Origin of the sequence: Streptomyces sp. NPDC093586 (genome assembly GCF_044764905.1) — a bacterium.
Taxonomy (GTDB): domain Bacteria; phylum Actinomycetota; class Actinomycetes; order Streptomycetales; family Streptomycetaceae; genus Streptomyces.
Window position 1 is genome coordinate 54,935 of sequence record NZ_JBIWJA010000021.1, and the last position, 84,764, is coordinate 139,698.

Here is an 84,764-nt window from a genome sequence, read left to right on the forward strand (position 1 = left end):
AGACGGGCGAAGGGCATCGCGGGCTCCGTTCTGTCGGCTCGTACTCCTGCCGACCAACGTAACCGCGATGCCCCTCGGGCACACCGGCTGCTACTTCTTGTACTTCTTGGCGTCCGCCCACGCGTGCTGGCCGGCCACGTCCGCCTTCAGCTCGGCGAGCTGTACGGCGACCGCGCCGGGCGCCGTGCCCCCGCGGCCGCTGCGGGAGGCGAGGGCGCCGGGGACGTCGAGCACCGAGCGGACCTCGGGGGTCAGGTGTGCGGAGATCTTCGCGAACTGCTCGTCCGTCAGCTCGTCCAGTTCCTTGCCCTCGGCCTCGGCGGCCTTCACGCACTCGCCGGCCACCTCGTGCGCGACCCGGAACGGCACGCCCTGCCTGACCAGCCACTCGGCGATGTCGGTGGCGAGCGAGAACCCGGCCGGGGCCAGCTCCTCCATCCGCTCGCGGTGCACGGTGAGCGTGGCCATCATGCCGGTGAAGGCCGGCAGCAGGACCTCCAGCTGGTCGATGGAGTCGAAGACCGGCTCCTTGTCCTCCTGGAGGTCGCGGTTGTACGCGAGCGGGAGGGCCTTGAGGGTGGCCATCAGGCCGGTCAGGTTGCCGATGAGGCGGCCGGACTTGCCGCGGGCCAGCTCGGCGATGTCCGGGTTCTTCTTCTGCGGCATGATCGACGAGCCGGTGGAGAAGGCGTCGTGCAGGGTCACGAAGGAGAACTCCTTCGTGTTCCAGATGATGATCTCCTCGGCGATGCGGGAGACGTTCACGCCGATCATCGCGGTGATGAAGGCGAACTCGGCGACGAAGTCGCGGGAGGCCGTGCCGTCGATGGAGTTGCCGGCGCTGCCGTGCTCGAAGCCGAGGTCGCGGGCGACCGCCTCCGGGTCGAGGCCGAGGCTGCTGCCCGCGAGCGCTCCCGAGCCGTACGGCGACACGGCCGTCCGCTCGTCCCACTGGCGCAGCCGCTCCGCGTCCCGGGACAGCGCCTGGACGTGGGCGAGGACGTGGTGGGCGAAGAGCACCGGCTGGGCGTGCTGGAGGTGGGTGCGGCCGGGCATCGCCACGTCCGGGTGGGCCTCGGCGAGGCCGATCAGGGCGTCCTGGAGGTCGGCGATCAGGCCGCCGACGACGCGGGCGTGGTCGCGCAGGTACATCCGGAAGAGGGTGGCGACCTGGTCGTTGCGGGACCGCCCGGCGCGCAGCTTGCCGCCGAGATCGGGGCCGAGGCGCTCCAGCAGGCCGCGCTCCAGGGCCGTGTGGACGTCCTCGTCAGCGATGGTGCCGGTGAAGTCCCCCGACGCCACGTCCGCCTCGAGCCGGTCGAGCCCTTCGATCATCCGGGTCAGCTCGTCCTCGGTGAGGAGGCCCGCCCGGTGCAGCACGCGGGCGTGGGCACGCGAGCCGGCGATGTCGTAGGGGGCGAGCCGCCAGTCGAAGTGGACGGACGCGGACAGCTTCGCCAGGGCCTCGGCGGGACCGTCGGCGAAACGGCCGCCCCAGAGCCGTACGTCACCGTTGTTGCTGCTCACTCGTGTCGCTCCTCACCGTGCAATCACTGGCCTGCATGAGTATGCAGAACTCTGCATGATTCGTCAATCTCGCGGGTGTCCGGGGTGCGCCGCGCCCCGCGGCCCCATAATCGTTAGACATGGGAAAGACTTATGAGCGCATAGACGGCCGGCTCCGCACCTTCATCGAGGCACAGCCCCTCTTCTTCACCGCCACCGCTCCCCTGACCGCCGACGGGACGGTCAACCTCTCCCCCAAGGGACTCACGGGCTCCTTCGCCGTGCTCGACAAACGCACCGTGGCCTACCTCGACTTCGCCGGGTCCACCGCCGAGACCATCGCCCACCTGCGGGAGAACGGGCGGATCACCCTCATGTGGTGTGCCTTCCAGGGGCCGCCGAACATCGTCCGGGTGCACGGGCGCGGGGAGCCGGTCTTCCGCGACGACCCGCGCTTCCCGGAGCTGCTGGCCCGCTTCCCCGACATCGACCCGAGCGCGCACGGACTGCGCGCGATCATCGTCGTGACCGCCGAACTCATCCGCGACAGCTGCGGATACGCCGTCCCCTTCATGGCGTACGAGAGCGACCGGGATCTGCACGGCAAGCGGTTCGCGCGCGAGGACGACTCCTCGCTGAGCGCGTACTTCACCAAGAAGGAGCACATCGCGACGAGCCTGGACGGCCTTCCCGGGCTGCCGTTGCCGCTGCCGCCGTCTACGGTCTGAGCCATGCGCCCCGGTGCCGTCGCCGCCCTCCTTTCCCTGTCCGCCCTCGTCCTGGGCGCCGCGCCCGCCTCCGGGCCCGCGCCCCGGCCGCTGCCGGCCCGGATGGCGGACACCGGCGGCGGCACCCAGCTGATCATCGCCCTCGCCCCGGACACCGGCGCGACCACGGGCACCGTCACCTGGTGGGACCGCAGGGGCGGCCGCTGGGTGAAGGCCGGTTCGGCGCCCGCCCGTTTCGGGGCGAAGGGACTGGCGGACGGGGCGACGCGCACCCAGAGCACGGACACCACCCCGACCGGCCTGTACGACCTGCCGTACGCCTTCGGCATCCGGGCCGCACCGCACGGGACCGCGTACCCCTACCGTCCGGTGCGCGAGGACTCCTGGTGGTGCCAGGACAACGCCTCCCGCGCCTACAACCGCTGGACCGAACCCCGCCCCGCCGACTGCCGCGCCACCGAGGCCGAGCACCTGATCACGTACGGCACGCAGTACGCGCACGCCCTCGTCGTCGGCTTCAACTACCACCGCCCGGTGCGCGGGCGCGGCGCCGGCATCTTCCTGCACGTGAACGGGCGCGGGGCGACGGCCGGCTGCGTGTCGGTGCCGGCGGACGCGATGCGGCGCATCCTCACGTGGGCCGACCCGGCGGCCCGGCCGCACATCGCGATCGGCACGTCGGACGGAGCGACCGCGGTGACCCGCTACTGAGGGTCCGCGCGGGCCGGGCGGCCGGCCGCCCACGGCCCGCGCCACGCCACCGGCACAGGCCGTACAGCGCTCAGTGCCCGTTCTGCGCCAAGCGCAGCAGGTGGTCCGCCAGCGCCTGTCCGCCCGTCGGCTCCCTGCTGATCAGCAGCAGCGTGTCGTCGCCCGCGATCGTCCCCAGGATGTCGTGCAGCTCCGCCTGGTCGATCGCCGACGCGAGGAACTGCGCCGCCCCCGGAGGGGTCCGCAGGACCACGAGGTTCGCGGACGCCTCCGCGGAGATCAGCAGCTCCGCGGAGAGCCGCCGCATCCGCTCCTCCTTGGCCGACTCCCCGAGCGGGGCCCGCGGGGTGCGGAAACCGCCCTCGCTGGGCACCGCGTAGATGAGGTCGCCGTCGGTGTTGCGGATCTTCACCGCGTTCAGCTCGTCCAGGTCCCGGGAGAGCGTCGCCTGGGTGACGGTCAGCCCGTCGTCGGCGAGCAGCTTCGCCAGCTGGCTCTGCGAGCGCACCGCCTGCCGGTTGAGGATGTCCACGATCCGGCGGTGGCGTGCGGTGCGGGTCTGCGGTACGGCAGGCCCGTTGGTCTGCTCGTGCTCCTGCGCCTGGCTCATCGTCGTCTCATTCTCCGGATCGTCCGTCCCCGTGGGCCTCGTGGGCCTGGTCAAGGATGCCGGGCAGCGCCCCGAGGAACGCGTCCACCACGTCGTCGCCGAGGTTCAGCGCGGGCATCAGCCGTACGACATCGGGTGCGGGCGCGTTCACGAGGATCCCGGCGTCCTGAGCCGCCTGCTGCACCGTGGGCGCGAGCGGCTCGGTGAGCACGATACCCAGGAGCAGACCGGCGCCCCGGACGTGGGCGACCAGTGGGTGGCCGAGGGCCTCGATCCCGCCGCGCAGCTTCTCGCTCTGCCGCTTGACGTTGTCCAGCAGTCCCTCGTCCGCGATGGTGTCCAGGACGGCGAGGCCGGCGGCGCAGGCGACGGGGTTGCCGCCGAAGGTCGTGCCGTGCTGGCCGGGCCGCAGCAGCTCGGCGGCCCGGCCGAAGGCGACGGTGGCGCCCAGCGGCAGTCCGCCGCCGAGCCCCTTGGCGAGCGTGACGACGTCCGGCAGGACGCCCTCGTGGGCCTGGTACTCGAACCAGTGCCCGGTCCGGCCGATGCCGGTCTGCACCTCGTCCAGCACCAGCAGGGCGCCGGTGGCCGCGGTGATGGCCCGCGCCGCCTTGAGGTAGCCGGGCGGCGGGACGACGACGCCGTTCTCGCCCTGGACCGGCTCGATGATCACGAGGGCGGTGTCCTCGGTGACCGCGGCGGCCAGCGCCTGCGCGTCGCCGTACGGGACGTGCGTGACGTCGCCGGGCAGCGGCAGGAACGGCTCCTGCTTGCCGGGCTGCCCGGTCAGTGCCAGGGCGCCCATGGTGCGGCCGTGGAAGCCGCCGTCGGTGGCGACCATGTGCGGCCGCCCGGTGAGCCGGCCGATCTTGAAGGCGCCCTCGTTGGCCTCGGCGCCGGAGTTGCAGAAGAAGACCTTGCCGTCGCGGCCGAAGTGCTGGAGCAGCCGTTCGGCGAGCGCGACGGGCGGCTCGGCGACGAACAGGTTGGAGACGTGGCCGAGGGAGGCGATCTGCCGGCTCACGGCGTCGACGACCGCCGGGTGGGCGTGGCCGAGGGCGTTGACGGCGATGCCGCCGACGAAGTCGAGGTACTCGTTGCCGTCGGCGTCCCAGAGCCGGGAGCCCTCGCCGCGCACCAGGGGCAGGCGGGGCGTGCCGTAGTTGTTCATGAGCGCGCCCTGCCACCGCGCGGTCAGTTCCTCGTTGCTCACGACTCCCCCTGCTCGTCCGGCACGACCATGGTGCCGATGCCCTCGTCGGTGAAGATCTCCAGCAGGATCGAGTGCTGGACCCGGCCGTCGATGACGCGGGCGGTGGTGACGCCGTTGCGTACGGCGTGCAGACAGCCCTCCATCTTCGGCACCATGCCGCTGGACAGCTCCGGCAGCAGTTTCTCGAGCTGGGACGCGGTGAGGCGGCTGATCACCTCGTCGGAGTCCGGCCAGTCCTCGTAGAGGCCCTCGACGTCGGTGAGGACCATGAGAGTCTCGGCGCCGAGCGCCGCAGCGAGTGCCGCAGCCGCCGTATCAGCATTGACGTTGTAGACATGTCCGTCGTCCTGGGAGCGGGCGATCGAGGAGACGACCGGGATGCGGCCGTCGGCGAGCAGCGCCTCGATGGCGCCGGTGTCGATGTCGGTGATCTCGCCGACCCGTCCGATGTCGACCTGTTCGCCGTCGATCTCCGGCTGGTGCTTGGTGGCGGTGATGGTGTGCGCGTCCTCGCCGGTGAGGCCGACGGCGAGCGGGCCGTGCTGGTTGAGCAGCCCGACCAGTTCCCGCTGCACCTGGCCGGCCAGCACCATCCGTACGACGTCCATCGCGTCCTCGGTGGTGACGCGCAGGCCGGCCTTGAACTCGCTGACGATGCCGTGCTTGTCGAGGGCGGCGCTGATCTGGGGGCCGCCGCCGTGCACGACGACGGGCTTGAGGCCGGCGTGGTGCAGGAAGACGACGTCCTGGGCGAACGCGGCCTTCAGGTCCTCGTCGACCATGGCGTTGCCGCCGAACTTGATGACGACGGTCCTGCCGTTGTGCCGGACCAGCCACGGCAGCGCCTCGATGAGGATCTGCGCCTTCGGGAGGGCGGTGTGTTTCCGTGTGGTGCTCATGAGGAGTAGGCGCTGTTCTCGTGGACGTAGTCGGCGGTGAGGTCGTTGGTCCAGATCGTGGCGGTCGCGTCGCCGGCGGCGAGGTCCGCGACGATGTGGACCTCGCGGTAGCGCATGTCGACCAGTTCGCGGTCCTCGCCGACGCCGCCGTTCTTGCAGACCCAGACGCCGTTGATGGCGACGTTCAGCCGGTCGGGCTCGAAGGCGGCGGACGTGGTGCCGATCGCGGAGAGCACACGGCCCCAGTTGGGGTCCTCGCCGTGGATGGCGCACTTGAGGAGGTTGTTGCGGGCGATGGTGCGGCCCACCTGGACGGCGTCCTCCTCGGTCGCGGCGTTCACGACCTCGACCTTGATGTCCTTGCTGGCGCCCTCGGCGTCCCGGATGAGCTGCTGGCCCAGGTCGTCGCAGACGGTGCGGACGGCCTCGGCGAACTCGGCGTATCCGGGGGCGACGCCGGAGGCGCCGGAGGCGAGCAGCAGCACGGTGTCGTTGGTGGACATGCAGCCGTCGGAGTCGACCCGGTCGAAGGTGACGCGGGTGGCGGCGCGCAGGGCGCGGTCCAGGGTCGCGCTGTCCAGGTCGGCGTCCGTGGTGAGGACGACGAGCATGGTGGCGAGGCCCGGGGCGAGCATGCCGGCGCCCTTGGCCATGCCGCCGACGGTCCAGCCGTCCTTGGTCACGACGGACGTCTTGTGCACGGTGTCGGTGGTCTTGATGGCGATGGCGGCCTTCTCGCCACCGTGCTCGGACAGCTGACCGGCGGCGGTCTCGACGCCGGGGAGCAGCTTGTCCATGGGGAGCAGCACGCCGATGAGCCCGGTCGAGCAGACGGCGACCTCGCCCGCGCCGATCCCGAGCGCCTCGGCCGCCTTCTCGGCGGTGGCGTGGGTGTCCTGGAAGCCCTGGGGGCCGGTGCAGGCGTTGGCGCCGCCGGAGTTGAGGACGACGGCGGTCAGCTCACCGCTCTTGAGGACCTGCTCGGACCACAGGACCGGCGCGGCCTTGACGCGGTTGGAGGTGAAGACGCCCGCTGCGGCGCGTCGGGGGCCGGTGTTGACCACGAGGGCCAGGTCGGGGTTGCCGTTCTCCTTGATCCCGGCGGCGATGCCCGCCGCCGTGAATCCCTTCGCTGCCGTCACACTCACGGCGCAACTCCGATCGTCGTCAGTCCGGTGGTCTCGTCGAGACCCAGGGCGATGTTCATGCTCTGGACGGCACCGCCCGCGGTGCCCTTGGCCAGGTTGTCGATGGCGCTGATGGCGATGACGCGGCCCGCGGCGGCGTCGTACGCGACCTGCACCTGGACGGCGTTCGAGCCGTACACGGAGGCGGTCGCGGGCCACTGTCCCTCGGGCAGCAGGTGCACGAACGGCTCGTCGGCGAAGGCCTTCTCGTAGGCCGCGCGGACGGATTCGGCGCTCGCGCCGGGGCGGGCCTTGGCGCTGCACGTGGCGAGGATGCCGCGGGGCATCGGCGCGAGGGTGGGCGTGAAGGAGACGGTGACCGGCTCGCCGGCGACCGCGCCGAGGTTCTGGATCATCTCGGGGGTGTGCCGGTGGCCGCCGCCGACGCCGTAGGGCGACATGGAGCCCATGACCTCGCTGCCGAGCAGGTGGGGCTTGGCCGCCTTGCCCGCGCCGGAGGTGCCGGAGGCGGCGACGATCACGGCCTCGGGCTCGGCGAGGCCGGCGGCGTAGGCCGGGAAGAGCGCCAGCGACACGGCGGTGGGGTAGCAACCGGGCACCGCGATGCGCTTGGACCCCTCCAGCGCGGCGCGGCAGCCCGGCAGTTCGGGGAGGCCGTAGGGCCAGGTGCCCGCGTGCGGGGAGCCGTAGAACTTCTCCCAGTCGGCGGCGTCCTTCAGCCGGAAGTCGGCGCCCATGTCCACGACCAGCACGTCCGGGCCGAGCCGCTCGGCGACGGCGGCGGACTGCCCGTGCGGCAGCGCGAGGAACACGACGTCATGCCGACGGCCCTGCCCGGCGAGCACCTCGGGCGTCGTCGCCTCCAGGACACGGTCGGCCAGCGGCAGCAGGTGCGGCTGCAGTGCGCCGAGCCGCTGTCCGGCGTTGGAGTTGCCGGTCAGGGCGCCGATCTCGATCTCGGGGTGCGCGAGGAGCAGACGCAGCAGCTCTCCGCCCGCGTACCCGCTCGCTCCGGCCACCGCCGCACGTACCGCCATGGAAAACCCTCCTCCTGGATGGCATGACTATACGTTTCGCTGCACGTTTATGCAATCCAGGGATTGCCGTCCCACGGCTGGGCCGTCGAAACCTCAGCCCTCGACGGCCTCCGCGATCCGCAGCGCGGCCTGGTCGGGTGTGAGGTGGGTGGTGTCGACGACCTCGGCCTCGGCGTGCAGCCAGGTGCAGGCCGCTTCGGCGTAGGGCTCGAGGTACTGGAGCCGGAACGACGAGTTCGGCCCGACCACGGTGTCTCCCGCGATGCGCCCGCGCAGGGTGTCCTGGTCGGCGTGGAGGACGAAGTGCCGTACGGGGATCCCGTGGCCGGCGAGACCGGCGGAGATCTCACGCCAGTACTCCTCGACCAGCACCGTCATCGGCATCACCAGCGTCCCGCCGGCGTAGTCGAGCACCCGGCGGGCGGTCTCGACGACGAGCGGCCGCCACGGCGGCCAGTGCTGGAAGTTGTCCGTCTCGGGCAGTCCCGGCGTGATGTCCATGAGTGTCTCGCCGACCTTCTCGGCGTCGAACACCCGGGAATCCGGGAGCAGCCGCTGCACCAGCGCGGCCGTCGTCGTCTTGCCCACGCCGTGGGTCCCGTTGAGCCATACGATCATGCGTCCGCAGGCTAGCCCGGACCGGCGACACCGTGGGGCGGTTTCGTCGCCGGTCCGGGTGGCGTGCTGCCGGGCTACCGCTGCTTGATCCGCAGGAACGTCACCGAGTTCGCCGGGAAGGTGTACGTGAACTTGCCCGACACCCCCGAGAAGGTCGACGTCACCGGGGTCACCGGGGTGTCCGTCTCGGTGTTCACCGCGTCCTGGTCGGCCGCCAGGGTGGTGACCCGCGCCTTGGACGCGACCTTGGCGCCGCCGAGGTCGACGGCCGTGCGCGCGGCCGTGTCCTGGGCGTTGACGACCTTGACGATCAGCTCGCCGGTCCGCGTGTCCTTCGTGACGATCTGGCGGAACGGCTCGGCCGGCTTGTCGTCGGTGAAACCGCCCCACTCCTTGCCGTCGAGGTAGAGGGTGACCTGGCGGCCCCGCACCTTGATGTCGATGTCGTAGGCACGGCCCGTCTCGATCGAGCCGGGCTTCGTCACGAGCGTCGACTTGCCGCCACCCGAGGCCTGTTCGACGGCGGACTGGGTGTTGTTCCAGCCGCCCAGGTTCCACCAGTAGTAGTTGCCGGTGTCCTTGACGCCGAAGGCGACGAGGAAGCCCTCCTTGCCGGACTTCTTGGTGGCCTTCACGTGCAGGTCGTAGTTCTGCCAGGCCGGGTCGCCCGCCGTGACCAGGGTGTTCTCGGCGGCGGCGTCGGTCTGGACGTACTGGCCGTCCTGGACGGTCCAGCTTCCGGCGCCGCTGTGCTTCCACTGCGAGGCGTCACCGGAGAAGTCGTCGGACAGCAGGGTCCTCCCGTCGGCGGAGGTGACCTTCACGTCGTCGTAGGCCGCGCTGGTGGCCCAGGTCGACAGGCCGACGGCGCCGGTGATGGGGCCGCTGACGGCGGGTGTGCCGGTGGCCTTCGAGGGCACGACGCGGTCGCCGGTGTTGTTCATGAACAGCTTCTGGACCTCGTAGTTGGCCGAGTTCCAGGAGGCGCGGTTGTTGAACCAGATCAGGTCCGGGCGCCACTGCACGTAGTCCTCGTTGGCGAGCAGCGGGGCGTAGGAGGCGAGCTTGACGACGTCGGCGTTGCGCTCCAGGCCGGTCATGAAAGCGGCCTCGGAGAGGGCGTTCTTCCAGGTGTTGCCCTGGGAGGCGTACTCGCCGAGGAAGACCTTCGGGCCCTTCCTGTCGTAGGAGTCGTAGCGGTCGTTGTTCTGCAGGAACCACTGGGGGCTGTTGTAGTAGTGCTCGTCGACCATGTCGACGCCGGCGTCGCGGTTCAGCTTCCAGGCGGTGTCGAAGACGGCGCCCGAGTCGTCGGGGCCGGAATTGGAGACGACGGTGACGTCGGGGTACTTCGCCTCGACGGCGGCGCGGAACTTCTCGAAGCGGGCGAAGAACTCCTTCGGGAGGTTCTCCTCGTTGCCGACCTCGAGGTGGGTGAGGTGGAAGGGCTTGGGGTGGCCCATCTCGGCGCGCTTCTTGCCCCAGGGGGAGGTCACGGGCCCGTTGGCGAACTCGATGAGGTCCAGGGTGTCCTGGATGTGCCGCTTCAGCAGCGCCTCGTCGTCGACGGCCTTGTTCTGGCCGCAGCCGGTGACCAGGGCGGGCACGACGGGCAGCGGCATGGCGCCGATGTCCTCGGCGAAGCGGAAGTACTCGTAGTAGCCGAGGCCGTAGCTCTGGTTGTAGCCCCAGAAGTTGGCGTTGGTGGCGCGCTCCTCGACCGGACCGATGGTGTCCTTCCACTGGTAGGCGCGCTTGCGCTGCCAGCCGGAGGCGGCGCTGTAGTCCTGCATGGAGCCGGTGTTGACGAGGCAGCCGCCGGGGAAGCGCAGGAAGCCCGGGTGCAGGGCCTCGATCTTCTCGGCGAGGTCCTTGCGCAGGCCGTTGGACTGCCCCTTGTAGGTGTCGCGGGGGAAGAGGGACACCATGTCGAGGGCGGCGGGTGCGGTGGTGGCGACGGCGAGCCGGCCGCGGTTGCTGGTGCGGGTCGCGGTGAAGGTGGCGGTGTACTTGCGCCACTTCCCCTTGGCGGCCACCTGCCGCACCGTCGCGAGCGTGCCCGCGCTGTCCCGCAGCGAGACGGTGAGGGTGGTGCCGTTCTCGGCGCGGGCCCACACCGAGAAGTCGTACTTCTTGCCCTTCTCGACGCGGATGCCGGTGTTGTAACCGGCGTTGGTGACCGTCGAACCGGCACCCAGGGAGAGGTAGTTGCGGTTGCGCTCGTTGAGCCGGCCGTCGTCGTCCACCACCCGGGCCGCACCGTCGACCGCCCAGGACGTCAGGGGCGTGTACGAGCCGTTGTCGGCGGTGGAGTACTCGAAGGAGCGGTTCTGGACCAGTTCGGCGTACAGGCCTCCGTCGGCGGCGCGGTTGATGTCCTCGTAGAAGACGCCGTACATCGTGTCGTCGATCGCGGGGCCCGTGGCGGCCGGGTCGACGGTGATCGCGTAGTCGGCGGTGGCTTCCGCGTGGGCGGGGGACGGCAGCAGGGCCGTCGCGGTCAGGAGGGCGGTGGCGCCGAGACCGAGTCTCAGACGGGTGCGTGACATGGATACTCCGCGGCTCTCGCTAGGGGACGTTCGAAATATCGGACGATGGTCAGCACTTCGAACGGCAACATAGGGAGGGGACGGAAGCGCGTCAATGGGTCGCGCAGCAATGCGTGGGACGGAGAGCCGTACGGGATGGGCGAGTTCTGGCCAGTACCGGACGTACTGGCGTACCTGGCGGGGCGGTGGCGCACGGAGCGGTCGGTGCGGGACCTCGCGAGCGGTGACACCGGCCGCTTCGAGGGGACGACGGTGTTCGAGACGTGCGAGGACGGCGGTCTGCGCGGCCACGAGCGCGGCGCCTTCACCTGGCGGGGTGTGGCCCGTCCCGCCGAGCGGACGCTGCGCTACGAGCCGGGCGGCACGCCGGGCACGGTCCGGGTGCGCTTCGCGGACGGCCGGTTCTTCCACGACCTGGACCTGACGTCGGGTCGTCATGTGGCCGACCATCCCTGCGCGGCCGACCTCTACCGCGGCGAGTTCACCGCCTGGGGCCCGGACCGCTGGCGGACGGTGTGGTGCGTGGGCGGCCCGGCCAAGGACCTGCTGCTGACCACCGACTACGCCCGCGAGGGCTGACCTCGCGTCACGTCCGGGCCGGGTGCCGAGCCGGCCGCAGACGCGGGTGACGGGGGCGGGCGGGAGCGCGGCTCGGTCACCGCGGGCGGCAGGAGGCCCGGTACGGCCGCCGTGGGCGGCGCCTCGTCCCGGCCGGCCCGGTCCGGCGCCGGCCGTCCCCGAAGCGCTCCGCGGGCGGGGGTGGGCTGCGCGCAGCCGCGACGAACGCGACCCGAAGCGCCGTGCGGTGCCGGCGGGCCTCGGAAGCGGGACGGCCAAGAGATGTCACCGGTGGGTCACCCGGGGTGCGCCACGGCTCACGGGCCGAAGGTGTACGCCATCCACTGGTCGGGGCGGTCCAGCGCGGTGAAGCCGAGCTTCTCGTAGACCCCGTGCGCGTCGTGCGTGGCGAGCAGGACGCGGCGCAGCCCGTACGGCCTCAGGTGCTCCCGCATGGCGCCGACCAGGGCGGCGCCGAGGGCCTTGCCGCGCACCGCGGGGTCGACGTACACGTCGCACAGCCAGGCGAAGGTCGCCCGGTCGGTGACGACGCGGGCGTACGCCACCTGCTCCCCCGAAACCGCCTCGTACGCCCCGAAGTTGAGCGAACCGGCGATGGCCCGGTCCTGCTTCTCGCGGCTCCGGCCGAGCGCCCAGTAGGCGTCGGTGGACAGCCACCGGTGCACGCGTGCGGCGTCGATCCGGTCCGGGTCCGTGGAGATCTCGTAGCCCTCGGGCGGGCGCGGCACGTCGGTCATGCCGGGATGGTCGCAGCGGCGGGCGGACGGCGTCGACCGGTTATCCGCGCGCCCCGGCCTGCTCGCACACCTCGGCCCAGGCCGCGCTCAGCCGCCGCACCCCCTCCGCGATCTCGCCCGTCCCGGCCACCGCGGCGAAGCTCAGCCGCAGGTGGGCGGCCGGGGGCTCGGCGCTGAAGTAGGGGCGGCCCGGTGTGACGGCGACGCCCGCGCGCAGGGCGGCCGCGGTGAGAGCGGCCTCCCCCGTGCCGTCGGGCAGGCGCGGCCACAGGTGGTAGCCGCCGGACGGGACGTGGGCCAGGGAGAACTCGGGCAGGCGCAGGCGCAACGCGGACGTCATCGCGTCACGGCGGGCCCTCAGCTCGGCGGAGACGGCGCGCAGATGGCGCGGCCAGGCGGGCGAGCCGACGAGTTCGAGCGCCGCCTCCTGGAGGGGGCGGGGCACGAAGAAGGTGTCGACGACCTGGATGGCCCGCAGCCGCTCCAGCACGGGTCCGCGCGCGGCCAGGGCGCTCACCCGGAAGCTCGGCGAGGTCGCCTTGGTCAGCGAGCAGACGTGCACGACGACGCCGTCCGCGTCGTCGGCGGCCAGCGGGCGCGGCAGGGGCCCCGCGTCCTCGTGCACGAGCCGCCGCACGAAGTCGTCCTCGACGACGAAGGCGCCGGCCGCGCGGGCGATGCGCAGCACCTCGCCACGCCGGTCGGGGGCGAGGACGGCACCGGTCGGGTTCTGGAAAAGGGGCTGGCAGACGAAGACGCGGGCGCCGGTCGCCCGGAAGGCGTCGGCGAGCAGGGCCGGGCGCACCCCGTCCGCGTCGACGGGCACCGGGACCGGGCGCAGGCCGGCGGCGCGCGCGATGGCCAGCATGCCGGGGTACGTCGGCGACTCCACGAGGACGGGCGCGCCGGGCGGCGCGAGGGCGCGCAGGGCGGTGGTGAGCGCCGACTGTCCGCCCGAGGTGACGAGCACCTCGGCGGCGGTGACGGCTCCGCCGATGCTGCGGGCGAACCACTCCCGCAGTTCCGGCAGTCCCTCCATCGGCGGCCGGCCCCACGCGCCGGGACGGCGTCCGGCCCGGGAGAGCGCCGCCGCCATGGCCCGCTCCGGCTGCAGCGAGGGGTGCAGGTAGCCGCCGTTGAACTCGACGACGCCGGGCGGCGGCGCGGCCAGCGAGACCAGGACACCGGAGGCGTCCACCGAGCGCGGCACGAGGTCGGCGGCGCCGTCGGCGCTGAGCGCGACCTCCTGCCAGGAGGTGTCCCCGGCCGGCGCGGCGCCGGGCCGCGAGGGCGCCCGGAACGCGCCCGCGCCGGGCCGGGTGACCACCAGCCCCTCGGCGGCCAGGTGCGCCAGGGCGCGGGAGACGGTCACCGGGCTCACCCGGAAGCGGTCGACGAGGGCACGACTGGACGGGAGCTTTCCACCCGGCGAGTAGCGGTCGAGCTCCCGCCGCAGGTGGTCAGCCAGTTCAGCGACACTGCTACGCTCTTGCATGACAGCACAGAGTAGCGCTACCACCTCGACGGGGATAGCGGTCAACGACCCGGCCACGGCATCCGGCGGAGCGTCCTCCGGCACCCTGATGGCCGCGCTCGGCGTCGTCGCGTTCTCGCTCACCTTCCCCGCCACCGCCTGGGGCCTGGAGGGCTTCGGTCCCTGGACCCTGGTCGCCGTGCGCAGCGTCCTCGCCGCGCTGATCGCCGGGGGCTGTCTGCTCATGCTGAGGGTGCCGCCGCCCGAGCGGCGGCACCGGCCCGGTCTCGCCGTGGTCGCCGCGGGAGTGGTCCTCGGCTTCCCCCTGCTGACCACGCTCGCGCTGCGGACCTCGACCACCGCGCACGCGGCCGTCGTGGTCGGCCTCCTCCCGCTGACCACCGCGCTGCTGTCGGCGCTGCGCATCGGCACCCGTCCCTCGCGCACCTTCTGGATCGCGGCGCTGGCGGGCGCGGCGGCCGTGGTGGCGTTCACCGTGCAGCAGAGCGGGGGCGCCCTGACCACGGCCGACGCCTACCTCTTCGCGGCGCTGCTGGTGTGCGCGGCCGGGTACACCGAGGGCGGCCGGCTGGCCCGGGTGATGCCGGGCTGGCAGGTCATCGGCTGGGCGCTGGTGCTGTGCCTGCCGCTCACCGTGCCCGCCACCGCGCTGGCGCTCGCGTACGAACCCGTGCACCTGACGGCGCACGGCGTGGCCGGGCTGCTGTGGGTGGCGGCGGGCTCGCAGTTCCTCGGTCTGGTCGTCTGGTACCGGGGCATGGCGGCCATCGGCGTCCCGAAGGCCAGCCAGTTGCAGCTGGCCCAGCCGCTGCTCACACTGGTGTGGTCGGTACTTCTCCTGGGCGAACACCTGACGGTGGCCGCCCCGCTGACGGCGGCCGCCGTGCTGGTGTGCATCGCGGTCACGCAGCGGTCACGGGGCTGAGCGACAGACACGTGCGGCAGACGCGTGAGGAGGCCTCACAGATGCACGCGATGAAGGGCGACCAGCTGGTGCAGCACGGCCGGGTGGTCGGTGAGCACGACAAGGTCGCCGAGATCGTCGAAGTGATGGGCAAGGAGGGTACTCCGCCGTACCGGGTCCGGTTCGAGGACGGGCACGAGGCGGTGTGCTCCCCCGGCCCCGACTCCGAGATCCGGCACAGGGAGATCCGGACGTGACTCAGCGCGGGGTGTCCGCCGGCTGCCGGTAGTGGTCGGCGGCCACCCTCGCCATCGCGCCGATCCGGTCGTCCTTGACGTCCTTCGCGGCGAAGAAGACGTGCCCGCGCACCTCCGGGTGGTCCGCGGCCAGCGCGAGGTGCCGCGACAGCTCCTCCCGGTCCTGCCACGCGGCGGGCTGCGCCGGATCACCGGCCTTGTACAGCGCCTCCCCCACGTACAGCTGCGTCCGGCTGCCCCGGGCCACCTCCGCCCACCAGGGCAGCAGCTTCGCGTAGTCGGCCGCGGGCAGACCGATGTTCCAGTACAGCTGCGGGACGATGTAGTCGATCCAGCCCTCGCGCACCCACGTGCGCGTGTCCGCGTACAGGTCGTCGTACGTCTGGACGCCCGCGCTCGTCCGCGAGCCCCGCTCGTCGGTGGACGCGTTGCGCCACACCCCGAAGGGGCTGACGCCGAAGCGGGCGGTGGGCCGGGCCTTCTTGACGCGGGCCGCCGTCTCGCGCACCAGCCGGTCGATGTTGTCCCGCCGCCAGGCGGCCCTGGTGGCGAAGCCGCCGCCGTGGGCGCGGTACGTCCCGTCGTCGTCGAAGGCCTGGCCCGCCACCGGGTACGGGTAGAAGTAGTCGTCGAAGTGGACGCCGTCCACGGCGTACTTCTCCACCGCGTCGATCATCGCGTCCTGCACGAAGGCGCGGACCTCGGGCAGCCCCGGGTCGTAGTAGAGCTTCCCGCCGTACGGCACCACCCAGCCGGGGTTGCGGCGCGCGGGGTGCGCGGGCACGAGGCGGGACGGGTCGTCGTGCAGTGCGACGCGGTACGGGTTGAACCAGGCGTGCAGCTCCAGGCCGCGGGCGTGGGCCTCCCGCACGGCCGTGCCCAGCGGGTCCCAGCCCGGGTCCCGGCCCTGGCTGCCGGACAGGTACTGCGACCACGGCTCGTACGCCGACGGCCACAGCGCGTCGGCCGTGGGCCGCACCTGGAAGATCACCGTGTTGAGGCCGTGCCGGACGGCCGTGTCGAGGTGCTCGATCAGTTCGGCGCGCTGCTCGGACGCCTGCAGCCCGGCCCGGGTGGGCCAGTCGCGGTTGCTCACCGTGGCCAGCCACATGCCCCGCATCTGCGTGACGGCGCGACGCCGGCGCCCGGGCCGCCCCTGCGGTGCCGGTGGCGCGGGCGCCGCCGGCGCGGCGGGCGCGGGCGCCAGGGTGAGCGCCGACAGCGCGGCCACCGCGAAGGTCCGACGCGAGACACGGCCCATGGAAGACCTCCAGAACGCTGTGGATCCGCACCGTCACGGATCGTGTACGGGACCTCAGCATGCCCGACCCGGACGAGGGATCCGCGGCACTTCGGAGGTAACGTGCACGATCGGAGCAGGCACCGGGGACCCCGGTGGGCCTGCCTCAGCCGTGGAGTCAGCGAAAGGGACGATGTGACCGGCATCTCGGGAGATATCGCACGCGTCGGCGTGGTGGGCTGCGGTCAGATGGGGGCGGGCATCGCCGAGGTGTGTGCCCGCTCCGGCCTGGAGGTGAAGGTCGCCGAGACCACCGGCGAGGCCCTGGAGATCGGCCGGACCCGGCTGTTCAACTCCCTCACCAAGGCCGCGGAGCGCGGCAAGATCACCGAGGAGGAGCTGGCGGCGACGCAGGCGCGCCTGAGCTTCACCACCGACCTGGGCGAGTTCGCCGACCGCGACCTCGTCATCGAGGCCGTCGTCGAGAACGAGCAGGTCAAGACCGAGATCTTCCAGGTGCTCGACCAGGTGGTGACCCGGCCGGACGCGATCCTGGCCTCCAACACCTCCTCGATCCCACTGGTGAAGCTGGCGGTCGCCACCTCGCGGCCGGACCACGTCGTCGGCATCCACTTCTTCAACCCGGCCCCGGTGCAGCAGCTGGTCGAGCTGATCCCGGCGCTCACCACCTCCGAGGGCACGCTCAGCCGGGCGCAGCTCTTCACGGAGAAGGTGCTCGGCAAGCACTCCATCCGCGCCCAGGACCGCTCCGGCTTCGTGGTCAACGCGCTGCTGATCCCGTACCTGCTCTCCGCGATCCGGATGTTCGAGTCGGGCATCGCCAGCCGCGAGGACATCGACAACGGCATGGAGATGGGCTGCGCCCACCCGATGGGCCCGCTCAAGCTGTCCGACCTGATCGGCCTGGACACCGTCGCCTCGGTCGCGTACTCGATGTACGAGGAGTACAAGGAGCCGCTGTACGCCGCTCCCCCGCTGCTGCAGCGGATGGTCGACGCGGGCCGGCTCGGCCGCAAGACGGGGTCGGGGTTCTACACCTACGGCTGACGCCGCCTTTGTGGGCCTGACCCGGGGTTTCCCGGGTCGGGCCCACAGTTGTCCCGACCGGACGCACGATTGCGCGGAGCTGCGCGGTCCGGATTCGCGGATGTCCTGAAGTCGACCATGCACGGGTCGCCGGTCGGTCACAATGTCCCCGCTCAGGCAGGTGAGGGATCGCAAGGGGGACGTGTGGCCGAGCAGGCACCGGAGAGCGTGGCTACGGAACCGGGTGATGAGGTCGGACGACTGCCTCGCGTTCTCCGGGAGGAGATGGAGCGCGAGAGGCGGCGTTGGCGCATCGCGACCTTGAACTACGGGGTGACGTACTACCTGAGCCGCATTCTGCTGATCGCCGCCACGGCGGTGGTGGCGGCCGACCAGAACCTGAACGGTGGGCACGGGAGCTGGCTGACCGAGTGGGTGCCGGCACTCGCCCTCGGCGTGGCCGTCCTGACGGCGTTCGACACCTGGCTGAAGCCGCAGCAGAAGTGGAGGGGGTTCATGGAGTCGCGGGACGCGCTCGCGGACCTGATGATCCAGGCGGAGGACGGCATGTCCACCGAACAGGTGCGTACCAAGTTCCTCAAGCTGCGCCAGCAGCACCGGGAACGCAACATCTTCTGACGGTCCTGGGGCCGCCGGCGCAGTGTGGAGCGGCCTACCGGACGGCTGCCGCTTCCCGGAGCCGCTTCATCGCGCGGCGTTCCGCGGCTTCGACGTCCAGGCGCCCGGAAGGGTTCCCGTTCCGGGCGAGGACCGCCCCCCGGACCAGCGCCAGGTAGAAGAGCGCAGGGGCGCAGGGAGTCCAGTTCCTGCCGGGAGTGAGCAGGAAGTCGAGCACGCTGTCCGGGTCCGCGGGCACGAATGCGAACTTGTCGTGCTCCCATTTGTCTTCCACGCCCTTGCTGCGACGGGCGACGAGGTCGTCGGCGCTCAGGTCGGTGAGCACCGCACGGTAGAAGACCGCCCACTGGTGGTTGCGGACGTCCAGACCGAAGCCGAGCAGTTCCAGCTCCACCGGGTCGTCGTCCTGGACGGCGAGTTCCTCGCGCAGCGCACGGCGGGCCACGGAATGCAGCCTCATCGGTGAGCCGTCCTTGGGACTGTCGTGATTCGCCGCCATGCCCTCGTTCACCGACGAGTTCCAGCGCTCCTTGTTGTGCCCCTCGACGACGGTGCTCCGGCGGGCGAAGACCATCTTCTTGTCGACGCCCGTCTCGACCGCCACGTTGACGCCGAAGCTGCACGAGAGGAAGGCGGGCGCCTTGACCGGGTCCGCGTTCTCCAGGTACTGCGACCGCAGGGTGGCGTCCGAGCCCTCGCGCAGGGGCCTGTCGAGGTTGATGGAGGTGGCGAGGAAGTCGTAGTAGTCCGCGTCGCACAGGCTGAGCTGGATCAGGGGCTCCTCGGTCTCGTTGGTCCGCGAGACGATGATGCTCTCCACGGCGAACCGGGGGTTGTTCCACGCGAAGTGCTGGCCGGCCGCCTTCTTGCGCTGTTGCTCGGCTTCGATCTCCCCGCGCCAACGCTGGACCTCGGCGGGCAGCTGAACCCTTCGCCGTTCGGGTTCGTAGATGATCCGCACGTTCTCCTCGCGGATGGGACGGGTCCCATCACCCTCGAAGACGTGACAGTCCGTGACCAGGCTGCCGATGATGAACTTGTCGCGGTCTCCGCGTTCCTCCACGTGAACCTCCTTGTGGTGTACCGGTAGGTTATTACTGGCTACTCACTCCTGACTAAACATCAAATACGTTTGGCCATAGGTGTGTTGAGTCCTCGAGGAACTTGGTCGGGCTTTGAGGGGAGAGCTCCGGTGGAAGCCATCGAGCACGACGGACTGGTGGCCACGGTCGTCGTGGACAGATACCGGGACGACACTCATCGTGGCAGGAACCGGGAGTACCTGCGGGGGGCCGCCGAGAAGTTCGTCGAGCAGACCCGGCGGCTGGGCTTCGTGACCGAGCCGATCGGCGTGACCAGCAGCACGGACGACGCGGGTCCGGTGGCGGCGGGCCGGGAGCAGATCCGGGACCTGATCGAGAGACTGCGGAAGGTGCAGGCCAGCCGGAAGATCCTCTACTGGACGGGTCACGGGCACGAGGAAGGAGACACCTTCTACCTCGCCTGCGAGGACAGCTACGTGGACGGGCGCCTGGATCCTTCGCGAGCCGTCTCGGCGGAAGAGCTGGCGTCGTGGATGGGAAACGACCTCACCGACACCTGGGTCGTGCTCGACGCCTGCTTCTCCGGAGCGGCGCTGGAGGCGGTCGAGGACCAGGTGAAGCGCGCGAGGAATCAGGAGGTGGGGGACGATCCGACGGGCGGCTTCGTCGTCGTCGCCACGGCCGGCGCCGACGAACGAGCCACGGAGACGCGCTGGGTGGACTGCTTGGAAGAGGTGCTGCGCACCCCGGACCTCGAGTACAGCCAGCACCGGCTCTTCGCGCGGGAGCAGCCGGACCTGCCGTTGCACTACCTGCACTGGGCGGTCGCGGCCAGGATGCGGGACGGGCAGGCTCCCAGGATCACCGTCGTACGCCCGCTGCGACCGCTCTTTCTGGTCAACCCGTACTGCTCGGACCGGGTCAGGCCCGCGACGCGCCCGGAGGGCGACGAGTCCTGGATCGGTGAGGAGTTCCGGAGCGAATCCGTCCCCCTCTTCGCCGGCGGCGGTGACACCTGGCGGCTGCGGGACTTCTCCCCTCGCAACACCGCCCTGGGTCCCTTGGTGACCTGGATGAACGTGCGCAGCACAGGGATGTACGTGGTGACCGGGGCGTCCGGTGCGGGCAAGTCGACGCTCCTGCACTACGTCGCGCACCTGACGACGAAGAAGTTCGCCGCTGCTCTGGAGCGGCTGCCTCCGGTCCAGCCCGAACTCCATTCGGTGCATGCCGTGCTGCACTGCCGGGGGCGAACCCTGGCCTCCCTGTGCCAGGAACTGGCCGCCAAGCTCGAGTACCTGGGCCTCGACCGGCACACGGCGCGCGGCACGGTGCCGGCGTTCGTCAGGGCGATCTCCGGACTCGCCGACCACAAGGGCACGCTCACACTGCTCTTCGACGGTCTCGACGAGTCCGCTGTCGGTCATGCCTTCCGCGTGGCCAGGGAACTGCTCAACCCGCTGGCCTCGCTCCCCAGGGTCAAGGTGGTGGTGGCCACGCGAGCGAACGCCAGGCGGGCGCTGCCGGGAGAGGCCGCCCCGGAATCGCTGGTCGACGTCCTGGCCGGGGACCGGGTGCTGGAACTGGACCGTCTGGTCGAGACGGAGCAGGATCTCGCCCGGCACGTCGAGAACCTGCTGCGCGGGAAGCACCTCTCGCCGACGACGTCCGAGGAACGGGTGACGCGAGAGGCCGTCGCCCGGCACATCGCCGCCTACAGCAACGGGCTCTTCCTGGTCGCCACCCTGTGGGCGCGGCGGCTGGCGGAGCTGGACACCTTGCCCGACCCGGACCGGCTCGAGGCGGAGCTTCGGCAGGGAGCCACGGTGCTCGACTCCCTGCTGGCGGAGGAGCTGCGGCAGCTGGACCCGGAGGATCCCCGCCGGATCCGGGACCTCCTGAGGCCGCTGGCCCTGGCCCAGGGAAACGGGCTTCCCCAGGGGCGGCTCTGGGTGGCCATGGCGAACGCGACGCGCGACGCGGAACGGGAGTACGACGAGGCGGACCTGGAGCTCGTCGTCGGGCGGGCGCGCGGGGCCGTGCTGGCGAGGGACAGCGAGTTCGGCGAACCGGTGTACCGGTTCCATCACCCCAGCTTCGGCGGCCACCTGCTGGCCGGTCTCGATGAACGGCGTCTGCACGCCCGGGTCGGCCGGGCGCTGAGGCCCGCGTTCGACGACTGGGACGCGATCGCTCCGTACGCGGCGCACTACCTGGCCGCTCACGCGGCTCTGGCCGGCGATCAGGTGCTGGAGGAACTGATCGCGGACTACCACTTCCTCGTGTACGCGTCACCCGAGGTGCTGGAGCCGCTGATCGCCGCCCGGCTGGCGAACAGCCCGCAGGCGTCGCTGTACCTGACGGTCGCCGACCGGTTCCGGGCCCGCGCGGAGGTGAGCAGGGAACGGCTGATCGCCGGCCGGTGGGCGGTGCTCAAGGCCACCGCCCTGGTGATGTTCTCCGCCGAGGAGCGGGCGGGCATCCCCCGCGCACCGGGGGTCTTCTGGGACGACCTGTGGACCAGTGCGGAGCGTCTCCCGTTGCAGCGGATCTGGCCGGCGCCTTCCGGAGGCGCGTGCGCGGTCCACTGGGAACGGGACGGGGACGGGCTCATCCACGCGGCGGGCCGGGGGGAGATCAGGTCGTGGACGTGGGCCGGCCGGGAGGCGCGCCTGCGCGAGACGGGGACGGCGTTCCCGGGTGAACCCGTCCATCTGGCCGGTGTCGTCGCCACGGGCGCGGGGGACCAGCGGGTGGTCGCCGCGCACGACGGCCGTGCGGTGCGTGTGTGGTGGGGCGGGGAACGCCGTCCCTCGGAGGAGTTGTTCTGGGGCGGCCGCGTCGAGTCCTTGGACATGGCCCGGTGGGAGGGAAGGTACTGGCTGGCCGCGACGGGGCACGGGCAGCTGTGGCTGTGGCACTGGACGGGAGACGGACGGCCCGCGCGACGGGACATGAGTCTGCGGCGGATCTCCGACGTGGAGAGTGCCGCGTTGCTGCCGCTGCAGGACGACCTCTTCGCGGTGATCGCGGGCGCGGAGGGGATCCGTTTGCGCAGGCTCACCGGCAGGGAGTCGAGGGAGACGACTCCGAGGTACTTGTGGAGGGGCACTCCCCAGGTGCACACCGTGACCGGCCTCACCTCGCACGAGGACGACGGGGCGGTGATCGCCGCACTGGACGGAGAGCACCTGCGGGTCTGGCAGGTCCCCGACCTCTACCAGGACCGGTGTCGGCTGCTCCTCGACCGGGAGAGCAAGGCCCAGGCGCCGGCGCTGGCCCTGGGACGTACGGAATCGGGCCTCCTGGTCGCCGTGCAGGAGGACGGACACGTTCGGATCTGGACCGGCGAGGGGGCGGAGCAGGTACCGCTGCCCTGCGACCACGAACACAGGTCGCTGGCCTTCGACCCGTCGGGTTCCGGACGTCTGGCCGTGGCGGACGAGACGCGGGTCCGGGTCTGGGACCCGCACGGGCCGGGCCGGGCCGGCGGGCGGAAGCAGGCGCCGGCGTCGTCGGTCAGGCAGGGCAACCCGCGTGTGTACGTGACGCGGGCGCCGGACGGCGGCTTCCTGGCCGTCAGGTCACAGGGGCGTTCGGTGCTGCTGAGCCGGCACACGACTGACGGCGAGGTCACCCACGGACCGGTGCTGGAGCACCCGACTCCTCGGGTGACCGAGCTGACCGCGGTGAGCGCCCTGTGGACGGACGAAGGGCCGCTGGTGGTCGCCGTCGGCAGGCGGCAGGCGGTGGCATGGACCTGTGACCGAGACCTGATGGTGGTCCGCCGCGACGAACTCCCGCTGGAGGGCACCGACGACGACCAGGTTCATTCGGTCGCCCTGCACGAGGGTGGTGACGGCTCCGTCCGGTTGTACTGGCCCCGGGACCAGGGGGTGCGGTGCTGGGAGCGGGCTGCCGGAGCGGACGGGGAGTGGCGCGACGACGGCAGAGCCGTCGTGTATGTGACCGGGGCGGGCACCATCGACCGGCTGGCCGTGGTGAACGGCCCCGGTGGCGTGTCCCGGCTCGCCGTATGGGGAGGCCCCGTCGTCCGTCTCTGGGACCTGGCGGACCTCGGTGCCGAGCCCCTCAAGTTCGACGAGCCGGGCAACGAACCGATCCCCGCGGACGGCGGTGTCACCGGCTTCGTCCGCCAGGGCAGGACCCATGTGCCGCTGATCGCCTACCCGGGGTCCCGGTGGGTGCATGTCGTCCGGTGGCTCGGCAGGTACGCCCACCCCACGTCGTTCCGTCCGCCCGGCGGCATGGTGATCGACCGGCTGGCCCTGGTCGGACCGCCGGACCGCCTGGTCCTGGTGGGCTGGCGCAACGACTCCGGGCGGATCGTCCTGCGCGACGTGGCCGGCGACCGGGACCTGCCGACCCTGGAATCCCGCGGGTATCACGTGACGGACGTCGGCGCCGTCCACGACGACGAAGGCATCACGCTCATGATCCAAGGAACGAACCAGGCCGGTCTGCGCTGTGACCAGGTCCTGCTCAGGCAGGACGGCATCGCCCCGTGGTGGGAGGAACTCCAGGCGATCCCCGGGCAGCGGACGGCCTCCCCCGAAGGGACGACAAGGAAGGCACGTCATGAAGCATGATCTCGTCGTGGTGGTTCCCGGCATCATGGGGACGTCGCTGACCCGGAACGGGGAAGAGGCGTGGAACACCAGCCTCGCGATGCTGCGCGGCGCGCTCACGTACCCGGCGGGAGTCTCGGAGCGGCTGCGCCTCCAGGACGGCATCGGCGACGGGGAGCCGGAAGGCCCCTACGCACTCGAGGTCGGGGAGCCCATCAGGACGTTGCGGCAGTTGCCCGGCTGGGGGCGACACGGTGGGCACGCGGACCTGGCCAGGCACTTGGGGATCGACCGCGAACGTCTGGTCACCTTCGCCTACGACTGGCGGCTGAGCAATCGCAACTCGGCCGAGAAGCTGCGGCGGTTCGTGGAGCGGCACCTCGACCGGTGGCGGAGGACCGCCGATCCGCGGAGGTACCCGGAGGCACGGGACGCCAAGGTGATCCTCCTGTGCCGCTCCATGGGGGGCCTGGTCGCCCGCTACTACCTGGAGGTGCTGGGCGGCCGGGAGGAGACCAGGGCGGTCGTCACCCTGGGCACGCCGTACCGCGGCAGCGTCAAGGCCATGAGAATGCTGACCGGCCACGCCTCCGGCGCCATGCGACCCTGGCGTTCACTCATCCGTGAGGTGTGCTCGACGTATCCGTCCATCGGTCAGCTCCTGCCCACCTACGACGTGGTGCAGCACGAGGACCTCGGCCGGATCCCGCTCAAGGCCGTCGCGCCGGTGGAGGGCATCCCGGCCGCGATGCTGGACGACGCGGCCCGGTTCGCCTGGCAGATCGAGAGGGCGGTGGAGGAGAACGAGAGGAGGGGCGCCCCCTCGTACGACCTGCTGGTCGTCGGTGGCGACAAGCACCCCACCACGTACGGGGTGCTCCACGGACCGGACGAGTCGCTCGAGTACCTGCACCGCGCGTCCGGCAGTCCGTGGGGGGCCGCGGACTGGTGGGGCGACAGCACGGTGTCGCGGCACTCGGCCCAGCCGCTGATGAACGACGAGAACACCCGGACGCAGTGGTGTTCCTCCCGGCACGCGTCCATGTTCGACGCCGCGCGCGTCAGGGAGCAGATGCGCAACGTGTGCGACGGGCGTCCCCTCCTGCAGGAACTGGCCGATGACCACGAGACGGGAGTCGACCTGCCGGACACCGTCATGGCGGGAGAGGAGTTCGAGGTGCTGGCCGTCAGGGCCGACGCGGCCATGCGGCTGGTGGTCAGGAAGGTGACCGAGGACGGCCGGGTTCTGCAGGAGACGCCCATGACGCCGTGCGGCGACGGGGAGTTCCGGGCGGTTCTGCAGCTGGAACCCGGTCTGTGGACGGTCCAGGTGGCGTCGAAGAGCTGCGACTACGAGTGCAGCGACACCGTGCTCGCCCTGTAGCCGCTCCAGAAACTGACGCTGAGTGACCACCTCGTGGGCCCGGCACCCGATGCGGTGCCGGGCCCGCGGCGTTCGCACCCCGTGTGCGCGCCGGACCCGCATATGCCGTACGCACACTCTCCCCCCACGCCCACCAGGCGAGTTGACTCAGCATGCGCATTGCAAGGGATGTGATTCGACCCCCCGTCCGACCATGAAAGGAGCGGATTCGTGACCACCGATCCCGAGCATCCCGCCGTCCCTGGAGAACTCGCAGAGTTACGGCGCCGCCTCGATGTCGCCTACGCCCGCGTGGAGGGCGGACTGGCGCTGCTCAGCCACCGCACCGAGGAGACCGCCAAGGACCTGGACGAGCTGAGCACCCGGCTCGTCACCCTGGAGCACGCCCGCTGGCCCCTGCCGGCGATCACCGCGGTCACGGCCGTGGGCGCGCTCGTGGTGACCCTCTGGCAGGCGTTCGGCCACTGAACGGCGCGGCGGGGCCGGGACGGCGCCGGGGATCACGGCATGGCGTCCTGTCCGAGCCGCAGGTGGTGCAGCAGGAGTAACGCGGCCGCCATGTTGGCGGCCGGGACCTCCCCGCGGGCGACGAGGTCGGGGACGAGTTTGAGGGGCACCCATTCCCGGCGGTCCGACTCGAAATCGTCCACGGGGTGTCCGACGTACTCACCCCCCTCGGCCCAGTAGATGTGGTGCCGGGCGTCGGTGAGCCCGTTGGACGGCTCCACGCTCATGAGGTGGCGCAGCGGTCCCGGCCGCCAGCCGGTCTCCTCCTCCAGTTCCCTGGCCGCCGCCGCCATGACGTCCTCGCCGTCCTCGACGACACCGGCCGCGAGTTCCCAGCCCCAGCTGTCGGTGATGAACCGGTGCCGCCACAGCAGGAGGACCTCGTTCGCCTCGTTGACGACCGTGGCGACGGCCACGGGGCGCATCCGGATGAGGAAGTGATCGAGATGCCGGCCGTCCGGCAGTTCGACATCGGCGAGATGGACGCTGAACCAGCGATTTGCGTACACGTTCTGTTCGTTCCGTTTCGTCCACTGCACGGTTCTGCCACCTTTCTTGAGTAGGTGGCAGAATCGCAGCCGGAACGGTCCGACAGCAGGCGCACGGTGGCCGCTCACGGCGCAGGGGTGGGCGCGGCGCCCCGGGGAGGACCGGTGGGCTAGAGCGGTACGCGCAGTGCCCCGTCGATGAGTTCGGCGGCCTCGGCCGTGCCGGCGCAGCCGCTGCGCACCAGGTGCTCGCGCACCGCGCGAAGTCTGTCGCGCAGGCGCTGGGACTCCATTCCACGGGCCTGTTCGGCCATCTGCACGGCGGTGGCGACCGCCTTGTCGGCGTTGCCCCGGCGCAGTTCGATCGTGCTGAGCATGGCGAGCCGGTGCACGCGGCCCCGGTCGTGCGCCGGGTTGCCGACGGCCTGCGCGGCGTGCTCCCCGGCCGCCGCCAGGTCGCCGAGGCTCAGCAGCGCCTCGGCCACCTGGACGTTGACCAGACCGGGCTGGACATAGCCGGTCTCGTCGGGTTCGTAGCCGCGCCGGATGCGTTCGGCGGCCTGCTCGGCCCGCCGGATGCAGGACAGGGCGCTCGTGCCGTCGCCGAGGTGGGCGTACGCCTTGGCCTGCATCGCGTACAGGTCGGAGGCGAGCGCCGGGGTGATGTGCCGGCCGGCGGTGCGCAGGGCCGCCTCGGCGAAGGCGACGGCCTGGCGGTACTCCCGCAGGAACAGCGCCTGGTTGACCAGCAGCGCGATGACGTACGCGCCGAGCCCCCGGTCGCCGCTGGCCTTCGCGAGGCGCAGTGCCTGGTGGAAGTAGCGCTGGGCGAGACCGTGCGCGTCGGAGTCGTACGCGCAGATGCCGGCGACCGCGACCAGGCCGCCGGTGGCCCGGTGGAGCTGGCGGCCGGTGGCGTCGGTGTAGCCGCCGCGCAGCAGCGGGGCGGCCTCCGCGTTGAGGAAGCCGACGATCCGGCCGCGCGTCGCGATGCCGCCGGCCTTGCGGTACATCTGCTCGTAGTGGGTGCGGGCCGAGCGCAGCATCTCCAGGTCGGCGGTGGTGACCCGGTGCCGGCCGCCGCGGGAGACGTCCACGTCCTCGGGCGGGTTCTCCCACTCCCACACCGGCATCACGGCGGGCGTCCCGGTGAGCGCTGGAGCGCCCAGGAGGTGTGGACGCCGCTGCTGGTCGGAGCGCCACAGGGCGGTGGCACGCTCCACGAACCCGGACAGCGAGCCGGTGTGCGCGGAGGCCGGCTCACCGGGGACGCCGAGGCCGATGTCGTCGAGGGTGACGGGCCGGTGCAGCCGGGCCGCGAGGACCTCGCAGATCAGGTCGGGCACCTGGCCGCGTGGCCGCTGCCCCTTCAGCCAGCGGGCGACGGCGGTGTGTTCGTACCGCAGCGAGAGCCCGCGCGCCCGTCCCGCCTGGTTGACGTGGGCGGCCAGTCCCGCGTGCGAGACGCCCGCCTCGTCCAGGATCGCGTCGAGCAGAGTGTTGGGCTGCATGATGCCCCCCGGGTGATTCGGTGCCGACAGCGTAGTGTGTCGTCCTTCACACGGGGTGTGAACGGAGTACGCGAATCCGCGCCGTGCGCGCGCTGTCGCACGGAGTCCCGGGCCGGTTGACTGAACTGCCTCGAAAGAGGCCGGCCGGGCCGCCGGCTCCCCCTCGTACAGTGCGGCGGTCCGTGTCCACGCCGTCCGCCCGGCTGCCTGCCCGACACTCCGTGGCGGGGCGGACGGCTCCGCCGGCCCGAGAGTGCGGCTGGCTCCGCCGGTCACGTGGAGCACCGCGGTGCGTTGTCGTCGGCGGGCGCGTCGTGGTTGCTCGCGCCCGCGCGGCGGAGCCGCAGGTGCCACGGCCCCGCGCCCCTCACCGGCATGACCGCAACGCCCCTCGAAGGGCCCGCGCCTCTCGATGGGCGTTGCGCCGACGGACTCAAGGGGCGCGGGGAACTGCGCGACCAGCCACCGACTACCGTCAGCCGCCGGCCGGCAGAAGCCCCCCGCCCCCAGGGCGCACCGCTAGCTGCGCAGAACCGCTCCGACCCGCTCGCCCGCGAGGGCGACCGCCGCGTCGCGGGCCGCGGACGCCTCGTCGACCGTCAGCGTCCGGTCCCCCGCGCGGAAGCGCAGCGCGTACGCGAGGGACTTGCGACCCTCACCCAGCTGCTCCGCGTTGTCGTAGACGTCGAACAGCCGGATGGACTCCAGCAGTTCACCCGCCCCCTCGCGCAGCGCGGCCTCGACCTCACTGGCCGGGACGAACGCGTCGACGACCAGGGCGACGTCCTGCGTGGCGACCGGGAACGTGGAGATGCCCGGCGCCTGCGGGGTGTCGTTCCCGGCGCGCGCCACCGCGTCGAGATCCAGCTCCATCGCACAGGTACGTGCGGGCAGACCGAGCGCCTTGACCACCCGCGGGTGCAGCTCACCCGCGTGCCCGACGACTCGCTCCGCACCGTCGACCGTGACGATCAGCTCGGCGCAGCGCCCGGGGTGCCAGGGCCCGTACTGTCCCTTGCGCAGGATCAGCTCGGCCCCCGCCGCCCGGGCCACGAGGCGCGCCGCCTCGATCGCGTCGGCCCAGTCGGCCGGGCGGCCCCCGCCCCACCAGCCGGCCTGCTCGCGGGCGCCCGCGAGGACGGCGGCGACGTGCCGGGGCTGGTCGGGCAGTGCGGCGTCCAGCGCGGCGAGGTCCTCCTCGCCGGGCCGCCGGTCGACGGGCAGGTTCACGGCGACACGCTGCTCGTCGCGCGGGTGGAAGACCAGGCCCGTCTCGAAGAGGGCGAGGTCGTGGCTGCCCCGGCCGTCGTTGCGGCGCAGCGCGCCGAGCAGGCCCGGCAGCAGCGAGGTCCGCAGCGCGGGCTCCTCGTCACTGAGCGGGTTGACCAGCTTGACCACGCGGCGGGCCGGGTCGTCGGCGTCCAGGCCGAGCTGGTCGAAGACCCGCTCGCTGACGAACGGGTAGTTCGGCGCCTCGACGTAACCGGCACCGGCCAGCGCACGGCCGACGCGGCGGTGCAGCCGCTGCCGGGCGGTCAGGCCGCGGCCCGCGGGGGGACGGGGCAGCGTGGAGGGCAGGTTCTCGTAGCCCTCCAGGCGGATGACCTCTTCGGCCAGGTCGTTCGGGTCGGTGAGATCGGGCCGCCACGACGGGGCGGTGACGATCAGCTCGTCCTGCCCGTAGACGTCGCAGCCGACCTCCTGGAGGCGGCGGACGACGGTCTCGCGGCCGTAGGTCACGCCCGCCACCTTGTCCGGGTGGTCGGCGGGCATGGCGATGGTGCGCGGCGCGGAGGGGGCGCTGATCTCGGTGACGCCGGCCTCGGCGGTGCCGCCCGCGAGGAGCACGAGCAGGTCGACGGTGCGCTGGGCGGCGGCGGCCGCGGCCTGCGGGTCGACGCCGCGCTCGAAGCGGCGGGACGCCTCGGAGGACAGCTTGTGGCGGCGGGCGGTGCGCGCGATGGCCACCTGGTTGAAGTGCGCGGCCTCGATGACCACGTCGCTCGTCCCGGCGCCCCCGTTCCCGGCGGCACCGTGGTCGGCGATCTCCGTGTTGGCTCCGCCCATGACGCCGGCGAGCCCGATCGGGCCGCGGTCGTCGGTGATGACCAGGTCCTCGGCGTGCAGCGTCCGCTCGACGCCGTCGAGGGTGACGATCTTCTCGCCCTCCTCGGCCCGGCGCACGCCGATGGTGCCCTGGACGAGGCTCCGGTCGTAGGCGTGCAGGGGCTGGCCGAGCTCCATCATCACGTAGTTGGTGACGTCGACGGCGAGCGAGATCGGGCGCATGCCGACCTTCTGCAGGCGCCGCTGGAGCCAGATCGGGGAGCGCGCCTCGGGGCTGAGGCCGGTGACCGTGCGGGCGGTGAAGCGGTCGCAGCCCGTGGGGTCGGCGATCTTCACGGGGTAGCCGTAGGCGTTCGGGCCGGGCACGTCGAGCAGGGCCGGGTCGCGCAGCGGCAGGCCGTAGGCGATGGCGGTCTCGCGGGCGACGCCGCGGATGGACAGGCAGTCGCCGCGGTTGGCGGTGACGGCGATGTCCAGGACCTCGTCGACCAGTTCCAGCAGCTCGATGGCGTCCTTGCCGACCTCGGTCTCCGGCGGCAGCACGATGATGCCGTGCGTGCCGTCGTCACCCATGCCCAGCTCGTCGCCGGAGCAGATCATGCCGTGGGACGTCTTGCCGTAGGTCTTGCGCGCGGAGATCGAGAAGCCGCCCGGCAGGGTGGCGCCGGGGAGGACCACGACGACCTTGTCGCCGACGGCGAAGTTGCGGGCGCCGCAGACGATCTCCTGGGGCTCGCCGGTGCCGTTGGCCTGCCCGACGTCGACCGTGCAGAAGCGGATCGGCTTCTTGAAGCCCTCCAGCTCCTCGATGGTCAGCACCTGGCCGACGACGAGGGGGCCCTTGAGGTCGGCGCCCAGGTGCTCGACGGTCTCGACCTCGAGGCCGGCCGAAATCAGTTTGGCCTGCACGTCGCGGCCGGTCTCGGTGGCCGGCAGGTCGACGTACTCCCGCAGCCAAGAAAGCGGGACCCGCATCAGATCTCCATCCCGAACGGCCGGGTGAAACGGACGTCACCCTCGACCATGTCTCGCATGTCCTCGACGTTGTGGCGGAACATCAGCATCCGCTCGATGCCGAACCCGAAGGCGAAGCCGCTGTACTTCTCCGGGTCGACGCCGCAGGCGACGAGCACCCGCGGGTTGACCATGCCGCAGCCGCCGAGCTCGATCCAGCCCTCGCTGGAGCAGGTGCGGCAGGGCCGGTCGGGGTTGCCGACGGACGCGCCCTTGCAGACGTAGCAGAGCATGTCCATCTCGGCGGACGGCTCGGTGAAGGGGAAGAAGTTCGGCCGCAGCCGGGTCTTCATCTCCGCGCCGAACAGCGACTGGACCATGTGGTCCAGGGTGCCCTTGAGGTCCGCCATGGTCAGGCCCTCGTCGATGGCGAGCAGCTCGACCTGGTGGAAGACGGGGGTGTGCGTGGCGTCCAGCTCGTCGGTGCGGTACACGCGGCCGGGGCAGATCACGTAGACCGGCAGCTCGCGGCCGAGCGCGGAGCGGATCTGCACGGGCGAGGTGTGGGTGCGCAGCACGACGCCGGACTCGGCGCCGCCGCCGGGGCCCTCGACGAAGAACGTGTCGGCCTCGCCGCGGGCCGGGTGGTCCGGGCCGATGTTCAGGGCGTCGAAGTTGAACCACTCGGCCTCGGCCTCGGGGCCCTCGGCGACCTCGTAGCCCATGGCCACGAAGATGTCCTCGATGCGCTCCGAGAGCGTGGTGAGCGGGTGGCGGGCGCCCGCCGGTACGCGGTCGTGGGGCAGCGTGACGTCCACGGCCTCCTCGACCAGCACGCGCGCGTCGCGCTCGGCCTCCAGCTCCTCCTGGCGGGCGGCGAGCGCCTTGTTCACGGCGCCGCGGGCCATGCCGACGCGCTTGCCGGCCTCGGCCTTGGCGTGCGGGGGCAGGGCGCCGATCTCGCGGTTGGCCAGCGACAGCGGGGAGGTGCCGCCGGTGTGGGCGACCTTGGCCTCCTGGAGCGCGTCGAGGGAGTCCGCGGCGGCGAAGGCGGCGAGCGCCTCGTCCCGCATGCGCTCGATCTCTTCCGGTTTCAACGCCTCGACCTCGACAGGGTCGTACGACTTATTCGGTGCCGACATCTCTTCCCGTGCTTCCGATTGGCTGGCTGATGGTCCCCGTCACCGGCTCGTGGACGAAGCGTCTGACTCTGGGCGTCTTCGTCTGCGGGACACAAAGGTGCCAAAGGCCGAGTCTAACGGGGTGGGGAAAGGCGAATGCGCCCGTGGGGGTCCCGGGCCGTCTCAGGTGAGATACGCGGGAGCCGCCACGGGCAGCGTAAATCGGAACTCGGCGCCCCCACCGGGGGCGCGGCCGACCGTGATGGTGCCGCCGTGGGCCTCGACGATGCCCTTGACGATGTAGAGCCCGAGGCCGGTGCCACCGCGCTTGCTGCCCCGCCAGAAGCGGGTGAAGACGCGGTTCATGGACTCCTCCGGGATGCCGGGCCCCTCGTCGCTCACCGTGACCGACGTGCCGGCGTCCTCCTCTTCGCGGGGGGACGCCGCGGGCGTGATGTCGATGGTGACGGTTCCCGCGCCGTGCCGCACGGCATTTTCGATGAGGTTGCTGAGCACCTGGTCGATCTTGTCGGGGTCGGCCCACAGGGCGGGCAGCGGCCGGCCGAGGCGGAGCAGGAAGCGGTCGGCCGGCTGCCCGGCGGCCACGTAGGCCTGGATGTGACGGCCGACGGCGGCGCCGATGTCGACGGGCTGGCGGCGCAGCTCCAGCCGGCCCGAGTCGATCCGCGAGATGTCCAGCAGCTCGGCGATGAGCCGGGTGACCCGGTCGGCGTCGGCGTCGACGGTCTCCAGCATCAGCCGCTTCTGGTCGTCGGTGAACCGCTCCCACTTGGCCAGCAGTGTCGCGGTGAAGCCCTTGACGGAGGTGAGCGGGGAGCGCAGTTCGTGGGCGACGGTGGCGATCAGCTCGGCGTGGCTGCGTTCGGTGCGGCGGCGGGCCTCGGTGTCGCGCAGGGTGACGACGACGCGGTGGACGGGGCCTCTTCGCCGGGTGCGGACGTAGCGGGCGGAGACGAGGACCTCACGGCCGCCGGGGAGCAGCAGGTTGCGCTCCGGCTGTCCGACGCGGATGGCGAGCCCACCGTAGGGGTCGGTCAGCTGCCACCAGCGCCGGCCGTCGAGGTCCTCCAGGGGCAGGGCATCGTCGAGGCGCTGCCCGAGGGCGCGGGCCGCGGGGACGGCGGTGATGCGGGCCGCGGCCGCGTTGAAGCAGATCACCCGCCCGTGCTCGTCCGCGACGACGAGGCCGTCGGGCAGTTCGTCGGGACCGATGCCGAGGCCGGCGAGGTCCCCGGGCCGGCACGGCGCGGGAGGGCGCCCCGCCGGGTGCGTCCCCGGTGCGCTGCTCGTGCCGACACTCATCCCCTTGCCCCACCTCTCAAGCCGGTCCGGGGTCCCCGAGCTGGTCACCCTACTAGCCGCCGGTGACGGAGCGGCACCCTCCGGCGGCGCGCTGTGCACGCGCGGACGCGTAGAGGCACACGGCGGCGGCGGTGGCGAGGTTCAGGCTCTCGGCCTTCCCGTGGATCGGGACGCGGACGACGGCGTCGGCGAGGGCGCGGGTCTCCTCCGGCAGTCCCCATGCCTCGTTGCCGAAGACCCAGGCGGTGGGCCCGCCCATGGTGCCGGCGTCCAGCTCGGCGTCCAGGTCGTCCTCGCCCGCGCCGTCGGCGGCCAGCACCCGCACGCCGGCGTCACGCAGCCCGGCCACGGCCCGCTCCACGGGGACGCCGACGGCGACCGGCAGGTGGAACAGGGAGCCGACGGAGGCTCGTACGGCCTTGGGGTTGTACAGGTCGACGGAGGCGTCGGTGAGGACGACGGCCTCGGCGCCGGCGGCGTCGGCGCAGCGCAGCACGGTGCCGGCGTTGCCGGGGTCGCGGACGTGGGCGAGGACGGCGACGAGCCTGGGGCGGGCGGCGAGGATGTCCTCGAACGGCGTGTCCAGGAACCGGCAGACCCCGACGAGGCCCTGCGGGGTGACGGTGGTGGAGATGTCCTCGATCACCGCGTCGGCGGCGAGGTGGACCCGGGCGCCGGTGTCACGGGCGGCACCGACGATGTCGGCGTACCGCTCGGCGGCCTCGACGGTGGCGAACACCTCGACCAGGGTGTCCCCGTACCCGGCGGCCTCCCGCACGGCCTGCGGCCCCTCGGCCAGGAACAGCCGCTCCTTCCCCCGGAAGTTCCGCTTCGCCAGCCGCCGCGCGGCGGCGACGCGGGGGGAACGGGGGGAGATCAGCTCGGGGCTGGCAGGACGCACTCTTGCTCACCTTCACATCTGAGTCGTCGTGGACCGCAACGCGCCCTCCAGGGGCGCGGGGAACTGCGCGATCAGCCACGACGCACCCGCAGCAGACAACGGACCGGACAACGGCAATCGAAGGGACCCGCAGGCTCGATGCCTGCGGGTCCCTTCAACGGCGGCTCAAGACCGGCGCAGCGTCACGCGGCCTTCGGCGCGTTGACGTCGCTCGGCAGCGCCTTCTGGGCGACCTCGACCAGCGCGGCGAACGCACCGGCGTCGTTGACGGCCAGCTCGGCGAGGATCTTGCGGTCCACCTCGACGTTGGCGGCCTTCAGACCCTGGATGAAGCGGTTGTACGTGATGCCGTTGGCGCGGGCAGCGGCGTTGATGCGCTGGATCCACAGCTGGCGGAAGTCACCCTTGCGCTTCTTGCGGTCGTTGTAGTTGTAGACCAGCGAGTGGGTGACCTGCTCCTTGGCCTTGCGGTACAGGCGCGAACGCTGACCGCGGTAGCCGGAGGCCTGCTCGAGGATCGCCCGGCGCTTCTTGTGGGCGTTGACTGCCCGCTTGACGCGTGCCACTTTTTAACTCCTTGTAGCGGGGCCGCGGTTGGACTCACGCGACCCGGTATCGATGGGGTCCCGGTCTTGACGTACGGCGCTCAGCGGCGCCCGTACGTCACTTGCCGAGAAGCTTCTTGATCTTCGCGGCGTCGCCCGGGGCCATCTCGGCGTTGCCGGTGAGGCGACGCGTCACGCGGGACGACTTGTGCTCGAGCAGGTGGCGCTTGCCGGCGCGCTCACGGAGCACCTTGCCGGAGCCGGTGATCTTGAAGCGCTTGCTGGCACCGCTGTGCGACTTGTTCTTCGGCATAGCGCCGTTATCTCCTCGTCGTGGCGCTCCGATGCCCGGTCGTGAGAACCGGGCACGGTGGAGCGTCGCTCTTGTATCGGTTACGTCCTGGGGACTCGCGTCCCCGGGGGTCACGCCTCGGCGGAAGCCTCGGCAGGAGCCTCGGACGGGGCCTCGGCGTTGGCGGCGTCGGGGTCCGCGGCGTTCATCGAGCGGCCGGGGTTGGCCTTCGCTTCCGCCTTGCGGGCTTCCTGTGCCTGGCGAGCCTCGGCCATCGCCTCGGTCTTCTTCTTGTGCGGACCGAGGACCATGATCATGTTGCGGCCGTCCTGCTTCGGGTTCGACTCCACGAACCCGAGGTCGGCCACGTCCTCCGCGAGACGCTGCAGCAGTCGGTAGCCGAGTTCCGGCCGGGACTGCTCGCGACCACGGAACATGATCGTGATCTTGACCTTGTCGCCCTGCTTGAGGAACCGGACGACGTGACCCTTCTTGGTGTCATAGTCGTGCGGGTCGATCTTCGGCCGGAGCTTCATCTCCTTGATGACCGTGTGCGCCTGGTTCTTGCGCGCCTCACGGGCCTTCATGGCCGACTCGTACTTGAACTTCCCGTAGTCCATGAGCTTGCACACGGGCGGACGGGCGTTCGCCGCGACCTCTACGAGGTCGAGGTCGTACTCCTGCGCAAGCTCCAGGGCCTTGGCAAGCGGGACAATCCCGACCTGCTCGCCGCTGGGACCGACAAGTCGCACCTCGGGAACGCGAATCCGGTCGTTGATGCGGGGCTCGGCGCTGATGGATCCTCCTCGGTAGCACCACGCGACGGTCTGGCGGACAGCCGCGTAACGTCTGTGTTCGTTAGACCTAACCGCGCCGGCGCACAAAAAATGCCCCGGACGATCACAGGCGGGGCTCCTCGAACTGCTACCGGAGCACCGCCGCGATGGCCGCGGGGCGCGATTTCGGGCCGGTCGCCGCCACGAGGACGGGACCGCCTGACCGGTGACCCGCCGTCCCGGAGGACGGTCAGGTGGGAGTTCGAAAGCCTCCACTTGTGGGCCGGGCTCGCTGCCGTGGGGCGTACGTGTCCGACCGGTCGTTACACAAGGTTAGCAGCTCGGCAGGGGATGGGCTAACCGAGACCGAGTGGGGACCGGGCCCCTCCTGCGCCTATCGTGAGCGGCATGAGTGAGACCCCTCCTGAGACGCCCGACTTCGACGCCATGACCCGCGACATCGCGGAGGTTCCCGCGGTCGAGGTGATCGTGACGGTCGCCGTCAACCTGATGAGCGCCGCCGCCGTGAAGCTCGGACTGACCGAGGAGGGCGACGCCCACAAGGACCTGGACGAGGCGCGCAAGCTGGTGCACGCGCTGGCCGGGCTGCTGGACGCGAGCACGACCGAGATCAGCTCGTTCCACGCGGCGCCGCTGCGCGACGGGCTGAAGTCGCTCCAGCTGGCGTTCCGCGAGGCGTCGCTGGTACCGGACGAGCCGAGCCAGGGCCCGGGCGAGAAGTACACCGGAGCCGTCTACGGCTGAGCTACCCCCGCACGTACAAGGGCTCGCCCGGAGGCGTCGCCCCGGCCGGCAGCAGTGCCAGGTCGAGGCCGCGCACCAGGCGAGCCCTCAGCGTTTCGTCGGCGGCCAGCCGTCCGGCGACGGCGCGGGCGGCCTCGGCGGGGGCGGCGGCGGGGTCCAGCACGAGCACCAGGGTGCCGTCGGCCTGTCCCGGCCCGAGGTGGGCGCGGAGCACGGCGGGCTCGGCGGCCACGGCACCGCGTACGGCCTCGACGACCGCGGGGTCGGCGAGCGGATCGGTCGTCGTACGCCCCTCGGCCAGCGCCAGCAGGGCCGCCCCGGTCAGCTCGAACGGCACCGGCCCGGCCATGTCCAGCACGACCGTGTCCGCCTTCTCGTGCGCGGCGGCCTGCAGCGCCTGGTGCAGGGGTACGGCGACGGGGCGGGCCTCGGGGTCCCAGCGGGCGAGCGAGTCGGTGGAGGTGAAGGCGGGCAGGGCGGTGCGGTCCCCGGCCTTGAGGGTCGGCACGGCCATGTCGCTGGTCTTCTCGCGGCGCAGCCCGCCCTCCCGTCGCCCGCCACCGCCCTTCCAAGGAGCTTCGCGCCCCTTCTGGCCGTCCTCCTCGACCTCGCCGAGGACGGCCACGACGGGCACGAGCAGCCGGGCGCCCTCGAGCGCCTCCAGCACGGGTGCCAGGGCGGTGCGGTCCTCGGCCCAGGCGGCGAGCGCCGCGCTCAGCCGGGGATCGGCGGAGCCGTCGTCGTCGGAGAAACCGGGGTCGGGGATGTTCTTGTTCGCCACGGTCCCCGACCCTAGTCCAGGGTGTGGGCGGCTCGTCGCGGACCCCGCGGGCGGCCGGGATCAGGCGTCGTCGTGGCGTGCGCGGCGGCCACGCCACAGGACCACGGAGGCGATGACCAGGACGCCGCCGGCGCCGCCGGCCAGCGGCGCCGTCCAGGCCGAGGTGTCCTCGTGGGAGGCGGGGGCGTCCGGTCCGGGGCCGAAGTACTTCTTGCCGTAGGCCGCAGACTCCAGACCTTGCGGCTTCAGGCGTCCGGCGGCCTCGATGGCGGCGGCGGGGTCGACGAGGCCGAAGCCCCGGGAGTCGTCGCGCCCGTCGGCGGGAGCGTTGCGGGCCGTGTCCTCCAGGAGCTTCTTGACCTGGGCGGGGGTGAGGTCCGGGTGGGCCGACCTGACCAGGGCGGCGGCGCCGGAGACGAACGCGGAGGCGGCGCTGGTGCCCCAGCCCTCGTAGTAGCGGTGGTCCGGGTCGGCGATGATCACGTCGACGCCGGGGGCGCTGACCGTGGCGTACCAGCGGCGGGTGGAGAAGGCGGCGCGGGTGCCGAAGCGGTCGACGGCGGTCGCGGCGATGACGCCCGGATAGGCGGCCGGGTAGGAGATGTGATCGCCCTTCTCACCGCTGTTGCCGGCCGAGGCGACGACGACCACGCCCTTCTTCAGGGCGTACTGGACGGCCTCGTCCTCGGCGGGTTCGGGGTGGGCGGAGGCGGAGTCGTCGCCGAGGGAGAGGTTGATGACGTCGGCGCCGTGGTCGGCGGCCCAGCGGATGCCCTCGGCGAGCGCGTTGCCGCGGGTCTTGCGAGCCTTGGCGCGGGAGGGGTCGCCCTCCTCGAGGATCACGCGGACGGGAAGGATCCTGGCCTCGGGGGCGATGCCCATGACGCCCTCGGCGTCGCCGGGTCCGTGGCCGTGACCGGCGATGATCCCGGCCATGGCGGTGCCGTGCCGGGCCCAGGCGCGGTCGCCCTCGCTCGCTCCGAAGCCGACCAGGTCCTTGCCGGTGAGGACGTTGCCGGCCAGGTCGGGGTGGTCGGCCTCTACGCCGGTGTCCAGGACGGCGACGGTGACGCCCGCGCCCTTGGTGGTGCGCCACGCCTCGTCGGTGTGCAGGGCGTCGAGGGCCCACTGCCGGGCGCGGATGCCGTCGGCGTGTGCGGCGGGCGCCGGGACGAGGGTGAGGGCGGCGGCGAGGAGGACGCCCAGGGCGCCGCCGGTCCGGCGGGGGGTGGTCTTCACGAGGGCTGCTCCGTGGCGGGGCCGACGTTCTTGCGCAGGGCACGTTCGACGCGGTCGGCGAGGCCCCGCGCCTCGTGGCCGAGGCCGGCCTGGGCCGGGGCGGAGGTGGCGCCGGGCTCCATGGCCTCCGCCGCGGGCTCGGGCCGGTCGACGGTGCGCCCGTCGGCCCAGCCGGAGACGGCGTAGACGACGACGGGTGCGTCGGTGAGGACGGAGACGGTCCACGAGGCACGGGCGTCCGCGCCGAAGCCGGCGGCGACGGTGTCCTTCGCGGCGTACGGCAGCGGCACGAGGTCGGCGCGCCGGGTCAGGCCCTCCTTCTCGAACCGGCTCGCCAGCGAGGTCATGGCGGCGGCGTCGGCCTTGGTGAAGAGCAGGCCGACGGTGGTGACGTGGCTCTGGGTGGCGTCGGTGTAGGTGGCGCGCAGCAGGCGTGCGCAGCCGACCGGGGCGAGGGCCTTGCCCAGCAGCGGGTCGAAGGCGCCCGCACAGCCGCTGTCCGGGGCGACGGCGACGCGGGTCCAGGTGCGGTCGGCGCCGCCGGGCCCGGCGCCCCGGCCCTGCACGGTGGGCGGGAAGAGCTGGTCGACGGGCACGCCGTGCCACAGGTCCCCGGCGGCGGTGAAGGCGCTGCGGGCGTCGGCGTCCCCGGAGTCCCCGACGAGCCAGCTGCCGGTGAGGGCACCGGTGACGAGGCCGGCCCCGAGCACCAGGCAGACGGCCGCGGCGACGGCCTGGGGCCGCAGGCGTCCGCCGAGCGGGCGCGGCCGGGCGTGCTCGTCGTACCCCTCGGGCTCGGCGAACGACACGTGGGGCCGCGGTCCGGAGGCGGTGCCCCACGACAGGACCGGGTCGGGGGCGTGCGGCTCGGGCCGCGCCGGGATCGGGCGCAGACGGGTGGTCGTCTCCGACGGGGTCTCCGCGGCGGGACGGGGTTGCGGCGGTACGTCGCGTCCCCGCGGCGCGTCGGCCGCGGCACGGTCACGGCCGACGGTCGGCGGGGCGTCCGGGAAGCGGGCGGTGGCACGCGGCGGCGGAGGCGTGGAGGCGGCGCCCGGGGCGCCGGCGGGCCCCGACGGGGCGGGGGGCCACCGGTCGTCAGCGCCCGCCGCCCCCGACACCTGCGGCGTGCCTGGACGGGACCGTGCGCCCGTGTCCGGCCCGGTGCCGTGGCGCGGCGGTGCACCCGCCTCCGGCATGGGGCCGGGGCCCGGCGGGGTGTCCCGCCGAGGGCGGGTACCGGGGGGCGGGGAAGTGCCCGGGCGCGGCGGCGCGACAGGACGGCGAGGTGTCCCCGGACCCGGCGAGGTGCCGGGGCGCGCGGCCGCGCCGGGACCCGTCGGCGTGTCCGTGTCGTGCTGGTCGCCGGGGGGCGTCGGCGTGCCGGGGCGGGGCGTCGGCCCCTCGCCGGAGGGCGCGGTGTCCGGGCGCGGCGGAATCCCGGGACGGCGCGGGGAGCCGGGGCCCGGCGGCATGGCGGCGGGGGTGGGCGGCACGCTCGGGCGGCGGGGCGCGGCGGCGGCCGGCGGTGTGGTGGGGCGCGGCGGAGGGAGGGGCCGGGACTCCTCGGCCGGGGTCGCGTCGACGGGGGGCGGGGCCGGGGGGCGCGGGGGGAGGGAGGCGCGGCGTGCTTCCGTGCTCATGCGCCCCCCGTTTCCTCGGGCCCTGGCCGGTCGTCCGGCGCGGGCCGGCCTTCTCCTGCCCGGGCCCGGAGCGGACTGGCCGTCCCGGGCACGCATACCCGCACGGGCGGACCGCCATCCCGGCGCGGGCCCGGGGCCCTGCCGCCCGGGCCGTTCCGCCGTGCGTGCGCGTCACTCTACGGCGTGCTCCCGCCCGGAGGGGAACCAGTCCACGGGCCTGTGGCATTGGCCCGGAACGTCCCCCTACCCTGCGGTAATCACGTCTGGCAGTCTTCGCTCATGACTGCGCACGCCGCCGACCGGGCCCGTTACGACCGTGCCACCGTCCATCTGGACGCCCCCGTGGCGATCGTGGACCTGGAGGCCTTCGACGCCAACGCGGACGACCTGGTCCGCCGGGCCGGCGGGAAGCCGATCCGGGTCGCCAGCAAGTCCGTACGCTGCCGCGCCCTGCTCGAACGCGCCCTGGCCCGGGACGGTTTCGCGGGCGTCATGTCCTTCACGCTGGCCGAGTCGCTGTGGCTGGCGCGCTCCGGGTTCGAGGACGTGCTGCTCGCCTATCCGTCCGCGGACCGCGCCGGGTACGCGGAGCTGGCCGCCGATCCCGAGCTGGCCTCCGCCGTGACCGTGATGATCGACGACCCGGCACAGCTGCGGTTCATCGACGCGGCCCGGGACGGCGGCCGTGAAGTGGTGCGGGTCTGCCTGGAGTTGGACACCTCGCTGAGGCTGCTCGGCGGACGGGTGCGGGTGGGGGCGCGGCGGTCCCCGCTGCACTCCCCCGCGCAGATCGCCGACCTGGCCCGGGCGGTGGCCCGCCGGCCGGGGTTCAAGGTCGTCGGTGTCATGGCGTACGAGGGGCATGTCGCAGGGGTCGGGGACGCGGTGGCGGGCCGGCCGCTGCGGTCGCGGGCGGTGCGGCTGATGCAGGCCGCCGCCCGCCGTGAACTCGCCGAGCGGCGCGCCGCGGTGGTACGGGCGGTGCGGGCCGTGGTGCCGGACCTGGAGTTCGTCAACGGCGGCGGCACGGGCAGCGTGCAGCACACCGCCGCGGAGGACGCGGTCACCGAGATCGCCGCCGGGTCCGGGCTGTACCTGCCGCGGCTGTTCGACAACTACACGTCGTTCAGCGGGCGCCCGGCGGCCCTGTTCGCCCAGCCCGTGGTGCGGCGCCCGGGCGTCGGGGTGGTGACCGTGCTCGGCGGCGGCTACCCGGCCTCCGGCGCGGCCGGCACCGACCGGCTTCCGGTGCCGTACCTGCCCGAGGGGCTGCGCTACGACCCCCAGGAGGGCGCCGGCGAGGTGCAGACGCCGCTGCTGGGATCGCCCGCGGACGACCTGCTCATCGGCGACAAGGTGTGGTTCCGGCACGCCAAGGCGGGCGAGCTGTGCGAGCGGTTCGACGCGCTGCACCTGGTGGAGGGGGACGCGGTGACGGCGACGGTGCCGACGTACCGGGGCGAGGGACGCACCTACCTGTAGGTCAGAGCGAGGGGCCGATGCTGCTGCCCACGCCGCCGCCCGTGCCCGCGTCGCCGACGGGCCGGATGCCCCGGGTGATCCGGTCCATGTCGGCGAGCGGCGGCCCGTCCTCGCCGGCGTCGAAGACGTAGCGGACGAGGACCGGGGACTCGGTGCCGACGGAGGACGGGAAGACCGTCGACTGCACGTAGCCGCCGGGGCCCTTGGCGGTCGTCACCCGCCAGCGCACGTAGTACCCGGCGCGTCCGGCGACCGCGACCGGCCCGGACCCGACGGCCTCGTGGGACTCGATGCCGCCGAAGCGCTCGCTGCCGAGCGCGTCGCGGCCGTAGGCGTCCTCGGCCGCGTCCTCGATGTCCTGCTTCGCGAGGGCCTCCGGGGAGCTCTCGGCGTTCGCGGTGACCGTGCGGGAGATGACGAGGCCGTGCCGGCACACGCCGCCGTCGCCGGGACAGTCGTAGGTGCCGTCCGTGGTCATCATGACGTCGTCCACGGCGACGTACTGCGGGCGCACCCAGCCGGCCGGCAGCGGGAAGGTGATGCCGTTGAGCTGGTCCTCGACGACGGTGGGGTCCTCCGCGGAGGGTTCGGAGGGGCTCGGCGAACCGGTCCGCGGTGCGGGGGGCGTGGAGGCCGCCGCGGTCGGCGGGGTCCGGGCCGTCGGTCCCGTGTCGTCGTCCTCGCCGAGGAGGACGACGCCCGTGGCGATCGCCGCGACCAGGACCGCCGCGGCGGCGGTGAGGGCAGCGGCCTTCACGTGCCGGCCGCCGCCCGGCCGCCGCGGCCCCGTCCCACCGCCCATGGCCGACGGGACGGGCACCGGTTGCGGGGGCGGTGGCACGGGCGCGCCGAAGCCCTCGGGCGCGCGCCGGTGTTCGGTCCAGGCGGTGCCGTCCCACCAGCGTTCCTGGTGCGGGGCCGACGGGTCGCGGTACCAGCCGGGCGGAGGCGTCATGCTCATCCCGGCACTGTAGGACGCCACGTGCGGCGATCTACAGCGGTGTGACGTACGCCCCGGAGATCCCGCCGTCCACGAGGAAGTCGGTGGCGTTGACGAAGGAGGAGTCGTCGCTGGCCAGGAACGCGACGGCGGCGGCGATCTCCTCGGCCTCGGCGAAGCGCCCGAGGGGGATGTGCACGAGCCGGCGCGCGGCCCGCTCCGGGTCCTTGGCGAACAGCTCCTGGAGCAGCGGCGTGTTGACCGGGCCGGGGCACAGGGCGTTGACCCGGATGCCCTCCCGGGCGAACTGCACGCCCAGCTCCCGGGACATGGCGAGGACGCCGCCCTTGGAGGCGGTGTACGAGATCTGGCTGGTGGCGGCGCCCATGCGCGCGACGAAGGAGGCGGTGTTGATGATCGAGCCCCGGCCCTGACGCCGCATGTAGGGGAGGGCTGCCTTGCAGCACAGGTAGACGGAGGTGAGGTTGACCTCCTGGACACGCTTCCAGGCCTCCAGGCCGGTCTCCAGGATGGAGTCGTCGTCGGGCGGGGAGATGCCGGCGTTGTTGAAGGCGACGTCGACGCTGCCGTAGGTGTCGTACGCCGCCGCGAACAGCGCCTCGACCTGCCCGGGATCGGTGACGTCGGCCCTGACGAAGAGGCCGCCGGTCTCCTCGGCCGCCGCCTTGCCCCGGGTCTCGTCGACGTCGCCGCAGACGACGTGGGCGCCCTCGGAGGCGAGCCGGCGGGCGGAGGCGAGGCCGATGCCGCTGCCGGCCCCGGTGACGACGGCGGTACGGCCGACGAGCCTGCGGCAGACGACTGCCTCGGTGGCTTCGGTGGCTTCGGTGGCTTCGGTCACTGTGCGGGGCCCTCCGTGCTCGTCGGGACGTTGCTGAGGAAGACGTTCTTGGTCTCGGTGAAGGCGGTCAGCGCGTCCGGGCCCAGTTCGCGGCCCAGCCCGGACTGCTTGAAGCCGCCGAACGGCGTCCAGTAGCGGACGCTGGAGTGGGAGTTGACGGACAGGTTCCCGGCGCGCACGGCGCCCGACACGCGCAGGGCGCGGCCGAGGTCCCGGGTCCAGACCGAGCCGGACAGGCCGTAGTCGGTGGCGTTGGCCAGGCGGATCGCGTCGGCCTCGTCCTCGAAGGGCAGGACGACGGCGACGGGGCCGAAGACCTCCTCGACGGCCACGCGCGCGTGCGGGTCGACGCCGGTGAGGACGGTGGGCGGGAACCAGAAGCCGGGGCCGCCCTCGGGGGCCTTGCCGCGGATGCCGTCCGCGCCGTCGGGGACGTAGGAGCGGACGCGGTCGAGCTGGGCGCGGGAGATGAGGGGGCCCATGTCGGTGCTCTCGTCGGCGGGGTCGCCGACGCGGACGGCTTCGATCGCGGGGGCGAGGAGGCCGAGGAAGCGGTCGTGGACGTCGCGTTGGACGAGGATGCGGGTGCGGGCGCAGCAGTCCTGGCCGGCGTTGTCGAGGAAGGACAGGGGGGCGGCGGCAGCGGCGGCCTCCAGGTCGGCGTCGGCGAAGACGATGTTGGGACTCTTGCCGCCGAGTTCGAGGGTGACGGGCTTGAGGAGGGCCGCGCCCTTGGCCGCCACCCGCCGGCCCACGGCCGTCGACCCGGTGAAGACGATCTTCGCCACGCCCGGGTGTCCGACCAGCGCGTCGCCCGCGACCGGGCCGTGGCCCGGCAGCACCTGGAACAGGCCCTCCGGCAGTCCCGCCTCCAGGGCCAGTCCGGCCAGGCGCAGCGCGGTCAGCGGGGTCGTCTCGGCGGGCTTGAGGAGGACCGCGTTGCCGGCCGCGAGGGCGGGGGCGGTGCCCCAGGCGGCGATCGGCATCGGGAAGTTCCAGGGCGCGATGACGCCGACGACGCCGAGCGGTTCGAGGAGGGTCACGTCGAGCCCGCCGGCGACCGGGATCTGCCGTCCGGTGAGCCGCTCCACTCCCCCGGCGGCGTAGTCGAGCAGGTCGCGCACGTTGCCCGCCTCCCAGCGGGCGTTGCCGACGGTGTGCCCGGCCTCCGCGACCTCCAGCAGGGCCAGTTCCTCCAGGTGCTCGTCGACGACGGCGGCGAACCGGCGCAGCAGCCGGGCCCGGTCGCCGGGCGCGAGCGCGGCCCAGGCCGTCTGGGCGCGGGCGGCCCGTACGACGGCGGCGTCCACGTCGGCGGCGGACCTGGCGGGGACGGTCGCGAGGACCTCTTCGGTGGCGGGGTTCAGTACGCGCAGTTCGCCGGACGACTCGTCGGGCAACTCGTCGGACAACGGGGACCTCACAGGCGTTCGAAGGAGCGGCGCAGCTCCCAGTCCGTGACCGCGGCGTCGAAGGCGTCCTGTTCGACGCGCGCCATGTTGCGGTAGTGGGCGACGACCTCGTCCCCGAAGGCGGCCTTGGCGAGGGTGCTGTTCTCCCAGAGCTCGGCGGCCTCGCGCAGGGTGGTCGGGACGTGCGCGAAGTCGGCGGCGTAGGCGTTGCCCGGGCAGGGTTCGGGCAGCTCCAGGCGCTGTTCGACGCCGTGCAGGCCGGCCGCGACCATGCCGGCCACCGCGAGGTACGGGTTGACGTCGCCGCCAGGGAGCCGGTTCTCGAAGCGCAGGGAGCGGCCGTGGCCGACGACGCGCAGGGCGCAGGTGCGGTTGTCGTGCCCCCAGGCGACGGCGGTCGGGGCGAACGAACCGGGCTGGAAGCGCTTGTAGCTGTTGATGTTCGGGGCGTAGAGGAGCGAGAACTCCCGGAGCGCGGCGAGCTGTCCGGCGAGGAAGTGCCGCATGACGTCGGACATGCCGCCCTCCCGGTCGCCGGGCATGACGCTGTTCCCGTCGGCGTCCGTGAGGGAGAGGTGGACGTGGCAGGAGTTGCCCTCGCGCTCGTTGTACTTGGCCATGAAGGTGAGCGACATGCCCTCCTGGGCGGCGATCTCCTTCGCTCCGGTCTTGTAGACGGCGTGCTGGTCGCAGGTGACGAGGGCCTCGTCGTAGCGGAAGGCGATCTCGTGCTGGCCGGGGTTGCACTCGCCCTTGGCGGACTCGACGGTGAGGCCGGCGCCGGCCATCTCGTTGCGGATGCGGCGCAGCAGGGGTTCGACGCGGCCGGTGCCGAGCACCGAGTAGTCGATGTTGTACTGGTTGGCCGGTGTCAGGGCGCGGTAGTTCGCGTCCCAGGCCTGCTCGTAGGTGTCCCGGAAGACGATGAACTCCAGCTCCGTGCCGACCTGGGCCCGCCAGCCGTGTGCGGCGAGGCGGTCCAGCTGGCGGCGCAGGATCTGGCGGGGCGCGGCGAGCACCGGGGAGCCGTCGTCCCAGGCGAGGTCGGCGACGGCCAGGGCCGTGCCCTCGTTCCAGGGCAGGCGGCGCAGGGTGACCGGGTCGGGGCGCAGGGCGAAGTCGCCGTAGCCGCGGTCCCAGGAGGACATCGCGTAGCCGTCGACGGTGTTCATGTCGGTGTCGACGGCGAGGAGGTAGTTGCAGCCCTCGGTGCCGTGCTCCAGGACCTCGTCGAGGAAGAACCGGGCGGCGAACCGCTTGCCCTGCAGGCGTCCCTGCATGTCGGGGAAGGCCAGGACGACGGTGTCGATGTCACCGCCCGCGACCAGGGCGTGCAGTTCCCCGACCCCGAGCGGGGGTGTGCGGTCTGCCACGGAGGGGCCTCCTTCCGACCGGGCCCATAAGGTATTGCCGGGAACCATTGCTTGGGAAGGGGGCGCGACCGTATGCCGGAGGGGAACGGGGGGCGCGTGCCGGACCGGCTCGCGCCGGTGCTGCGGCCGGTGCGGGCCGGCAACGGCTTCGAGGAGGCGCTGGAGCAGATCCTCCAGGTGGTCCGCCTCGGCCTGGTGCCGGCGGGCGGACGGCTGCCGGCCGAGCGGGAGCTGGCGGGGCGGCTGGGGGTCAGCCGGGTGACGCTGCGCGAGGTCCTGAAGGTGCTCCAGGACCAAGGACTGCTGGAGGCCCGGCGCGGCCGCTACGGCGGCACGTTCGTGCTGCCCCGCCCGGACGCCGGCGGCGAGGACGAGCTGCGGCGCCGGATCGCCGGGGTCGATCTGGAGGACGTGCTGCGCTTCCGGGAGGTGCTGGAGGTGGGCGCGGCCGGGCTGTGCGCCGCGCACGGGCTGACGGACGGGCGGGCGACGCGGCTGCGGGCGGCCCTGGACGCCACGCGCGAGGCGCCGCTGACGGAGTACCGGCGGCTGGACACGATGCTGCACCTGGCCCTCGCGGAGCTGTCCGGCTCGCCGACGCTGGCCGCGCAGTACGCGGCCGTGCGGGCGAGCGTGAACGGCCTGCTGGACTGCATCCCGCTGCTGGTGCGCAACCTGGAGCACTCCCAGCGGCAGCACACCGCGCTCGTGGCGGCCGTGCTCGACGGGGACTCGGACGGGGCGCGGGAGATCATGCGGGAGCACTGCGCGGGGACGGCCGCGCTGCTGCGCGGGTTCCTGGCGTGAGCGTGCCGCCGCGAGGGCGTCACGTGCGCGGGCCGGACGGAAAAGGTATGGCAACGGTCCTTTACCGGGAGGTCGGATGGCCGGCAGACCACTGATCGGCGTCAGTACGTATCTGGAGTCCGGGGCGCGCTGGGGGGTGTGGGAGCTGGAGGCGGCGCTGCTGCCCGCCGGGTACCCGCGGCTCGTGCAACGGGCGGGCGGACTGGCCGCCATGCTCCCGCCGGACGCGCCGGAACATGCCGCCGCCACCGTCGCCCGCCTCGACGGCCTGGTGATCGCGGGCGGCCCCGACGTGGAGCCGGTGCGCTACGGCGCCGAGCCCGGCCCGCGCACGGGCCCGCCCGCACGCGCCCGCGACACGTGGGAGCTGGCGCTCATCGGCGCGGCCCTCGCGGCACGCGTCCCGCTGCTGGGCGTCTGCCGGGGCATGCAGCTGCTGAACGTCGCCCTGGGCGGCACGCTCGTGCAGCACATCGAGGGCCACGCGGAGGTGGTGGGCGTGTTCGGCGGCCACCCGGTCACGCCGGTGCCGGGGACCCGGTACGCCGGCATCGTGCCGGAGGAGACGTTCGTGCCGACGTACCACCACCAGGCGGTGGACCGGCTCGGCGCGGGTCTGATCGCCTCGGCGCACGCGGCGGACGGCACGGTGGAGGCGGTGGAACTGCCGCCCGCCGACGGCTGGGTCCTGGGCGTGCAGTGGCATCCGGAGATGGGCGAGGACACCCGGGTGATGCGGGCCCTGGTGGCCGCGGCGGGAGCCGTCGGCCCCGGCTGACCGGACCGTGCCCGCCGGGCGGGCCGTCCCGCCGTCCCGGTCCCGCCCCGCGGGCTCATCCCCGGGTCAGCGACAGCAGCCGCCGTGCCGGTCCCGTGGGGCGATGGCCCGTGGGCCATACGGCGCGCAGGTCGCGGGCCAGGGCGACGTCCGCCACGGGCACGCTGACCAGACGGCGTGTCGTGAGTTCCTCGCCGACGGCGAGTTCGCTGAGGACCGCCGGGCCGGCGCCGCCGACCGCGGCGGCCTTCACGGCGGTGGTCGACGACAGCTCGATCAGGGGACGGGCCAGGCCGCCGAGCGCCGCCTCGAGGACCTGCCGGGTGCCCGAGCCCTCCTCCCGCAGGATCAGCGGGGTCGCCGCCAGCTCCTCGGCGGCCAGGGGGCGGCGGCGCCGGGCCCACGGGTGGGTGGGTGCCGCCACGACGACGAGGCGGTCGTGGGCGATGACGGCGGAGTCCAGGCCCGCCGGGACGCTCACACCCTCCACGAACCCGAGGTCGGCCTCGTCGGCGAGCAGCCGCTCCGCCACGGCCGCCGAGTTCCCGGCGAGCAGCGACACGGCGGTGTCCGGCAGCTGGCCGCGCAGCGCCACCAGCCAGCCCGGCAGCAGATACTCGGCGATGGTCATGCTCGCCGCCACGCGCAGCCGCGAGTCCCGCCGGTCCCGCAGCGCCTGCGCGCCCGCGTCGAACGCCTCGGCCGCCTCCACGATCCGGCGCGCCCAGTCCGTGACCAGCGCGCCGGCGTCGGTGAGCCGGGAGCCGCGCGGCGAGCGGTCCACCAGGGCCACCCCCAGCCGGCGTTCCATCGAGCGGATGCGGCTGCTGGCGGCCGGCTGGGTGATGCCCAGCTCGCGCGCGGCGCCGCCGAGGCTGCCCAGCCGCGCCACCGCCAGCAACAGCTCCATGGCGCCGAGATCCGGCACCCGGTGCGAGAGCGAACCCGCCGCGTGCCGTCCCGGCTCGCCCTGACCGCCCTCCCCGCTGCCCCTGACGTTCCCGCTGGTCATAACTACAGCTTATGCCCTCATAGGAGCATGGCCCCTGGTCAGGGGCCTCGGGCGCCGAGACCGTAGGACCATGGTCACCGCAGCCCAGCCACTGTCCCCCGGCTCCGCCCCCGTGCGGCGTTTCCCGCCCGTCCGTCATCTCGGCCCGAACTGGTACGCGTGCGTCATGGGCACCGCCGCCGTCGGCACCGCGGGCGCCGCGCTCCCCTGGCACGTGCCCGGTCTGCGCGCCGTCTGCACCACCGTCTGGGCGCTGTCCCTGGCCCTGCTGGCGGCCCTGCTCGTGGCCCGGTCCCTGCACTGGCGGCACCACCGCGACCAGGCCCGCGCCCATCTGCTGGATCCGGCGGCGGCCCCCTTCTACGGCTGCCTCTCCATGGCCCTGCTGGCGGTCGGCGGCGGCGCCGTGACCGTCGGCCGGGACTGGACCGGCGAAGCGGCCGCGGTCGCCCTCGGCGCCGTGCTGTTCACCGCCGGTACGGCGACCGGGCTCGCGGCGGCGGTCGCCGTCCCGTACCTGATGGCCGTACGGCACCGGATCGAGCCGGGCCAGGCCGGCCCGGTGTGGCTGCTGCCGCTCGTCGCGCCGATGGTGTCCGCGGCCGTCGGCCCGCTGCTGGTCCCGCACCTGCCGCCGGGACAGCCCCGCGAGACGCTGTTGCTCGCCTGTGTCGCGATGTTCGGGCTGAGTCTGCTCGCGACGCTGGTGACGCTCCCGGTGATCCACGGGCGGCTGATCACGGGCGGCCCGCTGCCCCTCGCGCTCACCCCGACGCTGTTCCTGGTGCTGGGCCCGCTCGGGCAGTCCACGACCGCCGCGGGCAAGTTCGCGGACGTGGCGCCCGGCGTCCTGCCCGGCCCGTACGCCGAGGGGGTCGCCGTGTTCGCCGTCCTGTACGGCGTCGCGGTGATGGGCTTCGCTCTGATGTGGCTGGGCCTCGCCGCCGCGCACGTCGTGCGAGCCCGGCGCCGGGGCATGCGCTTCTCGATGACGTGGTGGTCGTTCACCTTCCCGGTGGGCACCTGTGTCACCGGTGCCGAGGCGCTGGCCCGGCACACCGGTCTGGTCGCCTACGACGTGCTCACCCTCGCCCTGTACGCCCTGCTCGTCGCCGCCTGGGCGGTCGCCGCCGCGCACACCGCGCGCGGTGTGGTCAGCGGCGCGCTGCTCCGAGGGCCGCGCCCAGCAGCCGGGGCGCCTCGGCCAGTGACGGCCCGTACCACGTGAGGCACCGTCCGTCGACGAGGGCGCAGGGCAGGCCGGGGAAGGCGTCCGGCCCGTCGTCGGCGGTGAAGCGGTACGGCTCGTCCGGCAGCACCACGACGTCCGGACGGGCCGCCCGCAGTTCCTCGACCGGGACCTTCGGATAACGCTCGGCGTGCCCGGCGTACAGGTGGTCGACGCCGAGGCGGGCGAGCACGTCACCGGCGAAGGTGTCGCGGCCCAGCACCGTCCAGGGCCGGCGCCAGACCGGTACGACGGCCGTGGCGCGGTGCTCCGGGGCGGGCAGCGCCGACCAGGCCTCCTGGGCCGCGTCCAGCCACCGGGGCCGGGACGGCGCGCCGCAGGCCGTCAGCACCCGGGTGAGTTCCGTGAATGCCTGCGCGACGGTGCGCACCTCGGTGACCAGGACCTCGGCGCCACCCGCGCGCAGGGCGTCCAGGTCGGGGGCCCGGTTCTCCTCCTCGTTGGCGAGCACCAGGTCGGGGGCGAGAGCGAGGATCCGCCCGACGTCCGGGTTCTTGGTGCCGCCGACCCGGGCGGCGTCGAGGCCGGCCGGGTGCGTGCACCAGTCGGTGGCGCCGACCAGGGCGCCGGGGACCGTGCGGGCCACGGACTCCGTCAGGGACGGCACCAGGGAGACGACCCTCACCGCGGCCTCACCGGCGCGGCCGGTCCCGTACGGCCTCGATGTGCTCGGCGACGGCGACGACGATCAGCCGCGTGTCGGGCACCGTCGCCCGCCAGCGGTGCCGTACCCCGCCGGTCAGGTAGAGGGTGTCGCCGCGTCCCAGCCGGTAGGCGCGCCCCTCGGCCTCGATCTCCACGGCGCCCTCGGCGACGAACATCAACTGGTCGTTGCGGTACTGCAGTTCCCGGCCGGCGTCGTGGTCGCCGGTGAACTCCGAGGCGTGCATCTGGTGGTGTCCGCGCACCAGGGACCGCACCCGGGGCGCGAGCTCGGGGTCGGGGTCCTCGGCCCGGACGACGTCCACGCTGCACGCGGGGTCGGCGGCGGCGAGCAGCTCCACGGCGGTGGTGCGCAGCGCGTCGGCCACCTTCTCCAGGGAACTCTGGCTGGGGCGGGCCCGGTCGTTCTCGATCTGGCTCAGGAAGGGCACGGACAGGCCGCTGCGCTCGGCGACGACGGCGAGCGTGAGCTCCAGGGTCCGGCGCCGTCGCCGTACGGCCGCGCCCACTCGAAGGTGCTGGTCTTTGTGGTCGCCCATCGCTCCGGCTCCCTCCTTCGCCCGTCGCCGTCGTACCGCCGTCCCGTGCCGGGGCGCCGTCCTCCTGTCCAAGGAGTTCTCTGCACCCTACGCATGTTCGGCAAACCGTTTCACGCGGCCGTCACATCGCTGTCACGGTGCGGTGGCCGCGACCTCACAGTTCGCGCCACGCGACGAGCCGCCCGCTCCGTATGTCGGGCGTCTTACCGGTTCAAGGCGCGGGCGACTCCGCGTGTTCCCGCCGGTCCGCCCCGCCCTCACCATCGGGGTTCGGGTGGTGGCATGGCGCTCCGTGGTTGTCCGGATCCTAACCATGTTCCGGCGGGAACGACCCGAGGGGTGGGTCCCCGCGCTTGTCGACAGCGCGGGAACCCACCCCTCGGGGGCGTTCGGCACGGGAGGCCGTACTACTGCGGGTCCGCCCGGGTCACTGCGGTGTCATCCGCCCGACCAGGTCCGGGTGCTCCTTCAGCCAGTCGGCCACCGCCTGCTCCTCGTGGCCCTGGCCGCGGTCCTTGATCTCGGCCTCCAGGCTGCCGAGCTCCTCCTCGCTCATGCGGAAGTTCTTGATCCACTCGGTGAGCTGCGGGTACTGCCCGGGGAACGCCTTGCTGGAGATGGTGCGGATCGTGTTGCCCTCGCCGAAGGCCTTGTGGGGATCCTTCAGCTTGGTCAGCCCGTACTCGCTGTACGCCCAGTGCGGTGACCACAGGGCGACGGCGACCGGCTCGTGCTTGGCGTAGGCCCGCTTGAGCTCGGCGAGCATCGCGGGCGTGGAGCCGTCGACGACCTCGTACTCCTTGTCGAGGCCGTAGGCCGGCATGACCTCGTCCTTGAGCAGCTGCATCTCGCCGGTGCCGGGCTCGATGCCGATGATCTTCCCGTCGAAGAGGCCGGCCCTGCCCTTGAGGTCCGCGAGGGACCTGACGTCCTTCACGTAGGAGGGGACGGCGATCTCCAGGGAGGTCGGCTGGTACCAGGTGCCCAGGTCGGTGAGCCTGTCCTTGTTCTTGTCCCAGTAGTTCTTCTGGGCGTGGGGCAGCCAGGCGTCGAAGTTGACGTCCAGATCGCCGGAGGCCAGACCGGTGTAGACCGGGCCGACGTCCATCTGCTTGAGGTTCAGCCGGTAGCCGCGCCGTTCCAGGACGTTCTTCCACAGGTAGGTGACGGCGACGTCCTCGTCCCAGGGGAACCAGGCGACGTCCACGGGACGCTTGGCCTCGGCCGGAGTGGCGCCGGTCCCGGAGGAGACCGGGGCCAGCTTGTCGACGACGCCGGGGTTGGCCTTCAGCCAGGCGCGGACGGCGTCCTGCTGCCCGCCCTTGCCGGCCTTGTTGATCTCGGCCTCCAGGCTGGTGAGCTGCTTCTCGGTCATCGAGAAGTTCTTCAGCCACTCGCCGACGACCGGGTTGTCGTCGGCGAAGCCCTTGCGGGACAGCGTGTGCACGCCGTCGCCCTTGCCCCAGGCGCCCTTCGGGTCCTCGAGCTTCTTCAGCTCGTAGTCGTTGTACGCCCAGTGCGGCGACCACAGCGTGGTGACGATCGGCTTCTGCTTGGCGTAGGCGCGCTTGAGCTCGGCGAGCATCGCGGGCGTGGAGCTGTCGACGACCTTGTACTCCTTGTCGAGGCCGTACTCCTTGAGCACCTTGCTCTTCAGCAGGGCCATCTCGCCGGCGCTGGCCTCGATGCCGGTGATCCTGCCACCGAAGAGGCCGGCCTTGCCCTTGAGGTCCTCGAGGGAGTTGACGTCCTTCATGTACGCCGGGACGGACAGCTCCAGGGACGTCCGGTCGTACCAGGCGCCGAGGTCGTCGAGCTGCTTGCCGTACTTCTTCCAGTACTGCTCGTGCGTGGTCGGCAGCCAGGCGTCGGTCTGGAAGTCGACGCTGCCCTGGGCGAGCGAGGTGTAGAGCGGTCCGGCCTCGAACTGCTTGACGTCGACCTGGAAGCCGCGCCGTTCGAGGACCTCCTTCCACAGGAAGGTGGAGGCGACGCCCTCGTCCCAGGGGATGTAGCCGATGCTGACCTTCTTGCCCTGGCCGACGTTCTTGTCGGAGGCCACGGCGGGGGCGCCGCCGTCGCCTCCGCCGAAGACGCCCATGCCGCCGGCCACCAGCGCGAGGATCACGACGCCGACGGCGGCGACCTTGGGGTGGGGCCGGTAGGACCAGATCCTCAGGCCCTGCGCGCCGCGGGCCCTGGCGGCGGCGCGCCGGCCGAGCGGGGAGACCTGGGTGCCCAGGGCACTGGTCATGCGGTCCAGGTAGATCGCGAGGATCACGATGGCGACACCGGCCTCGGAGCCGAGGCCCACGTTGAGCTGGCCGATGGCCTCGTTGACGTCGCCGCCGAGGCCGCCGGTGCCGACCATGCCGGCGATCGCGGCCATGGACAGGCCGAGCATGATGACCTGGTTGACGCCCGCCATCACCGTGGGCAGGGCCAGCGGGAGCTGGACGCGCAGCAGGGTGTTGCGGGGCGTGGTGCCGAAGGCCTCGGCGGCCTCGACCAGTTCCTTGTCGACCTGCCGGATGCCCAGCTCGGTCATGCGCACACCCGGGGCGAGCGCGAAGATCAGGGTGGCGACGATGCCCGCGGAGGCGCCGGTGCCGAAGAACAGGATCGCCGGGATGAGGTAGATCATCGCGGGCAGCGTCTGCATGAAGTCCAGCACGGGCCGGACGATGCCGCTGACCCGGTCGGAGCGGGCCGCCCAGATGCCCACGGGCACCGAGACCACCAGGGCGATGATCGTGGCCACGAGGACCAGCGCCAGGGTGACCATCGCGTTCTCCCACAGCTCCATGGAGACGATGAACGCCAGTCCGAGGAACGTGAGGACACCGGCGACCGTGCCGCGCAGCCAGAAGGCGATGACCGCGAAGATGCCGGCGAGCAGCAGCGGTTCGGGGGCCTGGAGGACGGCGTTGATGCCGTCGTAGGTGCCGGTGAAGACCGTCTTGAAGAAGTCGAAGAGCCACGCGACGTGCGCGAGCAGCCAGTCGACAGCGCTGTTGACCCAGTCGCCGAGCGGGATCCTAGGCACGGGACATCACCTTCTCCGGGCCCTTCTCGCGCGGCGTGGCGCAGGTGCCGGCCCCGCCCTTCTCCTCGCCCAGGAAGGCGACGAGGCGCCGGGCCGGGACGACGCCGACGAGCCGGTCGTCGGCGTCGAGGACCGCCACGGGGTGCGGGACCCGGGCGCTGATCGCGCACAGTTCGGTGAACGGCGTGTCGGGCGTGGCCGTCTCGCAGTCGCAGTCGGCCTCGTCGCCGCTCAGGTCGGTGTCCATGACGGAACCGGCGGTGAGCACGCGGGAGCGGTCGACGTCCTGGGTGAAGGAGGCGACGTAGTCGTTGGCGGGGCGCATGAGGATGTCCTGCGCGGTGCCTGTCTGCACGATGCGGCCGTCGCGCATGACGGCGATGCGGTCGCCCAGGCGCATGGCCTCGTTGAGGTCGTGGGTGATGAAGACGATGGTCTTCTTCAGGGTCTTCTGGAGCTCGATCAGCTGGTCCTGCATGTCACGGCGGATCAGCGGGTCGAGGGCGCTGAACGACTCGTCCATCAGCAGCAGGTCGGCGTCGGTGGCGAGCGCGCGGGCCAGGCCGACACGCTGCTGCATACCGCCGGACAGCTCGTCCGGCCACGACTTCTCCCAGCCGGCCAGGCCGCACAGGGCGAGCGCCTCGTCGGCGCGGCGTTCGCGCTCGGCGCGGGGCACGCCCTGCACTTCGAGGCCGTAGGCGGCGTTGTCGCGGACGCTGCGGTGGGGGAAGAGCGCGAAGTGCTGGAAGACCATGCTGATCTTCTTGGAGCGGACCTCGCGCAGCTGTCGCCCGCTGATCTCGGTGAGGTCCTGACCGCCGAAGCGGACGTGCCCGGCGGTCGGCTCCAGCAGGCCGTTGAGCATGCGCAGCAGCGTGGACTTGCCGGACCCGGAGAGCCCCATGACGACGAAGATCTCGCCGGGCTCCACGGTGAAGGAGGCGTCGATGACGGCGGCCGTGACGCCGTCGGCGCGCAGTTCCTCCCGGTCGGCCGACTTGCGCAGTCGTTCGACCGCCTGGTCCGGTTTTCTGCCGAACACCTTGTACAGATGTTCGGCCTCTAGCCTCGCTGACACGCTTACCTCTTGGCTCGGGGGCAGGGACAGGGATACGAAGCCTGACTAACAGTTGAACGAATCAACCAGCTACGACCCGGCTGCGCGCCTGCCCCGAACGCCCCGACCCAAACTCAGGAGTGACCCGGCTCACACCCCCTCCCCCGCTCCCCCGCACGACCTGCGGCATGATGCGGGGCGTGACCGGACGACTGATGCTCCTCGACACCGCATCCCTCTATTTCCGCGCCTACTTCGGCGTACCGGACTCCGTGAAGGCCCCCGACGGCACACCGGTGAACGCGGTGCGCGGACTCCTCGACTTCATCGACCGCCTGGTGAAGGACCACCGCCCCGACCACCTGGTCGCCTGCATGGACGCCGACTGGCGTCCGCACTGGCGGGTGGAGCTGATCCCCTCCTACAAGGCGCACCGCGTCGCCGAGGAACGCCCGGCGGGCCCGGACGCCGAGGAGGTGCCCGACACGCTGTCCCCGCAGGTGCCGGTCATCGAGGCCGTCCTCGACGCGCTCGGCATCGCCCGCGTCGGTGTGCCCGCGTACGAGGCGGACGACGTGATCGGCACGTACACCGCCCGCGCGAAGGGACCGGTGGACATCGTCACCGGCGACCGGGACCTCTACCAGCTCGTCGACGACGCCCGCGGGGTGCGCGTGCTCTACCCGCTCAAGGGCGTCGGCACGCTCCAGCTCACCGACGAGGCGGTCCTGCGCGAGAAGTACGGCGTCGACGGCCGCGGGTACGCCGATCTGGCGCTGCTGCGCGGCGACCCGAGCGACGGCCTGCCGGGCGTGGCCGGCATCGGCGAGAAGACGGCCGCCAAGCTGCTCGCCGAGTTCGGGGACCTCGCCGGGATCCTCGCGGCGGTCGACGATCCGGCGGCGAAGCTCACGCCCTCGCAGCGCAAGCGGCTGACCGAGGCCCGGCCGTACCTCGCGGTCGCCCCCAAGGTCGTCCGGGTCGCCGACGACGTCCCGCTGCCGGACGTCCCCACCGCGCTGCCGCACACCCCGCGCGACCCCGCGGCACTGGAGGAACTGGCGGCCCGCTGGGGCCTGGGCGGATCCCTGCGGCGACTGCTGGCGACGCTCGCCGCCTGAGCGTGCCGCCGTGCGCGGGCCGTGCCCGCGCACGGAATCAGCCCCCCGGCGAGGGGAAGCCGTACGGTGCGCCCGGGGACTCGGACAGTTGTGGGCACCGAGGTCCCGACTGGGACAGGGATGCTAGGTTAGGTAAACCTAACTCAGGGACTGGGAGGCCGTCATGGCAGAGCGTCCGGGCCGCAGGCCGCGCACGCCGCACACCGCGCAGGTCGTCCGCACCGAGCGGCTGACCCCGCACATGCAGCGCGTGGTCCTCGGCGGTGAGGGACTCGCCGGGTTCTCGGCGGACACCTGTACCGACCACTACGTGAAGCTGCTGTTCCCCGCCGAGGGCGTGACCTATCCGGAGCCCTTCGACCTGGAGCGGATCCGCGAGGAGTTCCCGCGCGAGCAGTGGCCGGTGACCCGGACCTACACGGTGCGCCAGTGGGACGCCGAGCACCGCGAGCTGGTCCTGGACTTCGTGATCCACGGTGACGAGGGGCTGGCCGGGCCCTGGGCGCAGCGCGTCCGGCCGGGCGAGACCGTCCGCTTCATGGGCCCCGGCGGCGCCTACGCCCCCGACCCGGCCGCCGACTGGCATCTGCTCGCGGGCGACGAGAGCGCGCTGCCCGCGATCGCCCGGTCCCTGGAGTCGCTGCCCGACGGCGCCCGCGCGTTCGCCTTCGTCGAGGTCGAAGGCCCCGAGGAGGAGCAGAAGATCGACTCCGCCGTGGAGGTCGTCTGGCTGCACCGCGGTGACCGTCCGGTGGGCCGGGCCCTGGTCGAGGCCGTGCGCGGTCTGGACTTCCCCGAGGGCCGGGTGCACGCGTTCGTGCACGGCGAGGCGGGCTGCGTGAAGGAGCTGCGCAGGCTGCTGCGGGTGGAGCGGGAGATCCCGCGCGAGGACCTGTCCATCTCCGGCTACTGGCGGCTCGGCCACGACGAGGACGGCTGGCAGGCGTCCAAGCGGGAGTGGAACGCCCGCGTCGAGGCGGAGCAGGAGGGCGGCGCGTCGGCCGCGTAGGGTTCGGCGCGATCCCTCGCAGGCCCCGCGCGCCGGTACGGCAGGGCTCGGCGCTCACCCGTCGGCCGTGACCCCGGCCGCACGGGCCGCCCGGCCCCGCCCCGGTGCAGCGGTCCGCGCAGCCGCCACCACCGCGGCACGCCGGGCACCGCACACGGCACTTCAGCGCCGGGCACAGCACCCGGGGGCCGGCATCCGCGCCGGCCGCGCGACGGCCCCCGCCCCGTCCCGCGCGTCCCCGGCGTACGGCACCGGCGGCCGGAGCGCCCCGTCTCAGTCGCCGCGCACGCGCGCGTGCAGGTGCATGTCGTGCCAGCCGTCGGGGTGGAGCGCGGCCCGTCGTTTGGTGCCCTCCAGGGCGAATCCGGTCTTCCGCGCGACGCGGCAGGACGCCTCGTTGGCCACCGAGTGGAGAAGTTCCAGCCGCTGGAAGCCGATCTCGTCCAGGGCCCAGCGGGCGAGCGCGGCCGTGGCGCGCGGGGCGACGCCCCGGCCGCGGGCCGCCGCCGTCGTCCAGTAGGCGACCTCGGCGACCCCGTCGCCGAGCACCACCTCCCGCAGCGCCACCCGGCCCAGGAGCGTGTCGGCCACCGCGTCGGCGACCGCCCACTGCGGCTCCTTCTCCTGCTCCCAGGCCCGCTGCCACTCGGCGATCCAGCCGCGCACCTCCTCCTCGGAGTCGGCGGCACGGATGTGCCACCGGTGCATCGCCGGGTCCTGGAAGGCGGCGTGGACGGCGGGCGCGTCCTCGGCGCGCCACGGGCGCAGGACCAGACCGTCACCGGCCGGGATCACGGGCTGCGCGGTGGAGGAGAGGGTGCCGGGCGCGAGGACGGGGCTCGTCAGGTAGGGCATGACCGGCATCCTGCCCGTGCCTCCGGTGTCCGGACCACCCGTTTCCCGCGGTCCTGGCCCGCCTCGTACGCTGGCACCCGATGAGACGCCGTACGCCTCCCCCGCCCTCGCCCCTCCCCCAGCGCCACGGGGTGGACCCGGTGCGGGTGCGACTGCCCGCCGCCGGGCCCTGGGCCACGGTCCGCGAGCACCTGGTGGAACGGCTGTCCGGCGCGGGCGCCGGCACGGTGGACGGCATGTTCGACGCGGGCCGGATCGTCGGGGCCGACGGACGGGCGGTGGCGGCGGACGCGCCGTACGAGCCCGGGATGTACGTCTGGTTCCACCGCGACCTGCCGCCCGAGGCGCCGGTGCCGTTCCCGCTGGAGATCGTGTACCGCGACGAGCACATCGTCGTCGCCGACAAGCCGCACTTCCTGGCCACCACCCCGCGCGGCGGCCACGTCGCCGAGACCGCGCTCGCCCGGCTCCGCCGCGAACTGGGCATCCCCTCGCTCGCCCCCGCGCACCGCCTGGACCGGCTCACCGCCGGACTGGTGCTGTTCACGGTCCGCCCCGAGGAGCGCGGCGCCTACCAGTCGCTGTTCCGCGACCGGCGGGTGCGCAAGGAGTACGAGGCCCTCGCTCCGTACGACCCCGCGCTCGCCCTGCCCCGGACCGTACACAGCCGGATCGTGAAGGAGCGCGGGGTCCTGACCGCCCGTCAGGTGGAGGGCGAGCCGAACGCCGTGACCCGCGTCGAGCTGACCGGGCACCGCGGCCCGGACCCGGCGGGCGCTCCGGCGCTGGGGCGGTACCGGCTGGTGCCCGCCACCGGGCAGACCCACCAGCTGCGCGTGCACATGAACGCGCTCGGCGTGCCGATCCTCGGCGATCCCCTCTATCCCGAGGTGGCCCCGCCCGCGCCGGCCGGTGACTTCCGGCGCCCGCTGCAACTGCTGGCGCGGGAGCTGGCGTTCACCGACCCGGTCACGGGGCGCGCGCACCGGTTCCTGAGCGGACGGTCCCTCGGGGCGTGGGCGGCGTACGGGGAGTGGTCCGGCCGTCAGTAGCCGCGCCACCAGAGCAGGAAGCGCTGCCAGGCCCCCTGGGGGCGGGCCGGCGCCGTCGGCTCGGGCGGCGCGGCCGTCGCCGCTGGAGCGGGGGGCGCGGCCGTCGCCGCGGTGGCGGCGGACGCGGGTTCCGGTGCCGGCGGCGGGGTGCCGACGTGCCAGGCGGAGCGCTGCTGCGGCTCGTCGGTGTGGCTCGGCCGCTGGTTCACGTCCTGCTGCGGCCGCGGTTCGAACCGCACCGGCAGTTCCACCAGGTGGCGTGACGCGATCGACGACCGCCAGACGAGTTCGTCCTCGTCGCAGTCGAGCCGCACGTCCGGCAGCCGCATCAGCAGCGCGTCGATGCCGGCGTCCGCGATGGCCCGCCCGATGTCCTGACCGGGACACTCGTGCGGGCCGCCGCCGAAGGCGAGGTGGGCGCGGTTGCCCTGCATGCTCGCGTCCAGGTCGGGACGGATGCGCGGGTCGACGTTGCCCGGTGCGATGCCGAACAGCAGTCCGTCGCCCGCGCGGATGCGCTGACCGCCCAGTTCCGTGTCCTGCTTGGCGAAGTAGGCGAAGACCGTGCTGAACGGCGGTTCGTCCCACAGGGACTGCTCGACCGCCTCGGGCACCGTCATCTGGCCGCCGCTGAGCTGGGCGCGGAAGCCCGGGTCGGTGAGCACGACGCGCAGCACGTTGCCGATGAGGTTGACGGTCGCCTCGTAGGCGGCGAGCAGGACCAGCCGCAGGTGTTCCCTGACCTCGTCGTCGGTGAGTCCGGCCGGGTGGGTGACGAGGCGGCCGGCGATGTCGTTCCCGGGCTCGGCCCGGCGGGCGGCGGTGAGCCGTCCCAGGGCTTCCATGACGTAGGCGTGGCTGGCGATGGCGGTCTCGGTGCCCTTGAGCGTGTCGCGGGCGGCCTCCACCATCCGGTCGTTGTACTCCTCCGGCATGCCGAGGAGCTCGCACATCACGCCCATCGGCAGGTGCTCGGCGAACTGGCCGACGAGGTCGGCGCGACCCTCCTCGCAGAACCGGTTGACGAGGCGCTGGGTGTGCCGCGTGATGTGCCGGCGCAGCCCCCGGTAGTCGATCTCGGACATGGCCCCGGTGACCGCGCCGCGCAGCCGCTTGTGCTCGTCGCCCTCGGCGTGCGAGCAGATCGGCTGCCAGGCGATGTGCGGCATGAGCGGATGGTCCGGTTTGACCATGCCCTCGTTGAGCGGGGTCCAGATGCGGCTGTCGCGGGAGAACTGGGCGGGGGTGCTCACCATGTGCAGGTTCTCGGCGTGGCCGAGGACCACCCACATCGGCACGTCGTCGTGGAGCAGCACCGGCGCCACCGGCCCGTACCGGTCGCGCAGCCGCTCGTAGAGCTCGTCCAGGTCGTCCGCCTCGTCGAGGCGGTGCAGTCCGCCCGGCCCGAGGCCGTGCGCGGGGCAGCCGGGGGGCGGGCCGGCCAGGGGGTCGCCCGGTGCGGTCGGGGCATGGCGTTCAGGCGTCACAGTGTCGCTCCGCGGAGAAGGTCAGGAGGTCGAGGAGGGAAGGGTGCGGGGTCAGGTGAGCGCGCCCTTCACGGCGAGGGAGTGCAGGAAGCGCATCAGCGTCATCAGGACGTCCCGGCTGGAGGCCCGGCGCCGTACGTCGCAGTCGAGGATGGGGATCTCCTCGGGCAGGTCGAGCGCGGCGCGCAGCTCCGCCACCGGGTAACGGGGCGCGTCGGGGAAGGAGTTGACGGCGACCACGAAGGGCACTCCGCGCTCCTCCAGCCGCCCCATGACGTCGAAGCTGACCTCGAGCCGGCGGGTGTCCACCAGCACCACCGCGCCGAGCGCGCCCTCGAACAGGCCGTTCCACAGGAACCAGAAGCGCTCCTGTCCGGGCGTGCCGAACAGGTACAGCACCAGTTGGTCGGTGATGCTGATGCGGCCGAAGTCCATGGCGACGGTGGTGGCGGTCTTGGAGGGGGAGCCGTAGTTGTCGTCCACGCCGATGCCCGCCTGGGTCATCGTCTCCTCCGTGGTCAGCGGCCTGATCTCGCTGACCGAGCCGACCATGGTGGTCTTGCCGACCCCGAAGCCGCCCACGATGACGATCTTCACGGCGGCCTCGGCCGTGTGCGGCAGCCGGTCCTCCGTCCGTGGGCCCGGAATCGTGTCAGAGCTTTTGAAGTCCATGCATCACCGCTTCGAGAAGGGATCGGTCGGCGACCTTCTGTCGGACGATCGGGGCGCGGGCCTGCACCAGCTCCGCCGTCAGCAGGTCGGTGAGCAGCACGGTCACCACGCTGAACGGCAGGCTCAAGTAGGCCGACAGCTCGGCTACGGACAGGGGTGCGGCGCACAGCCGCAGCAGGGCCGCCTGTTCGGGCGTGGCGGACACCGGCGGGTCGGCGCGGGCCACGATCAGCGTGACCAGGTCGATGTCGGCGCGCTCGCCGCCTGTGTCGCCGCCGATGACGAAGAGCCGCTCGGGGTTGCGGAGTTCGCCTTCTTTCGGCGGCGGGCTCGGCGCGGACGGGGCCTGGCCGGGGGATCGCCTCTGGCGTCGCGGAGGAGTCATACGGTCTGCCCGGTGCGCCGTGCGGGACTGGTCAGGTGGGGTCCGATGCGGGCGACGAGGTCGGCCATGCTGAGACTCATCCGGCCGGGTTCGCAGCGGACGTCGGAGAGCACGGCGAGGAAGGCGTTGGGACCGGCGGCCATCAGGTAGAAGTAGCCGCCGTTCATCTCGATGATGACCATCTTCATCTCGCCGTCGCTGGTGGGGATCTCCTGGGCGACGGCGCCCGCGAGGCTCTGCAGGCCGGCGCAGGCGGCGGCGACCCGGTCGGCGGCGTCCGGGTCACCGGAGTAGCGGGCGATGCGCAGGCCGTCGGCGGAGAGCACCACGATCATCTCGATGCCCGGGACGCCGTCGTAGAGGTCCCTGAGCATCCAGTCGAACTTGCCCTGCTGTTCGATCACTTGAGGTTCCCCTCGTCGTCGGCCGGGGCGCCGGCCGGCTGGTCGCTGGACTGCTGGTGGGCCTGGGTCAGGCCCGGATGCTGCTTGAGGCCCTCCCAGAAGGCCTCGACCCACTGCCCCGGCGGGGTCGCGGCGGCCGGCTCGGGCTCGGGAGCGGCCGGGACGCCGTTTCGGGCCCGCTCGGCGGCCTCGCGCGCCTCGCGCTCGGCCTCTTCGCGCTCCCAGGCCGCCTGCTCGGCGAGCCGCTGGCTGAGCGGTGTCCTGACGCGGCTGCGGCGCTGCGGGAGGCCGCCCGCCGTCCACTCGGTGACCTCGGGGACGTCGTCCTCGAGCGAGACCGTGGCCGGGATGCGCGGGCTGGTGGGGCGGCGCTTCTTGGGCCTGCGCTGGGGGCCGGGAAGGGCGTCGGGTCCCGGGGTGGGGATCGAGGTCGCGCCGATACCGTGGGCGAGCCCGACGCCGGGCTCGGTGGTCATCATCGTGCTGGGCACGATGAGGATGGCGCGGACCCCGCCGTACGCGGAGGCCCGCAGCGAGACGTCCATGCCGTACTGCGTGCACAGCCGGCCGACGACGGACAGGCCGAGGCGCGGGTGCTGGCTGAGGTCCTGCACGTCGGTGCCGCGCTTGGCGTCCTCGAGCAGGCCCTCGATGCGGGCGCGGGACTCCTCGCTGAGGCTGACGCCGGCGTCCTCGATCTCGATGCACACGCCGCTCTGCACCTCGGTCGCGGTGACGTGCACCTTGGACCCGGGCGGCGAGTAGCGGGTGGCGTTGTCGAGGAGTTCGGCCGCGGCGTGGATGACCGGCTCGACCGCGGTGCCCTTGATGTTGACCTTGGCGATGGAGGCCAGGTTGATCCGGCGGTACTCCAGGATGCGGGACATGGCACCGCGCAGCACGCTGTAGAGCGCGACCGGGTCGGGCCACTGGCGTCCGGGCCGGCCGCCGCCGATGACGGAGATGGAGTCGGCGAGGCGGCCGATCAGCGCGGTGCCGTGGTCGATGCGCAGGAGGTCGTCGAAGACCTCGGGGTTGCGGCCGTGGTCCTCCTCCATCTCGCGCAGTTCCTTGTTCTGCTGGTGGACGATCGCCTGGACGCGACGGGCGATGTCGACGAAGGAGCGCTCGGCGGACTCGCGCATGGCGTCCTGGTGGTCGATGATCGCGCACACCGCGCGGATGAGGCGGCGCTGGGGTTCGCCGAGGTCGGCGTAGGACGGGTCGAGTTCGTGCAGGTGTTTCATCACCTCGTTGGGGGTGTTCCCCCGGCGCATGTAGCGCACCGCGGCGGGCAGGATCTCGTCGCCGATGCGGGCCATCTCCTCGTGGTGGCCCGCCACCCGCCGTTCCAGGTACGCGCTGTGCCGGGCGTGTTCGGCGCGCACGTCCCGCAGGGTGCGGCCCCGGCGTACCGCTTCGGCCGCCGTCGCGATCACCAGCAGTGTGGCGACGGCGCCGCACCAGCCGACGGCGAGCCGGGCCGGTTCCGTCACCAGGGCGACGGCGGCCCCTGAGGCCGCGGCCATCAGTACGGCGGGGAGCAACAGCGTGCGCGCGTACGGAAGTTCACGGCGCCCTGGAGGGGAATCGACACTCACCATGTAGGCCCTCTGAAAAGGAGTCGGCGGGGACGGGGGAGCTTGCGGGGGGTACGCCTGGGAGTTACCGGAACCTTCGACGCATAGGGAACAAATGCGCGAATTCACCTCAACTCGGTGCGCTGCGGGCGAGCTTAGTCCGAGCGGATCATCGCCGCGTCATATTCGGCATGCACCTGAAACGAACACGGGGACTGGGATACCCTCGAGCCCATTTGCACGCTGGGGAGTCATTCGAGCACCTGGAGTAAGGACGCCCGGGTGCGCGAGGGACACGCACCGTGATGAGGGTCCGTCACGCCGGGGCCCTGGACGCGCGAAGGCCCGGCACGGCGCGGGCCGCCCCCGTGTGCGGGGGACGGGCCGTGCCGTGCCGGGCCGGTGAGGTACCGCTCAGCCCACGGACGAGTAGGCGACCACTCCGCGCAGCAGCCCGTCGACCGCCTTGCGCGCGTTCTTCGGGACCGTCGAGCCCTCGCGGGGCGCGGCCGCGGCGATCTGGCCGAGGACGTCGATGACCTGCTTGCACCAGCGCACGAAGTCGCCGGCCGGCATCTCCGCCTCGCGCAGCACCTCGTCGAGACCCTTGCCGGACGCCCACTCGTACGCGGCCCAGGCGAAGCCGAGGTCGGGCTCGCGCTGGCCGACGCCCTCGGTCTGGCTGATCCGGAACTCCTCCTCCAGGGCGTCCAGCCGTCCCCAGATGCGCACCGTCTCGCCGAGCGCCGCCTTGGCCTTGCCCGAGGGCACCTTCGGCGCCATCGCGTCGTCGGCGACCCGCGACTCGTAGACCAGCGCCGAGACGCAGGCGGCGAGTTCGGCCGGGGAGAGTCCCTCCCAGACGCCCTCGCGCAGGCACTCGCTGGCGAGCAGGTCGAGTTCGCCGTACAGCCGGGCGAGCCGCTTGCCGTGCTCGGTGACCTCGTCGCCGCGCAGGTAGTCCATCTCGGTCAGCAGGGCGACGATGCGGTCGAAGGTGCGGGCGATGGTGTTCGTCCGTCCCTCGATCCGCCGCTCCAGCTGGGAGGTGTCCCGCAGCAGACGGTGGTAGCGCTCGGCCCAGCGGGCGTGGTCCTCGCGGTCGTCGCAGCCGTGGCAGGGATGGGCGCGGATGGCCTTGCGCAGCCGGGCGATCTCCCGGTCGTCGGCCGCCTGGGCCCGCTTCTTGCGGGCCCGCTCCGGCGGGATGTGCCCCGCCTTGGTGCGCAGCGCGGAGGCGAGGTCCCGGCGGGACTGCGGCGAGCGCGGGTTGAAGGACTTCGGGATCCGCATCCGCTCCAGCGCCTCGACCGGCACCGGGAAGTCCATCGACGCCAGCCGCTTGACCTGCCGCTCGGCGGTGAGCACCAGCGGGCGCGGCCCGTCGTGGTGCTCGAAGCCGCGGTGACCGTTGGAACGTCCGGCGGGCAGGCCCGGGTCCAGCACCAGGGCGAGACCGGCGTACTTGCCCGTCGGGACGTGGATGACGTCGCCCGGCTTCAGCTTCTCCAGCGCCACGGCGGCCTCGGCGCGCCGCTGGGCGACGCCCTGCCGGGCCAGCTCGGTCTCGCGGTCCTTCAGCTCGCGGCGCAGCCGCGCGTACTCGTCGAAGTCGCCGAGGTGGCAGGTCATGGAGGCCTTGTAGCCCTCCAGCCCCTCCTCGTTGCGCTGGACCTGCCGGGAGATCCCGACCACCGACTTGTCGGCCTGGAACTGCGCGAAGGAGGTCTCCAGCAGCTCCCGCGAGCGGTGCCGGCCGAACTGCTCGACCAGGTTGACCGCCATGTTGTACGACGGCCGGAAGCTGGAGCGCAGCGGGTACGTGCGGGTGCCGGCGAGACCGGCGAGGTGCTCGGGGCTCATGCCGCGCTGCCACAGCACGACGGCGTGGCCCTCGACGTCGATGCCGCGCCGGCCGGCCCGGCCCGTGAGCTGCGTGTACTCGCCGGGGGTGATGTCGGCGTGCTGCTCGCCGTTCCACTTGACCAGCTTCTCCAGCACCACCGAGCGAGCGGGCATGTTGATGCCGAGGGCGAGGGTCTCGGTGGCGAAGACGGCCTTGACCAGGCCGCGCACGAAGAGCTCCTCCACGACCTCCTTGAAGGTCGGCAGCATGCCCGCGTGGTGGGCGGCGATGCCCCGCTCCAGTCCCTCCAGCCACTCGTAGTAGCCCAGGACGTGCAGGTCCTCGGCGGGGATGGAGGCGGTGCGCTCCTCCACGAGGGCGCGTACCTTCGCGCGCGCCTCGTCGTCGTTGAGCCGCAGTCCGGCGTACAGGCACTGCTGGACCGCGGACTCGCAGGCTGCGCGGCTGAAGATGAACGTGATCGCGGGCAGCAGGCCCTCGGCGTCGAGCCGCTCGATGACCTCGGGCCGGCCCGGCGTCCAGATGCGGGAGCGCTGCCGGCGCTCGCGTTCGCGGTCGGCCTCGCGCATGTGCCGGCCGCGGCGGCGATCCTGGTACGAGGGGCGGGTCGCCTCCATGCGCGCCATGCGCATGAGGTCGGGGTTGACGGCCTTCTTGTGGCCCTCGCCCTCCTCGAACAGGTCGTACATGCGGCGCCCGGCCAGCACGTGCTGGAACAGCGGCACCGGACGGTGTTCGGAGACGATCACCTGGGTGTCGCCGCGCACCGTGTCCAGCCAGTCGCCGAACTCCTCGGCGTTCGACACGGTCGCCGACAGCGACACCAGGGTCACCGACTCGGGGAGGTGGATGATCACTTCCTCCCACACGGCGCCGCGGAAGCGGTCGGAGAGGTAGTGCACCTCGTCCATCACCACGTAGCCGAGGCCCAGGAGGGTCTGCGAGCCCGCGTACAGCATGTTCCGCAGGACCTCGGTGGTCATCACGACCACCGGGGCGTCGGAGTTCACGCTGTTGTCGCCGGTGAGCAGACCCACCCTGTCGGCGCCGTAGCGGCGGCACAGGTCGGCGTACTTCTGGTTCGACAGGGCCTTGATGGGTGTCGTGTAGAAGCACTTCTTGCCCTGCTGGAGGGCGAGGTGGACGGCGAACTCGCCGACGATCGTCTTGCCGGAACCGGTGGGCGCGGCGACCAGCACGCCCTTGCCGGCCTCGAGCGCCTGGCAGGCCTCGATCTGGAAGGGGTCGAGGCCGAAGTCGTACATCTCGCGGAAGGACGCGAGCGCGGTGGCCTGCTCGGCAGCGCGCTGACGGGCTGCCGCGTACCGCTCGGCCGGGGAGAGATCCTCTGTCATCGTACTTTCGAGCGTACCGGGCCCCGCTGACATCGGGACGATCTTTATCCGGGCCCGGCCCCGGGCCCCGGCGTGCCGGCAGCCGGCGGGGACACGCCGAGGGGCCGGACGGTCCTCCGTCCGGCCCCTCGCGCACACCGCCGCCGGGGTCAGGTCACGTCGTCGTAGCCGTTGTACCGGGCCGACGGGGTGCCGTCGGCCCCGCTCGCCTGCTGGGGCAGGGCCCGCGACGCCGTCACGGGCTCGATCTCGCCGACGGGTTCCGGGGTGAGGTCGAGCGGCGACGCCTCGTCGTCGTCGAGTTCGGCGTCGGGATCGGCACGGCGCCGGCGCCTGTCGTTGAGCACGGAGAACCCGACCGCCAGGAAGTACAGGACGACGATCGGTCCCGCGAGCGCGATCATGCCGACGGGGTCGGTGGTGGGCGTCGCCACGGCGCCGAAGACGAAGACGCCCATCACGACGCCACGCCACCAGCCGGCCATCCTGCGGCCGGTGACGGCACCGGCGACATTGAGCATGACGAGCACCAGGGGGAGCTCGAAGGCACCGCCGAAGATCAGGATCATCCGGACGATGAAGTCCAGGATCTTGTCCATCGGCAGGATGTTCGCCGAACCGTCCGGCGTGATCCCCAGCAGCACGCGCATGCTGATGGGCATGATCGTGTACGCGAGCCAGCCACCGCCCAGGAAGAGGGGTACGGCCGCCGCCACGAACCAGTACGTGTACTTCCGCTCGTGCTGGTGCAGGCCCGGCGCCACGAACGCCCAGAGCTGGTAGAGCCAGACCGGGCTGGAGATGATGATGCCCGCCATCAGGCACACCTTCACCGTCGTGGTGAAGGGCGACAGCAGGTCGGTGTAGGCGATGACGGCGCAGGCGCCGCCGGTGGACTCACCCAGGCCGTCGGTGCAGCGCGGCACGGGGTCCATGAGGAAGCTCATCAGCTGCTGGCTGTAGAAGGCGGCCACCACGGTGACGACCGTGATCGCCAGCAAGCCTTTCGCGAGCCGGTTGCGCAGCTCGCGCAAGTGCTCCACGAGGGGCATCCGCCCCTCGGGATCCTTTTCTTTCTTGCGGGCAGACTTGAGCAACCCACATCCTCATCTCGTGCGATGGACCGGTCACCACCGGTCCTGCGTCAGCGCTTGGTCGTGTCCGTCGGCTCGGTGACCGGGCGCGAGCTGGTCACGTCACCGGGGGCGGCCTGGATGGTGCGCTGCGTCGCGGACTGCTCCGGGTTCGGCGGATCGGCGGGGGCGGCGGACTTGTTCTCGTCCTTCATCGCCTTCGCCTCGCTCTTGAGGATGCGCGCGGACTTGCCGAGCGAGCGCGCCATGTCCGGGAGCTTCTTCGCGCCGAACAACAGGATGACGACGACGAGAATAAGAATGATCTCGGTAGGTCCGAGCCTTCCCATAAGTTTTACCTTCTCACCGAGGCGGCTGGGTGGGGGTGCTGTCCGATCCGTCGGACAGGTGTCCGACCGACCGTGTTGTGCAGCGATCGTAACGCCCAGGGGTAAACGTGAGGCAATCCCCGTGCGTACTCCCGTCCGCGTCCGGGCCTCGTTTTCCGGACCGCGATCAGCAGCGTACCCCCCTGAACCTGCGAGGTGACAGGTGAAGCCGCCCGGGACGCCGCTCACGGGCGGCCGTCGGGTCCCTCCCGGAGTGCGGCAGGACTCACAGGGCGTCCGCGGAGCGGGCGGCGCTCTCCGCCGCGCGCTCCAGGTCCGCGGCGGCCCGGCCGATCCGGGACGCCGAGTCCGTCACCTGCCGGCCCAGGCGCCGTGCCTCCACGAACACCCGTGCAGCGAACACCGCGAGAACGGCGAGACCCAGGAAACCCACGGCAACCGCGAACATCGGCCAGAACATGACGTCGAGCCTAGACCGTCCCGCGGACCGGTCGTGAACGCGGGACGGTCAGACGGTGGAGTGCAGCCGCAGGGTCCTGACCCCGCCTCCGGTGAGCAGTTCCACGATCCGCTCCCCCGCGGGCTTGCGGACGACCGATCCGCACTCGGGGCACGTGAACGAGTAGAACGTGGTGCGGCTCGTGGCGCCGATGGCCAGGCGCAGGGCGCTCGCGGCGAGTTCGAAACGGCTCCGGCAGTCGGGGCAGCCGGCCCGGAAGACGACCGGGGAGACACGTCTCATCCCGGCGAACGCGGACGCCGCCGTCATGCCCGGCCGACCGGGCCCGGTCGCTTCGCTCACCGTCCCCGCTCCCGCCTGTCCGGTTCGGTGCCCGGCCCGTCGGGCACCGCGGGTTCCTGCGCCGGTGCCGCGGCGGCCTCGATCCCGTCGTACGCCGCGAGGGCCTCGCGGGCGGCCTGCCGGGCGCTGTCGGCGAGCTCGGGCGGGGACACGATCCGGCCGTCGCGACCGAGCCGGAGCGCCAGCCTCCGCAGGGACGCCGGGTCGGGCGTGCGCAGGGTGATGCGCAGGCCGCCCTCGGGCAGCTCCTGTGCGCTGTCGTGCGGGTAGTACTCGGCGACCCAGCGTCCGCCCGGGCCGACCTCCACGACGACCTCGGGGTCCTCCGCGGCGGGCTGCACCAGCGCCTCGGACAGGTCCCGCAGCTCCACCTCCGGCGGGGCGGCCGGCTCGTCCAGGATCCGGATCTCGGCGACCCGGTCGAGCCGGAAGGTGCGCCGGGCCTCGGAGCGGCGGCACCAGGCCTCCACGTACGTGTGTCCGACACTGACCAGGCGGATGGGGTCGATCTCGCGCTCGGTGAGCTCGTCGCGGGCCGGCGAGTAGTAGCGGATCCACAGGCGCCGGCGCTCGGAGATCGCCCGGTCGACGTCGGCGAAGACACCGCCCTCGGACTCGAAGGTGACGGACAGGCGCGAGCTGGCGCCCGCGGCCTCGCCGGCCGCCGTCTCCACCTTGGCGGTCGCCCGCAGCAGCGCCTGCCGGTCGCCCTCGCGCAGCCCGGGCAGGGTCGCCACGGCACGGGCTGCGACCAGCAGCGCGGTGGCCTCGTCGGCGGCGAGCCGCAGCGGCTCGGCCGCGTCCGCTCCCAGGGCCGCGGGGTTGTGCCACCAGATGCGCTCGCCGTCGGTGTCGATGTCGAGCAGATCGCCGCCGCGGAAGCTGGTGCCGCACATGGGCAGCACGTCGAGGTCGGAGACCAGCTCGTCCTCGGTGATGCCGAAGGCGCGCGCGACGTCCTCGACACGGGCACCGGGGCGCTCGCGCAGATACGTCACCAGGGACAGCATCCGTCGGGTCTGGTCGATGGCGTTCACGGGCCTGACCGGTTTGCCTGCCACTGTGTTGTCCGCTCCCCCTCAGCCCTTGGCCACGGCACGCAGCCGGTCCAGCACGTCCGCACGCAGCTCCGCGGGCTCCAGGACCACCACGTCCGGCCCGAACTCCACCAGCCAGGCGTCCAGACCGTGCCCGTACGGAATCTCCAGTTCGTCCCAGCCGTCGCCGGCTTCCCGGACGGCGGTGGCCTTCGCCCGCAGGGGATAGCCCGCGCCCGCGCGCAGCCGGATCAGCGCGGAGCGGTCGGCGGTCTCCCCCGCCCAGCTCGCCACCGTCTCACGGACGGTGACGACGTCCGGCACGGGAGCGGTGAACCGCGATCCGCGCGAGCGCACCTTGCCGGTGATCCGCGACAGCCGGAAGACCCGCTCCGCGCCGCGGTCACGGTCGAACCCGGCCAGGTACCAGTGGCCGCGCCAGCACTCCAGGGCCCACGGCTCGACGTGCCGGGGCTCGGGCTGCGCGGCGTTGGCCTTGCGGTAGTCGAAGAGGACCGGCCGGCGGTCGCGGCAGGCCAGCATCAGCGGCTCGAAGGCGGCCTCGTGCACGGGGATGCGCGGCTCGAGCGCGCTGTGCGCCTCGTAGGGGTCGACGTCCTCGGGCAGCCCGGCCGCCCGCAGCTTCTGCAGCGCGCCGCTGGCGGCGCCGGCGAGCCTGGCCTGCTGCCAGACCTTGGCGGCGAGCCCGAGGGCGGCGGCCTCCTCGGCGTCCAGGGTGATGGGCGGCAGCCGGTTGCTGTCGCGGCGGGCCAGGTAGCCGATCTCGCCGTCGAGGCCCTCGACGGTCTCGATGACCAGGCCGAGTTCCCGCAGGTCGTCCTTGTCCCGCTCGAACATGCGGTTGAAGGAGTCGTCGGATCCCGCCTCGAGGTAGGCCTCGATGGAGTCACGCAGCTCGCGCTTGCTGAGTGGCCGCCGTGTCCCGAGCAGACACAGCGCCAGGTTCATCAGCCGCTCGGCCTTGGCAATGGCCATCGACGCCCTTCTCCCTATGGTGCTTACGACGGATGACCGTACCGCCCCGCGGTGGCGCGGCAAAAGCCGAGGGCCCATGCCCGGACAGGCATGGACCCCAGGTGACCGGCTTCCGCCGGATTCCGGTCGGACTGCGATCAGACCCCGAGCAGGTCGACCACGAAGATCAGCGTCTCGCCGGGCTGGATCGCCGGGGTCGGGCTCTGGTTGCCGTAGGCGAGGTGGGCGGGAATGGTCAGCTGGCGGCGGCCGCCGACCTTCATGCCCTGCACGCCCTGGTCCCAGCCCTTGATGACACGGCCGCCACCGAGCGGGAAGCGGAACGGCGTACCGCGGTTCCAGCTGGCGTCGAACTCCTCGCCCGTGCTGAAGGCCACGCCCACGTAGTGGACGGTCACGGTCTGACCGGCCTGCGCGACCGGGCCGTCGCCCTCCCAGATGTCCTTGATCTCGAGGTCCGCCGGGGGCTCGCCGCCCGGGAAGTCGATCTCGGGCTTGTCGATGCTCACGTCTCTAGCTCCTGCTTGTCTGTCGGAAGGCAACGCCCAAGTCTTACATCCCCGCGGGTCACATCTTCGCGAGGATGTCGACCGAGAAGACCAGCGTGGAGTCCTTCTCGATGCCGCTGCCCTGCGGCGGGTTGTCGCCGTACCCCAGGTCCGGCGGGATGACGATCAGGACGCGGCTGCCGACCTTCTTGCCGGTCAGGCCCTGCGCCCAGCCCTTGACGACCTGCTGGAGCGAGAAGGACGTCAGCTGCTTCCTGCCGTACGTGGAGTCGAACTCCTTGCCGCCGTCCCACACCACGCCCTTGTACTGGACGAGCACGGTGTTCTGCGCGCCGACCTCGGGCCCGTCGCCCTCGATGACGTAGTTCGCCACGAGCTTCTTCGGCGCCGCCGCATCGGGCACCTCGATGGAGGGCGCCGCGCCGTCGGTGTTGGTGCCGACCTCGGGCAGCGCCGCGTCGTCCTGCGGGACCTCCTTGCCCTTGGCGGAGCTCTTGGCGTTGAAGGTGTCCTTCACGTCGACCACGAACACCAGGGTGTCGGTGCCCTTGATGCCCGCCTGCTCGCTGCCCTGCTCGCCGTATCCGTAGGCCGGCGGGACGGAGAACTCGATCCGGCTGCCGGTCTTCTTGCCCGCGAGCGCGTACCGCCAGCCGTCGATGATGCTGCCCTGCGCCAACTGGATGACGATCGGCGTCTTGCGGTCGTAGGAGTTGTCGAAGACCTTCGCGCTGTCCCAGATCTGGCCCAGGTAGTCGGCCGCCAGGAAGTCGTTCTCGGCGACCGCCTTGCCGCCGCCGGCGATCACCGTCTTCACCGCGAGGTCCTTGGACGGCTCGCCGCTGCCCTTGGCGACGGTCGGCTTCTCCCCGAACTTCGTGCCCGCCGTGATCGCCGGCAGCGGGCCGTCGACGATCTTCGGACGCGGCGGCGCGGAGGTGTCCGACGCCTGGGGCGTCGCGCTGTCGCTGGCCTTGCTCGAGCCGGAGTCCTCGTCACCGCATGCGGCGAGCGTGACCAGTCCGGCGGGAACGGCGATGAGGAGGGAGCGTCGGCGCACGGTGGGGGCCTCGTAATCGGTATCGGTCGATCTTGTCTGCTGGCGTGCGCGCAACTCTACGGCGTGAGAAGGGCACCGCACGGATAACGTACGGTGCCCGTGTGGCGTTCCGGGCCCTTCGGGCACGGACGCCTTCTCGGTTCGTCCCGGTCACATTCCGGCGATCAGCTTCTCCACCCGGTCGTCCACCGAACGGAACGGGTCCTTGCACAACACGGTGCGCTGTGCCTGGTCGTTGAGCTTGAGGTGGACCCAGTCGACGGTGAAGTCCCGGCGCTGTTCCTGGGCCCGCCGGATGAAGTCGCCGCGCAGCCGGGCCCGAGTGGTCTGCGGCGGTACGGACTTGCCCTCGAAGATCTTCAAGTCGTTGGCGACCCGGGCGGCCTGGCCCTTCTTCTCGAGCAGGTAGTACAGACCACGACGGCGGTGGATGTCGTGGTAGGCGAGGTCTATCTGCGCGACCCGCGGGTGGGACATGGTCATGTTGTGCTTGGCCCGGTACCGCTCGAGGAGCTTGTACTTCATGACCCAGTCGATCTCGGTGCCGATGCGGTCGAGGTCCTCGGCCTCGATCGCGTCCAGCGTGCGGCCCCACAGCTCCAGCACCCGCTCGACGGTGCCGGTGCGGATGCCGCGGCGCTCGCAGAAGTCCACGGCCTTCTCGTAGTACTCCCGCTGCACCTCCAGCGCGGACGCCTCCCGGCCGCTGGCCAGGCGCACCTTGCGCCGCCCGGTGATGTCGTGGCTGACCTCGCGGATCGCCCGGATGGGGTTCTCCAGGGTGAGGTCGCGCATCACCGTGCCCGCCTCGATCATGCGCAGCACCAGGTCGGTGGCGCCGACCTTGAGCAGCATGGTCGTCTCGGACATGTTGGAGTCGCCCACGATGACGTGCAGGCGCCGGTAGCGCTCGGCGTCGGCGTGCGGTTCGTCGCGGGTGTTGATGATCGGCCGGGAACGGGTGGTGGCCGAGGAGACGCCTTCCCAGATGTGCTCGGCCCGCTGGCTGACGCAGTACACGGCGCCGCGCGGCGTCTGCAGCACCTTGCCGGCGCCGCAGAGCAGCTGCCTCGTCACCAGGAACGGGATGAGGATGTCCGCGAGCCGGGAGAACTCCCCGTGCCGGGCCACCAGATAGTTCTCGTGGCACCCGTAGGAGTTTCCCGCGGAGTCGGTGTTGTTCTTGAAGAGGTAGACGTCGCCCGCGATTCCCTCCTCGTGCAGGCGTCGTTCGGCGTCCACCAGGAGTCCTTCGAGAATGCGCTCGCCCGCCTTGTCGTGGGTGACGAGTTCGATCACGTTGTCACATTCGGGTGTCGCGTATTCCGGATGTGATCCCACGTCGAGATAGAGGCGGGCCCCGTTGCGCAGAAAGACATTGCTGCTGCGGCCCCATGACACGACACGGCGGAAGAGGTACCGCGCCACCTCGTCAGGCGACAGGCGGCGCTGTCCCCTGAACGTGCACGTGACGCCGTACTCGTTCTCCAGCCCGAAAATGCGGCGGTCCATGACTGAACATTACGCCTGATGACCCGAACTGAAACGGGGTTCGACGGCACGGTTCGGATCATTTTCCGATGAAGCCGCAACCACCGCCGCCGGGGCGGGAGCTGCGAGAACCCGTCCCGTGCACGCCAGCACGAGCAGCGACACGACGCCGGCCGCCCCGGGCACGGCGAAGCCCCACAGCGCCCCGCCCGCCTCGACGACCGGCCCGGCGAGACCCGTACCCACCGAGGCTCCCACGGTGAACGTCGTCACCAGCCAGGAGAACGCCTCCGTCACCGTGCCCCGCGGCGCGTGCCGGTCCACCAGGACGAACGCGCAGGCGATGCACGGTGCGAGGAAGACACCCGCGACCGCGGTCAGCAGCACCATGGCGAACGCGCCCGGCATCAGCATCAGCGGCAGGTAACAGACCGCCAGGAGGGCCACCAGGAACCGCAGTCGACGCGCGGGGTCACCGGCCCACTGCCGGGCCCCGTAGACGGCCCCGCCGACCAGCGCGCCGAGCCCGAGGGCGGCCATCAGCCAGCCGTAGACGGCGTCGCCGCCGTGGTCGTCCGCGTAGGGCACGGAGGCCACGGTGATGGACCCGAGCGCCATGCCGATGAACAGGAACGCTCCCAGCAGCGCCAGCAGGCCGGGCGAACGCAGCGCGCCCAGCCAGTGCGCCTCGCGCGGAGCGGACCGCCACGCGCGCGAGGGGGGCGACACGACCACGGACAGGGCGCCCAGCACACCCACCGCGTTCAGCACGAGCAGTGCCACCAGCGGCGACCACAGCGACACGCACACCGTCACGAGCAGCGGGCCGACGGTGAACATGACCTCCTGCGCCACGGCGTCCATGGCGTACGCCGTGTGCACCTGGTCCTCCTCGCGGAGCACGCTCGGCCACAGCGCCCGCAGTCCGCCCTCCAGCGGGGGCGTGAACAGCCCCGCGGCACCCACGGCCCCGTACGCGAGCACCGCCGGCCCGGTGCCGGCGAACGCGAAGACCGTCATGGCCAGCCCCGACAGCACGGCGGCCGGCAGCTGCACCCGGGGCTGCCCGTGCAGATCGACGAGCCGCCCCAGCACGGGCTGCCCGACGGCGTTGGCGACGCCGTACACGGCGGCCAGGGCCCCCGCGAGGCTGTACGAGCCGCCCTCGGCCCGTACGAACAGCACGATCGCGATCGCCGCGGTGGCGTTGGGCAGCCGCCCCACGAGCGTGCCGACGAGCAGCCGTACGGCGTGCCGCGCCCGGAGGATGTCCAGGTATCCGGCGACCACGACCCACCTCCTTCGCATGGGACCTCGATGAGGTTTTACGTATAACTTCCTCGGTCATACGTACCATGTCCGCTGTTCACGAGTCCAGACGAAAGCGCAGGCGAACGGTGGCACGAGGCAGCACCCGCCCCACCAGCCGGGACGTGGCCCAGGCCGCCGGCGTCTCCCAGGCCGCGGTCTCCCTGGTCCTCGGTGACAAGTGGCGCGGCCGGGTGTCGGAGCCCACCGCCCAGCGCGTCCGCGAGGCCGCCCGGGCGCTCGGCTACCGCCCGAACCTCGCCGCCCGCAACCTCCGCCTGGGCCGCACCCGCACGGTCCTGCTGGTCGTCCCCGCGCTGACCACCGAGTTCTTCGCCGGCGTCTACACCGGCGCCGCCCGCGTCGCCGCCGAGCACGGCTTCGGAGTGGTCCTCTACCCCTCCCCCGAGGGCGTCGGGCCGGCCCGGGACCCCTTCGCCTCCGCCCAGGCCGCCCTGGACGGCGTCATCGCGTCCTCCATGGCGGCCGACGCGCTCACCGCCATCCGCGGCGACCAGCTCCCGCTGGTCATGCTGGACAGCGACCCGGAGGGCAGCCTGGGCGCCGCGACGGTCAACCTGGACATCGCGGACGCCGTCCGTCAGATCGCGGAGCACCTGCTGCTGCTGGGTCACCGCCACTTCCTCCACCTCGCGGCGGACGTCCCGTCCTGGACGTTCGAGGTCCGCGCGCGGGAGCTCGCGGCACGGCTGGACACCGTCCCCGGCACCACGCTGCGCACCGCGAGGGCCCCCATCTCGATCGAGGGCGCGCTGGCGGCCACGGAGGCCGCGCTCGCGGTCCCCGGGCCGTGCCCGACGGCGCTGGTCTGCGACGACGACAAGCTGGCGGTCGGCGCGTACAAGGCGGCCCGCCGCGCGGGGCTCCGCATCCCCGACGACCTCTCGGTCACGGGCCTGGACGACCTCGGCCTGGCCACCGCCGTCGACCCCGAGCTGACGACGGTCCGCCTGGACGCGGAGCTGTTCGGTGAACGGGGGATGCGGGCGCTGCTGGCGGTCCTGGAGGGCCGGGTGCCCGAGGCCGGCGACATCCCGGTGGCCCTGGTCGTACGGGGCTCCACGGCACCACCGCGGTGCGTTGCCCGACGGTGACGGATCACCCGGCGCGCGTGCCGACCGGGCCGGGGCCGACGTTCACAAGGCACCCGGTGTAGGCGCGGGCGCGGGGTGGGTGGCGTGGCCCGGTGCTGCGGGGTGCCTCCCCCGGAGGGGGTACCCCCAGCGCCCACCCTCCCCACGCTCGACTTCGCTCGCGCGGGGGGACCGCGGGGGGGGGACCTCCATCGCCCCTGGGGCACATCCCAGGCCGTTCAGGCACTGGAGGAGGCACGACTGCCCGCAGCTGGGGCGGCGTAGCGCGACAGGTCTTGGCGGACGGGGTGACAGCGGTCAGTCGCGTACGGCGGGAAGGGGACGTGTCGGGGGGTGTCCGCCCGCAGCGGTTGGCGCGTCCACGCCCCGCCTGCTCGTAAGGGACCGATTCCGCGCCGTTCCGAGGACGGACACCCCCCGGCGCGGCCCCGACCCACAAGACCACGCACCGCGCCACCCGCACCCCCACAGACACGCGCAGGCCGCCGCAGGCATCCCGCGGCGGCCGACGGCGACGAGGGGGCGGACTACTCCTCCGCCCCGTCCTCCTCCTCGGACGTGGCCGTGGACGCGGCACCGGCCCCGCTCGCTCCCGCCTCCAGGAGCCGCGACAGCTGCCCGCCCACGATCCGCTTGAACTTCCGCTTCTGCGGACGCGTACGGTCCAGCACGGCGACCTCCAGCCGCTCCGCCGGAATCTCCCGCTCGCTGCCGTTCGTGTCCCGGGACAGCGCCTGCACCGCCAGCTTCAGCGCCTCGGCCAGCGTCATGCCGTCCCGGTGCCGCTGATCCAGGTACCCGCTGATCTGCTCCGCGTTGCCCCCGACCGCGACCGAGCCGTGCTCGTCCACGATCGAGCCGTCGTGCGGCAGCCGGTAGATCTGGTCGCCCTCGGGACTGTCCCCGACCTCGGCGACGACCAGCTCCACCTCGTACGGCTTCTCGGCCGAGCTGGAGAAGATCGTGCCCAGCGTCTGGGCGTACACGTTCGCCAGGCCCCGGGCCGTCACATCGTCACGGTCGTACGTGTAACCGCGCAGGTCGGCGTACCGCACCCCGCCGATGCGCAGGTTCTCGTACTCGTTGTACTTGCCGGCGGCCGCGAAGCCGATCCGGTCGTAGATCTCGCTGAACTTGTGCAGCGCACGGGACGGGTTCTCACCGACGAACACGATGCCGTCGGCGTACTGCAGCACGACCAGGCTGCGGCCACGGGCGATGCCCTTGCGGGCGTACTCCGCCCGGTCGGCCATCGCCTGCTGGGGTGAGACATAGAACGGCGTCGACACCGGTTATCCGTCCCTTTCTGTCGAAATCACTGGACCATCTGCCCTCAACACGACGACGCGACCGCTACAGCAGCGCGGCCCGCGGCCCGTCGGGCTGCTCCAGCCGCCGGTCGAGGACCGAGCGGGCGAGCCGCGAGCTCTCGTCCTCGCTCAGCCGGCGGAAGCCGTCCTCGGTGATCACAGTGATGATCGGATAGATCCGGCGCGCGACGTCGGGACCGCCGGTCGCCGAGTCGTCGTCCGCCGCGTCGTACAGCGCCTGGACCACGAGCGTCGTGGCCTCTTCCTCGGTCAGGTCCTCACGGAAGAGCTTCTTCATCGCCCCGCGCGCGAAGATCGAACCCGACCCCGTGGTCGCGAAGTGATGCTCCTCGGAGCGCCCGCCCGTCACGTCGTACGAGAAGATGCGGCCCTTGCCGCGGTCCACGTCGTACCCCGCGAACAACGGCACCACGGCCAGCCCCTGCATCGCCATGCCCAGGTTGGAGCGGATCATCGTCGACAGACGGTTCGCCTTGCCCTCCAGGGACAGCTGCGCGCCCTCGACCTTCTCGAAGTGCTCCAGCTCCAGCTGGAACAGCTTCACCATCTCCACGGCCAGACCCGCCGTGCCCGCGATGCCCACCGCCGAGTACTCGTCGGCCGGGAACACCTTCTCGATGTCCCGCTGCGCGATCATGTTGCCCATGGTGGCCCGCCGGTCACCGGCGAGCACGACACCGCCGGGGAACGTCACGGCCACGATCGTGGTGCCGTGCGGCGCCTCGACGACACCCTGCACCGGCGGCAGCTGCCGGTTGCCCGGGAGCAGCTCGGGCTGGTGCTCTCCCAGGAAGTCCATGAACGAAGAGGACCCAGGCGTCAGGAAGGCAGCTGGTAGACGCCCGGTGCTACGAGTGTTGGCTTCCACGCGATTCCTTCCACGTATGCAGCAGCCCGCCTTATGGCATCGGGCCGATCCTTGAACTGCCCCAGGGCTGCGTTACAGCTGAAGCACAGTACGCCACGGACCCTACCCGTCTCGTGGCAGTGATCCACATGTGCGGCGGGAGCCGCTAGACAGATGCAGCAGACGCCGCCCTGAGAAGCGATCAGCTCATCCCGCTGAGCTTCGGTGAGGCCGTAGTGGCGCTTGAGATGCCGCTCACGCCCCTGGACGGCCCGACACGCCTTGCAACGGGTCGACAGACCATCGGAGGCAGTCGCGTTGCGATGCCACTCACTGTGGGGCTTGATTTCGCCGCAGGCCCGACAGAGCTTGTGCCCGGCCGGAACGACCACCTTCTCGCGGACCGTCCGCCCCATGGCCTCCCGGCGGCGCCGGTAATGCTCGGCGCTGTACTCCGCCACGCACTCCCGACACCGCACCTGGAGGCCGTCACTGCGGTTCCTGTCCCGTGCGAATTGAGCGACGGGCAACTGTCGCTCACAGCCCGTGCATCGCTTCTCGCCCGCCACCCCAACCCCCACTTCCTTCATTTCGAAGGAATTTTCACCCCAGGACCTTCACTCGCCACCTTTTTGCACGAAGGACCTCACGAAATCCTCGGCGTTCTCCTCGAGTACGTCGTCGATCTCGTCGAGGACGGAGTCCACGTCGTCGCTGAGCTTCTCCTGGCGCTCCTTGAGGTCCTCGGATGCCTGCGCGTCCTGCGCCTGCTCCTCGACCTCCTCGGTGGAACGCGTGGCCTTCTGCTGGCCGCCGCCGGTGTCCTTGGTCGCCATAACCCTCACCCCGCTCGGTTCGCCCGACACAGTTGCTCGGTCAAGATCAGACCCTACAAGCCGGGTCCGACATCGGCCCCGCAGTTTCTCCAACGTGCGGGGGCCATCTCGATGGTTCCCGGACCGGGTGGCTTTCACCCCGTCCGGCGGTCTTCTCCGTGTACCCGTTCCGCGCCGTCACCCGCCGGACAGGACCCTCACCAGGTCGTCCGCGGTCCGGCAGCGGTCCAGGAGCTCCTTGACGTGATTACGCGTTCCGCGAAGCGGTTCCAGGGTTGGGACCCGCTGGAGGGAGTCCCGCCCCGGCAGATCGAAGATCACCGAGTCCCAGGAGGCCGCCGCGACGTCGTCCGCGTACTGCTCCAGGCAGCGCCCGCGGAAGTACGCCCGGGTGTCCTCCGGGGGCTTCGTACGGGCCCGCTCGACCTCCGTCTCGTCCAGCAGCCGCTTGATGCGGCCGCGGTCCACCAGGCGGTTGTACAGACCCTTGTCGGGCCGTACGTCGGCGTACTGGAGGTCGACGAGGTGCAGGCGGGCCGCGTCCCAGTCCAGGCTGTCCCGGCGCCGGTAGCCCTCCATGAGCTCCCGCTTGGCGACCCAGTCCAGCTCGCCGGCGAGGCTCATCGGGTCGTTCTCGAGCCGGTTGAGGGTGTCCTCCCAGCGGCCCAGGACGTCCTTGGTCTGCTCGTCGGCGTCCGCTCCGTAGCGTTCCTCGACGTACTTGCGCGCCAGCTCGTAGTACTCCATCTGGAGCTGCACCGCGGTGAGGGTGCGCCCGCTGCGGAGGGTGATGAGCTGCTGGAGGGTCGGGTCGTGCGAGACCTGGTGCAGTGTCCGTACCGGCTGGTCGACGGCCAGGTCGACGGCGATGAAGCCGTCCTCGATCATGGAGAGGACCAGGGCCGTCGTGCCCAGCTTGAGGTAGGTCGAGATCTCGGACAGGTTCGCGTCGCCGATGATCACGTGCAGGCGGCGGTACTTCTCCGCGTCCGCGTGCGGTTCGTCGCGCGTGTTGATGATGGGCCGTTTCAGCGTCGTCTCCAGGCCGACCTCGACCTCGAAGTAGTCGGCGCGCTGGCTGAGCTGGAAGCCGTGTTCGTGTCCGTCCTGGCCGATGCCGACGCGGCCGGCGCCGGTGACGACCTGGCGGGAGACGAAGAAGGGCGTCAGGTGGCGCACGATGTCCGAGAAGGCGGTTTCCCGCTTCATCAGGTAGTTCTCGTGCGTGCCGTAGGAGGCGCCCTTGTTGTCGGTGTTGTTCTTGTAGAGGTGGATCGGCTGGGCGCCGGGCAGCTGGGCCGCCCGTTCGGCCGCCTCGGCCATGATGCGCTCGCCGGCCTTGTCCCACAGCACGGCGTCCCGCGGGTTGGTGACCTCCGGCGCGCTGTACTCGGGGTGGGCGTGGTCGACGTAGAGCCGTGCTCCGTTGGTGAGGATGACGTTGGCCAGGCCGATGTCCTCGTCGGTGAGCTGGCTGGAGTCGGCTGCCTCGCGGGCGAGGTCGAAGCCTCGCGCGTCCCGCAGCGGGTTCTCCTCCTCGAAGTCCCAGCGGGCCCGGCGGGCCCGGTGCATCGCCGCCGCGTAGGCGTTGACGATCTGGGACGAGGTGAGCATGGCATTGGCGTTGGGGTGACCGGGGACGGAGATCCCGTACTCCGTCTCGATGCCCATTACTCGCCGTACGGTCATGCGGCCCTCCTTGCCCGGCGGCGCCCTCGGTCGTGGGCGCCGCTCACGTGGCGCTCCGGTGCGTGTGCGGTGCCCGTCCCCGCACTGCGCGACTCGGCGGTACGGAAGAGCCTAGAACGCCTTTGCGCTGGTGGGGAGATCATTTGCGTCATTGCCTTGCTCCAGCCGTGGCCCCGAAAAACAGTCGGCTGCGGGTACCCGCTGAGGGCACCCGCAGCCGCCCTGCCTTTTACAGGTACTGACCGGTGTTCGCCACCGTGTCGATGGAGCGTCCGGTGTCCGCACCCTGCTTTCCGGTGACGAGCGTACGGATGTAGACGATCCGCTCGCCCTTCTTTCCGGAGATGCGGGCCCAGTCGTCCGGGTTGGTGGTGTTGGGCAGGTCCTCGTTCTCCTTGAACTCGTCCACGCAGGCCTGGAGGAGGTGGGAGACGCGAAGGCCCTTCTGGTTCTTCTCCAGGAAGTCCTTGATCGCCATCTTCTTGGCGCGTCCGACGATGTTCTCGATCATGGCGCCGGAATTGAAGTCCTTGAAGTAGAGGACTTCCTTGTCGCCGTTGGCGTAGGTGACCTCCAGGAAGCGGTTCTCCTCGGATTCGGCGTACATGTGTTCCACCGCCGTCTGGATCATGCTCTGGACGGTGGCCGCCTTGTCCTTGTCGTGCTCCCTGAGGTCGTCCTCGTGGAGCGGGAGGCGCTCGGTGAGGTACTTGCCGAAGATGTCCTTGGCCGCTTCGGCGTCCGGACGTTCGATCTTGATCTTCACGTCGAGTCGGCCGGGCCGCAGGATGGCGGGGTCGATCATGTCCTCGCGGTTGGAGGCGCCGATCACGACCACGTTCTGCAGGCCCTCCACACCGTCGATCTCGGCGAGCAGCTGCGGGACGATGGTGTTCTCCACGTCCGAGCTGACGCCGGAGCCGCGGGTGCGGAAGAGGGACTCCATCTCGTCGAAGAAGACGATGACGGGGGTACCCTCACTGGCCTTCTCCCGTGCGCGCTGGAAGACGAGGCGGATCTGCCGCTCGGTCTCACCGACGTACTTGTTGAGGAGCTCGGGGCCCTTGATGTTGAGGAAGAAGCTCTTGCCGGCGGCCTGGCCGGTCACCTCGGCGACCTTCTTCGCCAGAGAATTGGCGACGGCCTTGGCGATGAGCGTCTTTCCGCATCCGGGGGGCCCGTAGAGCAGGACGCCCTTGGGCGGACGCAGCTCGTGCTCCCGGAACAGGTCGGGGTAGAGATAGGGGAGCTCGACCGCGTCGCGGATGGCCTCGATCTGTCCGCCGAGTCCACCGATCTGCTCGTAGCCGATGTCGGGGACCTCTTCGAGGACGAGTTCCTCGACCTCGCTCTTGGGCACGACCTCGTAGACGTATCCGGAGCGGGGTTCGAGCAGGAGGGCGTCGCCGGCGCGGATGGTGACGCCCCGCAGTGGCTCGGCGAGCCGGACCACGCGCTCCTCGTCGGTGTGCCCGAGCACGAGGGCCCGCTCGCCGTCCTCGAGGATCTCCTTGAGGGTGACGATGTCGCCGACGCTCTCGAACTCCATGGCCTCGACCACGTTGAGGGCTTCGTTGAGCATCACTTCCTGGCCGCGCCGGAGCTCGTCGAGCTCGACGCTCGGGCTGACGTTCACCCGGAGTTTACGGCCGCCGGTGAAGATGTCGGCGGTGCCGTCCTCGTTGGCCTGCAGGAAGACGCCGAAGCCGGCCGGCGGCTGCGCCAGCCGGTCGACCTCTTCCTTGAGGGCCACGATCTGGTCGCGGGCCTCGCGGAGTGTGCTGGCGAGTCGCTCGTTCTGGGCGGACACGCCGGCCAGGTTGGTCTGCAGCTCGACGATCCGCTCTTCGAGAATTCTCGTGTGCCGCGGAGAGTCGGCGAGCTTGCGTCGCAGGACGGCGATCTCCTGCTCAAGGTAGGCCATCTGCCCGGCCGGGTCCTCGGACCCGCGTCCCGGGCGGATGCCGCGGTTCATGTCGTCGTCGTTGGCTGCCACGGTCCTCACCTCCTCCAAGGGGAGCTGGACGCTTCCAGACCCTACCTGGGTCGGTGTCGATTGAAACCCCTAGATCACAAAGACTGTCGGGGTGTGTCCGATCTTCACCCTTGCGCTCTCCCTCACGCCAGGGGAATACCCATCGAACGTGACGGGAACCCCGGCGGGGGTAGGGTCGAAGCGTTCAACACCCGTCAGAGCTGGCCGGATTCCCGACCGGTTCGACGCAGGAAACGGCAGGAAGCAATGAGTGTGCAGCAGGAGGCCGGAGTCGACGGCGAGGCCCTCGAGGTCTGGATCGACCAGGACCTGTGTACCGGTGACGGCATCTGCGCGCAGTACGCGCCCGAGGTGTTCGAGCTGGACATCGACGGTCTGGCCTACGTCAAGGGCGCGGACGACGAGCTTCTGCAGGCCGAGGGCGCGACAACGCCCGTGCCCCTGCCGCTCCTGACGGACGTGGTCGACTCGGTGAAGGAGTGTCCGGGCGAGTGCATCCATGTACGTCGGGTTTCGGACAGGGTCGAGGTCTACGGCCCGGACGCAGAGTGACCGAACTGTGACACAAACGGCACGCTCAGTGACCGCAGTCTGTTGGGTCACGTCCCTCGCCGGGTCGTCGTCGTTCAGACGGTGCGTGCCTGGGACGGTGTGTCGCGGACGAACGCGCCGTTCTTCCACTGCCACTTCACGTCGTCGGTGACGTCCGGGCAGCAACTGGGCACGTCGGCCGACGAGTAGCCGAGGAGCCTGGCGAGGACCCCGCCGTCGCGCACCGAGAAGTCGGTGACGGTCCGGCGCTCCCGGGGGTCCACCAGGGTGGCCACCACACGGGACTTGCCGCTGTCGGAGTCCCGGGTGATGACGTAGACGCCGTCGGGTGGGGTGCCCATGGGCGCGTCGCAGTGCACGACGGCCACCGTCTCGGGCCGGCCGTCGCCGTCGAGGTCGCCGGACGCCTTCTTGTGCACCACGGCCTTGACCGGACCGCATTCCAGGGGGAACGCGACGGCCGCCGGGTCGGGCGGCGCGCTGTGCGCCGGGGCGGTCTTCGTCTCCGGTCCGGCGGCCTGGGCCGCCGTCGCGGCGTCCGGCTGCAGGACGGAGGAGAGGGCCACCACCGCGGCGAGAGCGGTGGCGGTGGCGACCCAGTGGATCGGCCGGGTGTGCGTGTGCGACAGGTCCGGAACGGCGGGGTGCTGCACGAGGAGTGTCTCCTGTGAGGGCTGTGCCGGTGGGGGTGGCCAGCATCGTGCCACACGTCACAGTACGGGGGAACGGCGGGGTGGGTACTCGCCCGGGCTCCGCGCCGGTCCACGGCCTGGGCCACGGCCCCGTGCCGCGGGCTCCGACCGGTGGTCCGTCAATGCGGCGGCGGGGGGGGGGGGGGGGGGGGGGGGGGGGGGGGGGGGGGCCCCCCCCCCGCCCGCGGGGGGGGGGGGGGGGGGGGGGGGGGGGGGGCCGGCGG

General features: G+C 72.3%; 78 protein-coding genes (1 of these 78 cut by a window edge). 20 read left to right on the plus strand and 58 right to left on the minus strand.

Going from position 1 to position 84,764, the window contains the following annotated elements; all coding sequences use genetic code 11:
* Both ACIRFH_RS21955 and argH read right to left on the minus strand, forming a co-directional pair.
* On the minus strand, positions 1 to 17 hold the 5' end (the start) of the coding sequence (locus ACIRFH_RS21955; RefSeq protein WP_403523250.1) for an aldo/keto reductase. 955 nt of this gene lie to the left of the window's left edge; 17 of the gene's 972 nt are visible here — the first part of the coding sequence; the start codon lies at positions 15 to 17; its stop codon lies off the left edge, out of view.
* A 73-nt stretch (positions 18 to 90) separates the two neighbouring features.
* Positions 91 to 1,527 (minus strand): argininosuccinate lyase, encoded by a 1,437-nt coding sequence (gene argH, locus ACIRFH_RS21960; RefSeq protein WP_403523253.1) that lies wholly within the window; start codon positions 1,525 to 1,527, stop codon positions 91 to 93.
* A gap of 119 nt (positions 1,528 to 1,646) precedes the next feature.
* Between argH and ACIRFH_RS21965 the strand changes: the two genes are divergently transcribed.
* Positions 1,647 to 2,234, plus strand: a complete 588-nt coding sequence (locus ACIRFH_RS21965) for a pyridoxamine 5'-phosphate oxidase family protein (protein ID WP_403523255.1) — start codon at positions 1,647 to 1,649, stop codon at positions 2,232 to 2,234.
* A gap of 3 nt (positions 2,235 to 2,237) precedes the next feature.
* The gene (locus ACIRFH_RS21970; RefSeq protein ID WP_403523258.1) at positions 2,238 to 2,945 is read left to right on the plus strand and encodes a L,D-transpeptidase; all 708 of its coding nucleotides are present in this window, start codon (positions 2,238 to 2,240) and stop codon (positions 2,943 to 2,945) included.
* A gap of 70 nt (positions 2,946 to 3,015) precedes the next feature.
* On the opposite strand, the gene ACIRFH_RS21975 is transcribed toward ACIRFH_RS21970, so the two are convergent.
* From ACIRFH_RS21975 to ACIRFH_RS22005, 7 genes are all read right to left on the minus strand, one after another.
* On the minus strand, positions 3,016 to 3,555 hold the full coding sequence (locus ACIRFH_RS21975) for an arginine repressor (RefSeq protein ID WP_239770001.1): 540 nt from the start codon (positions 3,553 to 3,555) through the stop codon (positions 3,016 to 3,018).
* Between the two features lie 7 nt (positions 3,556 to 3,562).
* Positions 3,563 to 4,768, minus strand: coding sequence for an acetylornithine transaminase (locus ACIRFH_RS21980; RefSeq protein WP_403523261.1), 1,206 nt, complete (start codon positions 4,766 to 4,768; stop codon positions 3,563 to 3,565).
* On the minus strand, positions 4,765 to 5,667 hold the full coding sequence (argB, locus tag ACIRFH_RS21985) for an acetylglutamate kinase (RefSeq protein WP_403523264.1): 903 nt from the start codon (positions 5,665 to 5,667) through the stop codon (positions 4,765 to 4,767). The genes ACIRFH_RS21980 and argB overlap by 4 nt, the downstream gene beginning before the upstream one ends.
* Positions 5,664 to 6,815, minus strand: a complete 1,152-nt coding sequence (argJ, locus tag ACIRFH_RS21990; RefSeq protein ID WP_403523267.1) for a bifunctional glutamate N-acetyltransferase/amino-acid acetyltransferase ArgJ — start codon at positions 6,813 to 6,815, stop codon at positions 5,664 to 5,666. Before argJ ends, argB begins: the two co-directional genes overlap by 4 nt.
* Complete coding sequence (gene argC / locus ACIRFH_RS21995; protein WP_403523269.1) at positions 6,812 to 7,852, minus strand: N-acetyl-gamma-glutamyl-phosphate reductase; 1,041 nt, start codon at positions 7,850 to 7,852, stop codon at positions 6,812 to 6,814. The genes argJ and argC overlap by 4 nt, the downstream gene beginning before the upstream one ends.
* Positions 7,853 to 7,945: 93 nt before the next feature.
* Entirely contained in the window at positions 7,946 to 8,470 is a 525-nt protein-coding gene (locus ACIRFH_RS22000; protein WP_403523271.1) for an AAA family ATPase, read from the minus strand.
* Positions 8,471 to 8,544: 74 nt separating this feature from the next.
* A complete protein-coding gene (locus ACIRFH_RS22005; RefSeq protein WP_403523274.1) occupies positions 8,545 to 11,019 on the minus strand; it encodes an alpha-L-arabinofuranosidase C-terminal domain-containing protein in 2,475 nt (824 codons plus the stop codon).
* A gap of 135 nt (positions 11,020 to 11,154) precedes the next feature.
* On the opposite strand from ACIRFH_RS22005, the gene ACIRFH_RS22010 reads away from it, so the two are divergent.
* On the plus strand, positions 11,155 to 11,598 hold the full coding sequence (locus ACIRFH_RS22010; protein WP_403523277.1) for a DUF6314 family protein: 444 nt from the start codon (positions 11,155 to 11,157) through the stop codon (positions 11,596 to 11,598).
* A gap of 296 nt (positions 11,599 to 11,894) precedes the next feature.
* Here the strand turns inward: ACIRFH_RS22010 and ACIRFH_RS22015 are convergent, their stop codons facing one another.
* Together ACIRFH_RS22015 and ACIRFH_RS22020 are read right to left on the minus strand one after the other, a co-directional pair.
* Complete coding sequence (locus ACIRFH_RS22015) at positions 11,895 to 12,335, minus strand: GNAT family N-acetyltransferase (protein WP_403523279.1); 441 nt, start codon at positions 12,333 to 12,335, stop codon at positions 11,895 to 11,897.
* A 40-nt stretch (positions 12,336 to 12,375) separates the two neighbouring features.
* Entirely contained in the window at positions 12,376 to 13,830 is a 1,455-nt protein-coding gene (locus ACIRFH_RS22020) for a PLP-dependent aminotransferase family protein (RefSeq protein ID WP_403523282.1), read from the minus strand.
* Between ACIRFH_RS22020 and ACIRFH_RS22025 the strand changes: the two genes are divergently transcribed.
* The gene (locus ACIRFH_RS22025; RefSeq protein WP_403523285.1) at positions 13,829 to 14,755 is read left to right on the plus strand and encodes a DMT family transporter; all 927 of its coding nucleotides are present in this window, start codon (positions 13,829 to 13,831) and stop codon (positions 14,753 to 14,755) included. The two genes, ACIRFH_RS22020 and ACIRFH_RS22025, sit on opposite strands and share 2 nt — an antisense overlap.
* Before the next feature lie 41 nt (positions 14,756 to 14,796).
* Complete coding sequence (locus ACIRFH_RS22030) at positions 14,797 to 14,991, plus strand: DUF1918 domain-containing protein (protein WP_403523288.1); 195 nt, start codon at positions 14,797 to 14,799, stop codon at positions 14,989 to 14,991.
* A 1-nt stretch (position 14,992) separates the two neighbouring features.
* On the opposite strand, the gene ACIRFH_RS22035 is transcribed toward ACIRFH_RS22030, so the two are convergent.
* A complete protein-coding gene (locus ACIRFH_RS22035; protein WP_403523290.1) occupies positions 14,993 to 16,252 on the minus strand; it encodes a glycoside hydrolase family 10 protein in 1,260 nt (419 codons plus the stop codon).
* Positions 16,253 to 16,426: 174 nt separating this feature from the next.
* On the opposite strand from ACIRFH_RS22035, the gene ACIRFH_RS22040 reads away from it, so the two are divergent.
* Together ACIRFH_RS22040 and ACIRFH_RS22045 are read left to right on the plus strand one after the other, a co-directional pair.
* The gene (locus ACIRFH_RS22040) at positions 16,427 to 17,299 is read left to right on the plus strand and encodes a 3-hydroxybutyryl-CoA dehydrogenase (protein ID WP_403523293.1); all 873 of its coding nucleotides are present in this window, start codon (positions 16,427 to 16,429) and stop codon (positions 17,297 to 17,299) included.
* Between the two features lie 264 nt (positions 17,300 to 17,563).
* Entirely contained in the window at positions 17,564 to 17,917 is a 354-nt protein-coding gene (locus tag ACIRFH_RS22045; protein WP_403523296.1) for a hypothetical protein, read from the plus strand.
* A gap of 34 nt (positions 17,918 to 17,951) precedes the next feature.
* Here ACIRFH_RS22045 and ACIRFH_RS22050 read toward each other — a convergent pair whose 3' ends face one another.
* Positions 17,952 to 18,980, minus strand: a complete 1,029-nt coding sequence (locus ACIRFH_RS22050) for a translation initiation factor 2 (RefSeq protein WP_403523299.1) — start codon at positions 18,978 to 18,980, stop codon at positions 17,952 to 17,954.
* A 129-nt stretch (positions 18,981 to 19,109) separates the two neighbouring features.
* On the opposite strand from ACIRFH_RS22050, the gene ACIRFH_RS22055 reads away from it, so the two are divergent.
* The 3 genes from ACIRFH_RS22055 (at position 19,110) to ACIRFH_RS22065 (ending at position 25,401) form a co-directional block, all read left to right on the plus strand.
* Positions 19,110 to 23,570 (plus strand): NACHT domain-containing protein, encoded by a 4,461-nt coding sequence (locus ACIRFH_RS22055; RefSeq protein ID WP_403523302.1) that lies wholly within the window; start codon positions 19,110 to 19,112, stop codon positions 23,568 to 23,570.
* On the plus strand, positions 23,560 to 24,933 hold the full coding sequence (locus tag ACIRFH_RS22060; RefSeq protein WP_403523305.1) for an esterase/lipase family protein: 1,374 nt from the start codon (positions 23,560 to 23,562) through the stop codon (positions 24,931 to 24,933). The genes ACIRFH_RS22055 and ACIRFH_RS22060 overlap by 11 nt, the downstream gene beginning before the upstream one ends.
* 210 nt (positions 24,934 to 25,143) lie before the next feature.
* The gene (locus tag ACIRFH_RS22065) at positions 25,144 to 25,401 is read left to right on the plus strand and encodes a hypothetical protein (protein WP_403523307.1); all 258 of its coding nucleotides are present in this window, start codon (positions 25,144 to 25,146) and stop codon (positions 25,399 to 25,401) included.
* 32 nt (positions 25,402 to 25,433) lie between these two features.
* Here ACIRFH_RS22065 and ACIRFH_RS22070 read toward each other — a convergent pair whose 3' ends face one another.
* The 9 genes from ACIRFH_RS22070 to infC form a co-directional block, all read right to left on the minus strand.
* Positions 25,434 to 25,979, minus strand: a complete 546-nt coding sequence (locus tag ACIRFH_RS22070; protein WP_403523310.1) for an NUDIX domain-containing protein — start codon at positions 25,977 to 25,979, stop codon at positions 25,434 to 25,436.
* Positions 25,980 to 26,098: 119 nt separating this feature from the next.
* A complete protein-coding gene (locus ACIRFH_RS22075) occupies positions 26,099 to 27,439 on the minus strand; it encodes a transcriptional regulator (protein WP_403523313.1) in 1,341 nt (446 codons plus the stop codon).
* Between the two features lie 519 nt (positions 27,440 to 27,958).
* Positions 27,959 to 30,481 carry a phenylalanine--tRNA ligase subunit beta gene (gene pheT / locus ACIRFH_RS22080; RefSeq protein ID WP_403523316.1) on the minus strand — a complete coding sequence of 841 codons (2,523 nt, stop codon included), beginning with the start codon at positions 30,479 to 30,481 and terminating at the stop codon, positions 27,959 to 27,961.
* A complete protein-coding gene (gene pheS / locus ACIRFH_RS22085) occupies positions 30,481 to 31,602 on the minus strand; it encodes a phenylalanine--tRNA ligase subunit alpha (protein WP_403523319.1) in 1,122 nt (373 codons plus the stop codon). The genes pheT and pheS overlap by 1 nt, the downstream gene beginning before the upstream one ends.
* A gap of 162 nt (positions 31,603 to 31,764) precedes the next feature.
* Positions 31,765 to 32,904 (minus strand): ATP-binding protein, encoded by a 1,140-nt coding sequence (locus ACIRFH_RS22090; RefSeq protein ID WP_403523321.1) that lies wholly within the window; start codon positions 32,902 to 32,904, stop codon positions 31,765 to 31,767.
* Positions 32,905 to 32,956: 52 nt separating this feature from the next.
* The gene (locus tag ACIRFH_RS22095) at positions 32,957 to 33,805 is read right to left on the minus strand and encodes a TrmH family RNA methyltransferase (protein ID WP_403523324.1); all 849 of its coding nucleotides are present in this window, start codon (positions 33,803 to 33,805) and stop codon (positions 32,957 to 32,959) included.
* Between the two features lie 182 nt (positions 33,806 to 33,987).
* Positions 33,988 to 34,371 (minus strand): 50S ribosomal protein L20, encoded by a 384-nt coding sequence (gene rplT / locus ACIRFH_RS22100; protein WP_004002577.1) that lies wholly within the window; start codon positions 34,369 to 34,371, stop codon positions 33,988 to 33,990.
* A 97-nt stretch (positions 34,372 to 34,468) separates the two neighbouring features.
* On the minus strand, positions 34,469 to 34,663 hold the full coding sequence (rpmI, locus tag ACIRFH_RS22105) for a 50S ribosomal protein L35 (protein WP_003977225.1): 195 nt from the start codon (positions 34,661 to 34,663) through the stop codon (positions 34,469 to 34,471).
* A gap of 110 nt (positions 34,664 to 34,773) precedes the next feature.
* Positions 34,774 to 35,439 carry a translation initiation factor IF-3 gene (gene infC / locus ACIRFH_RS22110; protein WP_189230733.1) on the minus strand — a complete coding sequence of 222 codons (666 nt, stop codon included), beginning with the start codon at positions 35,437 to 35,439 and terminating at the stop codon, positions 34,774 to 34,776.
* Between the two features lie 387 nt (positions 35,440 to 35,826).
* Here infC and ACIRFH_RS22115 point away from each other — a divergent pair, with 387 nt between their 5' ends.
* A complete protein-coding gene (locus ACIRFH_RS22115; protein ID WP_403523326.1) occupies positions 35,827 to 36,183 on the plus strand; it encodes a DUF1844 domain-containing protein in 357 nt (118 codons plus the stop codon).
* A 1-nt stretch (position 36,184) separates the two neighbouring features.
* Here the strand turns inward: ACIRFH_RS22115 and ACIRFH_RS22120 are convergent, their stop codons facing one another.
* From ACIRFH_RS22120 to ACIRFH_RS22130, 3 genes are read right to left on the minus strand one after another with little or no spacing between them, the layout of a single operon-like run.
* The gene (locus tag ACIRFH_RS22120) at positions 36,185 to 36,964 is read right to left on the minus strand and encodes an SseB family protein (RefSeq protein WP_403523330.1); all 780 of its coding nucleotides are present in this window, start codon (positions 36,962 to 36,964) and stop codon (positions 36,185 to 36,187) included.
* 60 nt (positions 36,965 to 37,024) lie between these two features.
* Entirely contained in the window at positions 37,025 to 38,203 is a 1,179-nt protein-coding gene (mycP, locus tag ACIRFH_RS22125) for a type VII secretion-associated serine protease mycosin (RefSeq protein ID WP_403523333.1), read from the minus strand.
* Positions 38,200 to 39,012 carry a hypothetical protein gene (locus ACIRFH_RS22130; protein WP_403523336.1) on the minus strand — a complete coding sequence of 271 codons (813 nt, stop codon included), beginning with the start codon at positions 39,010 to 39,012 and terminating at the stop codon, positions 38,200 to 38,202. Before ACIRFH_RS22130 ends, mycP begins: the two co-directional genes overlap by 4 nt.
* A 1,113-nt stretch (positions 39,013 to 40,125) precedes the next feature.
* On the opposite strand from ACIRFH_RS22130, the gene ACIRFH_RS22135 reads away from it, so the two are divergent.
* Positions 40,126 to 41,328, plus strand: a complete 1,203-nt coding sequence (locus ACIRFH_RS22135; protein WP_403523339.1) for an amino acid deaminase/aldolase — start codon at positions 40,126 to 40,128, stop codon at positions 41,326 to 41,328.
* Between the two features lies 1 nt (position 41,329).
* Here ACIRFH_RS22135 and ACIRFH_RS22140 read toward each other — a convergent pair whose 3' ends face one another.
* The 4 genes from ACIRFH_RS22140 to ACIRFH_RS22155 are packed head-to-tail and all read right to left on the minus strand — an operon-like array spanning position 41,330 to position 45,915.
* Entirely contained in the window at positions 41,330 to 42,283 is a 954-nt protein-coding gene (locus ACIRFH_RS22140; RefSeq protein WP_403523445.1) for a DUF2510 domain-containing protein, read from the minus strand.
* 37 nt (positions 42,284 to 42,320) lie between these two features.
* Positions 42,321 to 43,130 carry a 3-oxoacyl-ACP reductase gene (locus tag ACIRFH_RS22145; RefSeq protein ID WP_403523342.1) on the minus strand — a complete coding sequence of 270 codons (810 nt, stop codon included), beginning with the start codon at positions 43,128 to 43,130 and terminating at the stop codon, positions 42,321 to 42,323.
* A complete protein-coding gene (locus tag ACIRFH_RS22150; protein WP_403523345.1) occupies positions 43,127 to 44,542 on the minus strand; it encodes an aldehyde dehydrogenase family protein in 1,416 nt (471 codons plus the stop codon). Before ACIRFH_RS22150 ends, ACIRFH_RS22145 begins: the two co-directional genes overlap by 4 nt.
* A gap of 8 nt (positions 44,543 to 44,550) precedes the next feature.
* Positions 44,551 to 45,915 (minus strand): glutamine synthetase family protein, encoded by a 1,365-nt coding sequence (locus tag ACIRFH_RS22155; protein ID WP_403523348.1) that lies wholly within the window; start codon positions 45,913 to 45,915, stop codon positions 44,551 to 44,553.
* 72 nt (positions 45,916 to 45,987) lie between these two features.
* On the opposite strand from ACIRFH_RS22155, the gene ACIRFH_RS22160 reads away from it, so the two are divergent.
* A complete protein-coding gene (locus tag ACIRFH_RS22160; protein WP_403523351.1) occupies positions 45,988 to 46,722 on the plus strand; it encodes a FadR/GntR family transcriptional regulator in 735 nt (244 codons plus the stop codon).
* Positions 46,723 to 46,798: 76 nt separating this feature from the next.
* The gene (locus ACIRFH_RS22165; protein WP_403523353.1) at positions 46,799 to 47,500 is read left to right on the plus strand and encodes a gamma-glutamyl-gamma-aminobutyrate hydrolase family protein; all 702 of its coding nucleotides are present in this window, start codon (positions 46,799 to 46,801) and stop codon (positions 47,498 to 47,500) included.
* 55 nt (positions 47,501 to 47,555) lie between these two features.
* Here ACIRFH_RS22165 and ACIRFH_RS22170 read toward each other — a convergent pair whose 3' ends face one another.
* On the minus strand, positions 47,556 to 48,410 hold the full coding sequence (locus ACIRFH_RS22170; RefSeq protein WP_403523448.1) for a LysR substrate-binding domain-containing protein: 855 nt from the start codon (positions 48,408 to 48,410) through the stop codon (positions 47,556 to 47,558).
* Between the two features lie 172 nt (positions 48,411 to 48,582).
* Between ACIRFH_RS22170 and ACIRFH_RS22175 the strand changes: the two genes are divergently transcribed.
* Positions 48,583 to 49,740 (plus strand): TDT family transporter, encoded by a 1,158-nt coding sequence (locus ACIRFH_RS22175; protein ID WP_403523356.1) that lies wholly within the window; start codon positions 48,583 to 48,585, stop codon positions 49,738 to 49,740.
* On the opposite strand, the gene ACIRFH_RS22180 is transcribed toward ACIRFH_RS22175, so the two are convergent.
* The 4 genes from ACIRFH_RS22180 to ACIRFH_RS22195 all read right to left on the minus strand — a co-directional run bounded on the left by ACIRFH_RS22180 (position 49,667) and on the right by ACIRFH_RS22195 (position 55,090).
* On the minus strand, positions 49,667 to 50,386 hold the full coding sequence (locus ACIRFH_RS22180) for a helical backbone metal receptor (protein ID WP_403523359.1): 720 nt from the start codon (positions 50,384 to 50,386) through the stop codon (positions 49,667 to 49,669). The two genes, ACIRFH_RS22175 and ACIRFH_RS22180, sit on opposite strands and share 74 nt — an antisense overlap.
* A 7-nt stretch (positions 50,387 to 50,393) precedes the next feature.
* Positions 50,394 to 50,963, minus strand: coding sequence for a helix-turn-helix domain-containing protein (locus tag ACIRFH_RS22185; protein ID WP_403523362.1), 570 nt, complete (start codon positions 50,961 to 50,963; stop codon positions 50,394 to 50,396).
* A 427-nt stretch (positions 50,964 to 51,390) separates the two neighbouring features.
* Positions 51,391 to 54,009, minus strand: a complete 2,619-nt coding sequence (locus ACIRFH_RS22190) for an ABC transporter permease/substrate binding protein (protein WP_403523365.1) — start codon at positions 54,007 to 54,009, stop codon at positions 51,391 to 51,393.
* Entirely contained in the window at positions 54,002 to 55,090 is a 1,089-nt protein-coding gene (locus ACIRFH_RS22195) for a glycine betaine/L-proline ABC transporter ATP-binding protein (RefSeq protein ID WP_403523367.1), read from the minus strand. The genes ACIRFH_RS22190 and ACIRFH_RS22195 overlap by 8 nt, the downstream gene beginning before the upstream one ends.
* 194 nt (positions 55,091 to 55,284) lie before the next feature.
* On the opposite strand from ACIRFH_RS22195, the gene ACIRFH_RS22200 reads away from it, so the two are divergent.
* Entirely contained in the window at positions 55,285 to 56,190 is a 906-nt protein-coding gene (locus ACIRFH_RS22200) for a 5'-3' exonuclease H3TH domain-containing protein (RefSeq protein ID WP_403523451.1), read from the plus strand.
* 163 nt (positions 56,191 to 56,353) lie between these two features.
* Positions 56,354 to 57,199 carry a siderophore-interacting protein gene (locus tag ACIRFH_RS22205; RefSeq protein ID WP_403523370.1) on the plus strand — a complete coding sequence of 282 codons (846 nt, stop codon included), beginning with the start codon at positions 56,354 to 56,356 and terminating at the stop codon, positions 57,197 to 57,199.
* A gap of 273 nt (positions 57,200 to 57,472) precedes the next feature.
* On the opposite strand, the gene ACIRFH_RS22210 is transcribed toward ACIRFH_RS22205, so the two are convergent.
* Positions 57,473 to 58,054: a GNAT family N-acetyltransferase gene (locus ACIRFH_RS22210; protein ID WP_403523373.1), complete on the minus strand. Its 582-nt coding sequence runs from the start codon at positions 58,052 to 58,054 to the stop codon at positions 57,473 to 57,475.
* A gap of 80 nt (positions 58,055 to 58,134) precedes the next feature.
* Between ACIRFH_RS22210 and ACIRFH_RS22215 the strand changes: the two genes are divergently transcribed.
* On the plus strand, positions 58,135 to 59,106 hold the full coding sequence (locus ACIRFH_RS22215; RefSeq protein ID WP_403523376.1) for an RluA family pseudouridine synthase: 972 nt from the start codon (positions 58,135 to 58,137) through the stop codon (positions 59,104 to 59,106).
* Here ACIRFH_RS22215 and ACIRFH_RS22220 read toward each other — a convergent pair.
* The 16 genes from ACIRFH_RS22220 to ACIRFH_RS22295 all read right to left on the minus strand — a co-directional run bounded on the left by ACIRFH_RS22220 (position 59,100) and on the right by ACIRFH_RS22295 (position 75,464).
* Positions 59,100 to 60,593 (minus strand): cytochrome P450, encoded by a 1,494-nt coding sequence (locus ACIRFH_RS22220; protein WP_403523378.1) that lies wholly within the window; start codon positions 60,591 to 60,593, stop codon positions 59,100 to 59,102. The genes ACIRFH_RS22215 and ACIRFH_RS22220 overlap by 7 nt on opposite strands.
* Before the next feature lie 51 nt (positions 60,594 to 60,644).
* On the minus strand, positions 60,645 to 61,265 hold the full coding sequence (locus ACIRFH_RS22225) for a GTP-binding protein (protein ID WP_403523381.1): 621 nt from the start codon (positions 61,263 to 61,265) through the stop codon (positions 60,645 to 60,647).
* On the minus strand, positions 61,246 to 61,650 hold the full coding sequence (locus tag ACIRFH_RS22230) for a DUF742 domain-containing protein (protein WP_403523384.1): 405 nt from the start codon (positions 61,648 to 61,650) through the stop codon (positions 61,246 to 61,248). The genes ACIRFH_RS22225 and ACIRFH_RS22230 overlap by 20 nt, the downstream gene beginning before the upstream one ends.
* Positions 61,647 to 62,024, minus strand: coding sequence for a roadblock/LC7 domain-containing protein (locus ACIRFH_RS22235; RefSeq protein ID WP_403523453.1), 378 nt, complete (start codon positions 62,022 to 62,024; stop codon positions 61,647 to 61,649). Before ACIRFH_RS22235 ends, ACIRFH_RS22230 begins: the two co-directional genes overlap by 4 nt.
* A gap of 26 nt (positions 62,025 to 62,050) precedes the next feature.
* Positions 62,051 to 63,658, minus strand: a complete 1,608-nt coding sequence (locus ACIRFH_RS22240) for a sensor histidine kinase (protein ID WP_403523387.1) — start codon at positions 63,656 to 63,658, stop codon at positions 62,051 to 62,053.
* A gap of 390 nt (positions 63,659 to 64,048) precedes the next feature.
* On the minus strand, positions 64,049 to 66,856 hold the full coding sequence (locus tag ACIRFH_RS22245) for a DEAD/DEAH box helicase (protein ID WP_403523390.1): 2,808 nt from the start codon (positions 66,854 to 66,856) through the stop codon (positions 64,049 to 64,051).
* Positions 66,857 to 67,005: 149 nt separating this feature from the next.
* Complete coding sequence (gene tatC, locus ACIRFH_RS22250) at positions 67,006 to 67,908, minus strand: twin-arginine translocase subunit TatC (RefSeq protein WP_403523393.1); 903 nt, start codon at positions 67,906 to 67,908, stop codon at positions 67,006 to 67,008.
* A gap of 92 nt (positions 67,909 to 68,000) precedes the next feature.
* A complete protein-coding gene (tatA, locus tag ACIRFH_RS22255; protein ID WP_403523397.1) occupies positions 68,001 to 68,279 on the minus strand; it encodes a Sec-independent protein translocase subunit TatA in 279 nt (92 codons plus the stop codon).
* Between the two features lie 265 nt (positions 68,280 to 68,544).
* On the minus strand, positions 68,545 to 68,739 hold the full coding sequence (locus ACIRFH_RS22260; protein ID WP_403523400.1) for a hypothetical protein: 195 nt from the start codon (positions 68,737 to 68,739) through the stop codon (positions 68,545 to 68,547).
* Between the two features lie 48 nt (positions 68,740 to 68,787).
* Entirely contained in the window at positions 68,788 to 69,048 is a 261-nt protein-coding gene (locus ACIRFH_RS22265; RefSeq protein ID WP_403523456.1) for a hypothetical protein, read from the minus strand.
* A gap of 29 nt (positions 69,049 to 69,077) precedes the next feature.
* Positions 69,078 to 70,142 carry a helix-turn-helix transcriptional regulator gene (locus tag ACIRFH_RS22270; RefSeq protein WP_403523403.1) on the minus strand — a complete coding sequence of 355 codons (1,065 nt, stop codon included), beginning with the start codon at positions 70,140 to 70,142 and terminating at the stop codon, positions 69,078 to 69,080.
* An 18-nt stretch (positions 70,143 to 70,160) separates the two neighbouring features.
* The gene (locus ACIRFH_RS22275) at positions 70,161 to 71,114 is read right to left on the minus strand and encodes a helix-turn-helix transcriptional regulator (protein WP_403523405.1); all 954 of its coding nucleotides are present in this window, start codon (positions 71,112 to 71,114) and stop codon (positions 70,161 to 70,163) included.
* A 137-nt stretch (positions 71,115 to 71,251) separates the two neighbouring features.
* Positions 71,252 to 71,623 (minus strand): FKBP-type peptidyl-prolyl cis-trans isomerase, encoded by a 372-nt coding sequence (locus ACIRFH_RS22280; protein ID WP_351019895.1) that lies wholly within the window; start codon positions 71,621 to 71,623, stop codon positions 71,252 to 71,254.
* Between the two features lie 58 nt (positions 71,624 to 71,681).
* Positions 71,682 to 72,683 carry an FKBP-type peptidyl-prolyl cis-trans isomerase gene (locus tag ACIRFH_RS22285; protein WP_403523408.1) on the minus strand — a complete coding sequence of 334 codons (1,002 nt, stop codon included), beginning with the start codon at positions 72,681 to 72,683 and terminating at the stop codon, positions 71,682 to 71,684.
* A gap of 150 nt (positions 72,684 to 72,833) precedes the next feature.
* A complete protein-coding gene (pafA, locus tag ACIRFH_RS22290) occupies positions 72,834 to 74,195 on the minus strand; it encodes a Pup--protein ligase (protein ID WP_052837743.1) in 1,362 nt (453 codons plus the stop codon).
* 9 nt (positions 74,196 to 74,204) lie between these two features.
* Positions 74,205 to 75,464, minus strand: a complete 1,260-nt coding sequence (locus ACIRFH_RS22295; protein WP_403523411.1) for an MFS transporter — start codon at positions 75,462 to 75,464, stop codon at positions 74,205 to 74,207.
* Between the two features lie 107 nt (positions 75,465 to 75,571).
* Here ACIRFH_RS22295 and ACIRFH_RS22300 point away from each other — a divergent pair, with 107 nt between their 5' ends.
* A complete protein-coding gene (locus ACIRFH_RS22300; RefSeq protein WP_403523413.1) occupies positions 75,572 to 76,597 on the plus strand; it encodes a LacI family DNA-binding transcriptional regulator in 1,026 nt (341 codons plus the stop codon).
* Between the two features lie 527 nt (positions 76,598 to 77,124).
* On the opposite strand, the gene prcA is transcribed toward ACIRFH_RS22300, so the two are convergent.
* The 6 genes from prcA to arc all read right to left on the minus strand — a co-directional run bounded on the left by prcA (position 77,125) and on the right by arc (position 83,296).
* Complete coding sequence (prcA, locus tag ACIRFH_RS22305) at positions 77,125 to 77,886, minus strand: proteasome subunit alpha (RefSeq protein WP_403523416.1); 762 nt, start codon at positions 77,884 to 77,886, stop codon at positions 77,125 to 77,127.
* 64 nt (positions 77,887 to 77,950) lie between these two features.
* On the minus strand, positions 77,951 to 78,796 hold the full coding sequence (gene prcB / locus ACIRFH_RS22310; RefSeq protein WP_403523419.1) for a proteasome subunit beta: 846 nt from the start codon (positions 78,794 to 78,796) through the stop codon (positions 77,951 to 77,953).
* Entirely contained in the window at positions 78,748 to 79,365 is a 618-nt protein-coding gene (locus tag ACIRFH_RS22315; protein ID WP_403523421.1) for an endonuclease VII domain-containing protein, read from the minus strand. Before ACIRFH_RS22315 ends, prcB begins: the two co-directional genes overlap by 49 nt.
* A gap of 27 nt (positions 79,366 to 79,392) precedes the next feature.
* Positions 79,393 to 79,611 (minus strand): ubiquitin-like protein Pup, encoded by a 219-nt coding sequence (locus ACIRFH_RS22320; RefSeq protein ID WP_011027899.1) that lies wholly within the window; start codon positions 79,609 to 79,611, stop codon positions 79,393 to 79,395.
* A 177-nt stretch (positions 79,612 to 79,788) separates the two neighbouring features.
* Positions 79,789 to 81,300, minus strand: a complete 1,512-nt coding sequence (gene dop / locus ACIRFH_RS22325) for a depupylase/deamidase Dop (RefSeq protein ID WP_403523424.1) — start codon at positions 81,298 to 81,300, stop codon at positions 79,789 to 79,791.
* Between the two features lie 229 nt (positions 81,301 to 81,529).
* A complete protein-coding gene (gene arc, locus ACIRFH_RS22330; RefSeq protein WP_403523427.1) occupies positions 81,530 to 83,296 on the minus strand; it encodes a proteasome ATPase in 1,767 nt (588 codons plus the stop codon).
* A 246-nt stretch (positions 83,297 to 83,542) separates the two neighbouring features.
* Between arc and ACIRFH_RS22335 the strand changes: the two genes are divergently transcribed.
* Positions 83,543 to 83,848 carry a ferredoxin gene (locus ACIRFH_RS22335; protein WP_403523430.1) on the plus strand — a complete coding sequence of 102 codons (306 nt, stop codon included), beginning with the start codon at positions 83,543 to 83,545 and terminating at the stop codon, positions 83,846 to 83,848.
* A 74-nt stretch (positions 83,849 to 83,922) separates the two neighbouring features.
* Here ACIRFH_RS22335 and ACIRFH_RS22340 read toward each other — a convergent pair whose 3' ends face one another.
* Positions 83,923 to 84,501: a hypothetical protein gene (locus ACIRFH_RS22340; protein WP_403523433.1), complete on the minus strand. Its 579-nt coding sequence runs from the start codon at positions 84,499 to 84,501 to the stop codon at positions 83,923 to 83,925.
* Positions 84,502 to 84,764: the final 263 nt, after the last annotated feature.

Excerpts from the sequence above, each read along its gene's own strand:
- ACIRFH_RS21965 (WP_403523255.1), top strand. The coding sequence starts at position 1,647 with ATGGGAAAGACTTATGAGCGCATAGACGGCCGGCTCCGCACCTTCATC.
- ACIRFH_RS21970 (WP_403523258.1), top strand. The coding sequence starts at position 2,238 with ATGCGCCCCGGTGCCGTCGCCGCCCTCCTTTCCCTGTCCGCCCTCGTC.
- ACIRFH_RS21975 (WP_239770001.1), bottom strand. The coding sequence starts at position 3,555 with ATGAGCCAGGCGCAGGAGCACGAGCAGACCAACGGGCCTGCCGTACCG.
- argB (WP_403523264.1), bottom strand. The coding sequence starts at position 5,667 with ATGAGCACCACACGGAAACACACCGCCCTCCCGAAGGCGCAGATCCTC.
- argC (WP_403523269.1), bottom strand. The coding sequence starts at position 7,852 with ATGGCGGTACGTGCGGCGGTGGCCGGAGCGAGCGGGTACGCGGGCGGA.
- ACIRFH_RS22000 (WP_403523271.1), bottom strand. The coding sequence starts at position 8,470 with ATGATCGTATGGCTCAACGGGACCCACGGCGTGGGCAAGACGACGACG.
- ACIRFH_RS22005 (WP_403523274.1), bottom strand. The coding sequence starts at position 11,019 with ATGTCACGCACCCGTCTGAGACTCGGTCTCGGCGCCACCGCCCTCCTG.
- ACIRFH_RS22010 (WP_403523277.1), top strand. The coding sequence starts at position 11,155 with ATGGGCGAGTTCTGGCCAGTACCGGACGTACTGGCGTACCTGGCGGGG.
- ACIRFH_RS22015 (WP_403523279.1), bottom strand. The coding sequence starts at position 12,335 with ATGACCGACGTGCCGCGCCCGCCCGAGGGCTACGAGATCTCCACGGAC.
- ACIRFH_RS22025 (WP_403523285.1), top strand. The coding sequence starts at position 13,829 with ATGACAGCACAGAGTAGCGCTACCACCTCGACGGGGATAGCGGTCAAC.
- ACIRFH_RS22020 (WP_403523282.1), bottom strand. The coding sequence starts at position 13,830 with ATGCAAGAGCGTAGCAGTGTCGCTGAACTGGCTGACCACCTGCGGCGG.
- ACIRFH_RS22030 (WP_403523288.1), top strand. The coding sequence starts at position 14,797 with ATGCACGCGATGAAGGGCGACCAGCTGGTGCAGCACGGCCGGGTGGTC.
- ACIRFH_RS22035 (WP_403523290.1), bottom strand. The coding sequence starts at position 16,252 with ATGGGCCGTGTCTCGCGTCGGACCTTCGCGGTGGCCGCGCTGTCGGCG.
- ACIRFH_RS22045 (WP_403523296.1), top strand. The coding sequence starts at position 17,564 with ATGGAGCGCGAGAGGCGGCGTTGGCGCATCGCGACCTTGAACTACGGG.
- ACIRFH_RS22060 (WP_403523305.1), top strand. The coding sequence starts at position 23,560 with ATGAAGCATGATCTCGTCGTGGTGGTTCCCGGCATCATGGGGACGTCG.
- ACIRFH_RS22075 (WP_403523313.1), bottom strand. The coding sequence starts at position 27,439 with ATGCAGCCCAACACTCTGCTCGACGCGATCCTGGACGAGGCGGGCGTC.
- pheT (WP_403523316.1), bottom strand. The coding sequence starts at position 30,481 with ATGCGGGTCCCGCTTTCTTGGCTGCGGGAGTACGTCGACCTGCCGGCC.
- pheS (WP_403523319.1), bottom strand. The coding sequence starts at position 31,602 with ATGTCGGCACCGAATAAGTCGTACGACCCTGTCGAGGTCGAGGCGTTG.
- ACIRFH_RS22090 (WP_403523321.1), bottom strand. The coding sequence starts at position 32,904 with ATGAGTGTCGGCACGAGCAGCGCACCGGGGACGCACCCGGCGGGGCGC.
- rpmI (WP_003977225.1), bottom strand. The coding sequence starts at position 34,663 with ATGCCGAAGAACAAGTCGCACAGCGGTGCCAGCAAGCGCTTCAAGATC.
- ACIRFH_RS22115 (WP_403523326.1), top strand. The coding sequence starts at position 35,827 with ATGAGTGAGACCCCTCCTGAGACGCCCGACTTCGACGCCATGACCCGC.
- ACIRFH_RS22135 (WP_403523339.1), top strand. The coding sequence starts at position 40,126 with ATGACTGCGCACGCCGCCGACCGGGCCCGTTACGACCGTGCCACCGTC.
- ACIRFH_RS22140 (WP_403523445.1), bottom strand. The coding sequence starts at position 42,283 with ATGACGCCTCCGCCCGGCTGGTACCGCGACCCGTCGGCCCCGCACCAG.
- ACIRFH_RS22160 (WP_403523351.1), top strand. The coding sequence starts at position 45,988 with ATGCCGGAGGGGAACGGGGGGCGCGTGCCGGACCGGCTCGCGCCGGTG.
- ACIRFH_RS22165 (WP_403523353.1), top strand. The coding sequence starts at position 46,799 with ATGGCCGGCAGACCACTGATCGGCGTCAGTACGTATCTGGAGTCCGGG.
- ACIRFH_RS22170 (WP_403523448.1), bottom strand. The coding sequence starts at position 48,410 with ATGGAGCTGTTGCTGGCGGTGGCGCGGCTGGGCAGCCTCGGCGGCGCC.
- ACIRFH_RS22175 (WP_403523356.1), top strand. The coding sequence starts at position 48,583 with ATGGTCACCGCAGCCCAGCCACTGTCCCCCGGCTCCGCCCCCGTGCGG.
- ACIRFH_RS22185 (WP_403523362.1), bottom strand. The coding sequence starts at position 50,963 with ATGGGCGACCACAAAGACCAGCACCTTCGAGTGGGCGCGGCCGTACGG.
- ACIRFH_RS22200 (WP_403523451.1), top strand. The coding sequence starts at position 55,285 with ATGCTCCTCGACACCGCATCCCTCTATTTCCGCGCCTACTTCGGCGTA.
- ACIRFH_RS22205 (WP_403523370.1), top strand. The coding sequence starts at position 56,354 with ATGGCAGAGCGTCCGGGCCGCAGGCCGCGCACGCCGCACACCGCGCAG.
- ACIRFH_RS22210 (WP_403523373.1), bottom strand. The coding sequence starts at position 58,054 with ATGCCCTACCTGACGAGCCCCGTCCTCGCGCCCGGCACCCTCTCCTCC.
- ACIRFH_RS22215 (WP_403523376.1), top strand. The coding sequence starts at position 58,135 with ATGAGACGCCGTACGCCTCCCCCGCCCTCGCCCCTCCCCCAGCGCCAC.
- ACIRFH_RS22225 (WP_403523381.1), bottom strand. The coding sequence starts at position 61,265 with ATGGACTTCAAAAGCTCTGACACGATTCCGGGCCCACGGACGGAGGAC.
- ACIRFH_RS22230 (WP_403523384.1), bottom strand. The coding sequence starts at position 61,650 with ATGACTCCTCCGCGACGCCAGAGGCGATCCCCCGGCCAGGCCCCGTCC.
- ACIRFH_RS22235 (WP_403523453.1), bottom strand. The coding sequence starts at position 62,024 with ATGCTCAGGGACCTCTACGACGGCGTCCCGGGCATCGAGATGATCGTG.
- ACIRFH_RS22240 (WP_403523387.1), bottom strand. The coding sequence starts at position 63,658 with ATGGTGAGTGTCGATTCCCCTCCAGGGCGCCGTGAACTTCCGTACGCG.
- ACIRFH_RS22245 (WP_403523390.1), bottom strand. The coding sequence starts at position 66,856 with ATGACAGAGGATCTCTCCCCGGCCGAGCGGTACGCGGCAGCCCGTCAG.
- tatC (WP_403523393.1), bottom strand. The coding sequence starts at position 67,908 with ATGCCCCTCGTGGAGCACTTGCGCGAGCTGCGCAACCGGCTCGCGAAA.
- tatA (WP_403523397.1), bottom strand. The coding sequence starts at position 68,279 with ATGGGAAGGCTCGGACCTACCGAGATCATTCTTATTCTCGTCGTCGTC.
- ACIRFH_RS22260 (WP_403523400.1), bottom strand. The coding sequence starts at position 68,739 with ATGTTCTGGCCGATGTTCGCGGTTGCCGTGGGTTTCCTGGGTCTCGCC.
- ACIRFH_RS22265 (WP_403523456.1), bottom strand. The coding sequence starts at position 69,048 with ATGACGGCGGCGTCCGCGTTCGCCGGGATGAGACGTGTCTCCCCGGTC.
- ACIRFH_RS22275 (WP_403523405.1), bottom strand. The coding sequence starts at position 71,114 with ATGGCCATTGCCAAGGCCGAGCGGCTGATGAACCTGGCGCTGTGTCTG.
- pafA (WP_052837743.1), bottom strand. The coding sequence starts at position 74,195 with ATGGACCGCCGCATTTTCGGGCTGGAGAACGAGTACGGCGTCACGTGC.
- ACIRFH_RS22315 (WP_403523421.1), bottom strand. The coding sequence starts at position 79,365 with ATGAAGGAAGTGGGGGTTGGGGTGGCGGGCGAGAAGCGATGCACGGGC.
- ACIRFH_RS22320 (WP_011027899.1), bottom strand. The coding sequence starts at position 79,611 with ATGGCGACCAAGGACACCGGCGGCGGCCAGCAGAAGGCCACGCGTTCC.
- dop (WP_403523424.1), bottom strand. The coding sequence starts at position 81,300 with ATGACCGTACGGCGAGTAATGGGCATCGAGACGGAGTACGGGATCTCC.
- ACIRFH_RS22335 (WP_403523430.1), top strand. The coding sequence starts at position 83,543 with ATGAGTGTGCAGCAGGAGGCCGGAGTCGACGGCGAGGCCCTCGAGGTC.